95 protein-coding genes and 1 pseudogene are annotated in these 95,454 nt (G+C 62.9%); 47 read left to right on the forward strand and 49 right to left on the reverse strand.

The window, feature by feature from the left end:
* Positions 1-85: 85 nt before the first annotated feature.
* The 6 genes from CN311_RS07865 to CN311_RS07890 all read right to left on the reverse strand — a co-directional run bounded on the left by CN311_RS07865 (position 86) and on the right by CN311_RS07890 (position 6,700).
* The gene (locus CN311_RS07865) at positions 86-466 is read right to left on the reverse strand and encodes a thiol-disulfide oxidoreductase DCC family protein (protein ID WP_208866455.1); all 381 of its coding nucleotides are present in this window, start codon (positions 464-466) and stop codon (positions 86-88) included.
* A 94-nt stretch (positions 467-560) separates the two neighbouring features.
* Positions 561-1,196 carry a sulfotransferase family 2 domain-containing protein gene (locus CN311_RS07870; RefSeq protein WP_097572763.1) on the reverse strand — a complete coding sequence of 212 codons (636 nt, stop codon included), beginning with the start codon at positions 1,194-1,196 and terminating at the stop codon, positions 561-563.
* Positions 1,197-1,291: 95 nt separating this feature from the next.
* Positions 1,292-1,585: a GYD domain-containing protein gene (locus CN311_RS07875; RefSeq protein ID WP_097572841.1), complete on the reverse strand. Its 294-nt coding sequence runs from the start codon at positions 1,583-1,585 to the stop codon at positions 1,292-1,294.
* A 215-nt stretch (positions 1,586-1,800) separates the two neighbouring features.
* Positions 1,801-3,828 (reverse strand): RNA polymerase sigma factor RpoD, encoded by a 2,028-nt coding sequence (rpoD, locus tag CN311_RS07880; RefSeq protein ID WP_097572764.1) that lies wholly within the window; start codon positions 3,826-3,828, stop codon positions 1,801-1,803.
* Between the two features lie 418 nt (positions 3,829-4,246).
* Complete coding sequence (gene dnaG / locus CN311_RS07885) at positions 4,247-6,181, reverse strand: DNA primase (RefSeq protein ID WP_097572842.1); 1,935 nt, start codon at positions 6,179-6,181, stop codon at positions 4,247-4,249.
* Between the two features lie 144 nt (positions 6,182-6,325).
* Positions 6,326-6,700 (reverse strand): RcnB family protein, encoded by a 375-nt coding sequence (locus CN311_RS07890; protein ID WP_097572765.1) that lies wholly within the window; start codon positions 6,698-6,700, stop codon positions 6,326-6,328.
* Positions 6,701-7,087: 387 nt separating this feature from the next.
* Between CN311_RS07890 and CN311_RS07895 the strand changes: the two genes are divergently transcribed.
* The 3 genes from CN311_RS07895 to CN311_RS07905 all read left to right on the forward strand — a co-directional run bounded on the left by CN311_RS07895 (position 7,088) and on the right by CN311_RS07905 (position 10,665).
* Positions 7,088-8,752 (forward strand): Na/Pi cotransporter family protein, encoded by a 1,665-nt coding sequence (locus CN311_RS07895; RefSeq protein ID WP_097572766.1) that lies wholly within the window; start codon positions 7,088-7,090, stop codon positions 8,750-8,752.
* 248 nt (positions 8,753-9,000) lie between these two features.
* Complete coding sequence (locus CN311_RS07900; RefSeq protein WP_097572767.1) at positions 9,001-9,210, forward strand: DUF2061 domain-containing protein; 210 nt, start codon at positions 9,001-9,003, stop codon at positions 9,208-9,210.
* Between the two features lie 273 nt (positions 9,211-9,483).
* Complete coding sequence (locus tag CN311_RS07905) at positions 9,484-10,665, forward strand: MFS transporter (protein ID WP_097572768.1); 1,182 nt, start codon at positions 9,484-9,486, stop codon at positions 10,663-10,665.
* A gap of 27 nt (positions 10,666-10,692) precedes the next feature.
* Here CN311_RS07905 and CN311_RS07910 read toward each other — a convergent pair whose 3' ends face one another.
* Positions 10,693-11,586 carry a LysR family transcriptional regulator gene (locus CN311_RS07910; protein ID WP_097572769.1) on the reverse strand — a complete coding sequence of 298 codons (894 nt, stop codon included), beginning with the start codon at positions 11,584-11,586 and terminating at the stop codon, positions 10,693-10,695.
* 113 nt (positions 11,587-11,699) lie between these two features.
* Here CN311_RS07910 and CN311_RS07915 point away from each other — a divergent pair, with 113 nt between their 5' ends.
* On the forward strand, positions 11,700-12,548 hold the full coding sequence (locus CN311_RS07915) for an SDR family oxidoreductase (protein ID WP_097572770.1): 849 nt from the start codon (positions 11,700-11,702) through the stop codon (positions 12,546-12,548).
* A 73-nt stretch (positions 12,549-12,621) separates the two neighbouring features.
* Here CN311_RS07915 and CN311_RS07920 read toward each other — a convergent pair whose 3' ends face one another.
* A complete protein-coding gene (locus tag CN311_RS07920; RefSeq protein WP_097572771.1) occupies positions 12,622-14,799 on the reverse strand; it encodes a heavy metal translocating P-type ATPase in 2,178 nt (725 codons plus the stop codon).
* A gap of 103 nt (positions 14,800-14,902) precedes the next feature.
* On the opposite strand from CN311_RS07920, the gene CN311_RS07925 reads away from it, so the two are divergent.
* Positions 14,903-15,319, forward strand: coding sequence for a MerR family transcriptional regulator (locus tag CN311_RS07925; RefSeq protein ID WP_097572772.1), 417 nt, complete (start codon positions 14,903-14,905; stop codon positions 15,317-15,319).
* Between the two features lie 106 nt (positions 15,320-15,425).
* Here the strand turns inward: CN311_RS07925 and CN311_RS07930 are convergent, their stop codons facing one another.
* Both CN311_RS07930 and CN311_RS07935 read right to left on the reverse strand, forming a co-directional pair.
* Positions 15,426-15,983, reverse strand: a complete 558-nt coding sequence (locus CN311_RS07930) for a GNAT family N-acetyltransferase (RefSeq protein ID WP_097572773.1) — start codon at positions 15,981-15,983, stop codon at positions 15,426-15,428.
* A 46-nt stretch (positions 15,984-16,029) separates the two neighbouring features.
* Positions 16,030-16,479: a GatB/YqeY domain-containing protein gene (locus CN311_RS07935; RefSeq protein WP_097572843.1), complete on the reverse strand. Its 450-nt coding sequence runs from the start codon at positions 16,477-16,479 to the stop codon at positions 16,030-16,032.
* Positions 16,480-16,767: 288 nt separating this feature from the next.
* Between CN311_RS07935 and carA the strand changes: the two genes are divergently transcribed.
* Complete coding sequence (carA, locus tag CN311_RS07940; RefSeq protein WP_165779630.1) at positions 16,768-17,973, forward strand: glutamine-hydrolyzing carbamoyl-phosphate synthase small subunit; 1,206 nt, start codon at positions 16,768-16,770, stop codon at positions 17,971-17,973.
* Positions 17,974-18,041: 68 nt separating this feature from the next.
* On the opposite strand, the gene CN311_RS07945 is transcribed toward carA, so the two are convergent.
* From CN311_RS07945 to mntR, 4 genes are all read right to left on the reverse strand, one after another.
* Complete coding sequence (locus CN311_RS07945; RefSeq protein ID WP_097572775.1) at positions 18,042-19,310, reverse strand: TCR/Tet family MFS transporter; 1,269 nt, start codon at positions 19,308-19,310, stop codon at positions 18,042-18,044.
* A gap of 151 nt (positions 19,311-19,461) precedes the next feature.
* Positions 19,462-20,394 carry a KPN_02809 family neutral zinc metallopeptidase gene (ypfJ, locus tag CN311_RS07950; RefSeq protein WP_097572776.1) on the reverse strand — a complete coding sequence of 311 codons (933 nt, stop codon included), beginning with the start codon at positions 20,392-20,394 and terminating at the stop codon, positions 19,462-19,464.
* Positions 20,395-20,575: 181 nt separating this feature from the next.
* Entirely contained in the window at positions 20,576-20,764 is a 189-nt protein-coding gene (locus CN311_RS07955; RefSeq protein WP_097572777.1) for a hypothetical protein, read from the reverse strand.
* A 102-nt stretch (positions 20,765-20,866) separates the two neighbouring features.
* Positions 20,867-21,319: a manganese-binding transcriptional regulator MntR gene (mntR, locus tag CN311_RS07960; RefSeq protein ID WP_165779631.1), complete on the reverse strand. Its 453-nt coding sequence runs from the start codon at positions 21,317-21,319 to the stop codon at positions 20,867-20,869.
* 236 nt (positions 21,320-21,555) lie between these two features.
* On the opposite strand from mntR, the gene CN311_RS07965 reads away from it, so the two are divergent.
* The 3 genes and pseudogenes from CN311_RS07965 (at position 21,556) to CN311_RS07975 (ending at position 24,599) form a co-directional block, all read left to right on the forward strand.
* Complete coding sequence (locus CN311_RS07965; RefSeq protein ID WP_097572779.1) at positions 21,556-22,923, forward strand: Nramp family divalent metal transporter; 1,368 nt, start codon at positions 21,556-21,558, stop codon at positions 22,921-22,923.
* 60 nt (positions 22,924-22,983) lie between these two features.
* Positions 22,984-23,823 carry a protein-L-isoaspartate O-methyltransferase family protein gene (locus CN311_RS07970; RefSeq protein ID WP_097572780.1) on the forward strand — a complete coding sequence of 280 codons (840 nt, stop codon included), beginning with the start codon at positions 22,984-22,986 and terminating at the stop codon, positions 23,821-23,823.
* Positions 23,824-23,944: 121 nt separating this feature from the next.
* Positions 23,945-24,599 (forward strand): annotated as a pseudogene (locus tag CN311_RS07975) (dihydrofolate reductase family protein).
* 76 nt (positions 24,600-24,675) lie between these two features.
* Here CN311_RS07975 and CN311_RS07980 read toward each other — a convergent pair.
* Positions 24,676-25,470, reverse strand: a complete 795-nt coding sequence (locus CN311_RS07980) for an SDR family NAD(P)-dependent oxidoreductase (RefSeq protein ID WP_097572781.1) — start codon at positions 25,468-25,470, stop codon at positions 24,676-24,678.
* Between the two features lie 199 nt (positions 25,471-25,669).
* Here CN311_RS07980 and CN311_RS07985 point away from each other — a divergent pair, with 199 nt between their 5' ends.
* Positions 25,670-26,122, forward strand: coding sequence for a MarR family winged helix-turn-helix transcriptional regulator (locus CN311_RS07985; protein WP_097572844.1), 453 nt, complete (start codon positions 25,670-25,672; stop codon positions 26,120-26,122).
* 25 nt (positions 26,123-26,147) lie between these two features.
* On the opposite strand, the gene CN311_RS07990 is transcribed toward CN311_RS07985, so the two are convergent.
* Positions 26,148-27,326, reverse strand: coding sequence for an MFS transporter (locus CN311_RS07990; RefSeq protein ID WP_097572782.1), 1,179 nt, complete (start codon positions 27,324-27,326; stop codon positions 26,148-26,150).
* Between the two features lie 193 nt (positions 27,327-27,519).
* On the opposite strand from CN311_RS07990, the gene CN311_RS07995 reads away from it, so the two are divergent.
* From CN311_RS07995 to CN311_RS08020, 6 genes are all read left to right on the forward strand, one after another.
* Positions 27,520-27,876 carry an ArsR/SmtB family transcription factor gene (locus tag CN311_RS07995; RefSeq protein WP_097572783.1) on the forward strand — a complete coding sequence of 119 codons (357 nt, stop codon included), beginning with the start codon at positions 27,520-27,522 and terminating at the stop codon, positions 27,874-27,876.
* A gap of 249 nt (positions 27,877-28,125) precedes the next feature.
* Positions 28,126-28,878, forward strand: coding sequence for a metallophosphoesterase family protein (locus CN311_RS08000; protein ID WP_097572784.1), 753 nt, complete (start codon positions 28,126-28,128; stop codon positions 28,876-28,878).
* Between the two features lie 161 nt (positions 28,879-29,039).
* Positions 29,040-29,960 (forward strand): SH3 domain-containing protein, encoded by a 921-nt coding sequence (locus CN311_RS08005; protein ID WP_097572785.1) that lies wholly within the window; start codon positions 29,040-29,042, stop codon positions 29,958-29,960.
* A gap of 370 nt (positions 29,961-30,330) precedes the next feature.
* On the forward strand, positions 30,331-33,834 hold the full coding sequence (gene carB, locus CN311_RS08015; RefSeq protein WP_097572786.1) for a carbamoyl-phosphate synthase large subunit: 3,504 nt from the start codon (positions 30,331-30,333) through the stop codon (positions 33,832-33,834).
* Positions 33,835-34,070: 236 nt separating this feature from the next.
* Positions 34,071-34,751, forward strand: a complete 681-nt coding sequence (locus tag CN311_RS32185; protein ID WP_133117151.1) for a hypothetical protein — start codon at positions 34,071-34,073, stop codon at positions 34,749-34,751.
* A 3-nt stretch (positions 34,752-34,754) separates the two neighbouring features.
* The gene (locus CN311_RS08020; protein WP_133117152.1) at positions 34,755-35,444 is read left to right on the forward strand and encodes a pentapeptide repeat-containing protein; all 690 of its coding nucleotides are present in this window, start codon (positions 34,755-34,757) and stop codon (positions 35,442-35,444) included.
* A gap of 208 nt (positions 35,445-35,652) precedes the next feature.
* Here the strand turns inward: CN311_RS08020 and CN311_RS08025 are convergent, their stop codons facing one another.
* Both CN311_RS08025 and CN311_RS08030 read right to left on the reverse strand, forming a co-directional pair.
* Positions 35,653-36,114, reverse strand: a complete 462-nt coding sequence (locus CN311_RS08025) for a DUF6644 family protein (RefSeq protein ID WP_097572788.1) — start codon at positions 36,112-36,114, stop codon at positions 35,653-35,655.
* Entirely contained in the window at positions 36,115-36,504 is a 390-nt protein-coding gene (locus tag CN311_RS08030) for a DUF6152 family protein (protein WP_097572789.1), read from the reverse strand. It lies immediately after the preceding gene.
* A gap of 577 nt (positions 36,505-37,081) precedes the next feature.
* On the opposite strand from CN311_RS08030, the gene CN311_RS08035 reads away from it, so the two are divergent.
* The gene (locus tag CN311_RS08035) at positions 37,082-37,402 is read left to right on the forward strand and encodes a DUF1476 domain-containing protein (RefSeq protein WP_097572845.1); all 321 of its coding nucleotides are present in this window, start codon (positions 37,082-37,084) and stop codon (positions 37,400-37,402) included.
* A 230-nt stretch (positions 37,403-37,632) separates the two neighbouring features.
* Here CN311_RS08035 and CN311_RS08040 read toward each other — a convergent pair whose 3' ends face one another.
* The 3 genes from CN311_RS08040 to CN311_RS08050 all read right to left on the reverse strand — a co-directional run bounded on the left by CN311_RS08040 (position 37,633) and on the right by CN311_RS08050 (position 39,605).
* The gene (locus tag CN311_RS08040) at positions 37,633-38,049 is read right to left on the reverse strand and encodes a pyridoxamine 5'-phosphate oxidase family protein (protein ID WP_097572790.1); all 417 of its coding nucleotides are present in this window, start codon (positions 38,047-38,049) and stop codon (positions 37,633-37,635) included.
* Positions 38,050-38,162: 113 nt separating this feature from the next.
* Entirely contained in the window at positions 38,163-38,906 is a 744-nt protein-coding gene (locus tag CN311_RS08045; RefSeq protein ID WP_097572846.1) for a DUF899 family protein, read from the reverse strand.
* A gap of 276 nt (positions 38,907-39,182) precedes the next feature.
* Complete coding sequence (locus CN311_RS08050; RefSeq protein WP_097572791.1) at positions 39,183-39,605, reverse strand: lysozyme inhibitor LprI family protein; 423 nt, start codon at positions 39,603-39,605, stop codon at positions 39,183-39,185.
* 182 nt (positions 39,606-39,787) lie between these two features.
* Here CN311_RS08050 and CN311_RS08055 point away from each other — a divergent pair, with 182 nt between their 5' ends.
* Positions 39,788-40,132: a hypothetical protein gene (locus tag CN311_RS08055; protein ID WP_097572792.1), complete on the forward strand. Its 345-nt coding sequence runs from the start codon at positions 39,788-39,790 to the stop codon at positions 40,130-40,132.
* Positions 40,133-40,653: 521 nt separating this feature from the next.
* On the opposite strand, the gene CN311_RS08060 is transcribed toward CN311_RS08055, so the two are convergent.
* Positions 40,654-41,142, reverse strand: coding sequence for a GNAT family N-acetyltransferase (locus CN311_RS08060; RefSeq protein ID WP_097572793.1), 489 nt, complete (start codon positions 41,140-41,142; stop codon positions 40,654-40,656).
* A gap of 110 nt (positions 41,143-41,252) precedes the next feature.
* Positions 41,253-42,116 carry a lytic transglycosylase domain-containing protein gene (locus tag CN311_RS08065; protein WP_097572794.1) on the reverse strand — a complete coding sequence of 288 codons (864 nt, stop codon included), beginning with the start codon at positions 42,114-42,116 and terminating at the stop codon, positions 41,253-41,255.
* Positions 42,117-42,281: 165 nt separating this feature from the next.
* On the opposite strand from CN311_RS08065, the gene CN311_RS08070 reads away from it, so the two are divergent.
* Positions 42,282-42,851, forward strand: coding sequence for a methylated-DNA--[protein]-cysteine S-methyltransferase (locus CN311_RS08070; protein WP_097572847.1), 570 nt, complete (start codon positions 42,282-42,284; stop codon positions 42,849-42,851).
* 14 nt (positions 42,852-42,865) lie between these two features.
* On the opposite strand, the gene CN311_RS08075 is transcribed toward CN311_RS08070, so the two are convergent.
* Positions 42,866-43,195: a hypothetical protein gene (locus tag CN311_RS08075; protein ID WP_097572848.1), complete on the reverse strand. Its 330-nt coding sequence runs from the start codon at positions 43,193-43,195 to the stop codon at positions 42,866-42,868.
* A gap of 403 nt (positions 43,196-43,598) precedes the next feature.
* Between CN311_RS08075 and CN311_RS08080 the strand changes: the two genes are divergently transcribed.
* Positions 43,599-43,811, forward strand: coding sequence for a cold-shock protein (locus CN311_RS08080; protein WP_006338270.1), 213 nt, complete (start codon positions 43,599-43,601; stop codon positions 43,809-43,811).
* A gap of 344 nt (positions 43,812-44,155) precedes the next feature.
* Here CN311_RS08080 and CN311_RS08085 read toward each other — a convergent pair whose 3' ends face one another.
* From CN311_RS08085 to CN311_RS08095, 3 genes are all read right to left on the reverse strand, one after another.
* Entirely contained in the window at positions 44,156-44,767 is a 612-nt protein-coding gene (locus tag CN311_RS08085; RefSeq protein WP_097572795.1) for a glutathione S-transferase family protein, read from the reverse strand.
* Between the two features lie 95 nt (positions 44,768-44,862).
* Entirely contained in the window at positions 44,863-45,717 is an 855-nt protein-coding gene (locus tag CN311_RS08090; protein ID WP_097572796.1) for an EAL domain-containing protein, read from the reverse strand.
* Entirely contained in the window at positions 45,714-46,607 is an 894-nt protein-coding gene (locus CN311_RS08095; RefSeq protein ID WP_097572797.1) for an EAL domain-containing protein, read from the reverse strand. The genes CN311_RS08090 and CN311_RS08095 overlap by 4 nt, the downstream gene beginning before the upstream one ends.
* A 215-nt stretch (positions 46,608-46,822) precedes the next feature.
* Here CN311_RS08095 and CN311_RS08100 point away from each other — a divergent pair, with 215 nt between their 5' ends.
* A complete protein-coding gene (locus CN311_RS08100; RefSeq protein ID WP_097572849.1) occupies positions 46,823-48,025 on the forward strand; it encodes a pyridoxal phosphate-dependent aminotransferase in 1,203 nt (400 codons plus the stop codon).
* A 66-nt stretch (positions 48,026-48,091) separates the two neighbouring features.
* On the opposite strand, the gene CN311_RS08105 is transcribed toward CN311_RS08100, so the two are convergent.
* Both CN311_RS08105 and CN311_RS08110 read right to left on the reverse strand, forming a co-directional pair.
* Positions 48,092-48,487: a (R)-mandelonitrile lyase gene (locus CN311_RS08105; protein ID WP_097572798.1), complete on the reverse strand. Its 396-nt coding sequence runs from the start codon at positions 48,485-48,487 to the stop codon at positions 48,092-48,094.
* 62 nt (positions 48,488-48,549) lie between these two features.
* On the reverse strand, positions 48,550-49,131 hold the full coding sequence (locus CN311_RS08110) for a methyltransferase family protein (protein WP_245440781.1): 582 nt from the start codon (positions 49,129-49,131) through the stop codon (positions 48,550-48,552).
* A gap of 241 nt (positions 49,132-49,372) precedes the next feature.
* Here CN311_RS08110 and CN311_RS08115 point away from each other — a divergent pair, with 241 nt between their 5' ends.
* On the forward strand, positions 49,373-50,239 hold the full coding sequence (locus tag CN311_RS08115; RefSeq protein ID WP_097572799.1) for an alpha/beta fold hydrolase: 867 nt from the start codon (positions 49,373-49,375) through the stop codon (positions 50,237-50,239).
* Positions 50,240-50,438: 199 nt separating this feature from the next.
* Positions 50,439-52,490, forward strand: coding sequence for an elongation factor G (locus CN311_RS08120; RefSeq protein ID WP_097572800.1), 2,052 nt, complete (start codon positions 50,439-50,441; stop codon positions 52,488-52,490).
* 892 nt (positions 52,491-53,382) lie between these two features.
* On the opposite strand, the gene CN311_RS08130 is transcribed toward CN311_RS08120, so the two are convergent.
* Both CN311_RS08130 and trxB read right to left on the reverse strand, forming a co-directional pair.
* The gene (locus tag CN311_RS08130) at positions 53,383-54,279 is read right to left on the reverse strand and encodes a LysR family transcriptional regulator (protein WP_097572801.1); all 897 of its coding nucleotides are present in this window, start codon (positions 54,277-54,279) and stop codon (positions 53,383-53,385) included.
* A 148-nt stretch (positions 54,280-54,427) separates the two neighbouring features.
* Entirely contained in the window at positions 54,428-55,402 is a 975-nt protein-coding gene (trxB, locus tag CN311_RS08135) for a thioredoxin-disulfide reductase (RefSeq protein ID WP_097572802.1), read from the reverse strand.
* Between the two features lie 245 nt (positions 55,403-55,647).
* Here trxB and CN311_RS08140 point away from each other — a divergent pair, with 245 nt between their 5' ends.
* Positions 55,648-56,124 (forward strand): Lrp/AsnC family transcriptional regulator, encoded by a 477-nt coding sequence (locus tag CN311_RS08140; RefSeq protein ID WP_097572803.1) that lies wholly within the window; start codon positions 55,648-55,650, stop codon positions 56,122-56,124.
* A gap of 97 nt (positions 56,125-56,221) precedes the next feature.
* Here the strand turns inward: CN311_RS08140 and CN311_RS08145 are convergent, their stop codons facing one another.
* From CN311_RS08145 to CN311_RS08165, 5 genes are all read right to left on the reverse strand, one after another.
* Positions 56,222-56,854 carry a D-glycero-alpha-D-manno-heptose-1,7-bisphosphate 7-phosphatase gene (locus CN311_RS08145; RefSeq protein WP_425351059.1) on the reverse strand — a complete coding sequence of 211 codons (633 nt, stop codon included), beginning with the start codon at positions 56,852-56,854 and terminating at the stop codon, positions 56,222-56,224.
* A 1-nt stretch (position 56,855) separates the two neighbouring features.
* The gene (locus CN311_RS08150) at positions 56,856-57,428 is read right to left on the reverse strand and encodes a D-sedoheptulose-7-phosphate isomerase (protein WP_097572805.1); all 573 of its coding nucleotides are present in this window, start codon (positions 57,426-57,428) and stop codon (positions 56,856-56,858) included.
* Between the two features lie 7 nt (positions 57,429-57,435).
* Positions 57,436-58,929 carry a D-glycero-beta-D-manno-heptose-7-phosphate kinase gene (rfaE1, locus tag CN311_RS08155; RefSeq protein ID WP_097572806.1) on the reverse strand — a complete coding sequence of 498 codons (1,494 nt, stop codon included), beginning with the start codon at positions 58,927-58,929 and terminating at the stop codon, positions 57,436-57,438.
* 162 nt (positions 58,930-59,091) lie between these two features.
* On the reverse strand, positions 59,092-59,724 hold the full coding sequence (locus CN311_RS08160) for a LysE family translocator (protein WP_097572807.1): 633 nt from the start codon (positions 59,722-59,724) through the stop codon (positions 59,092-59,094).
* Positions 59,725-59,812: 88 nt separating this feature from the next.
* Positions 59,813-60,190, reverse strand: coding sequence for a hypothetical protein (locus CN311_RS08165; protein WP_133117153.1), 378 nt, complete (start codon positions 60,188-60,190; stop codon positions 59,813-59,815).
* 151 nt (positions 60,191-60,341) lie between these two features.
* Here CN311_RS08165 and rfaD point away from each other — a divergent pair, with 151 nt between their 5' ends.
* From rfaD to waaC, 3 genes are read left to right on the forward strand one after another with little or no spacing between them, the layout of a single operon-like run.
* Entirely contained in the window at positions 60,342-61,292 is a 951-nt protein-coding gene (rfaD, locus tag CN311_RS08170; RefSeq protein WP_097572809.1) for an ADP-glyceromanno-heptose 6-epimerase, read from the forward strand.
* Entirely contained in the window at positions 61,265-62,272 is a 1,008-nt protein-coding gene (waaF, locus tag CN311_RS08175; protein ID WP_097572810.1) for a lipopolysaccharide heptosyltransferase II, read from the forward strand. The genes rfaD and waaF overlap by 28 nt, the downstream gene beginning before the upstream one ends.
* Positions 62,269-63,243 carry a lipopolysaccharide heptosyltransferase I gene (gene waaC / locus CN311_RS08180; RefSeq protein WP_097572811.1) on the forward strand — a complete coding sequence of 325 codons (975 nt, stop codon included), beginning with the start codon at positions 62,269-62,271 and terminating at the stop codon, positions 63,241-63,243. The genes waaF and waaC overlap by 4 nt, the downstream gene beginning before the upstream one ends.
* A 137-nt stretch (positions 63,244-63,380) precedes the next feature.
* Here the strand turns inward: waaC and greA are convergent, their stop codons facing one another.
* Complete coding sequence (gene greA / locus CN311_RS08185) at positions 63,381-63,854, reverse strand: transcription elongation factor GreA (protein WP_008877613.1); 474 nt, start codon at positions 63,852-63,854, stop codon at positions 63,381-63,383.
* A gap of 282 nt (positions 63,855-64,136) precedes the next feature.
* Entirely contained in the window at positions 64,137-64,676 is a 540-nt protein-coding gene (locus tag CN311_RS08190) for a tetratricopeptide repeat protein (protein WP_097572812.1), read from the reverse strand.
* A gap of 216 nt (positions 64,677-64,892) precedes the next feature.
* On the opposite strand from CN311_RS08190, the gene CN311_RS08195 reads away from it, so the two are divergent.
* The 5 genes from CN311_RS08195 to CN311_RS08215 all read left to right on the forward strand — a co-directional run bounded on the left by CN311_RS08195 (position 64,893) and on the right by CN311_RS08215 (position 69,647).
* Positions 64,893-65,318, forward strand: coding sequence for a DUF3775 domain-containing protein (locus CN311_RS08195; protein ID WP_097572813.1), 426 nt, complete (start codon positions 64,893-64,895; stop codon positions 65,316-65,318).
* A gap of 196 nt (positions 65,319-65,514) precedes the next feature.
* A complete protein-coding gene (locus tag CN311_RS08200; RefSeq protein ID WP_097572851.1) occupies positions 65,515-66,531 on the forward strand; it encodes an extensin-like domain-containing protein in 1,017 nt (338 codons plus the stop codon).
* 99 nt (positions 66,532-66,630) lie between these two features.
* Positions 66,631-67,437, forward strand: coding sequence for an extensin-like domain-containing protein (locus CN311_RS08205; protein ID WP_097572814.1), 807 nt, complete (start codon positions 66,631-66,633; stop codon positions 67,435-67,437).
* Positions 67,438-67,561: 124 nt separating this feature from the next.
* The gene (locus CN311_RS08210; RefSeq protein WP_097572815.1) at positions 67,562-68,269 is read left to right on the forward strand and encodes an LssY C-terminal domain-containing protein; all 708 of its coding nucleotides are present in this window, start codon (positions 67,562-67,564) and stop codon (positions 68,267-68,269) included.
* Positions 68,270-68,336: 67 nt separating this feature from the next.
* Positions 68,337-69,647 carry a hemolysin family protein gene (locus tag CN311_RS08215; protein WP_097572816.1) on the forward strand — a complete coding sequence of 437 codons (1,311 nt, stop codon included), beginning with the start codon at positions 68,337-68,339 and terminating at the stop codon, positions 69,645-69,647.
* 19 nt (positions 69,648-69,666) lie between these two features.
* Here CN311_RS08215 and CN311_RS08220 read toward each other — a convergent pair whose 3' ends face one another.
* On the reverse strand, positions 69,667-71,196 hold the full coding sequence (locus CN311_RS08220) for a bifunctional AfsR/SARP family transcriptional regulator/alpha/beta hydrolase (protein ID WP_097572817.1): 1,530 nt from the start codon (positions 71,194-71,196) through the stop codon (positions 69,667-69,669).
* A 296-nt stretch (positions 71,197-71,492) separates the two neighbouring features.
* Between CN311_RS08220 and CN311_RS08230 the strand changes: the two genes are divergently transcribed.
* Positions 71,493-72,041, forward strand: a complete 549-nt coding sequence (locus CN311_RS08230) for a class I SAM-dependent methyltransferase (RefSeq protein WP_245440782.1) — start codon at positions 71,493-71,495, stop codon at positions 72,039-72,041.
* A 63-nt stretch (positions 72,042-72,104) separates the two neighbouring features.
* On the opposite strand, the gene CN311_RS08235 is transcribed toward CN311_RS08230, so the two are convergent.
* Complete coding sequence (locus CN311_RS08235) at positions 72,105-72,710, reverse strand: NADPH-dependent FMN reductase (protein WP_097572820.1); 606 nt, start codon at positions 72,708-72,710, stop codon at positions 72,105-72,107.
* Between the two features lie 91 nt (positions 72,711-72,801).
* Here CN311_RS08235 and CN311_RS08240 point away from each other — a divergent pair, with 91 nt between their 5' ends.
* Positions 72,802-73,170: a winged helix-turn-helix transcriptional regulator gene (locus CN311_RS08240; RefSeq protein WP_165779628.1), complete on the forward strand. Its 369-nt coding sequence runs from the start codon at positions 72,802-72,804 to the stop codon at positions 73,168-73,170.
* A 49-nt stretch (positions 73,171-73,219) separates the two neighbouring features.
* On the opposite strand, the gene CN311_RS08245 is transcribed toward CN311_RS08240, so the two are convergent.
* Positions 73,220-73,534, reverse strand: coding sequence for a hypothetical protein (locus CN311_RS08245; RefSeq protein ID WP_097572822.1), 315 nt, complete (start codon positions 73,532-73,534; stop codon positions 73,220-73,222).
* A gap of 139 nt (positions 73,535-73,673) precedes the next feature.
* Entirely contained in the window at positions 73,674-74,069 is a 396-nt protein-coding gene (locus CN311_RS08250) for an acyl-CoA thioesterase (protein WP_097572823.1), read from the reverse strand.
* 113 nt (positions 74,070-74,182) lie between these two features.
* Between CN311_RS08250 and CN311_RS08255 the strand changes: the two genes are divergently transcribed.
* Positions 74,183-74,764 (forward strand): GNAT family N-acetyltransferase, encoded by a 582-nt coding sequence (locus CN311_RS08255; RefSeq protein ID WP_208866456.1) that lies wholly within the window; start codon positions 74,183-74,185, stop codon positions 74,762-74,764.
* A gap of 101 nt (positions 74,765-74,865) precedes the next feature.
* Here CN311_RS08255 and CN311_RS08260 read toward each other — a convergent pair whose 3' ends face one another.
* Both CN311_RS08260 and CN311_RS08265 read right to left on the reverse strand, forming a co-directional pair.
* Positions 74,866-75,246: a type II toxin-antitoxin system VapC family toxin gene (locus tag CN311_RS08260; RefSeq protein WP_097572825.1), complete on the reverse strand. Its 381-nt coding sequence runs from the start codon at positions 75,244-75,246 to the stop codon at positions 74,866-74,868.
* Positions 75,246-75,464, reverse strand: coding sequence for an AbrB/MazE/SpoVT family DNA-binding domain-containing protein (locus CN311_RS08265; protein WP_280954028.1), 219 nt, complete (start codon positions 75,462-75,464; stop codon positions 75,246-75,248). Before CN311_RS08265 ends, CN311_RS08260 begins: the two co-directional genes overlap by 1 nt.
* A gap of 247 nt (positions 75,465-75,711) precedes the next feature.
* Here CN311_RS08265 and CN311_RS08270 point away from each other — a divergent pair, with 247 nt between their 5' ends.
* From CN311_RS08270 to CN311_RS08280, 3 genes are read left to right on the forward strand one after another with little or no spacing between them, the layout of a single operon-like run.
* Entirely contained in the window at positions 75,712-77,328 is a 1,617-nt protein-coding gene (locus CN311_RS08270; protein WP_097572827.1) for a GMC family oxidoreductase, read from the forward strand.
* Positions 77,325-78,539, forward strand: coding sequence for a mandelate racemase/muconate lactonizing enzyme family protein (locus CN311_RS08275; protein ID WP_097572828.1), 1,215 nt, complete (start codon positions 77,325-77,327; stop codon positions 78,537-78,539). Before CN311_RS08270 ends, CN311_RS08275 begins: the two co-directional genes overlap by 4 nt.
* Positions 78,536-79,453, forward strand: coding sequence for an NAD(P)-dependent oxidoreductase (locus CN311_RS08280; protein ID WP_097572829.1), 918 nt, complete (start codon positions 78,536-78,538; stop codon positions 79,451-79,453). Before CN311_RS08275 ends, CN311_RS08280 begins: the two co-directional genes overlap by 4 nt.
* A gap of 91 nt (positions 79,454-79,544) precedes the next feature.
* On the opposite strand, the gene CN311_RS08285 is transcribed toward CN311_RS08280, so the two are convergent.
* Complete coding sequence (locus tag CN311_RS08285) at positions 79,545-80,483, reverse strand: diacylglycerol/lipid kinase family protein (protein ID WP_097572830.1); 939 nt, start codon at positions 80,481-80,483, stop codon at positions 79,545-79,547.
* Positions 80,484-81,251: 768 nt separating this feature from the next.
* On the opposite strand from CN311_RS08285, the gene CN311_RS08290 reads away from it, so the two are divergent.
* The 3 genes from CN311_RS08290 (at position 81,252) to CN311_RS08300 (ending at position 83,467) form a co-directional block, all read left to right on the forward strand.
* Positions 81,252-81,686 (forward strand): hypothetical protein, encoded by a 435-nt coding sequence (locus CN311_RS08290; protein WP_097572831.1) that lies wholly within the window; start codon positions 81,252-81,254, stop codon positions 81,684-81,686.
* A 6-nt stretch (positions 81,687-81,692) separates the two neighbouring features.
* Positions 81,693-82,823 (forward strand): hypothetical protein, encoded by a 1,131-nt coding sequence (locus CN311_RS08295; protein WP_097572832.1) that lies wholly within the window; start codon positions 81,693-81,695, stop codon positions 82,821-82,823.
* A 128-nt stretch (positions 82,824-82,951) separates the two neighbouring features.
* Positions 82,952-83,467 carry a hypothetical protein gene (locus tag CN311_RS08300; RefSeq protein ID WP_097572833.1) on the forward strand — a complete coding sequence of 172 codons (516 nt, stop codon included), beginning with the start codon at positions 82,952-82,954 and terminating at the stop codon, positions 83,465-83,467.
* Between the two features lie 268 nt (positions 83,468-83,735).
* Here CN311_RS08300 and CN311_RS08305 read toward each other — a convergent pair whose 3' ends face one another.
* Positions 83,736-85,358 (reverse strand): FAD-binding oxidoreductase, encoded by a 1,623-nt coding sequence (locus CN311_RS08305; protein ID WP_097572852.1) that lies wholly within the window; start codon positions 85,356-85,358, stop codon positions 83,736-83,738.
* A gap of 177 nt (positions 85,359-85,535) precedes the next feature.
* On the opposite strand from CN311_RS08305, the gene CN311_RS08310 reads away from it, so the two are divergent.
* Positions 85,536-86,030, forward strand: coding sequence for a YegJ family protein (locus CN311_RS08310; protein WP_097572834.1), 495 nt, complete (start codon positions 85,536-85,538; stop codon positions 86,028-86,030).
* A gap of 13 nt (positions 86,031-86,043) precedes the next feature.
* Here the strand turns inward: CN311_RS08310 and CN311_RS08315 are convergent, their stop codons facing one another.
* Both CN311_RS08315 and CN311_RS08320 read right to left on the reverse strand, forming a co-directional pair.
* Entirely contained in the window at positions 86,044-87,012 is a 969-nt protein-coding gene (locus tag CN311_RS08315) for a DUF3137 domain-containing protein (RefSeq protein ID WP_097572835.1), read from the reverse strand.
* A gap of 219 nt (positions 87,013-87,231) precedes the next feature.
* Positions 87,232-88,113 carry a hypothetical protein gene (locus CN311_RS08320; protein WP_097572836.1) on the reverse strand — a complete coding sequence of 294 codons (882 nt, stop codon included), beginning with the start codon at positions 88,111-88,113 and terminating at the stop codon, positions 87,232-87,234.
* Between CN311_RS08320 and CN311_RS33830 the strand changes: the two genes are divergently transcribed.
* Positions 88,112-88,324: a CFI-box-CTERM domain-containing protein gene (locus CN311_RS33830; protein WP_425351060.1), complete on the forward strand. Its 213-nt coding sequence runs from the start codon at positions 88,112-88,114 to the stop codon at positions 88,322-88,324. The two genes, CN311_RS08320 and CN311_RS33830, sit on opposite strands and share 2 nt — an antisense overlap.
* 44 nt (positions 88,325-88,368) lie before the next feature.
* On the opposite strand, the gene CN311_RS08325 is transcribed toward CN311_RS33830, so the two are convergent.
* Positions 88,369-89,424: a CapA family protein gene (locus tag CN311_RS08325; protein ID WP_097572837.1), complete on the reverse strand. Its 1,056-nt coding sequence runs from the start codon at positions 89,422-89,424 to the stop codon at positions 88,369-88,371.
* Positions 89,425-89,584: 160 nt separating this feature from the next.
* Between CN311_RS08325 and CN311_RS08330 the strand changes: the two genes are divergently transcribed.
* From CN311_RS08330 to uvrB, 4 genes are all read left to right on the forward strand, one after another.
* Positions 89,585-90,841 carry a hypothetical protein gene (locus CN311_RS08330; RefSeq protein ID WP_097572853.1) on the forward strand — a complete coding sequence of 419 codons (1,257 nt, stop codon included), beginning with the start codon at positions 89,585-89,587 and terminating at the stop codon, positions 90,839-90,841.
* A gap of 109 nt (positions 90,842-90,950) precedes the next feature.
* Positions 90,951-91,316 (forward strand): hypothetical protein, encoded by a 366-nt coding sequence (locus CN311_RS32190; RefSeq protein WP_133117154.1) that lies wholly within the window; start codon positions 90,951-90,953, stop codon positions 91,314-91,316.
* Between the two features lie 26 nt (positions 91,317-91,342).
* Positions 91,343-92,050, forward strand: coding sequence for an HNH endonuclease (locus CN311_RS08335; RefSeq protein WP_208866457.1), 708 nt, complete (start codon positions 91,343-91,345; stop codon positions 92,048-92,050).
* Between the two features lie 120 nt (positions 92,051-92,170).
* On the forward strand, positions 92,171-95,335 hold the full coding sequence (gene uvrB / locus CN311_RS08340; protein WP_097572839.1) for an excinuclease ABC subunit UvrB: 3,165 nt from the start codon (positions 92,171-92,173) through the stop codon (positions 95,333-95,335).
* Positions 95,336-95,454 lie beyond the last annotated feature (119 nt).

Below are 95,454 nucleotides of genomic sequence, written 5' to 3' on the forward strand. Positions count from 1 at the left end.
CTTAATTAGAGAGCGACTTCGGCCAAGTCAAGATATATCTTACGATGTATCTAAAACGGTGCCAGCGGGATTGACTTGTCAAGCGCTACCAGCGGCCCTTGCGCCGGTTCCAGCCGTAGAGGAGATCGGCGAAGCGATCGTAAATAAAGCGCGTCAGCGGCAGCACTACAGGATTGCCGAACAGCGTTGCCAGCCAGCCCTCGCCCGGCGTGGCCCTCCAGACGGCAATCGCGACGTCGGCGCCGACCACCAGCCTGCCGTCGGCGTCGGTTGCGTGCAGCCGGCGGCGGATGTCCTCCAGCGACGCGCCGTAGCCGGCCAGTGCCCCGGGTTCGGCATTGATGTCGCGAAACGCGATGCGGCCGGCCTTGACCGCTTCGATCAGCCGCCGCTTCTGCCTGCCAATGCCGGCATCGCAGACCGGACAGCGGGTGTTGTACCAGATAGTCAGCAGTGGCTTCGGCATGTGTTTCAAAGCGACCTGGGAACCACCAGGACTATCCGCGAAACGCCGATGCCCAGCAACAGGTCCGCGACTGCGCCGGGATCGGGCGAAAAAATCAGAATGCGTAGCCGAAACGCTCGAAATCCCTGGAATAGAGCCTTTGGACGATGCTCCTGGCCTCGTCATCATAATGCGCGCGGTAGTCGAAAGGCGGATTGGCGTTCACCCGGGGAAGCTTTATCTCGCCAGGCAAGCCGAGCCTTTCCACCACCATATTGAACTCGTCAGTCAGCGTTTCGAAATGCAGGATCTCGTCGACGATGAGGTTGCCACGCCGGTCCGAAATCCAGCTCGTCTGATCCACGCGTGAAAACCGGTTCTTGCGTTCGAGATAGCGCAGGAACGTCTTGAAGTCCCAATTCTGTGCCTGGCGACGCCGATGGCGCGTGGTGCTTCTGCGCAAATGATAATAGTTGGAGACGGCCAGATCGAAAGGATTGCGCACCACGGCGAATTTGTAGGCGCCGTCATAGAGCGGATCGGGCAGCTTACGCCGCACCCAGTCCGCCTTGTCATGCTGTCTGAGCGCCGCCTTTTCCGGCGTCTCGCGAACCGGCAGATGCGACAAGAGGCGTCGCCACTGCGTCCGCTTCGGCTTCAGGCACCACGGCCTGAGCGCGCGCGTGATCGACGACCCGGCCGTCTTCGGGATGTGGATGAAAATGAAGTTCTTCTCGAGCGAGAGCAGCATTCCTCCTCAATATCTGCTGATCAGGCGCCGTCAAGCGGCGCCTGATCATCTGTGTAATGTGAACTCGCTGGATGGAATTTGAGCCGTGCAACGTCTCATCCGAGCGAAGCGATGATCTCGCGATAGGCAAATTCCGGGAAGGCCTTGAGCGTTCGCGTCTTCACGTTGCCGCCCGACGCCAGCATCAGCGCAAAGCGGGCGAGTACCGCGTCGTCCGGCGCCTCGACCACCGCCACCATGTCGCATTCGCCCATGGTGAGATAAAACGCCTTGAACGTGCCACCCATGTCTCCCAGGAGCTTTTTGGCGGCATCGAGCCGCTTCGGCGAGTCGCGCACATTTCTGGCGCCTTGTTCCGTCCAGTTGATCAGCACGATGTAAGTCGTCATGGCACACCTCCCTCCGGCGCCACGGAGCACGGCGGTCGGCCGTTCACGGCCTGCGCCGGGGCGGGCATCCGGGTTGTCGCCCAGAAATGCATCCGACACGGGAATTATCCTCCCGGCTGGCACGAGCCGCAAGCGGTTCGCGTAAGGGCATCCCTGCCGCGAACGAAAAAGGGCGCCATCGGCGCCCTCAATTCATGCATGGCCGGTTGCCTGCATCAGCTATCGAGGAAACTCCTGAGCTTGCGCGAACGGCTCGGATGCTTGAGCTTGCGCAGCGCCTTGGCTTCGATCTGGCGGATACGCTCGCGGGTGACCGAGAACTGCTGGCCGACTTCCTCCAGCGTGTGATCGGTGTTCATGCCGATGCCGAAGCGCATTCTGAGCACACGCTCCTCGCGCGGCGTCAGCGAGGCCAGCACGCGTGTGGTGGTCTCGCGCAGATTGGCCTGGATCGCCGCGTCGATCGGCAGGATCGCCATCTTGTCCTCGATGAAATCGCCGAGATGCGAATCCTCCTCGTCGCCGACCGGCGTTTCGAGCGAGATCGGCTCCTTGGCGATCTTCAGCACCTTGCGCACTTTTTCCAGCGGCATGGCGAGCTTTTCCGCCAGTTCCTCCGGTGTCGGCTCGCGGCCGATCTCGTGCAGCATCTGGCGCGAGGTGCGCACGATCTTGTTGATCGTCTCGATCATGTGCACCGGGATGCGGATGGTGCGCGCCTGATCGGCGATCGAGCGGGTGATTGCCTGCCGGATCCACCAGGTCGCGTAGGTCGAGAACTTGTAGCCGCGGCGGTATTCGAATTTGTCGACCGCCTTCATCAGGCCGATATTGCCTTCCTGAATCAGATCGAGGAATTGCAGACCGCGATTGGTGTATTTCTTGGCAATGGAAATGACGAGGCGCAGGTTTGCCTCCACCATTTCCTTCTTGGCGATTGCGGCTTCGCGCTCGCCCTTCTGCACCTGGTTGACGATCTTGCGGAATTCCAGGATCGAGATCGCCGTTTCGGTGGCGAGGTTCTGGATCTCGGCGCGCAGGTCGCGGATCGCGTCCTTCTCGTTCTTGGTGAATTCCTTCCAGCCGCGCGAGGTCAGATTGCCGATCGAGCGCGTCCAGTTGGGGTCGAGTTCCGAACCCTGATATTCCTTCAGGAACTCCTCGCGGCGCACGCCATAGCTTTCGGCGAGCCTCAGCAGCTTGCCCTCGTTCTGCACCAGACGCTTGTTGATGTCATAGAGCTGCTCGACCAGCGCCTCGATGCGCGCCGTGTTCAGGGACAGCGACTTGACCGCCTTGATGAGCTGGTCTTTCAGTTCCTTCAGCCGGCGGTCCTGGCTGGGCGACAAGGTGCCTGCGGCGGCCAGCCGGTTCTCGACCTGCTGGTCCTGCAACTTGCGTAACTTCTTGTAGGTGTCGGCAATGACGTCGAGCGTCTCCATCACCTGAGGACGCAGTTCGGCTTCCATCGCCGCCAGCGACAGGCTGGCCTCGTCCTCGTCGTCGTCGTCGTCATCAGTCAGGCCGCGTGTGTCGCCGCCGACATTGGTGATGTCGTCCTCGTCCTCGCGTGAGGCGCGGCGCGGCTTCTCCTCGACCTTGGGGGTTTCCTCGATGCGCTCGACCACGGGCGCCTGCTTGGCTTCAGGGCCGGCATAGGTCGCCTCGAGATCGATGATCTCGCGCAACAGGATCTTGGATTCGTTGAGCTCGTCGCGCCAGATGATAATCGCCTGGAAGGTCAGCGGGCTTTCGCACAGGCCCGCGATCATCGTCTCGCGGCCGGCCTCGATGCGCTTGGCAATCGCGATTTCGCCCTCGCGCGACAAAAGCTCGACCGAGCCCATCTCGCGCAGATACATGCGGACCGGATCGTCGGTGCGATCGGTCGGTTCCTTCTTGGTGGTGGTGGCGGCAACGGCCGTGCCGGTCTGCTCGGCCAGCTCGTTGGCGTCTTCCTCGGCGTCGGCAGTCGCGTCGGCGGCTTCGGGCTCCTCGCCCTGCTCGTCGTCCTCGACCACGTTGATGCCCATGTCGGAGAGCATCGCCATCGTGTCCTCGATCTGCTCGGAAGTCACTTCCTCCGAGGGCAGCACCGAATTCAGTTCGTCCATGGTGACGTAGCCGCGCTTCTTGGCGGCCTTGATCATCTTCTTGACAGCATCATCGGAAAGGTCGAGCAGAGGCCCATCGGTGGCGCCTTCACGTTCGGTCTCGACCTCTTCCTTTTCCTTTGTCGCCATTCTTTATCGTCTCCAAGCGGCTGCGTATCTAAGCCGCGTAAGCTGCCGGGCCGGTCAAATCGGATGCGCTCGCTTCAAACGCACTTCGCCGGGCCAGTAACCGCATCAAGTCTTTGTTTTTAAGCATGCCGTACCCCAAAACCGGTTTCCACTTTTGGGCTTCATGCATTAAGTCCAGATTAACCCTGATATCTGTGGCAGGCTGGCGGCCTGTCCAGTGACCAGTACCTAACATCGCTCAATTCCCGTCGACGCCGGGCACGGGTTAACGTTTCGAATCGTCCTGATTCCGCCATTCTGCAAGAAGGTCAAGCGCCTCTCGCATGATTCGCATGAAAAAAGCGAATCAATTACCCGACTTAGAGGCGTCGATTCGACGCGCCGCCCATTTCCACTTCATTCCTTGCGCAGGTTTTGCCTATGCGCGTCCAGCCCTGCCCGAGGACACGCCAAACCCTTCGATTAGCGCTTCCGTTGCTTGTACATCGTTGAATTGCGCCTGAATCTCGAGCAGATGCCGGAAGTTTTCGTCCGAGGGATCCTGATCGAGCGCTGCCTGCGCCTGTTTCAGCTCTCTATGTAAGGTGCGCGCGCTGCGCTGCAAGTGCAGTGCCTGGTTGAAGGCGTCGCGAGCATCGTCAAGTCCCGCGCTTTCCAGCGCCGGCCATTGCCGCGCGCGCTTGATCAGAGCCACCGCTCGATCCCAGATATCGCCGCAGCCGGCCCGCTCGATTGTCGCGATGACCGCATTGCGGTCGTCGGCCATGTCATGCGCCATCGCATCGAGGATTGCCGCGTGCAGCCGCCTCAGCTCGGTGTTGGCCAGATCGAGAAATTCAACATGCGCGAAATTCTCGTCGATCAGCGCCGGGTGGTTGATCAGCGCCACGATGATCGTCGCCTCGCGCACCGACATGCCTCCACTGCCGCGCTTGACAAGTGCCGATTGACCGAGGCTTTCGGTGATCGCAATGCGGCCGCCGCCGCCCTTGGCAAACTGTCCGCCCGGCGCCGCCGCCTTGCCCTGGCCAGGTCGGCCGTCCTGGCGACCTGGCCGGGGACCACGCTGAGCCCCGAAAAAGCTCAGCACCCGCTCGCGCATTTCCTGTTGGTAGTGATAGCGCAGGCTTTCGTCGCGGATACGGCCGGTCAGCTCGCGCAGCGTCTTTTCGAGCTCCGCCCGACGCTCCGGCGTGTCGAAGACGCCGCCTGCCGTCTCGCGCATCCACAACAGGTCTACCAGCGGCCGAGCCTCGGCCAGTACGGCACGGAACGCGTCCGGGCCTTCGGCCTTGACCAGATCGTCGGGATCCTTGCCTTCGGGCAACAGCGCAAAGCGCGCCGAACGGCCGGCCTGAACTGCCGGCAGCACCATGTCGGCGGCCCGCCATGCCGCCTTCAGCCCGGCCTTGTCGCCGTCGAAGCACAGCATCGGCTCGGGCGCCATGCGCCACAGAAGTTCCAGCTGGTTTTCGGTGAGCGCGGTGCCGAGCGGCGCCACGGCATTTTCGAAGCCGGCCTGCGCCAACGCGATGACATCCATATAGCCTTCGACGGCGATGACCGTGCCGCCTTTGGCCAGCGCTTTGCGGGCGCGGGCGAAATTGTAGAGCACATTGCCCTTGTGGAAGAGCTCGGTGTCAGGCGAGTTCATGTATTTGGCCAGCGCATCCGGCGCCAGCGCGCGTCCGCCGAAGGCGATGATCTTGCCTCTGGAATCGGGGATCGGAAACATGATGCGGTCGCGGAACCAGTCGTAGGAGACCGGAATGTCGTCGCCATGGCGCACCAACCCGCAGGCCTCGATATCGGCCTTTGGCACGCCCTTGGCGGCAAGGTGCTCCTTGAGCGCATTGCGGCTGTCCGGCGCATAACCGAGGCGGAACGATTGCTGCGTCGCCGGCGTCAGCCCGCGCTCGCGCAGATACGCACGGGCCTTGGCGCCCTCCGGCCCCTGCAGCCGCTCCTGGAAGAAGACCGTCGCCATCTCCATGACATCGGTCAGGCTGGCGCGCTCCTTCTCGCGCCGCTCTTCCTGGGCATCGCGCACCGGCATCGGCACACCGGCCATGTCGGCGATCTTCTCGACCGCTTCGGGAAAGCTCATCCCATCAAGTTCGGTGAGGAACTTGAAATGATCGCCCGAGACCGAACAGCCGAAGCAGTGATAGCGGCCCTTCTTGTCCTCGCAATGGAAGGACGGGCTCTTCTCGCCATGGAAGGGACAGCACGCCCAATAATCACCGCGCGGCGCGTTGGTCTTCTTCCTGTCCCACGCGACGCGCTGGCCGATGACCGATGAAATCGGCACGCGGTCGCGTATCTCGTCGAGAAAGGCGGGCGGAAAGCGCATGGGCTCCATATAATCATGCCGGCGAAGCCCGACGACTCCTATTGCCGGCCATACCCGTTTTTCACAGGGCAAAAAGAAAGGCGGCCATCGAGGGCCGCCTTTCCTTCATCGTCCCGGCGAACCGCCGGTCAAACGCTGCAATGGTTATTGTGCGGCGATGGCGCCGAAAATGATGCCGGAGACAATGCTGACCAGCACGTAGTCGTTGCCGACGCGGATCCACTCCTGCCCGCGGCCGGGACGATGCAGGCCATAGCGGCCATAGTCGCGGATCGGCTGATGACGCTTCCAGCTGGAATATTTCTGTCCGTTGCGCCAATGGCTCCTCTTCACGACGACCACCTTCTTCTTCACCACGACGCGCTTCCTGACGTCGACGTGCTTGCCGGGCTTCTTCCAGTCGACCTGGCTGTAATTCGACTGCGGTGTAAGAGGCGCATTGAGCGGAGCTGCCTGGCCGGTCAGGGATGTGGCGGCCAGCATCGAGAGGGCGACTGCGGAAAGAATGATGCGTTTCATGGTGGGTACTCCTGGGTTGTCGATGCCCAAGGAGTAGCGCCCGAAGGATGAACCGAAACTGAATAGGCAGATTACGTTTTTGTAATGATTTCCTATATTTACATCTTCTAATTCAACACTCTCATCAAAGCGGATCTGAATCTCTGGCCAGTACCTGATTAAGTAGCCCGCGCAGGGCGGCAGGCGATGCAACCATTTTGTCATCCATCCATTTCCGACACGCCCTGTCGCGCGCCGGCCGCCGCCCGAATCGGGCAAAATTTATTACCCGGCTAAGCGCAATCAGAGTAATGTCGACCCTTGCAATGTCCATGATTCAACCCCTCTTGCGCCCGTTGCCATCACGATGCCCGTGCTATTGACGCCTGCCGGATTGCCGAGATCGCCATGAGCGGCTCCGTCGTCCTCTTGCATCTTGCCGGCGCGGTGGCGCTGATGCTGTTTGCCACCCGCATGGTGAAGACCGGCGTCGAGCGCGCCTATGGCGATGTGCTGCGCCACAGGCTGCGCGCCACCATGCGCAATCCCTTCATGGCGGTCCTCGCCGGCTGCGGCCTGTCGATCGCTTTGCAAAGCTCCACCGCCGTCACCTTGCTGGTCGGCTCCTTCGCAGGCGCCGGCATCGTCAGCGGCATGTCGGGCCAGTTGGCCGTGCGCGGCGCCGAGATCGGCTCGGCGCTGGTGGTCAAGCTGCTCACCTTTGACCTCACGCTGCTGGTGCCGGTCTGCCTTGTCGCCGGCACGATCATGTTCATGGCCACCGAGCGGCGCGACTGGCGCCAGTTCGGTCGCATCCTGGTCGGTATCGGCCTGCTCGTCCTGTCGCTGGAAATGATCGGCCAGGCGTCGGAGCCGCTGCGCCAGAGCACGCTGATGCCGGTCATCGTCAACTACTTCTCCGGCGACCCGGTCACCGCCTATCTGCTGGCCGCACTGGTCACCTGGCTGTTCCATTCCTCGATCGCCGCAGTTCTGCTGATGGTCACCCTTGCCGGCCGTGGCTTCATCCCGCCAGAACTCGGCATCGTGCTGGTGCTCGGCGTCAATCTCGGCTCATCGATCATCGCGCCGCTGCTCACCCGCAATGCGGAGCCAGGCGTGCGCGTCGTGCCGATCGGCAACCTCCTGATGCGCGGCATGGGCTCGCTGGTCATGCTCATCCTGTTCCTGTCGTTCAAGCCGCCGGTCGCCTTTCTCGGCACCACCGTGCCCGACCAGATCGTCAACGCCCACATCATGTTCAATGTGCTGATCCTGCTTGCCGGCCTGCCGCTGGCCGGGCTGGTCTACCGCGCCTCCGAGAAGATCGTCGCGCTTGGCACCAGGCCAGCGCCGCCCGAGTCGCTCGAAATCATCGAGCTGTCGGCGCTCAATGAAAGTGCCCTCGACACGCCGAGCCAGGCGCTGGCCAACGCCACCCGCGAGGTGGTGCGGGTCTGCGAGACGGTCGAGATCATGCTGAAACGCATCATCGAGCTCTACGAGAGCGCCGACGCCGGCAAGATCAAGGCGCTGGCCGCGCTCGATGACCGCGTCGACAAGAAACACGCGGCGATCAAGCTCTATCTCGCCAAGGTCACCAAGAACCCGCTCTCCGAGGACGAGGCGCTGCGTTGCCAGGAGCTGATCGGCGCCTGCGTCAAGCTCGAGCAGGTCGGCGACATCATCGTGCGCAACATGCTGGTGCATGTCAGGAAAAAGCTCGAGCGCGGGCTGGAATTCACGCCCGAAGGCTGGCGCGAGCTCTCCGCCTTCCATGCCTCGGTGCTTGCCAATGCGCGGCTCGCCTTCAACGTGCTGGTGTCGCGCGACGCCGAGACCGCGCGCCAGCTCGTGCTCGAAAAGGACCGGCTGCGCGACCGCGAGAAGGAGACGAGCGCCAGCCATTTCGTGCGGCTGCGCGACGGCAGCGCCAAGAGCGTCGAGACCAGTTCCATCCATCTCGACACGATCCGCGACTTGAAACAGATCAACTCGCTGCTCGCCTCGATGGCCTATCCCGTGCTGGAAGAACGCGGCCTGCTCGGCGGCTCGCGGCTGAAGGCCGGTTAATGCATGTCGCCCAAAAGTGCGCAGCGGTTTTGGCAAAACGACATGCATAAACAAAGACTTGAGCGCGTCGCCTGAATCCGTTTCGGCGCGCCGCGCTTAAGGCCCGCCTGCAAGCCGAAAATTGCTGCTGGGAGCATCGGCTTGGAACCAGCTTCTACCCTTCGCACCAAAACAGGAAAATTAGTCTTTGCTCATCCTTAGGTGTCTCGGCTAAGGATCGCCCGGTCTACTGGGAGGATAATCAGCCGATGGATACCCATTCGCGCAGCTTCGCCAAGGCGCTTTCCTGGCGCGTTACCGGCACCATCGACACGATAATCATTTCGCTCGTCGTGACCGGAAGCATCAAGCTCGCCGCGGCCATCGGCCTGACCGAAGTCGTCACCAAGTCACTGCTCTATTACCTTCACGAGCGGGCGTGGCTGAAAATCCCTTACGGGAGAAAGACCCCGGTCTAATGCATGTCGCGCAAAAGCATGCCCTCGGGCTTGAACCGAGGGTGTGCAGCGGTTTTGCGGTAACGACATGCATAAAAACAAGAAACAAGCGCGTCGCATGAGGCCGGTCGAACGCGGCGCGCTTGCCTTTTTTGCTTGGCCATTTTTTGGCACCGCAACCGGCCGGATCGAACCCAGTCAAGAAAGCCTAAAGTAGCCTCGACAATTTCTGCATTGCCCGCGGCGCCTATCCGTGATTTGAGGCCAACTCATTTCAGGATCGCTTTTCGCGTCATGCTGCCCCTCTTCGCTCTGTTCTTTGCCGCCTTCGCCTTCGGCACCACCGAATTCGTCATCGCCGGCGTGCTGCCACAGGTGGCGCAAGGACTTGACGTTTCGGTTCCGACCGCCGGCTATCTCGTCTCCGGCTATGCCGGCGGTATCGCCATCGGCGGCCCGCTATTGGCCCTTGCCACCAACGGCATTTCCCGCAAGGCCTTGCTGCTCGGCCTCGCCATCGCCTTCACCATCGGCCAGGCCGCCTGCGCGCTGGCGCCCGACTTTTCATCCATGCTGCTTTTGCGCATTGCCGTGGCAGTGGCGCATGGCGCCTATTTCGGCGTCGCCATGGTGGTCGCGGTTGGCCTTGTGCCGAAGGACAAGCGCGGCATGGCCGTGGCGGTCATCCTGTCCGGTCTCACCGTCTCCAACGTCATCGGTGTGCCGGCCGGCACGGCGATCGGCAGTCTCTGGGGCTGGCGCGCCACCTTCTGGGTGATGTGCGCACTGGGCGTGGTGGCGACCTTGGCCATGGTGGCGCTTCTGCCGCGCACGACAGGTGCATCGAACCGACCGGCCGGGTTTGCCCGCGAGGTGCGCGTGCTGGCCCGCCAGCAGGTTTGGACCTCGCTGATCCTCATGCTGATGCTGATGATCGGCCAGTTCACCCTGTTCACCTACATCACGCCGACATTGCTTGAGGTCACCGGCCTCGACGAGAGCCTTGTGCCCTGGGTGCTGCTGCTCAACGGCGTTGGCGCCACAATTGGCGTCTTCCTCGGCGGCAAGCTTGCCGACTGGAAGCTGATGCCATCGCTGATCACCATGCTTTTCCTGCAGGCGGCCACGCTTGCCATCATCTACGCCGTCAGCCCCTATCCCGTGCCGATGATCGTCTCGATCGTCATCTGGGGTGGCCTCAGCTTCGCCATCGGCACGCCGATCCAGACCCGTATCCTGACCTGGACAGCGGACGCCTCTAACCTTGCCTCCTCGCTGATCCCGTCCGGCTTCAACGTCGGGATCGCGCTGGCCGCATCCCTAGGAGCCGCCATGCTCAATGCCGGCTACGGCTACCGCAGCCTGCCGGTGGCCGGCGCGATCGCCATGCTGGTCGCCGTGGCGGTCGCGGTCGCTTCGCATGTTTCGGAATGGCGCAGCAAGGCCGCGCCGCCGCTGCCGGCCGCAGCCGAATAGACGACAGCGCCCGCGCGGATAGCTCGTTCAGCCTGTCTCTTTCAGCACATCGATAAAGGCGCGCAGGGCCGGCGGCACGAGCCGATGACCGGGATAGTAGAGGAACAGGCCGGGAATGGGCGGGCACCAATCGTCCAGCACGGTGACGAGCGTTCCCCGCTCAATGCAGGATTGGGCAGACCTGTCGGAGATGTAAGCGATTCCCAAGCCATCGACCGCTGCCTCGGCCATCAGTTCCATATGATCGAGAGTGAGCATGCCGGGGACATCGATCGAGATTTCCTGGCCATGTTTCTCGAACTCCCAACGATAGGGCTTGCCGCTCGGCAGGCGGAATCGGATGCAGCTGTGATCCTTCAGGTCGTCCGGCACTCTCGGAACCTGGCGGGTGGCGAGATAGGCCGGCGACGCGACGGCAATGAAGCGCGTCTCGCCGCCGAAGCGTACCGCGACCATGTCTTGCGGCATGGCCTCGCCAAGGCGGATGCCAGCGTCAAAGCCTTCGGCAACGATATCGACCAACCTCCCCTCGGTGACGAGATCGAGCGAAACCTGTGGGAAGCGTCTGAGAAAAACCGGCAGCGTGGATTTGAGCAGCAGCCTTGCTGCGATCTCGCTGGTATTGATCCGTAGCGTGCCTGCCGGCAGGTTGCGGAAATTGTCCACCTCCGCAAGGGCCGCGTCTATGTCCCGCAGCAGCGGTTCCAGGCGCGAGACGAGCCGTTCGCCGGCCTCTGTCGGCGCCACGCTGCGCGTGGTGCGATTGAGCAGGCGCACGCCCATGTCCCGCTCCAACGCCCGCATCATGTGGCTTAGCGTTGAAGGCGAGAGGCCAAGACCGTCCGCCGCCTTGCGGAAGCTGCGATGAGAGACAATTGCGACAAGTGCGGTCAGTTCGCGAAGGTCGGCTCCGTCATTCATGGGGAATTTTCACCAACTCATGCAAGATTGATCGGATAGTATCATGAATTGGAAGGGATATCTTGTGCGGAGATAGCCGCGATCACGCGGCTCGGCGAGCAAGGACTTCTCCCATGACCAATATTTCCCCCACGACCAAGACATGGTTCATCACTGGTACCTCCTCCGGCTTCGGCCGGCTGCTGACGGAAAAACTTTTGGCCCGCGGCGACCGCGTAGCCGCAACTGTGCGCAAATCTGAAGCACTTGCCGACCTGAAGGCCGATCATGGCGATCGCCTTTGGATTGCTTCCCTTGACGTTACCGACACCGAAGCCATGCGGCGGACGATCGACAAGGCTTTTCATGATCTCGGCCGCATCGACGTCATTGTCAGCAATGCCGGCTATGGCCTGTTCGGCGCGGCGGAAGAACTGGCTGACGACCAGATCCGCCACTTGATCGATACCAACCTCATCGGCTCGATCCAGCTCATTCGCGCCGCACTCCCGCATCTGAGGAAACAGGGCGGCGGCCGGATCCTGCAAATCTCCTCGGAAGGCGGACAGATGGCTTATCCCGGTTTCAGCCTCTATCACGCCACCAAATGGGGCATCGAAGGCTTTGTCGAATCCGTTCGGCAGGAGGTCGCGCCGTTTGGCATCGCCTTCACCATCGTCGAGCCCGGACCGACGCGGACAAACTTTGCCGCCGGCCTGGTTGGCGCCGAGCCTACGGACGCCTATGCGAACACGCCGGTCGGTGATCTGCGCCGGGCTTTTGCCGCAGGCTCCTTCGAGGTGAACGGCGATGCGCAGAAGATGGTCGGGGCGATGATCGCCTCCGTAGGGCAAGATTCCGCCCCCAGGCGGTTGACGTTCGGCGCCGGCGCCTACGCTTCGATCAGCAACGCGCTCCAGAGCAGGCTCGCCGAACTCGAAGGCCAAAGGGATGTTGCATTGTCGATGGATTTCGATGGCTGACGGATCAGATCGGGCCGGTTTTCCAACCTTGCGACGGCTCGAATGGCCGGATTGAAGCGGCCGAAAGGCCGCATCACCCGCGCCAGCGCAGCAGGCGCATGGCGTTGGCGGTGACCAGCACGGTGGCGCCGGTATCGGCGAGGATCGCCGGCCACAGGCCGGTGATGCCGGCAATCGTGGTGACCAGGAAAACCGCTTTCAGCCCGAGCGCCACGCCGATGTTCTGGTGAATATTGGCCATCACCGCCCGCGACAGGCGCACCATGCGCGCGACGTCCATGACCCGGCCATGCAGGATCGCCGCGTCGGCCGTCTCCAGCGCCACATCCGTGCCGCCGCCCATGGCGATGCCGATATCGGCGGCGGCGAGCGCCGGCGCGTCGTTGATGCCGTCGCCGACCTTGGCCACCTTCAGCCCCTGGCGCTGCAGCTCGCCGACGATGCGCTGCTTGTCCTGCGGCAGGAGTTCCGCCCGCGCATCGATGCCCAGCGAAGTGGCGATCGCCTCGGCGGTGCGGCGGTTGTCGCCGGTCAGCATGACCGCGCGGATGCGCAGCGCCTTCAGCGCGGCGATGCCTTCTGCCGCATCCGGCCTTGGCTCGTCACGCATGGCGATCAGTCCGGCCACAGCGCCATTGGCCAAGAGCACCGAGACGGTCTTGCCCTCGCCGTTAAGGCTGTCGATCGCGAGGCGCTGTGCTTCACTCAGCGTCGCCCGTTCGGTCGCCGCCTGGCCCGAGCCGAGGAAGGCGGCAACGCCACCAACGCTGCCTTCGACGCCCTTGCCCGAAATCGCCCTCGCCGCTAATGCCGGCGGCATCGGCGCCTTGTCGGCCTTTGCCCGGTCAAGGATCGCCATGGCGAGCGGGTGGCTGGAGCCCTGCTCGAGCGCCGCCGCCAGCGCCAGCACGGCGCGTTCGTCGCGGCCAAATGCCAGCACGTCGGTAACCACAGGCTTGCCCTCGGTCAGCGTTCCCGTCTTGTCGAAGGCGACGGCTGTTATGTCGCGAAACCCCTCCAACACCGCGCCGCCTTTCATCAACAGGCCGCGCCGCGCGCCCGTCGCCAGGCCGGCGGCGATCGCTGCCGGCGTTGAGACGACCAGCGCGCAAGGGCAGCCGATCAGCAGGATCGCCAGGCCCTTGTAGATCCATTGGTTCCAGTCGCCGCCGGCAAGCAGCGGCGGCAGCACCGCGACCAGCACCCCGGCCGCCAGCACCGCCGGAGTATAATAGCGCGAGAAACGGTCGATGAAGCGCTCGGTCGGCGCCTTGGCTTCCTGCGCCTCCTCCACCAGCCGCACCACCCGGGCGATGGTGTTGTCCGACGCGGCAGCGGTGACCCGCACCTTGAGCACGCCGTCGGTGCTGATTGTGCCGGCGAAGACCGGTTCGAAAATCCCCTTGCGCTTCGGCATGCTTTCGCCGGTCACCGGCGCCTCGTCGATATCGCTCGCACCCTCGACGATCTCGCCGTCGGCCGGGATACGGTCGCCCGGCCGCACCACGATCACGTCGCCGACCGCAAGCCTTTCCGCGGCAACCTCGACCGTGCCGCCCGCCCGCTCGACCAGCGCCACCTTCGGCACCAGGTCGGCAAGCCCCTGGATGCTCGCCCGCGCGCGGCCGGCCGCCAGGCCTTCCAGCATTTCGCCGATCAGGAACAGCACCACCACGGCAGCGGCTTCCTCAGTGGCGCCGATCATCACGGCACCGGCAGCCGCGATCGTCATCAGCATCTCGATCGAGAACGGCGTGCCGGCCAGCGCCGCCATCAGCGCGCGGCGGGCGATCGGCACCAGGCCGACCAGCAGCGCGGCCAGGAAGAGCCCGCGCTCGGCCGCCGGCAACAGATGGCCGATGCCGTAGGCCGCCAAGAGTGCCGCCGCGCAGGCCAGCGTCAGCACGGCGCGACGCGAGCGCCACCACGCCTGCCCCGGGCCGGCATCGCCGTGGAGATGCGAAGCCTCGGCTGATTGCACCTTGCCTGCCGGTGCGTGCCTATCGCTCCCGGCGTCGGCCCTGACGATGCCATAGCCCAGCCGCGCCACCTGCTGCAGCACCTTGTCTTCCAGCAGCGCGTCACCGTGGCTGACCGTCATGCTGGCGCCGGTCACCGAGACCGAAACATCGGCGACACCGTCGAGACGGCGCACCGCCGTATCGATCTTGGCCGCACAGGAGGCGCAGTCCATGCCGCCGATCCTGAACCGCGTCTGCCTGAACCCTGCCTGCTTGAGAGGAGCCGTCATTCCATCACCTGCCTGTCTCGCCTGCGATCTGCCCGCGGCTCTTGAACCTCGATATCAGACACTGTAATTCCTCTAGTCACTAGAGCTTCAAGAGGAACAGCTGATGTTTTCGATCGGGGATCTTTCTCGCCGCACCGGGGTCAAGGTGCCCACCATCCGCTACTACGAGCAGATGGGCCTGGTTGCCGCGCCCGAGCGTTCGGAAGGCAACCAGCGCCGCTATTCCAGGCAGGAGCTGGAACGGCTGGCCTTCATCCGCCATGCCCGCGATCTCGGCTTTGCCGTCGAGGACATCCGCGCGCTGATCGAACTCAGCGGCCATCCCGAACAGCCCTGCGGTCACGCCGACAGGATAGCCGAGGAGCAATTGCTTTCGGTGCGGGAAAAGATCGCCCAGTTGAGGCGGCTGGAGACCGAGCTCGAACGCATCGCTTCCTGCTGTGGCGGCAAGACGGTCGGCGACTGCTACGTTATCCGCGCGCTGTCCGACCACGCGCTGTGCGCGGACGAACACGGCTGACCTTCGATCCGAAAAGATAAAGACTTAACAACAGACTGGGGAACTGTCCGGAATCAATCCATCAAGCTGTCGGCCGACCCGCATTGCGCGAAGGCGGCCGCCAGCCCTACAGATCAATCCGGAACCGCAGGCTTTCCGCGCCGCCATAGGCGGCATCCCTAGAGAAGCGGCCGACCAGCTTTCCGCCATTGGCTGTTATCACCTTGTGCGACGCCGGATTGCCCGGCTTGGCGGTGATCTCCACGAAGGGCAGACCGACCGCCCTCGCCTCGGCGAGCATCAGCCACAGCGCTTCGGTGGCATAGCCGCGCCGCCGCTTCCACGGCATCACGGCATAGCAGATATGGCCGAGTACATGCGGCGGCAGCGCGGCGGTGCCGTGCTGCCAGCGAAAGCCGATGGAGCCGGCAGCCTCGCCGTCCCAGATCCAGCGCCGGAAGCCCGGCAGCCGCGGCACGTTCGTACCGTCTGGCAAGGTAATCGGCGGACCCTTCGCCAGGGGATCGTCGAGGCTGGCCAGGAAGGCCGCCGGATCCTCTTCGATGGCCGCGAGTTGTTCGCGCGTTGCTTCCTCAAGCCGCACATTGTCGGGCGACCAGCCACGCTCCAGCGCTGCCTTGTAGGACGAAAGATGCTCGAGCGCCGGTTTGACGATTTCGACCATGAGCCATGCTCCGCTGCCCGACCCACAAGGGGCGGCGCAAAGAACCCTACTGCAGTAGGCCCTTGACGATGCCGCTGGCCTTGCCGAAGTCCATCTGGCCGGCATATTTCTGCTTCAGCGCCGAAATCACCTTGCCCATGTCCTTCTGGCTGGCCGCACCCGTGGCGGTGATCGCCTCGCGGGCCGCGGCCGTTATGGCGGCATCATCCAGTTGCGTCGGCAGGAAGCCGCGGATGATTTCCATCTCGCCGCGCTCCTGCGCGGCCAGTTCCGGCCGCTTGCCGTCTTCGAAAGCCTTGGCCGATTCCTCGCGCTGCTTCACCATCTTGGCCAGTATCTGCAGGATCTCCTCGTCGCTGGCCGGCTCCTTGCCGGCGCCGCGATTGGCGATGTCTCGGTCGTGGATGGCGGCCTGGATCAGCCGCAGCGTCGGCAGCCGGTGCTTGTCCTGCGCCTTCATCGCGCTCTTCAGGGATTCGGCGATTTTTGCGCGCATCATGCTTTCTCCTTCGAACGCGGCGGAACATAGCCCCGCCGAAAGCACAAGGCAAATTTCAGCCTGATCCGGCAAATCACTGATATTGTTGGCCGAAATAAATTGCAGCCGTTCGGCGGCGGCAACATTGACCGCTTTGGCCGCTTCCCATATGTACTGGGCCTTGCATGAGACAATGAGTTGACGCGCGGAGGCTCGAGAAATCGCCGATGCGTGTCGTTTGCTGCGCGAATTGGTCGACGGGCCAGTTGAAGCACGCAGCCTGACAGGAGTGCCGCCATGGCAACGATGACCGCTGCTACCCCCGCTTGGGCCACCGAAAAGCCGACCGCCTTGCTGGTCCTGGCCGACGGCACCGTCATCGAGGGCCGCGGCCTTGGCGCCACCGGGTCGGCCGTCGCCGAGGTCTGCTTCAACACCGCGCTGACAGGCTACCAGGAGATCCTCACCGACCCCTCCTATGCCGGCCAGATCGTCACCTTCACCTTCCCGCATATCGGCAATATCGGCACCAATGACGAGGACATCGAAGACCTCAATCCGGCCGCCCGCGCCGGCGCCGTCGGCGCCGTCTTCAAGGCCGACGTCACCAATCCCTCCAGCTATCGCGCCGCGGCCGGTCTCGACCAGTGGCTGAAGAAGCGCGGCATCGTGGCGCTGTCGGGCATCGATACCCGCGCGCTAACCGCGCTGATCCGCGAAAAGGGCATGCCCAACGCCGTCATCGCACATGCGCCCGACGGCGCCTTTGACCTCGACGATTTGAAACGCCGCGCCGCCGCGTGGTCCGGCCTGATCGGGCTCGATCTGGCCAAGGAAGTAACGTCGGGCCAGTCATCGGTCTGGCGCGAGACGCCCTGGGTCTGGAACGAGGGCTTTGGCGAACAGGCCGAACCTTCGATGCATGTCGTCGCCATAGACTACGGCGTCAAGCGCAACATATTGCGCCTGCTTGCCGGTCTCGGCGCCAAGGTCACCGTGGTGCCGGCCAAGACCGGCGCCGAGGAGATCATGGCCATGCAACCGGACGGCATCTTTCTGTCGAATGGCCCCGGCGATCCGGAAGCCACCGGCGATTATGCCGTGCCGGTTATCCAGGATCTGTTGAAGACCGACATCCCGCTGTTCGGCATCTGCCTTGGCCACCAGATGCTGGCGCTGGCGCTGGGCGGCAGCACCCAGAAGATGCATCAGGGCCATCATGGCGCCAACCATCCGGTCAAGGACCACACCACGGGCAAGGTCGAGATCGTCTCGATGAACCACGGCTTTGCCGTCGATGCCGACTCGCTGCCCGAAGGCGTCGAGGAAACCCATGTCTCGCTGTTCGACGGCTCGAACTGCGGCATCGCGCTGACCGGCCGGCCCGTGTTTTCGGTCCAGCATCACCCGGAAGCCTCGCCCGGCCCGCAGGATTCGCACTATCTGTTCCGCCGCTTCGTCAACCTGATCCGTGAGAGGCGCGGCGAGCAATTGTTGGCAGAGCGCGCCTAAAAGCCTCACGCAAAGTGCATACCGGTATACCGTCTGCAATTGCGTAAAACGGATTCAACAGGCGAGGATCAAATCCTGTCGGTCGCCGCTTCCTGCGCATGCATGCGCTCGGCTTCCTTGGACGTCGGCTTGGCTACTTTCGTCACAAAAACGATGAACGCCAGCGTCATGAAGATCGCGCCGAGCAGATAGGGCGCGCCGCCGAAGGTCACCGGCGCATTCGGCCCCGTGAACCAGGAAAAGATTGCCGTATAAAGCAGCGGCGTGATGATCGAGGTGATCGAGAAGATCGACGTCATCGCGCCCTGGAGTTCGCCTTGCGCCGAAGGCGGCACCTTGGCGGCGGCGAGGCTCCTGAGCGGCGGATCGGCCAACGCTTCGAGGCATCCGGCGACGATCACCGCATAGATCATCCAGCCTTGCCAGGCGAAGGCGTAGCCAAACGCGCTGAGCGCGGTAAATGCAAGACCGATGGCCGCCGTCTTCCATTCGCCAAGCCTGGGGATCACGCGCGGCAGGACGGTCGCCATGACGATCGCTCCGCACAGTCCGAAGACGCCGAGCGAGAAGCCGATCTGCTGCTCGCTCCAGCCATAGCGGTAATTGGAGACGAACGACCAGACCGCCGGATACATCATGTGCCCAAGCGTCATCAGGAAGAAGGCAAGACCGATCCAGCCTATGCCTTGGTAGTTGCGCATCTGGAGGAGCGTGCCGACCGGGTTCGCGCGTTTCCACTCGAAGCGGCGACGATGCTTGTCATCAAGCGTTTCCGGCAGGAAAAACAGGGCGATCAGGAAGTTCACGAAGGCAAGCCCGGCGGCGAAATAGAACGGCACGCGCGGCCCGAACGTGCCGAGCAGCCCGCCCAGCACCGGCCCGATGACGAAGCCGACACCGAAGGCGATGCCGAGCAAGCCGAAATTCTTCGCCCGGTTCTCGTCGTTCGAGATATCGGCGATGAATGCGGATGTCGTGGAATAGCTGGCGCCGGAAATGCCGGCCAGCACGCGCCCGATGAACAGCATCGGATAGGACCAGGCGATGGCGCAGATCAGATTATCGATGGAGAAGGTGATCACGGAGGCGAGCAGGATCGGCCGCCGTCCGAACCGGTCGCTCAACCCACCCATGATGGGTGCGAAAACGAACTGCATCGCCGCATAGGCGAACAACAGCCAGCCACCTTCGATCGCCGCTTCGCTAACGCCGACGCCGGTCAGTTCCCTGAGATAGGCCGGCAGCACCGGCATGATCATGCCGAAGCCGATGATGTCGAGCAGCAGCGTGGTGAAAACGAGCGCGAGGCCTCGCCTGGCGGTTTTGGGGTCGATCATGATGATTTCTCTCGGGCCGCCCAAGGCGAAGGCGGAGGCACCTTATAGTTGAGTGCGTCGCCTGGAACAATAAGGGAACAAGCAGGATGTTTCCATCCTGACATCCCCTGACTGCAATGTTGCCGTCAAATCAGCGAGAGAAGCCGGCGCTTCAGATCGGATTGTTGAACGTATCGCAATCGGAAAGCTTGCCGCTCTTGTAACCGCGCGCCAGCCAGGTCTGGCGCTGCTGCGAGGTGCCATGGTTGAAGCTCTCCGGCACGACGTAGCCTTGCATCTTCTTTTGCATCGTGTCGTCGCCGATCTGCTGGGCGGCGTTCAGCGCCTCCTGAATGTCGCCCTGTTCAAGAAGACCTTTCTGGGCGGTGAAATGCGCCCACACGCCGGCGAAGCAGTCGGCCTGTAGCTCGACTCGCACCGACATCTGGTTGGATTCGGCCTCGCCCATCTGCTGGCGCATCTGGTTGAACTTGGGCAGGATGCCGGTGAGATTCTGGACATGATGGCCGACCTCATGCGCGATCACATAGGCCTGCGCGAAATCGCCCGAAGCGCCGAATTGCCGGTCGAGCTGCTGGAAGAAGGTGGTGTCGAGATAGACCTTGTGGTCGCCGGGGCAGTAGAACGGACCGGCCGCCGAAGAGGCGAAGCCGCAGGCCGAGCGGATCTGCCCGCTGAACAGGACCAGCTTTGGATCCTCATACGTCAGGCCCTCGGCCTGGAAAATGCCGGTCCAGGTGTCCTCGGTCTCGGCCAGCACCGTCGATACGAACTGCTTCATCTCGTCGGAGGCCGGCGCGCCGGTGCCACCGCCCTGGGTGCCGCTATTGTCGGTGATCTGGCCACCGCCGCCCGGTACCAGGCCGCCGCCGCCGTTCAGAATCTGCAGGGGATTGATCCCGAAGACGCCCCACGCGATCAGTGCAATCACCCCCAGGATGATAATGCTGGACAGCGACATGCGGCCGCCGCCGGCACTGCCGCCGATCGGGATACGGAACTGGCCGGGACGGCCGAAGCCACCGCCGCCCTGGCCGCGCTGATCCTCGACATTGTCACTCTGACGACGACCCTTCCAGAGCATGGCAAATCCTTATGACGCACGTTTCCGGTTCATCGGGCGGTGATCAAGCCCAATCCGATCAGACAATAATTATCCCAACGATGGTCCCAAGTCACAGCATTTCTCACGTTGGAAACATGCGACGGGCCACGCCCTCCGAAAGCCAACTCGGGACTAGCTGATCGTTCTGGGAGCGGCCCGTTCAGCTCTTTTGCTTGGCCCCGGCGCTCTTGCCGTCAGAGCTTTTCGACCGCTCCTCGAAACGCGCGGCACCTTTCTTCAGCGGGCGGCCGGTTTCCGCTTCCGTCTTGCGCTCGTCCTTCGCAGCGGCCTGCCTCAATCCCTTGGCGGCCTGCTTGCCCTTCGCGGTCGGTGCCTGTTCAACGCCCATGATATCCTCCTCGCCTCGCGACAATCGCGCGGCACGATATCAAACGCACCGGCGATGCAGCGGTTCCGGTGGATCAACGGTCTGGAATGGCGAAATCCCGTATCAGCGCGCCGCGATCATCGCCTTGCGGAACGCTTCAAGCGTCTCGGCGCTGACATGGTGCTCGATGCCCTCGGCGTCGATGCGCGCCGTCTCGGCGCTGACGCCGAGCGAGCGCAGGAAGGCTTCCACCGTCTGATGGCGAATACGGCTCTCTTCCGCAACCTTGCGGCCGGCCTCTGTCAGGAACACGCCACGGTAAGGTTTCCTCGAAACCAGCCCGTCGGCGCACAGCCGCGTCAGCATTTTGGCGACCGTCGGCTGGGCAACGCCGAGCCGCGCCGCGATGTCGACCTGCCGCGCCTCGTTGCCGTCCTCGATCAGGTCGGCGATAAGCTCGACATAGTCCTCGACCAGCGCGCTGCGCCGCGCTTCGCGCGTCTGCCGGAATCCTTCCGAATGGATTTCGGCGTCGGGCAACGGTTCGCGCGGGACTGGTTTCTTCTTCAGCGCCAATATGCGCTCCTCCTCGACTGTCGGCGGATAAGCCGGCATTGCACATTCATAGCATGGGCTTCCCTTGTCCTGGCCGTTTATTTGCATTCCAAGGCAGGCGCAACCGGCGTCTGCGGTTATCTGGGCGTTGATCGAGCACATCACAAAAGCATGATCAATGAAATATAGCATATTGCATAATGTTGAGCCGCGACATAGATAGAACCGCAAGCCATCCATTCAAGCGGAAAGCCTCCATGTCAGACGCCGAAGCCACATCAGCACCCCGATCCATGTGGCGGTTTGCCCGGCCGGAAGAAGACGAGCAACCCAGCTTGCGCGAGGTCAACGCCTCGATCGCGGTGCCGCAGACTGGCACCTGGTTCCGTCGCCTGTTCGCCTTCATGGGGCCGGGCTACATGGTTTCGGTCGGCTATATGGATCCCGGCAACTGGGCGACCGACCTCGCCGGCGGCGCCCAGTTCGGCTACACGCTGCTCTTCATCATCATGCTGTCGAACCTGATGGCGATCCTGCTGCAGGCGCTCGCCGCCAGGCTCGGCATCGCCACCGGCCGCGATCTCGCCCAGGCTTGCCGCGCCTATTACCCCCGCCCGGTCAATTTGATGCTGTGGATCGCCTGCGAGCTGGCCATCATTGCCTGCGACCTGGCCGAAGTCATCGGCACGGCGATCGCCTTGCAGCTGCTGTTCGGAATTCCGCTGATCGGCGGCGCAGTCCTGACCGCCCTCGACGCCTTTCTCGTGCTGCTGCTGATGAACAGGGGCTTCCGCTACCTCGAGGCCTTTATCGTTGCGCTTTTGATCATCATTTTCGGCTGTTTCGCCATCCAGATCTTCGCCGCCGCTCCGCCGGTCGGCTCGATACTGCATTCGATGTTCGTGCCGTCGTCCGAAATCGTCACCAACCCGGCAATGCTCTACATCGCCATCGGCATCATCGGCGCCACGGTGATGCCGCATAATCTCTATCTGCACTCCTCGATCGTGCAGACCCGCGCCTATGAGCGCACCGACAAGGGCAAGCGCGACGCCATCAAATGGGCAACGACGGACTCGACCATTGCCCTGATCCTGGCGCTGTTCGTCAACGCCTCGATCCTCATCGTATCGGCCGTGGCCTTCCATGGCACCGGCCATCAGGACGTCGCCGAGATCGGCCAGGCCTTCGAACTCCTGTCGCCGCTGCTTGGCCTCGGCATCGCCTCGATCCTGTTTGCCGTGGCGCTGCTTGCCTCCGGCCTGAACTCGACGGTGACGGCGACACTTGCCGGGCAGATCGTGATGGAAGGCTTTCTTCGCCTGCGCATCCCGCAATGGGCGCGCCGCCTGCTGACGCGTGGCATCGCCATCATACCGGTCGTGGTCGTCACAGCGCTCTACGGCGAGAAGGGGACCGGTCAGCTCCTGGTCTTCAGCCAGGTGATCCTGTCGATGCAGCTCCCCTTCGCAGTGATCCCGCTGGTGCAGTTTGTGTCGGACAAGAAGAAGATGGGCACGTTCGCCATTCCACGCTCCGTCGCCGCACTTGCCTGGGTGGTCGCCGGCGTCATCCTGGTGCTCAACTTCAAGCTGCTCTACGACACCGTCGCCGGCATCGGCTGAAAGTTCTCTCTGCCAAGGCGGCCGCGACAAATCGGCAATCCGCGCTATGTTGCCAAAGCCATGACGCAGATTGCCGAAGTTCGAAAATTCTACGCGCGGCTGCTGGCCGCCCGTGCCGGTTCGGCCGATCCACGCCTTGAAGCGGTTTTCACCGAGGTGCCGCGCGAAGCCTTTCTTGGCCCCGGACCGTGGACGGTCGTCGCCGGCAACAGCACGCTTGAAACGCCGAGCGCCGATCCGGTCCATATCTACCAGAATGTGCTGGTCGCGCTCGACACCGCCAAGGGCATCAACAATGGCGAACCGGTCCTGCACGCCATGTGGATCGGCAAGGTGGCGCCAAAACCCGGCGAAACCGTCACCCATATCGGTGCCGGCACCGGCTACTACACAGCGCTGCTGGCGCGGCTGGTGTCGCCGGGCGCCGTCACCGCCTTCGAACTGGAGGCCGATCTTGCCGACCGCGCCAGACAGAATCTCGAACCCTATGGCAATGTGACCGTCATCCAAGGCGACGCGGTGACCGGCAGCCTGCCGCCGTCCGACATCATCTATGTCAATGCCGGCGTCGTGGCGCCGCCGGCCGCCTGGCTGAAGGCGCTGAAGCCGGGTGGCCGCATGGTCTTTCCCTGGCGCCCGGCCGAGCGCGTCGGCCTGGCGGTCATGGTGACCCGCGCGGAAGGAGGCTTTGCCTGCGACCCCTTCATGCGGTCATGGTTCATCCCTTGCGTCGGCGCCTCGCTCGCAGGCCCGGAGGCGAAAATCCCTGACCGCGACAAGGCCGCGCGCATTCGCTCGATCTGGTTGACCGCCGACAAGGCGCCGGACCGCACCGCCATCGCCGTCATCGGCGACGTCTGGTTCTCGACGAAAGACATTCGCGGCCGACTGGCAAGCTGAAGTCATCGGGGCCGGACGGGCTAAGGCGCAAGAAATTTCGCCGGCCTTGTCGGATGAACGCTTGCTCACCCGTCCTTTGACCGAAATCTGACGGCATGGACAATCAGAAAGGAGAACACCCATGAGGAAGATCATCGCCTCGACATTCGTCAGCCTCGACGGCGTCATGCAGGCGCCCGGCGGACCGGAGGAAGACCCAGTCGGCGGTTTCGAGTTCGGCGGCTGGACGTTCCACTACTGGGACGATGTGATGGGCGCCGCGATGGATGAGACGTTCTCGAAACCCTTCGCGCTGCTGCTCGGCCGCAGGACCTATGACATCTTCGCCGCCTACTGGCCCCTATCAGAAGAACGGCCTGATCGCCGACAGTTTCAACGCCGCCACCAAATATGTGGCGACGCACAGGCCGGGGACGCTCACCTGGCAAAACAGCCAGTCGCTTAGCGACGATGTCGTGGCCACGCTGCGCCAGCTCAAGCAGGAAGCTGGCCCGGACCTGCTCATCCAGGGGTCAAGCGAGCTGATCCAGACTTTGCTCGCCAACGGCCTGATCGACGAGATCACCTTGCTGATCTTCCCGCTTGTGCTGGGCAAGGGTAAGCGGCTGTTCGATGACAACGCGCTGCCGGCCGCCTTCCAGCTCACCAAGTCGCTGGCTTCAAGCACTGGCGTCATCATGGCGCGCTATGAACGCGACGGTAAGATCAAGACCGGATCTTTCGCGACGGAGGAGCCTTCCGAGGCTGAGATCGAACGGCGCAAGAACTGGAAGTAGCACAACTTGGGTTCCTCGCTCCCGCCTCTGGCGGGGCGAGGAACCCAAGTCCTGCAGGGCAGGCGCTATCCTACCCTCAAGCCGCGTAGCGCGCCGCAGGCTTGTCGGCGTGCAGGCTGCCGTAAAAACCCTGTCGGGCGCTAAGGAACGCGTCCAGCTTGGCCGCATCGGCGAGTCCCGGCGCGGTAACGGTTTCGCCTCTGGCAAGCCCGACAAGCGCGGCATCCACCAGATCGTCGGCCGTCATGACAATCTCCTTTGGCAGCTTGTCGATATCGCTTCCGGCAAGTTCCCAGAAATCGGTGCGCGTCGCGCCCGGCAGCACGACCTGCGCCTTCACCCCGGTGTCGGCAACTTCGCGCTGCAAGGCCTCGGTGAAGTTGACGACATAGGCCTTGGTGCCGCTGTAGATGCCGCCGAACGACGTGTCGAAGGCGAGCACCGAAGCGATGTTGACGATGGCGCCACGCTTGCGAGCGATCAGCCCCGGCAGAACGGCGCGCGTCAGCCGCGTCAAGGCGACGATATTGACCTTGATCATGCGCTCGGCGAGGTCGGCGTCGGCTGTCGCCACCACTTGCGCTCCGCCGATGCCGGCATTGTTGACCAGCAGCGTGACGCTCTCGTCGGCCGATATCGCCTTCTCGACACGGCGGATATCGTTGTCGTCGGCGAGGTCGGCGCTGATGACGCTGACCTTGCTTTTGTAGGCATAGCGCAGCTTCTCCGCCAGCTCCTCGAGCCGGTCGGCACGGCGCGCCACCAGCACGAGATCATAGCCCTGCCCTGCCAGCCTGTCCGCATAGACTGCACCGATGCCCGAGGAAGCGCCGGTGACCACCGCCGTGCCCTTGTTGTTTTGATTGCTCATTGTCCTGATCCTTCTGTTTTTGACCTTGGCTATAAGTGCGGCGGGCAATGCCCTGCCTGTCTCAAGCCGCCAGATTCCATTTAGTGGTATATGCCACTTTCTTTGAAATAGGTATATGCCACTATCTTGTCAATCGGACTGTCGAAGATTATTTCAGGGCGGAATGAGCGAACGCCGTTCGCTTCCAAGGAAGCACGCCATGACCCAAGCCGCCCTGCCCGGCCTGACCCTTTGCAACAACGCCTCGCTGCGTCGAGCGACACGAAAGCTCGGCCAGTTCTATGACGATATGATTGCCCCTTCCGGCCTGAAGGCGACGCAGCAGGGCCTGCTCTACCAGATCCATATCGGCGGCGAGCCGGCGATGGGTGCGATTGCCGAGGCGCTGATCATGGACCTGTCCGCGCTTGGCCATACGCTGAAACCGCTGATCCGCGACGGCTATGTCGAGACTTTCGCCGACAAGGACGACCGCCGCGTCAAGCGCGTGCGGCTGACGCCGCAAGGCCTGGTCAAGCTCGATGAGGCCATGAAATTATGGAGCCTCGCCCAGCAGCGTTTCGAGGCGATGGTCGGCAAGGACGAGGCGGCAAGGCTGCGCGCGGCGCTGGATGACATCGCCGCGCTGGATTTCAATGCGCCGCCGGCCTGAACCGCCGGCCGGCGGCGCGAAGACCTTACTCCGCCGGCATGGCGACAGGCCGGGCCAGCATGCGTTCGGCCAGCACGACGCCTAACCCCACGATAGGGAACGCTGCCGCCACCAGGCCGAGATCGGCCGGCGCGCCATAGCGCAGCACCGCACCGCCCACCACGGCGCCCAGCGCGACGCCGAGATAGAGCGCCGAAGCGTTGAGCGACAGCACGATCGGTGCGGCGTCGGGCGCGAGCTTGATGATGCGGCTGGCCTGCGCCGGCGGGAAGGCCCAGCCGACGATGCCCCACGGCACCATCATCGCCATCAGTGCCGGCCCGGCAATATGGTGCGGCAGGAATGTCGGGATGACCGAAAGCATGACCAGCATCGCGGCGCTGAGCGCCAGCGACCAACTGACGGTGCGCGTCGCGCCAAAACGGTCGGCGGCCTGCCCGCCGGCAATGTTGCCGATGACGGCGCCGACACCAAAGGCCAGCAGCATGCCCGGCAGCGCCAGCGGGCTCAGGCCGCCCCCCTCGATAGCCAGAGGCGCGACATAGGAAAAGACGGTGAAGGCGCCGACCAGTGCCAGGGTCGTCGTCACCAGAATCGAGGGCACGCCGGGACGGAGTGCCGCCGCCAGCCTGAGCCTCAGCGGCAGCCTGGTGCCGACGATGCCGCGCGGCAGCCTGTACCACAGGATCGCGCCGGCGAGCGCGCCGAGCCCGGCGATGGCAAAGAAAGTGCCGCGCCAGCCGGCGATGGTCGCGACAAGCGCGCCGAGCGGCGCGCCGACCGCCACCGCCACCGTGGTGCCGCCGACGACGACCGCAATGGCGCGGGCCCGGTGATGATCGTCGACGAGCGCCACGGCGGTTCCCTGCGCGGTTGCCGCGAACAGGCCTGACGACAGCGCCATGACGATGCGCGCGATCAGCAGCACTTCGAAGGAGGAGCTCAACGCCGCCACCAGATTGCCGAGGACGAAGAACACCAGCGTCCACAAGATGACGCGGCGCCGGTCCCATTCGCCGGTCAGCGTCGCCAGGATCGGCGTGCCGACCGCATAGGCGAGCGCGAAGGCGGTGATCAGCGAACCGGCGAGCGGAATGGAGATGCCGGCGTCACTGGCGATGTCGGGCAGCAGGCTGGAGATGACGAAGCCTTCGGTCGAGATCGTAAACGATCCGAGCGCAAGCCAGAAGAGGCGCTTGTCCATGGGGAAATCCTTAGTTCAAAAGTTATTGAACAATTGGACATAACAGGGCATGATGTCAATGAAGCCCGGGGAAAATAACTGAACCCTGCTGACAGCCCTGTGTCAGGACAGGCCGGAGCAGCGTCGAAGCCGGGAGCACCGGAGAAGGAGGAGATACGTTGAAATCGGCGCCGATTGTGCTTAATTCCTGGGCATGACCTTGCCCCATCCCAACGCCGACCAGATCAGCCTGCCGATCGTGCTTGCCGTGCTCGGCGACCCGACCAGGCTTGCCATCGTGCGCTATCTCGCCAGCAAGGAAGGCGTACCGCTGAATTGCAGCCGGTTCCTCGATCTCGGCTCGAAGACCAATCTCAGCTACCACCTCGCCAAATTGCGCGAGGCCGGCGTCACCCGCGCCGAAGTGGTCGGCACCAGCCGCCTGATCACGCTGCGCCGCGACGATCTAGACGCCCGCTTCCCGGGCCTGCTCGACAGCGTGATTGCCGCCGCCGGCGAGGACAAGGCGCTGCCGGCGATCGGCGGCCATGACGTCGAAATGCCGGCCTGAGTGCAGGACTTGGGTTCCTCGCCCCCGCATAGCGGGGGAGAGGTGGCCGCGAAGCGGTCGGAGAGGGGGCCTCCGAAGTGGCACACCAGGGGAAAGTTGTCTAAAGCATTCGGAATCAGGTCAGCGCAGTCCCCCTCTCCGTCTCGGCTTCGCCGAGCCACCTCTCCCCCACTTCGTGGGGGCGAGGAATCCAAGCCTGCAAGGTACGCCCTTCCCTTGCCAGTCAATCGTCAACCACCGGAGCCTCCCATGCGCATCGCCGTCCTCGCCGATATCCACGGCAACGTCCTGGCGCTGGACGCGGTGCTCGACGATCTCAAGCAGCGTGGCGGCGCCGACCTTGTCGTCAATCTCGGCGATTGCGTTTCCGGTCCGCTGTGGCCGCACGAAACCATGCAGCGGCTGGAAGCGCTCAACCTGCCGACGGTGCGCGGCAACCACGACCGCCGTGTCGCCGTCGACCCGGCCGACGATGAGATGTGGCCTTCCGACCGCTACGCGCAGGAGCGGCTGACGGCGGCGCATCGCGAGGCGCTGTTTGCGCTGCCTCTCACCCTGGAGATCGCGCCCGGCGTCATCGCCTTCCATGCCCGTCCCGACCATGATGAAAAATACCTGGCCGACGCGATCTCGGATGGCCAGCTGGTGCGCGCGCCGCTGGCCGCCATCAAGCGACGGCTGAAAGGGCTCGACGCCTCTTGCCGCATCGTGCTGTGCGGCCACAGCCACCGCGCCGAGCTGATCCGCATTCCCGGCGGTCCCGTCATCTTCAACCCCGGCAGCATCGGCTGCCCCGCCTACTACGACGATACGCCACCGGCGCATGTCTCCGAGCAAGGCTCCCCGCATGCGCGCTACGGCATCGTCGAACTCGGCGAGCACCGCGACCGTTTCGAGGCCATCGCCGTCGACTACGATCACGAGGCGGCCGCGCGACAGGCAGAGCAGGCGGGACGGCCAGAATGGGCCCACGCGCTGCGCACCGGGTTTATGTCAGGTTAAACGAAGCTGATACCCCCACCGACCTAGGTCGAGTTGCCCATGCCACGGCCATATTTTCCGGCTTACATGACGCCATGTCGTCCCCTATAAATCGCTCGGCATGCGGTGGTGCTTCCGTGCCTGGCCGCGCTTTCGGTAATGCAATCGCCCATGGCCAGGTAATGAGGCGCAAACTTACGCTCCCAACGACGCTGCTGATTGCCGCGCTTCTGATGGCGATGCTGCCGACGGCGCTGCCGGCCAGAGCGCAGGAGGCTGAAGTCGTCTCCATCGTCACGGGTCTGGCTCCGGACGATCTCTTGAACATCCGCGCCAAGCCCTCGCCAGGCGGCAAGATCCAGACACGCCTGCCCAATGGGTCGAGCCTGAACAATCTCGGCTGCAACGACGTCAACGGCCATCAATGGTGCAAGGTCGCGGAGACCGACAACCCGCAGATGATTGGATGGGCTCCGGCGCGCTACCTCGATCCCATCAATCCCCAGCCGGCGGCCGACATGGAAACGACCGGCGAAGGCGCGACCGCTTCTGCCGGAGCCGCGAGCCCCACGCTGGCTGCGCCGCTGCCCGACCTGACGGAACGGCTCGGCGGCACCGAACCCTCGCCGACTCCCGCCGAGGCAATAGGCAAGGCGGCAATAGAGGATGCTTACCGCCTCGCGCTTTCGGCCAGCGAAAACTCGTCAACCGGCGAGATGGTTGGGCAGGCGCCCGCGGCGGATGCCGTCCAGAATTTCGCTGTCAATGCAGCACCTCCGGCCGACGCACAAACGGTTGCGCGGCTGCAGCCACCAGGACCGCCAGCCGCTGGCGCCAAGAACAGGATTCCCTGCGCGCGCTATGTCGGCCAGCCGATGACCAGTTGTGACGCCAATGTCGAGCGTCCGGCCGACGGCAAGACCGTCGTCACCGTTACCTGGCCCGACGGCGGCACGCGCGTCATCAACTTCGCCGCCGGCGTGCCGGCCGGCTCCGATGCACCGGGCGAGTTCCGCTTCACCCGCGAGGGCACCCTCAACATGATCCGCGTCGGGGTTTCGGAGCGCTTCGAGATTCCTGATGCTTTGGCGACGGGTGGTTAGGTAGATTCGAAACGCTGGAGGGACAGCGCCCCCCTCTGTCCTGCCGGACATCTCCCCCACGAGGGGGGAGATTGGCTGTTTCGCCGACAGCGCCATTTTTTTCGAGGTTGGCGATTGGCGAAATCAAACGTGAAGGCCGATCTCCCCCCGTGTGGGGGAGATGTCCGGCAGGACAGAGGGGGGCGCGACGGAATGAGACGCTTGTTTGCCTAAATGTGCACCCCCACACAACCCTCATTTTAGGGGGTTACATCCAGCAAAACTCTTCCCTATAAGGCCCTCCTAGCCTGATACCAGAATCGCGAGCACAACCGGCCGGGTCTTCCCGTCCGGTTTTTCGTGCAAGCCGCCTGCCGAACGGACCCTCGATATGCCAAGACGCACCGACATCAAGTCGATCCTGATCATCGGGGCCGGCCCCATCGTCATCGGCCAGGCCTGCGAGTTCGACTATTCCGGCACCCAGGCCTGCAAGGCGCTGAAGGAAGAGGGCTTCCGCGTCATCCTGGTCAATTCCAACCCGGCCACCATCATGACCGACCCGGAACTGGCCGACGCCACCTACATCGAGCCGATCACGCCCGAAGTCGTCGCCAAGATCATCGCCAAGGAGCGGCCGGACGCGCTGCTGCCGACCATGGGCGGCCAGACGGCGCTGAACACGGCGCTTTCGCTGCGCCGCATGGGCGTGCTCGAGCGTTACAATGTCGAGATGATCGGCGCCGACGCCACGGCAATAGACAAGGCCGAAGACCGGGCGCTGTTTCGCGAGGCGATGAAGAAGATCGGCCTCGAAACGCCGAAGTCGATGCTGGCCAACGCCACCGACGTCAAGAACGCCGACCGCAAGACGCATGAGGCAGAGCGCGCGGCGCTCAAGGCCGAGAAGCCGGCCGATCTCGACGCCGCGCTCGACGCGCTGGAGACGCGCTGGAACCTCGGCGAAGGCGACCGCAAGCAGCGCTATATCAGCCATGGCATGGCGATCGCCGCCCAGGCGCTCGACCATGTCGGCCTGCCCGCCATCATCCGCCCGTCCTTCACCATGGGCGGCACCGGCGGCGGCATCGCCTACAACCGCGCCGAATTCTATGAGATCGTCCAGTCCGGCCTCGACGCCTCGCCGACCACCGAGGTGCTGATCGAGGAGAGCGTGCTCGGCTGGAAGGAGTATGAGATGGAGGTTGTCCGCGACAGGGCGGACAATTGCATCATCGTCTGCTCGATCGAGAACATCGACCCGATGGGCGTGCACACGGGCGATTCGATCACCGTCGCCCCTGCCCTGACCTTGACCGACAAGGAATACCAGATGATGCGCAACGCCTCGATCGCGGTGCTGCGCGAGATCGGCGTCGAGACCGGCGGCTCCAATGTGCAGTTCGCCGTCAATCCGGCCGACGGAAGACTCGTGGTCATCGAGATGAACCCGCGCGTCTCGCGCTCGTCCGCGCTCGCCTCCAAGGCGACCGGTTTCCCCATCGCCAAGATCGCGGCGAAACTCGCCGTCGGCTACACGCTGGACGAACTGGAGAACGACATCACCGGCGGCGCCACGCCGGCCTCGTTCGAGCCGAGCATCGATTATGTCGTCACCAAAATTCCGCGCTTTGCCTTCGAGAAATTCCCCGGCGCCGAGCCGGTGCTGACCACGGCAATGAAGTCGGTCGGCGAGGTCATGGCCATCGGCCGCACTTTTCAGGAATCGCTGCAGAAGGCGCTGCGTGGGCTGGAAACCGGCCTGACCGGCCTGGACGAAATCGAGATCCCCGGCCTCGGCCACGGCAGCGCGCCGGCCAGCCATGTCGATGACCGCAACGCCATCCGCGCCGCGCTCGGCACGCCGACGCCCGACCGGCTGCGCATGGTGGCGCAGGCGATCCGCATGGGCACCTCGCTGGAAGACGTGCACGCCATGTGCAAGATCGACCCGTGGTTCCTCGAACAGATCGCCGGCATCCTCGCCATGGAAGATCGCATCCGCGAGCACGGCATCCCCGAGGACGCCGCCAATCTGCGCATGCTGAAGGCGATGGGTTTCTCGGATGCCCGCCTCGCGTCGTTGACGAAGACCGACGCGGAAGAGATTCAGAAGATTCGTGAAAAGCTCGACGTTCATCCGGTTTATAAACGTATCGACACTTGCGCCGCCGAGTTCGCCTCGCCCACCGCCTACATGTACTCGACCTACGAAGTGCCGTTCGCCGGCGCGCTGGCCAACGAGGCGCAGGTGTCGTCGCGCAAGAAGGTGGTCATCCTCGGCGGCGGCCCGAACCGCATCGGCCAGGGCATCGAGTTCGACTATTGCTGCTGCCACGCCGCCTTCGCGCTGCGCGATGCCGGCTTCGAGGCGATCATGGTCAACTGCAACCCCGAAACCGTCTCGACCGACTACGACACCTCCGACCGGCTCTATTTCGAGCCGCTGACGGCGGAGGACGTGCTGGAGATCCTGCGCGCCGAACAGGCGTCCGGCGAACTGGTCGGCGTCATCGTCCAGTTCGGCGGCCAGACGCCGCTGAAACTGGCCGACGCGCTGGAGAAGGCCGGCATCCCGATCCTCGGCACCTCGCCCGACATGATCGATCTCGCCGAGGACCGCGACCGCTTCCAGAAGCTCTTGCACAAGCTCAACCTCAGCCAGCCGAAGAACGGCATCGCCTATTCGGTCGAGCAGGCCCGCCTCGTCGCCGGCGAGCTAGGCTTCCCGCTGGTGGTGCGCCCGTCCTATGTGCTCGGCGGCCGCGCCATGCAGATCATCCATGACGAGGGCATGCTGCAGACCTACCTCCTCGACACCGTGCCCGGCCTGGTGCCGGAGGACATCAAGCAGAAATACCCCAACGACAAGACCGGCCAGATCAACACGCTGCTGGGCAAGAACCCGCTGCTGTTCGACACCTATCTCTCGGGCGCCATCGAGGTCGACGTTGATTGCCTGTGCGACGGCAAGGCGACCTTCGTCTCCGGCATATTGGAACACATCGAGGAGGCCGGCATCCATTCGGGCGACAGCGCCTGCTCGCTGCCGGTGCACTCGCTGCCTTCCGACCTCGTCGATGAGCTGGAGCGCCAGACGGCAGCCCTTGCCCGCGCGCTCAATGTCGGCGGGTTGATGAACGTGCAGTACGCGATCAAGGACGGCACGGTCTATGTGCTGGAGGTCAATCCGCGGGCGTCGCGCACCGTGCCCTTCGTCGCCAAGACCATCGGCCGGCCCATTGCCAAGATCGCCGCCCGCATCATGGCCGGCGAGAGCCTGGAAGACGCCTTCGCCCATTACGGCGCCATGCCCGACCCTCGCAATCCCGGCCATATCGCGGTCAAGGAAGCCGTCTTCCCCTTCGCCCGCTTCCCCGGCGTCGACATATTGCTCGGCCCGGAAATGCGCTCGACCGGCGAGGTCATGGGCCTCGACCGCGACTTCGCGCTCGCCTTCGCCAAGAGCCAGCTGGGGGCGGGTGTCGATCTCCCCCGCGCGGGCACGCTGTTCGTCTCGGTGCGCGACGAGGACAAGAAAGGCATCTTGCCGGCGGTCAAGCGCCTCGCCGGCCAGGGTTTCAAGGTGCTGGCCACCTCTGGCACCCAGCGCTTCCTCGCCGAAAACGGCGTCGTCGCCGAGAAGATAAACAAGGTGCTGGAAGGCCGCCCCCACATCGAGGACGCCATCCGCAACCGCCAGGTCCAGATCGTCTTCAACACCACGGACGGTCAGAAGGCGGTGTCGGATTCGAAGTCGCTGCGCCGCGCGACGCTGATGCAGAAGGTGCCGTATTACACGACGCTCTCGGGCGCCGCTGCCGTGGCGGAGGCTATTGCGGCGCTGAAGGCGGGGAGTTTGGAAGTCAGGCCGCTGCAGGAGTATTTTGCTTGAGGTCGAAAGCTGCGCCTTTCATCCCCGTTCTACGGAGCGGGGATGCCGACAGGCCGATTACGGGCAGCGCCAGCTTCTAAGACTTGACCACCATAATGCGTAACCGCCTAGTTTCGCTTGCGACGCTGATATTATTTCCACCTATAACCAACAGCCAGGCTGCAGCACGAGCATTTGCGAAGCAAGCCAGCGCTTGATAGCCTTAGCTTCATTTCGATAGACTCAGGGCCATTTTTGTGGACAGCTGGAAAACCCTAATCGAGGCATCAGTTTCGCTTTCACCAACAAACAAGGTTGGGAAGACTTTAGGGCTCACCGTTCGCGGAGAGGAAGCCAAAGCAGGCTGGCGTTTTCCGACAATTCGATACTCGATCAATCGTGTAGTTCTCCACTTTGAAGCAAACGAATGTTTGTTTCCCGAAGAAGACTGGGCGTTCGATACGACAACCTTGGCAGAACTGGAAATTTCCCAGGAGATTTCCGAATCTGGCGAGATGAGCAATGCCATGGACAGCGGTTGGTCAGGTGCAATTTCGGTATCTGCTTCAAAAGGAAGCGTAAAGGCATCGCGCTCGCGCTCTACCAAGAAAGCAGTTGCCAGCAGTTCGCGTTTTTCAACAAAACACAGGCCCATCCTCGCTCATGGAACAGCTGCCAACCCGAAGTGGAGCCTAACTTCCGAGCAGATCCAAAAGCCATTGCTTGGCACGCTAATCAAACACGACCGCTTCTGCCGTGCTGAGCCTAGCGGACCAAAGCCAAAAGTTAGCGTTTCATTCGAGATTCCGTATGATGCTCTTTTGTTCAAGCGAACAGACGGCTCGTTCGTGCCGGGAAATAAATTTGGGATCGTGAGATTGTTATTCCGAGCATCTATTTGCGAGCGAAAACATTCGCTTTGCGAGATGGAGCTATAGAAGGTGAAATTAGACGAATCTTTGGCACGAATTCATTCCGCTGAGACGGAAAACTTCGTTGAACTCGTAATGATATCCGGGCTTGATCCTACGTCCGATTTTAGATTTGCAAATTTTGAAGGCATGGATTTTTCGAACTGCCAGCTGACCGGATTCGACTTCACAGGATGCGATTTTACCAACGCCATCATCGGGAACGCCGATTTCAATGGTGCGAACATCAAGGGCGCCAGGTTTCCCGGCCATATTAGGCCGATAGTCGTCAGCACTGAATTGCTTGCGAAAAAGAGGAAAGCAATCGTGTCGGCTATGTCCTCGAAACTCAAGGAGGAGTTGGTTCAAACGAGTCGAGCACTTTATCAAAGCACCGATGGCAGCAAAAGGATAGTATGCACGCTGTCTAAGAAATACGATTCCAGAACGCCATATTGGTATGCGTATCATCCAAAGTGGGACGAATTCTTAAGAGGTGGAAACGAAGGATACTTTGTACTCGGCTGCATGGACTTGGACATCGCCTTTTCCATACCGAGATTGGTCATAAATAGGCTCCTAATCGACCTTCATGTTTCTAAGACCGAAAAAAGCCAATACTGGCACATTCACATTAGTCAGCCAAATGAAAGCGAGCACGTTCTCGTGGTACCTCACAAGAATAATATTAGCCTGAAGCCCTACGAGTTTGCGATTTAGCAGGTGATCGCATCAAGAAAGGCAACGCCACGAAGTCACCGGCACGAGCTGCGCTAAATACCTCGCGTAGACGTGGTTGATGGCGTTAAGGAAGCCGGAATTGACGGCGTGCACATTACTCCAGTGACGTGCCCGCACCTTTAGGACGCCCTGCATTCGGCGCGCACCATCTCGCGCCTTGGGAAGGCCAGTGCCGACGCCCGATTTGCTAGAGAAACCCAATAAACCGTCCGGCGAAAAGCACGGATGTCCACAGCATCAGCGAAAGCACCGCCAGGATGGTGACGGTCCCGCCGGCCGGTTCGTCACCGCCTTTTGCGAGGCGCATGAAGACGAGGAAGTTGACCCCCGCGAGAAGGATCAGCGCCATCTTGGCAAGGAAAACCGGCATCGCCGCATATTCCCTCGCCCGGACCGAAAACAGCAGCGCCCCGGTGACCAGCGCGCCGGCAAACGCACCCAACGCCGTGCGGCGCAGCAGCGCGACGAACGCCGCCTGCGGCAGCGCGCGGAAGGCGCCGATGACCCTGAGGTCCATCAGCATGACGCTGGTCAGCAGCGCGCCGATCGACAGGATGTGCAGCGCGTTGACGATTGGGTAGGCAACGAAGGAGGCCTTCAGCCCCTTGACGAGAGCGAGTTGCTCGATGCCGGCCAGCAACCCGTCCATTCAGGCCGGCGGCACGCGGTCGGGATATACATCGTAGGTCTTGCCGCCGACGATGATGCGCACCGCCTTCATGCGCTTTTCCTGCTCGTCGAGCGAGCGGTTGCCGATCGCGGTCACCTCGTCGCCCACCTTGGCGACCTCCTCGGTGAAGCCGGCGGCGATGGTGCGCGACGGCGGCGCCATCTCCACCCGCCAAGCCTCGCCCTCGGCGTCGACATCGAGCGTGGCGTGCGGATTGCCAATGTAGATCGCCGTGATCCTGCCCCGGAGCTCGAAAAACCCATCCTCGGTCCACGACCAGCCGTGATGGGCGTAAGCCGCGCTGCCGGCGGCAAGCATCACAGCCGCTGCCAGCGTGACGCTACGAATCCCGTTGAAAGGCGACTGCATCGCTCGTCTCCTCGGTTCATGACCTGTAGAGTAGGCCACGGCGCGGCAACGTCAAATCATATCGGGACGGAGGGCCGACGGCGAAGCTGCCGATCTCCCCCCTTACGGGGGAGATACCCGGCAGGGCAGAGGGGGGTGCTGTCCCGCCGACCTGTCAAGACTTGGGTTCCTCGCCCCCGTGAAGCGGGGGAGAGGTGGCCGCGAAGCGGACGGAGAGGGGGCCTTGGTAGGGCGCAGCCCCCTCTCCGTCTCGACTTCGCCGAGCCACCTCTCCCCCACTTTCGTGGGGGCGAGGAACCCAAGCTGGAATGAAGCCGCGATCCTTCCCTCTGTTCTGCCCTCTTTGCCACCACGTGGCACCTCCCCCGGGGGAAGATTGGATGTCGCCACGGCTTTCGCTAATCGCCAGCGTAGGAAGGCAGCGCGTTGAGGCGCAGCGCAAACCGAAGCCATTGCCCTGCGGAATGAACGGTCCGGCCTTGCTTATGACATCCATGCACGCCATGTTCCCCTACCCACCGCTCTTCTTGTCCACCGGATGAAGGTCGGAGACCGAAACCCCCGAACGAGGCACACCATGACCAGCATGAGAGACCGTCAGGAAGGCTTCGAGAAGAAGTTCGCCATGGACGAGGAAACCAAGTTCAAGGCCATGGCGCGCCGCAACAAGCTGCTCGGCCTGTGGGCCGCCGAAAAACTCGGCAAATCAGGCGCGGACGCCGACGCCTATGCGAAAGAGGTGGTGCGTTCCGACTTCGAGGAGGCCGGCGACGACGATGTGTTCCGCAAGGTGCGCGGCGATTTCGACGCGGCCGGCGTCGCCCTCACCGATATTCAGATTCGCGGCGCCATGGCCGAACTCCTGATAACCGCTGCCGAGCAGATCAAGACGAGCTGAGCGTCGCTCGCTCCGGCAGAGACCCTGGTTTCCAACGCGCTGCTGGCGGCGAGGTAGCCCCTCACTCAACCGAATTGCGAAGGGCAATTCGGGGCAATCCGACCTCTCCCCGAGCGGAGAAGAGATCACCAGGGCAGGCGCCACTCTCTTCTCCCCTCGGGGAGAAGGTGGCCGCGAAGCGGCCGGATGAGGGGGACTCCATTTGCGCTGCTGCCTGGCCAGATCCCAGCCTACAGCTTCACCTCGCCCTCGTCCTTACCATCCCAATAGTGGGCGCGGGTTGCTTCCACCTTGATCATGGCGAGGCCGGGCGTATCGGTGCCTTGTTCGAACCAGTCCTCGATGTCCTCGTTCCAGTGCTCCTCGAATGCAGCCTTGTCGCGGATGATCTCGGCCTTGCCTTCGACCGCGACCCAGAAGCCGTCATCGCCCTGGAAGGCCAGCGAGACGTTGGCGTTGCGCTCGATGTCGCCGACCACATGCGAGTCGTCCCAGGTGAAATAGTAGGAATCGCCGTCATACTCGACCTGCCGATTGTTGCTCATCGGCCGGCCGGCGATGTTGCCGTCCTTGCTGTGGGTCGAAAGCATGGCGTAGTCGATCTCGCGCATCTTCTCGGCGATTTCGGAAAGATTTCTCTCAGTCATGGCTGGGCTGCTCCTCCAAGGTTGGCGAAGCCCAACGCGCCAGCGGGCGTTTTGTTCTCGGGAACTTGGTTATCGCACGCTGCGCATGAGGCCAGCAGGCCGAATCGATATCCTCAGTGGCAGCACGCCTCGCCATACTGCAACTGCTCGTTCCAGTTCGGCCGGCCCTTCGGCGTGAAATCCATCAGGTTCCACAGCGTCTCGCAGGTGCCGATGCCGCGTGGATCCTGGCCGGGCTCGGTTGGAGCGAAGTCCAGTTCCGACGACCAGAAATGGCGGATGCCGTCGGCATCGCGGCTGAACACCGACAGCAGCGGCAGTTGCGCGCCGTCCTCGGCCTCGGCGTGGTAGTCGCGCTTGAAGTCGTTGCCAGCCGAGGAGATCAGCCGCATGTTGGTCCAGCCGCGGTCGCGGCCGAGCGTCAGCATGTTTTCCAGTGCGGTCTTGCCGACCACGGCGAAATTGAAACCGGCCGCCTCGAGATGACCGACTGCGCCGTCGAACTGGTCGAGCAGCGCCGTGCAGGACGGGCACGGCTGGTCCTGCCGCGCAAGCTTCGCCGTGCCGCCGCTGCTCGCCACCTCGCGCGTTTCCTGTGGATGGCGCGGAAACATCATGTTGTAGAGGATCAGCGTGTCCTTATCAGGCGCAAACAGCTCCGACAGCTTTATGCGCGCCGGCTTGCCGTCGGGACCAAGCCCGTCGAACACATAATCCCGCGGCACCAGCCCACCCTTGGGCAGCGCGCGGCGGGCGACGGCCACATCCTCCATGGCGCGGCGCAGCTCGATCTCCTTCTGCAGAAGTTTTTCGCGAGCGGTGCGGTATTCGCTGGTCTCGTTGGGAAAGCTGATCATCGTCATCTCCATCTCCTGGGATTTTGACGACGCGCGCCAAGGTTCCGGCAACGCGCCTTGCCTCTCAAGGACGGATGACGAAGGACGGTTCCGACATTTTTGCGCACACGGGCCGCAGAAGCCCCCTCACCCGGTTTGCCAACCGAATTGCGAAGGGCAATTCGGGGCAATCCGACCTCTCCCCGAGGGGAGAGGATCGCCGGCGCCAGCTCTTCTCCCCTCGGGGAGAAGGTGGCCGCGAAGCGGCCGGATGAGGGCATTGCCGATCGGCCGAAGCTACTGCGCCGCCGGTACCGGGCAACTGGTATCGCCCTCCTGGCAATTGAGGTAGCCCTCGAAATCCTTCAGCCTGCTGTTGGTGAGTTCCTCCTGACAGCCGGCGACCACCATCGGATACATGCTGCCGGCCATGTCGCGCGGGCCGCCCTGGAAATTGCATTCGGCGTCGCGAAAAGCGATCCAGGCGCGCTGCGCGTCGACCAGCAGCTTCTTGCCCGCCGCATCGTCTTTCAAGCGGCCTTCGATCTGCTTGTAGGCATCGTTGAGCTTCTTGTCGGCCGCGGCGAGCGACTTGCCGGCGCATTCGTTCATGGTCGCCTGATCCATCGCATTGGCGCAGTCGTCGGCCGCCCGCGCCGCATTCGTGAACAGCGGAACGGCGAGGATCAAGGTGGCAAGGCCGGTTTTGCAAAGCCGCATCGTGTTTCTCCGGTTTTCGAGAGCCCCCGCTGTAACGAAGCTTAACGATGGAGCGAACACAGGCAAGATGCGGCTTGTCGCCTTGGTGGACAGTTCGTTTCAGCTCCGACGAGCGCGAAGCAAGGGAAACATCCCGCCGCATTCTTCGTTCAGGTCTATAGGTCCATATTCGGGGGAAAATCATGCGCGAAGCCGACAACGACGAAATCGACCTGTGCTGCCCGCAGATCGTCGCCGACAATGCCGCCAGGGGCCTCAGGCTGCGCGGCATATTCGGCCGTGGCGGCACCGAGGTCGGGGTTGCGCGAGCCACCGAGCTCAAGAACCGCGACAAGCTTTCGCCCTCCACCATCCGGCGCATGGTCAGCTATTTCGCCCGCCACGAGGTCGACAAGAAGGGCCGCAACTACGGCAATGAGGCGAACCCGTCGGCCGGCTATATCGCCTGGCTTTTGTGGGGCGGCGACGAAGGCCGCGCCTGGGCGCTCGACCTCAAGCAGAAGATCGGCAACGCGCCTGATATTTGAACGGCGCGAATGACATTTGAACGATAAACGAGCCGGTTGGCCCGGGAAACAGGAAGAGACGAAACCGTAAGATACAAGGTGGCGGATCCCGAACCCCGCCCGGGAGAACCCCCCGCAAACTCTCGGGACCCGCCGTGGAGTGTGGCTGACACATGCCGGTGCAGCCCCTCCGACACCTTCCGCTCGTACCCCGACCGACCGGCGTGGCAGGTGGTTAGCATTTGCCCTTGGCGATCTATGTGAAGCGGTTCACAAACGATGCACTTTCCGCAACGTCAGGGCAGGGGCTGGAGCGGTTACAGGAAGAGTGTGAAAGGGTGTGTTGAAATTCAGGTCAGGCCGAGCCGAAAATGGTGGCTTCCGAGAACCGGCCTACGCCGGCCATAGCCTTCATAGGACCGAGTCACCTATGAAGGCTTCGGCCGGCGAAGGCCGGAGCGGAGCGTACTTAAAGTACGTGAGCACCGGAAGCGCAGGAAGCTGCCGTTTGCAGGCCGGCCTCACCTGAATATCAACATACCCTAGCCTTCCCAGGCGACCTCGAACATCCCCAGCCGTTCGTAGAGCCTGACGGCTGCGGGGTTCTCGACCGTATTGGTCTTGAGATCGACATGCGCGGCGCCCCGCTGGCGAAATTCGGCGAAGGCGTGCCACATCAGCGCCTCGGCGATGCCCCGGCCGCGCGCTTCGGGATGAACGGCAAGATCCTTGACGAAAGCCCTCGTCCAGCACAACGCCGCGCCCACCAGCCGGCCTTTGCCGCTGATGACCAGGAAGCACAGAGCGGGATCGAATTCCGCGTCGCCCGAGACGCGCGGCCACCATTCGTCGAACGGCCCATCGGCGCCGTCGTCGAACACCTCGGTCAAAAGCGCGTGCAAGGCCGGCGCATCGGCGGGTTCGAAGCAGCGCATGATGAAGCCTTCGGGCCAGCGCGGCGCAACCAGCGTCTCGTCGAGGATCTTGCGCAGCCTGATGTCGTTTGGCGCCGGCGGGCGCGGCTCAGGCATGGCGTCTATGCCTGTCGCGCAAAAGTGCGCAGCGGTTTTGCGATAACGACATGCATCAAAACAAGAACCTGAAAGCGCGTTGCATCAACCCGTCCAAACGCGACGCGCTTTCAGGCATCAGGCTGCAGGCGACGTCGGTTGCGGTCGCGGCCGAGGCCGGTTTCTTCCAGCATGCCCTTGCGCTTGGCATCGTAATAATAGCCGGTCTGGTAGAGCCGGTCGGCCCGCTTGGCGTTGCCGTCGGACACCAGCCAGGCGCCGCGCAGATATTTCACCGCGTATTTCAGATTGGTCTCGGCATCGAACAGGCCCTTGGCCGGGCCGTCATAGCCCATGCCGCGCGCCGTCGCGTGCTTGATCTGCATCAGCCCCCAATGGCCGCGATTATAGGCTTTCGGGTTGAAGGTGCTCTCGCGGTTGACGACATGGCGCACCAGGTCGACCGGCACCTGATAGAACGCGGCATATTTCTCGATCAGCCGCTCGATCTCGGCGCGCGGGCCTCTCGCGGGCACTTCCGGTGAACCGACCGGAGCCAAGACGGCGGGATTCTGCGGCACGACATAGGCCACCTGCTGAACCCCGGGCATGCCGGCTTTCCCGGCGGTCGCCGGCACGACAAGCCCGGCGGTGGTATAGACCGGCGCATTGACCGGCATGGCGGCGGCCTTGCTGGTCATGACGGCAGGCATGGCTGCGGCCCCTGGCGTCGACCCGGCGAAAGCCGCAGCGGGCTCGGCGGGCGACGCGGCGGGTTCCGCCGACAGCGCGGCCGTCTGCACCGGCTTGTTGCCGGAGGGCTCGGGCAGCACCGAAACCGTGTCCGGCAGCGCCAGCGCAAAGCCTGCGTCGGTGGCAGCGGCCGGTTCGGTGAAGGAAGGCGCGGGCTTGACCTGCGAGGTCGACGTGCAGCCGGCCAGGGCGGCCGCCGCAACGACCACGCCGATCGCGATGAGATTGAGTTTTGCTGGCAAGCCGCGCTCGGGTCCGGTTCGGTTGTTAAGAAATCCCTTACACCAGCGATTCTTGGGCCGCAATCGGGGCGAGCCGACGGTTTTCGGGTGGCGGGACTCAGGTCCCGATGCCATATTGTTCTGGATATGTACCTGTTTTTCGTCGTTTTGCCTGGAGAACATGCCATGGAAACCCCCTCTTCGATCACCGCCGGCCACGCAGTGTTAGAAACAGTGATCGGCTTCATGGGCATTGCCTGGAGCGAAACCGGGCTGATCCGGCTCTGCCTGCCCGAACGCAGTCGCGAAGCGGTGGAGCGCCGGCTGCTGCGCCATCCCGGCGTTTCGCCCTCCACCGTCCAGCCGCCTTGGGTTGTCGAACTGATCGCCTCGATCAAGGCCTATGCATCAGGCGAAGACGTCGATTTCTCCGGCGTGCCGGTCGATCTCGCCGACATCGACGATTTCCGCCTCGCCATCTACGACGCCGCCCGCAGGCTCGCCTTTGGCGAGACCACCACCTATGGCGAACTGGCCAAAAGCGCCGGCCATGCCGGGCTGGCGCGGGAAACGGGCGCCGCGCTTGGCGCCAACCCGGTGCCGCTGGTCATCCCGTGCCACCGCATTCTTGCCGCCGGCGGCAAGATCGGCGGTTTTTCCGCCCCCGGCGGCTCGGCCACCAAGGAAAAGATGCTGGCGATGGAAGGCGTGCGCGTCGGCCCGCCGCCGTCGGCGCAAGTGTCTTTCGGCTTCTGATCCGGCGCCTTAAATTAGTTGTGCCTGAGGATGCGGCGGCGGAAATGCCGGTCGAAATCCGGCCGCTTGCACGTGTAGACGGGACAGGATTTCGCATCGGCGCTCGGCACATAGGCCCGCGCCCTCACCTCGCCCATGTTGCAGAAGCGCTCGTCCCGCACATACCGGTCGTAGAGCGCAAGGCCCGGCACGCGCGGCGACTGGTAGCGCAGGATCACCGCACCCTGCCGGGCGATCGTCGCCCGCACCCTGTCGCAGCTCATGCGGGTCGGGTCATAGCGCGAGATCGCCTGCGCCTCGGCGGCTATAAGCGTCAGGCAGGCGGCAAGCAGAACAGTTTTCATGGTTCCTTCCTCTCCCAAAACCGAACCGGCGCCTACCGCATCGGCCCGAAAATCGGGATCGATTTTCGGAAAGCACGATGCGTAGGTTAGAAGCATTAGAGCGTACCTTGTGCGTCCAATTGGACGCACGTCGCTCTAAAGGTATGTTGCCCCCTTCCCGACGCGCAATTCCTCAACGCTTTCATGCGATTGGGGCGGCCGTTGGGCAACGCCGCGTCAGCGCCATTCTCACGAAGACTTGTTTTTCGCGCAAAACCAGCCTATATGCGTTCCATTGATATTTCGGCCGATCGATCCGGGCCTCGCGATATTCGCGTTTGCTGACGTCTATCTCCAAAATCTCGATGCACACCGGCTGGACTTCGGTCTGGTCAAACTAAAGCAAATGTGAAGGACTATCGAAATGGCAACTGGTACGGTCAAGTGGTTCAATTCCACCAAGGGCTTCGGCTTCATTCAGCCTGACGCGGGCGGCGCGGACGTTTTCGTCCACATCTCCGCAGTCGAGCGCGCTGGACTGTCGACCCTGGTCGAAGGCCAGAAGATCAACTTCGAGATCGAGCAGGACCGCCGCACTGGCAAGTCGTCCGCTGGATCTCTGAGCAAGGCAGCCTGATTTTGAAAATGGCGCGCGCCGGGCGAGAGCCCGGGGCGCGCGGCAAGTCACGGATGTACTGGCGGTCGCGCGAAAAGCGCGCCGGAGCGGAAAGAACCCGACCAGCCGAAGCAGCAGATTGCTGACGGCCCGGCCAAAACGCTCCAGTCAGGCTACCAAGCATGGGAAGGCGGGATTTTGTCCCGCCTTTTTGTTTGCCTGGATTTCAGACGCTCACAATTGGCGAAACCGGCAATGCAGCGTCCTTCTCCCCGTATAGTGACGGGGAGAAGGACACTGCCACCAAAGCTTTCGCCAATCGCCAAACTGCTCAGAAAAATTGCGAGCAGCATATTGATGGGTGACTACCCCACCCACTCCATCGGCACATGCCCCGGATCGGCCTCGACCCTTTTCAGCCATGCCGCCACCGCCGGATAGGCGTCGAGCTGGAAGCCGCCCATCTCGGCCGTATGCGTATAGGCGTAGAGCGCGATATCGGCGACGCTCAATGCAGCACCGGCGAAGAACCTGTTGCCCTCCAGATATTTGTTCATCACGCCGAGCGCCTTGTTGCCGCGCTCCAGCGTCACCGCCAGGCGTTCCGGCGTCGCATCCTTGGCCCGTTCCGGAAAAGTCAGCAGCGCCCTGCGCACCGCGATATAGGGCTCGTGGCTGTATTGCTCGAAGAACAGCCATTGATAGGCCAGCCCCCGCTCGTATTTGTCGGTCGGCAGGAAGCGCGTGCCTTCGGCGAGATAGAGCAGGATGGCGTTGGATTCGGCAAGCCGCCTGCCGTCGTCAAGCTCGAGCAGCGGCACCATGGCGTTGGGGTTCTTGGCGACATAGTCTGCTTTTCGCGTATCGCCGGTATGCGAGCTCACCTCGACATCGGTGAAGGCGATGCCCAGCTTCGCCATCAAAAGGCGCGGCTTGTAGCAATTGCCGCTGTCGATCATTCCATAGAGTATGGTCATTTTGTTCCCCTGCGGCCGCTCCCACGCAATTATCGTCGCAGCCGCGGCCTGATCCAGTGATTTGTTTTGGCGCGACCATCAGCGCCGCTGATGCATCACCCAAATAATGGGATGACCTTGTTGTCCATGCCGAGCAGCCTGTCGATGGACAGCGGCTCCTCGTCGAAGACCGTGCCGGCCAATGCCGGCCGTCCCAGATGAAAACCCTGCAGGAGATCGACGCCGCCATCGAGTGCCACGCGCAGATGGGTGGCCCGCTCGATCCCTTCGACCAGCACCTTGGCGCCGCGGTCGTGCAGCGCCGAAACCAACGGCCGGAAAAATCGTTCGGCGGCGGCATGGCGGCAGAATTCCGCGAACCATGCGCCATCGATCTTGACGATATCGGGCTGGACCAGCGCGACCCGCTCCTCCGTCGAATGCCCGGTGCCAAAATCGTCGATGGCGATGCGGATGCCGTCGCGCCGCATCTCGCGCACCAGGCTGACGAGCAGCGCGTCGTCGGCCGCCTGTTCGGTGATCTCGCAGACCAGCATGCCCGGATGCAGGTCGAAATCGGCGAGATGCCTGGTCATCAGCCTGATTTCGGCAAGTGCCCGCCCGGGGTGATCGTTGATCAGCGGATTGTAGTTGAAGAACAGGTCGAGCCCGTCGACGCCGATGTTGCGGAAATTCCTGAGATGCAGGACCCGGCACATCGTCTCGACGAACAGCCGATCGGCCGCCGGCAGGCCCTCGAAAAACACCTGTGGCGCAACCGGCCTGCCGGCACGGTGCGGCTCGATCAGGCCTTCGACCGCGACGGCCTGCAAGAACCTGCCGCGCGGCGCGAAGATCGGCTGATAGGCGCTCCTCAGCCGGAATACGCCATAGACGCCATATTCGATCCCGACCTCGTCGGCAAAGATCGCCTCGCCGACATTGCGCCGCCTGTCGGGCCGCCCGGTCACTGCGCCACCCGGCGCCCGAAAGCCCGCGCCGGCCGCGGCGAAGATGCCACGGGCGCCGGCGCCCCTCCGACATTGGCGACGGCGGCAGGCATCTGTCCATCCTTGCCGAAGACATGAAAGCTCGTCGGCGCAAGCTCGGGACGCGCCAACGCGAACCCCTGCACCATCGAGGCGCCCGACTTCTCGGCCAGTTCAAGCTGCCAGCCCTCCTCGATGCCCTCGAACACAGTGCGGATACCCTGTTCCTCGAAGCTCGCCACCATGGCCGTCAGCAGCGCGAAACCCGCGCCGGACTCCATCAACTGCGTGATCCACCGAGCGTCGAATTTGACGATATCCGGCTTGAGCTCCTTGACGCGGCTGATGTCGGATTCGTCGGCGCCGTAATCGTCGACAGCGATGCGGAAACCGTTGCCCCTGAGCGCCTCGACGAAATTGTAGAGGGTTTCCTGCGATGCCGATTTTTGCTCGGTCACCTCGCATACGACGCGGTGCGGATCGATGCCCGCTTCGTGCAGCACCAGCCGCATCTCGCGCAGCGCCTTGTCGGCGATGCCGCGGTCGGTGAACACCGACGGGTCGAAATTGACGAAGATGGACGCCTCCCGCGGCAGGCAGGCGCCGGCGTTCAAAAGGTGCAGCGTCCTTGTCAGCGCCTCGATATGCAAGCGGTCGGCCGACGGACAGGTGTTGAAGAAACTCATCGGCGGTTGCGGCTCGCCATCGCGAAACGGCCGGATCAGCCCCTCGAAGGCGGTGACCGAAAGCTTGCCGTCCTTGAAAGCGAAGATCGGCTGGAACGCGCTTTGCAGCGTATAGATGCCCCAGACACCGCTGGCGGTGCCGTCATTATGGCGGATGATATGGGCAAGCCCGATGCTGCGCGACAAGGGTTCCTTACTCCGGGGTTCCTCGCTCCGCGAGGCTGGCGGAATTGGATTGCGATCCTGCCACTCAAGGGTTTACCCATCGTTGATGAATTTATTGTTGCCGAGGATGTGAGCCCTGGCTCATCCGACTGCGCTTGCACTTCGGGGAATGATGCGACATGAGAAGCGCCGCAGCCATTCTCGGCCGCGCCGACGCTCTCTGGAGACACGCTACCATGGCCTTTCTTGCCGACGCCCTTTCCCGCGTAAAGCCTTCCGCGACTATCGCGGTGACACAGAAAGCGCGCGAGCTGAAAAACGCCGGCCGTGACGTGATCGGGCTGGGCGCCGGCGAGCCGGACTTCGATACTCCCGACAACATCAAGGAGGCCGCCATCGAGGCGATCCGGCGCGGCGAGACAAAATATCCGCCGGTTTCAGGCATCGCGCCGCTACGCGAGGCGGTCGCGAAGAAATTCAAGCGCGAAAACAATCTCGACTACAGGCCGGAGCAGACCATCGTCGGCACCGGCGGCAAGCAGATTCTGTTCAACGCCTTCATGGCGACGCTCAATCCAGGCGACGAGGTGATCATCCCGCGGCCCTACTGGGTCAGCTATCCCGAGATGGTGGCAATCTGCGGCGGCACCTCTGTCTTCGCCGACACCTCCATCGACAGCGGCTTCAAGCTGACGGCGGCGGCGCTGGAAAAGGCGATCACACCGCGCACCAAATGGCTGTTGATGAACTCGCCGTCCAATCCATCGGGTGCTGCCTACACCGGGGCGGAGCTCAAGAGCCTGGCCGACGTGCTTTTGAAACATCCGCATGTCTGGGTGCTGACCGACGACATGTACGAGCACCTGATCTATGGCGACTTCGTTTTCAAGACCCTCGCCGAGGTCGGGCCCAGGCTCTACGAGCGCACGCTGACCATGAACGGCGTGTCGAAGGCCTATGCGATGACCGGCTGGCGCATCGGCTATGCGGCTGGCCCAGTGCCGCTGATCAAGGCGATGGACATGATCCAGGGCCAGCAGACCTCCGGCGCCTGCACCATCGCCCAATGGGCGTCGGTCGAGGCACTGAATGGTCCACAGGATTTCGTCGCCAAGAACAAGGCTATCTTCCAGGCCAGACGCGATCTTGTCGTGTCGATGCTCAACCAGGCGCGCGGCATTTCCTGCCCCTCGCCGGAAGGCGCTTTCTATGTCTATCCGTCCTGCGCCCAGTTGATCGGCAAGAAGACCAAAGCCGGCAAGGTGATCGACAACGACGAGACCTTCTGCTCGGAACTGCTCGAGGCCGAGGGCGTCGCGGTCGTGTTCGGCTCGGCCTTCGGCCTCGGCCCCAACTTCCGCATCTCCTACGCCACGTCGGAGGCGTTGCTCGAAGAGGCCTGCACGCGCATCCAGCGCTTTACGGCGTCGCTGACCTGATCAATACATTGTTGTAAATGAAAATCCGGCCGCCTGGCCGGATTTTTTATATCAGTTCAAGAAGGCTCAACCGCCATACTGCGCGTCGGTCACCTGCTCCAGCCAGTCGGCGTGGACGCCGTCGAGCGCCTCTTGCATCGCGATATGCGCCATTGCCGATTTCGGGCCGGCGCCATGCCAATGCTTTTCATCCGCTGCGAACGAGATCACGTCGCCAGCCCTGATCTCCCGTATCGGTTCGCCCCAGCTTTGCGCAAGGCCGGCGCCTGATATGACATAGAGCGTCTGACCGAGCGGATGCGTGTGCCAGTGGGTCCGCGCGCCGGGCTCGAAACTGACCATCACGGCCCTGAGCCGCGCCGGCGCTTCCTTCTCGATGATCGGCGTCTGCAACACACGGCCGGTGAAATATTTTTCCGGCGCAAGGATGGTCGGCACGCTGCCGCAGGTAATGATCTTCATCGTCGATAATCCTCAGGCTGACGGCAGTTTCGTCCGATACCCGCCATGGCGCAACCGGCTGTTCAAGCCCGCATCCAGAGCCTTCGCCAATCACGGTTGAGGCGCGGCCAGAACAGGCCTGTGCGTGCGCGGTAGGCCCCATAGGCGCCCGCCAGCGCCGTGCGCGAAAACTTCCTCTCTTCGTCCAGCGCGGCGATCGTGTAGATCGCAACGATCCCGGCGACGGGCACCACCGCCCAGATCGACCAGGTCGCGATGCCCCATCCGATCCAGAAGATGATGTAGGAGGCATAGAACGGGTGGCGGACATAGAAGTAGGGCCCGTCGGTCACCAGACTGTCGGGATTGTCGGCATCAAATGCAAAACGCAGCCGCGCCTTGCGGGAAATGACAATCGCCCACCAGAACAGGGCCGAGCCTGCCAGTTCGATGGCGAGCCCGCCGAGCTTCGCGGCCACCGGCTGCCGTTCGATCCACAGGATTGCCAGAAAGAACACCGCCACGCCGATCACCACGGCGGAAATGATCATGGCGCCTGGAGGCATGGTCGGCGACTGGAAATGGGCGCGCATGGACCAGGCATATTGGCCGAGCGTCGCGATGCTGCTGATCGAGACAAGAAGATCGAGCACGCCTTCCATCATCGCAATCTCCGGTTATCGCATTGGCCTCGAAAATCGGATCGATTTCGCAAAGCGCGATGCGCAAATTCTAAAGTGCCGGAGCGTATTTCTTACGACCAAATGGACGCATGTGCTCTAGCCGTGGATTCGCTCATCATACCTTGTTGCCGCAGAGAAATCCTTTCTTAACCACAAACCTAAACAAGATAGTGACTATGGAATGCGATGTTGGCCTTCGGGCAATCTGAGGGTCTAATCCAGCATGGTCGTTTCCCAGCGGACGGTCCGCACCGAGCAAGCGGATTTGCGCCTCAGCCAGTCGTCGGGCTCCGGCCTTCCCATTGTGTTGATCCATGGCTCGGGCAGTTCGCGGGCCGTGTTCGCCCGCCAGTTCGACAGTCCCCTGGCTATGGCCCACCGGTTGATCGCCTTCGATCTGCCCGGCCATGGCGAATCGTCCGATGCCCACGATCCGGCAAACGCCTATACGATTTCTGGCCTTGCCCAATCGGCGGCTCAGCTCCTCGACATCATGGGGATAGACCGCGCCGTCGTCTTCGGCTGGTCGCTCGGCGGGCATGTCGCCATCGAGCTCGCGAGTTTTCACCAGGCGGTCGCCGGGCTGATGCTGACCGGCGCGCCACCGGTATCGAAAGGGCCGTTCGGCATGCTGCGTGGCTTCCACGCCCATTGGGACATGCTGCTGGCATCCAAGAAGACCTACTCCGAACGCGATGCCGAGCGCTTCGAAACACTGTGTTTCGGCGATACCGCCGATCCATCGTTCCGCCAGACCATCCTGCGCACCGACGGCCGGTTGCGCGCCGCTGTGACGCGCGGCATGTTCACCGGCAAAGGCGCCGACCAGAAGCAGGTGGTCGAGCAGGCCGCATTTCCAGTCGCGATCGTCAACGGCGAGAACGACCCGTTTGTCCGCCTCGGCTATTTCGAAACCTTGGCCTACGCTTCGCTGTGGGAGCATTGCCACGTCATATCAGGTGCCGGGCATGCTCCTTTCTGGGAGCGTCCGGACCTGTTCAATCCGCTGCTGGCGCGCTTTGCCGAAGTTGTGGCGACGCGTGGCGTGGACGAAACCACGCTGGCGCCGCGCCGAACCCAGGCAGGCTGATCTTCTCTCGGCGACGCCTTTGTCCATCGTGCGTCCGCGGCCGCTACATCCGCGACGCATCGACCCTCAAATCTCTTGCCCTCCCGGCTAACCCGTGGGACGATGCTTTCGGGCAGGTGGCGAACTAAAAAAAGCCCCGCCCGCGACGGTCGACAGGCCGGCCGCCGCTCACAGGGAAACGCCTGAGTGGAGGTCAGTCATGGGAACTCGCGCCGGAGGACGACGCACGGGACCGAAATGCATTGCCATAGTCGGTCCCTTCGCAAGCGGTAAGACGACACTTCTCGAAGCTATACTCGCCCGCACGGGCGCCATCCCCCGCCAGAATCCCGTTTCGTCGGGAAGCACCGTTTCCGATCATTCGCCCGAGGCGCGCGCCCACGCCATGAGCGTCGAGGCGACCGTCGCCACCACCGAATTCATGGGCGAGCAGTTCACCTTCGTCGATTGTCCCGGCTCCATCGAATTTTCCTTCGAGGCCGAGCCGGTGCTGGCCGCCTGCGACATCGCAGTGGTCGTCGCGGAAGCCGACGAAAAGAAGATCCCTGCCCTGCAGCTCATCATGCGCAAGCTCGACGATCTCGGCGTGCCGCGTATCCTGTTCCTGAACAAGGTCGACAAGGCGATAGCAGGCGTGCGCGACACGCTGAAGATGCTGCAGCCGGCAAGCTCGATGCCTCTGCTGCTGCGCCAGATTCCGCTGCGCAAGGACGGCGTCGTCGTCGGCTCGATCGATCTCGCGCTGGAGCGCGCCTACATCTATCGCGAATATGCCGAAAGCGAGGTCGCCGAGATTCCGGGCGACGACAAGGCACGCGAGCTGGAGGCACGCTTCTCCATGCTGGAGACGCTCGCCGACCATGACGACCAGTTGATGGAACAGCTTCTCGAAGAGATCGAGCCGCCGAAGGACGCGATCTTCGACGACCTTGCCGCCGACCTGCGCACCGGCGCGGTGACACCGGTGCTGATCGGCACCGCCGAGAAGGGCAATGGCGTGCTGCGCCTGTTGAAGACGCTCCGCCACGACGCACCCGACATCGAGGCGACCCGCAAACGTCTCGGCGCGCCCGATGGCAATGCCGCCGTGGTCCAGGTAATGAAGACCATCCACACCCCGCATGGCGGCAAGCTGTCGGTCTCGCGCATCCTCTCCGGACAGCTCGCCGACGCCTCCGAGCTTTACCTCTCGAATGGCGACACGACAAAAGTGTCCGGCATCTACAGAATGCTCGGCAAGGACCAGACCAAGCTGACCGTGGCCAAGGCCGGCGACACGGTGGCGCTCGGCAAGCTGGACGACGTCAAGACCGGCCAGACACTGAGCTCGGCCAAGGGCGGCATCAGGCCACTGGTGGCGCTGACGCCGCCGCAACCGGTCTTCGCTTTCGCGCTGCGGCCGAAGGAGCGCAAGGACGAGGTCAAGATGTCGGCAGCCATCCAGCGTCTTGCCGAGGAAGACCCCTCGCTCAGCCTGCGCCACAATCAGGATTCGGCCGAGACCGTGCTGTCGGGCCATGGTGAAATGCATCTGCGCGTCGTGCGCGAGCGGCTGGAAGGCAAGAACCAGATCCCGGTCGAGGGCCATACGCCGGCCGTGCCCTATCGCGAGACGATCCGCAAGCCGGCGCAGCAGCGCGGCCGCCACAAGAAGCAGTCGGGCGGCCACGGCCAGTTCGGCGATGTGGTGATCGAGATCAAGCCGCTACCGCGCGGCTCCGGCTTCCAGTTCACCGACACCATCACCGGCGGCGTCGTGCCGAAGACCTATATCCAGTCGGTCGAGACCGGCGTGCGCGACTATCTGAAGTCAGGCCCGCTCGGCTTCCCTGTGGTCGATGTCGCCGTCAACCTGTCCGACGGCTCCTACCATGCGGTGGATTCGTCGGACATGGCGTTTCAGATGGCGGCGAAGCTGGCGATGAAGGAAGGCATGGCCGCCTGCTCGCCAGTGCTTCTGGAGCCGATCATGAAGGTCGAAATCGTCACCCCCTCCGATGCAACGTCGAAGATCATTGCGCTCATCCCGCAACGGCGCGGCCAAATCCTCGGCTACGACGCAAGGCCCGATTGGCCGGGATGGGACATCGTCGAGGCCACCATGCCGCAGGCCGAGATCGGCGACCTGATCATCGAACTGCGTTCGGCTACCGCGGGCGTCGCCAGCTATCGCGCCGCCTTCGACCATATGGCCGAACTCACCGGCCGCTTGGCCGACGAGGCGATGAATGCCAACGGCAAGGCCGCCTGAGACTTAAGCGTGTCGGGCATCAAATGGTACCCGAGCATAAGAAAGCGGCGTCCGGGTGATCCGGACGCCGCTTTCTTGCGGACCGTCTTCGTGGGAGGCGAAACGGCAGGTCCGCCGCACATGCCGCCAACCCCTGATGGCTGGCGGTGGAATTGGTTCGGACGCGGTAGCCGCCTGAGCCCGGACCGTCCGAGTGATGCCCCCATCTCCCGCACGAACCACACCGCGTCCTATGATCTGCTTACTCGATACCGCGTGTCTTCAACATGTTACCTGGGGTTACATGACACCGTTACGCGACAATTTCGGTCGGTTTTTCGGAGCACTGCGGATTTTGGGCAACAAAAAAGCCGGATCAACGAAGATCCGGCTGAGTTTGATTGGAAGTGCCTGTTAAGGCTAACCTCCAGAGGGGAACACTCGAGGGCGCTAATGGGAGGAGAACGCGCCCAAGAGATGAACTATATATCTGCTCATCATGCCCAAGAAACAAGCATCTATTTTGCAACACTCGCATGCAAAAAGAGGCAGGCTGTGGTCTAACCCATTCCTGGGGCCTATAGGACCAGCAGAATCGTCGAAATACAGTGCGCCGCGGGTGGGAATCGCAGCGGGAAAAGCCAATCGGAATTGATTCTTGGCGAAAAACGCAGAAAACGCCCAATGATGTGGAATCGGGCAGTCCGCGTTCATTTTTACGGCAATCGGGCAAAGAGAAGTCGATGCGGACACGTCAGGCTGTCGCCGGCAGCGCGCTCTTCTTCATTGCAGCACCCGGCGTGGTCGCGCGACTGGTGCCTCGGCTGCTGACCGCTCTTATCGTCCGCCATGGTCGACCGTGCCCGGCTTCGTGCCGGTCGCAATCCGGCATCACCCGAATATGGACATCTTCTTAGAATGACCAGCTTCGCGCCTTGGCAATAATGAAATCGCGGAAGACATGCAGCTTCGCCTGGTTCTTCATCGCATCGGGATAGGCGAAGTAGGTGTCGAAGGACGGCACTTCGGTCTCCGGCAGCAATTGCACAAGGCCTGAATCCTTGGAGATGACATAGTCGGGAAGCATGGCGATGCCGGCGCCGCCTTGCACCGCGCGCTTGATCGACAATATGTCGTTGATCTGCAGCGTCGGTACCCTTTGCCCGCCCTCGAAATCGCCGACCGTTTCCAGCCAGTTCAATTCCGACAGATGCGCGGGCACCGGCACGCCGAAGGTGACGATGCGATGGCTCTTCAGCTCGGAAATCGAAGCCGGCTTGCCAAATTTGTTGATATAGGATGGTGCCGCGTAGAGATGGAAATGCACCGTGAACAGGCGGCGCTGGATAAGGTCCGGCTGTTGCGGCTGGCGCAGCCGGATGGCGCAATCGGCCTGACGCATGGTCAGGTCGAGCTCCTCGTTCGCCAGGATGAGCTGCAGGCTGACCTCGGGATAGAGCTCGATGAATTCCTGCACGCGTTCGGTCAGCCAGCCGGCGCCCAGCCCCACCGTGGTCGTCACCCTGAGCACGCCCGAAGGCCTGTCCTTGGTCTCGGTCAGCCGCGACTTGATCGTCTCCAGCTTCATCAGCACGTCATGCGCCGTGCGAAACAGCATCTCGCCCTGCTCGGTCAGCACCAGGCCGCGGGCGTGACGGTTGAACAGCGGCACGCCGACGTCATGTTCAAGCGCGCTGACCTGCCGCGAGATCGCCGATTGCGACAAATGCAGGGTCTCGGCCGCATGGGTGAACGACCCAGCTTCCGCCGCAGCGTGAAACACCCGCAGCTTGTCCCAGTCCAGCGCCATGATTCCCCTCGTGCTTTCTTTGGCGTCTGCCCGTTCTTAGCGTCTGCCCCGCTCTTGCGTTCGCCCTGCTCTTAGCGTCTGCCCGCTCTTAGAGTCTGGAAGTAAAATCAGGCTTTTGCACGGCTCTTCTCAGCCGCCTCTTGAACTTTTACTCCGCCGCTTCGCGGTGAACCTCTATACCGGCGAGATATTTTTCCGCCTCGAGCGCGGCCATGCAGCCAAGCCCTGCGGCGGTCACCGCCTGGCGGTAGATGTCGTCGGTCACGTCGCCGGCGGCGAACACCCCCGGCACGTCGGTGCGGGTCGAATCCGGCGCCGTCCACAGATAGCCATTCGGCTTCTGCTTCAGCTTGCCGGCGAACAGCTCGACCGCCGGCGCATGGCCGATCGCCACGAACACGCCGTCAACCTTGAGATGCGTCACCTCGCCGGTCGCCGCATTGCGCAGCCTCAGCCCTTCGACCGACGGCGGCAGCGGCATCTTGCCGGGCTGGCCGGTGATCTCGTCGACGACCGTGTCCCAGATGACGCGGACATTGTCCTTCTTGAACAGCCGCTCGCGCAGGATGCGCTCGGCGCGGAAATCGCTGCGCCGGTGAATGACCGTCACGCTCTTGGCCAGGTTGGAAAGGTAGAGCGCCTCCTCCACCGCCGAATTGCCGCCGCCGATCACCGCGACATCCTTGCCGCGATAGAAGAAGCCGTCGCAGGTGGCGCAAGCCGACACACCGAAGCCCATGAAGGTCTGTTCGCTCGGAATGCCCAGCCATTTCGCCTGCGCGCCGGTGGCGATGATCAAGGCGTCGGCGGAATAGAGCGTGCCGGAATCGCCCTTGGCGCGGAACGGCCGCACATTGAGGTCGACCTCGGTGATGATGTCGTTGACGATATCGGTGCCGACATGCTCGGCCTGTTTCAGCATTTGTTCCATCAGCCACGGACCCTGGATCGGATCGGCGAAGCCGGGATAGTTCTCGACATCGGTGGTGATCATCAACTGGCCACCCTGCTGCAGGCCGGCGACCAGCATCGGCTTCAGCATGGCCCGGGCGGCGTAGATCGCCGCCGTATAGCCAGCGGGACCGGAGCCGATGATGAGAACGGGTGCGTGCTTGGTGGTCATGGCAGGGCTTTCACAACAACCGGACGCGATCCGGCACAGGGAGCGATATCGCGCCTAATCTAGGTGTTGCGGACGACGCCAGCAAGACGAGCTGCGCTTCGTCCCCGGAAAGCTTCGACGCCAACAGACGATCCATGAACATCTTGCGCGGTGACTGTCACAAAATCGCCGATTGAAGCGAGACGCGTAAGTCGTTTAATTGCAAAATCACGAAAGATTCTTGCGCGAAGCGCGGAAGGGTGTCCATGCCGCTCAAAGCCGATCTCGACGCCATCGACTGGAAGATCCTGCGCGAGCTTCAGCAGGACGGGCGCATGACCAATGTCGAACTGTCCAGCCGCGTCGGCATTTCGGCGCCACCATGCCTGCGCCGCGTCAGGCGGCTTGAAGAGGCCGGCATCATCCGCGGCTATCGCGCGCTGCTCAATGCGCCGGCGCTTGGCATGGACGTCGTCGCCTTCTGCCTTATCGGCCTGCATCACCAGGCCGATGCCGAGCTCAAGACCTTCGCCGAACGCACGCGCGGCTGGCCGATCGTGCGTGACGCGTGGATGGTTTCGGGCGAATCCGACTTTTTGCTGCATTGCGTGGCAAGCGACCTCGGCGCCTTCCAGACTTTCGTCATCGAGCAACTGGCTTCGGCGCCGAATGTCGATACGGTGCGCACCGCGCTGACCATCCGCCGGGTTAAGGATGAAGGTCTGGTGGCGTTTCCGGCGTGAGTGCAATGCCGACCGGGAGATCGGCATTGCAAGAACAGTAAAAGCCAACAAAACAATGACGTAGAGCAGAAACCTGACTCTATTTGACCGGACCGGCCTACAGCGCCTCGATCGCCGCCAGCAAGCCGGCCAGATCGCCGCGATTGCGCAGGCGCATGGTGCTGAACCCGCCTTGGCTGGACGCCTCGCCATCGACCAGCCAGCCTTGCGAAAGGCCAGCGCGCCGCCCCGCCTCCATATCCGCCAGCTTGTCGCCAACGATGAGCGAGCGCTTGAGATCGAGCTGTAGGCGCTTGGCTGCCTCAAGCAGCATGCCCGGATTGGGCTTGCGCATCGGGTGGTCGGCGATCGCCAGCGGCCCTGTGCCGGCCTCGTGATAGGCGCAGGCGACAACCATGTCGACAAACCCGTTGCTGCCGCGCAGCAAGTCGAGCACGCGGCCGTTGACAGCGGCGAAAACTTTCCAGTCGAAATAGCCGCGCGCGATGCCTGACTGGTTGGTCACCACGACGACCGGGACATCGCCCCGGTTTGCGGCCTCGATCACCGGGACGATGTCGCCGCGCAGGACGATATCGGCCGGATCGCTGGGATAGTCAGTGTCGATGTTGATGGTGCCGTCGCGGTCGAGGAACAATGCCGGCGTGCCGGCCGGGAATGGCTTGTTGCCAATCCGCTCCACCCATAGGCCCGGCTCTTCGAGCGGGTAACGGCTCACGGCGGTGCCCATCTCAGCCATCGCTGAGGCGCACTTCGACCATTTCGCACAGATGATGATAGAGGCACAGATGCCCCTGCTGGATGATCGGCGTCGACGTCGAAGGCACGTTGAGCAGGATGTCGGAGAGCGGCTTGAGCTTGCCGCCGGTATCGCCGGTCAGGCTGATCACCGTCATGTCCATTATGCGCGCCTGTTCGGCGGCGGCCAGGATGCTCGGTGAATTGCCGCTGGTCGAGATGGCGAGCAGCACGGCGCCCGCCGCGCCATGCGCCTCGACCTGGCGCGAAAACACCGTATCGAAGCCGTAGTCGTTGCCCCAGGCGGTCAGCACCGCCGCGTTGGCCGGCAGCGCGATGACGTTATAGGCCTTGCGCTCCTTCAGGAAACGGCCGACGAGTTCGCCGGCAATGTGGATGGCGTCGCTGGCGGAGCCGCCATTGCCGGCTATCAGCAGTGCCTTCCCCGACGAAAGCGCGGCGACGACGGCGCTCACCGCGCGCTCCATCTCGCCGGTGAGGTCGCGTTCGACCATCGCGTTGATCGCGGCCGCCGAGCGGACCAGATAATCGTTCAGTTCGGACATGAATTCCTCAATTCGCAGTGCCGCCGGCGCGCAATTTGCCGATGGTGCCGGTCGTGCTCTTGCCGGCAACGAGGTCGACCAGCACCACTCGCCCGCCGGCCCTCTGCACCACATCGGCGCCAACCACGGTGTCGACGGTATAGTCCGCACCCTTGACCAGTATGTCGGGCAGCAAAGCCCCGATCAGGGCGAGTGGTGTGTCCTCCTCGAAGACGACGACCGCATCGACCGAGGCAAGCGCGGCCAGCACGCAGGCGCGGTCATGCTCATCGTTGACCGGACGCCCCGGCCCCTTCAGCCGGCGCACCGAGGCGTCGCTGTTGAGGCCGAGCACCAGCCGGTCGCACTGGCTGCGCGCGGCGTGCAACAGACTGACATGGCCGGCATGAAGGATGTCGAAGCAGCCATTGGTGAAGCCGACGGAAAGCCCTTCGTTCTTCCAGGTCGCCACCAGCCTTGCGGCGGCGGCGGCATCGAGGATCGCGCTGCGGGGAGCAACCGGTCCGTGCGAGCGAAACAGCGCGCCGGTCAATTCCTCGACCGTCAACCGCGCGGTACCGCGCTTTCCCACCACCACGCCGCCCGCGGCATTGGCGAGGGAAGCGGCCATCACGCGGTCTGCGCCTGCCGCAAGCGCCAACGCAAACGTCGCGATGACGGTGTCGCCGGCGCCGGACACGTCGAACACTTCGCGCGCCTGCGTGGCGATGTGCCGGGCATCCTGCGCTCCGACGACGCTCATGCCTTTCTCGCTGCGCGTCGCGACGACGAAGTCGAAGCCATGCGCCGAGATCAGCTCGCGCGCCGCAGCGACGATCTCGTCGTCGGCGAAAACCACACGTCCGACCGCTTCGCCGAGTTCCTTGCGGTTGGGCGTGATCGCGGTTGCCCCGGCATAGCGCGCATAGTCACGGCCCTTCGGATCGACCAGAACCGGCTTGCCAGCTTCGCGGCAGATCGAGATCAGCTCGCCGGCGACGCCTTCGAGCAATATGCCCTTGCCGTAATCGGACAGGATGACGATGTCGGCTTGCGAGAGTGCTGCGCGGAAATGGCCGATCAGCGTCGCTCGCTCCGTGTCGCTCAACGGCTTGATTTCCTCTTCGTCGAAGCGCAGCACCTGCTGATTGAGCGCGCTGAAACGGCTTTTCGAGGAGGTCATACGCTCGCGGTCCCGCGCAAGGCGATCGGTCCCGACGCCCAACTCTCCCAGCATGCCTATCAGATTGTTGCCCGCATGGTCGTCGCCGATCACCGAAACCGGTATGGCGGCAGCGCCGAGCGAAACGATGTTGGAGACGACATTGCCGGCGCCGCCCATCGCCAGCGTCTCGCCGCGCCCATGCAGCACGGGGATCGGCGCTTCCGGCGAAATCCGCTCGATCACGCCGTTGACGAAACGGTCGAGGATGAAGTCGCCGACCACCAGCACGGTGACGTCGCCGAACCGCGAAATGGCGCGGTGCAAGGGTTCGGGAGAAGGCGGATTGTGCTTGATCATGTCATTTGCAACGCGCGGGAAAAGCCGATCTCAATGCTCTTGGAACCATTCGCCGAGAAAATGAACCGGCTGACCGGTGTTTCGTGGCGAAGCCGATATACCGCAATTCGCGCCAGCGCAACGGCGGGCGGCGGGCGGTTCCGGCCAACGCCGGTCGACGGATCAGCTTTTCTGCAAGGCGACATGAACGCCCAATCCGACGAGCACTGCGCCGCCAGCCCGCCGCATCAGGCGCTGCGCCTGGCTGGAGCGCCGCAGCCTGCCGATCACGGCGCCGGCCAGGAACACGCACACGACATCCACCGAGGAAAACATCAGATTGACGATCGTTCCGAGCACGACGAACTGCAGCCAGACGGGAAATGCCGCCGACGCATCGACGAATTGCGGCAGGAACGCCATGAAGAAGATCGCTGTCTTGGGATTGAGCACCTCGACCGCGATGCTCTCGAAGAAGGCGCGGCGGGCGGATTTCGGCTCAATGCCCGGGATGATGGCATCGCCTTCTGCCCTGGCGCGGAACAGCGAGATGCCGAGCCAGATCAGATAGAGCGCTCCGGCCAGCTTGACCGCCACGTAGAGCGTCGGCACGGCGTGGAAAAGCACCGACAGTCCCGCCGCGGCGGCGATGACATGCACATAGCCGCCGAGATGGATGCCGAACGCTGCCGTCAGCCCGGACCAGCGCCCACGCGCCATGGTCTGCGCGGCGGCGTAAAGCATGGCCGGCCCAGGAATATAGGCGAAAATCGCGGTGGTGGCGAAGAAGGCGATAAGCAGTTCGGTCGACGGCATTTGCCTTGCTCCTGTGGAGAGAACTGCGGAGATCAAGTCGATCGGGGATCAGGTTCCATGGCTCCGCGCCGAATTGAATCCAGGATTCTCAAATTTCTGAGAACCCGAACGCTGCCACCAATCGCTCGAAAGTCGGGGTGTCCTGCCTTTCACCGAAAGGCCGGACAAGTTGCCAGATGTCCTCACTATACAGGAGCAGCATTTCCTCTGTAGCTGCGACGACCTCTATGTCTCTCGGAGCCGCGTAAAACGAAATTCCTTGGATACCATCCGGAGAAAGGGGCGCATAGTGCAGCCGAAATTCGCCGCTGCCGATTTGAATGCCATTCGTCGATGTTCCTTCGTATGGCTCAACAATTCGGCAAATGCGTCCGATCGATGACCTGCGCGCCTCTTCGATCGGTTTTCCATAATTTTCGTCCGGGAGAGACAGTATCCGGACGTAGGAACCGACGAACACTGCCACGCCGTGCCTATCGGTTGGCATAGTTCCTGAAGAATCTCGTGTCATTCATCAGTCCTTGCTACTCTCAGCCCAGCCCCCTGCCTGCTTTATCGACAGCCCTGCCAACCTCCCTTATAAGGGCCGGAATCGGCAAACAAAACTAGAGGCCTTCATGATCATCGTCACGGGCGGCGCCGGCATGATCGGCTCTAACATCATTGCCGCGCTCAATGCCGAAGGCCTCACCGACATTCTTGTCGTCGACGATCTCACCGACGGCCACAAGATCGCCAATCTCGCCGATCTCCAGATCGCCGACTATCTCGACAAGGATGATTTCTTGGCCCGCCTGGAGGCGGGAGACCTGGGTCGCATCGAAGCCGTCTTCCACCAGGGTGCCTGTTCGACCACCACGGAGTGGAACGGCAAGTTCATGATGGAGGTGAACTACACCTTCTCGAAGCGGCTGCTGCATGCCTGCCTGGCGCTGCGTGTGCCCTTCCTCTACGCCTCCTCCGCCTCCGTCTATGGCAGCAGCGCCGAGTTTCGCGAGGAACCGGAGCTTGAGCGGCCGCTCAACGTTTATGCCTATTCCAAGAAATTGTTCGACGACTATGTCAGGCGCACTGTCTTCGATACCGATCATTCGCAGGTGGCAGGCCTGCGCTATTTCAACGTCTACGGACCGCGCGAGGCGCATAAGGGCGCGATGGCCTCGGTCGCCTACCATCTGTTCAACCAGGTCGAGCAAGGACAGAACCCGAAGCTGTTCGGCGCCTATGACGGTTTCGGCCCCGGCGAGCAGAGCCGCGACTTCATCCATGTCGGCGATGTCGCCGACGTCAATCTGTGGCTGTGGAAGCGGGGCTCAAGCGGCATCTTCAACTGCGGCACCGGCCGGGCGCAGCCGTTCCGCGCCATCGCCGAAACGGTGATCGACACGCTGGGCCAGGGGCAGATCGAATTCATCGACTTCCCCGACCACCTCAAGGGCAGCTACCAGAGTTTTACGCAAGCTGATATGTCCCGGTTGCGCGCAGCCGGCTACAATGGCCAATTTCGCACAGTGGAAACCGGCGTCAGAGACTATGTCGAATGGCTGAAAGCCCAACGATCCTCGTGATCGGCCCACGCTGGGTGGGCGACATGGTTATGGCGCAGTGCCTGTTCTCGGCGCTGAGAGAGCTTCACCCGAACGCCGCGATCGACGTGCTGGCGCCGGCTTGGGCGGCGCCGCTGGTTGCACGCATGCCCGAGATACGCCAGCAGATCGACTTGCCGCTGAAATCCGGCGCACTGGAGTTCAGCATCCGCCGCCGTTTCGGCCGGCTGCTGCATGGCCGCTACGACATGGCCTATGTCATGCCGGGAAGCTGGAAATCGGCGCTGATTCCGTATTTTGCCCGCATTCCGCGCCGTGTCGGCAATCTCAGGGAAATGCGTTATGGGCTGCTGACCGACATCGTGCCATTGCCCGATGCCGTGAGGCGACGCACCGCGCAGGCCTATTTCAATCTCGCCCAGGGCGGCACATTCCGCGCTCCAAGGCTAACCGTCGACGCAGCCAACCAGGCGGCATTGCTCCGCCAGTTTGGGCTGGGAGTGAAGAAATTCGTCGCTCTGATGCCCGGCGCCGAATTCGGCCCGGCCAAACGCTGGCCGAGCGAACACTATGCCGGCCTTGCCCGCGATATGATGGCGAAGGGCTTTGACGTCGCACTGTTCGGCTCGAAGAACGACGCCGGCGTGACGGCGGAAATCGCCACGCTTGCGCCAGGCGTTGTCGACATCGCCGGCAAGACCCGGCTGGAAGACGCCATCGACTTGATCGCCGCCGCCAGGCTCGCCGTCTCGAACGACAGCGGGCTGATGCATGTCGCCGCCGCGGTCGGCACGCCGATCGTTGCGGTCTACGGCTCGACCTCGCCCGACAACACGCCGCCGCTCACTGAGCGTCGCGAACTGGTCTGGCTCGGCCTGTCCTGTTCGCCGTGCCACAAGAAAGTCTGCCCGCTCGGCCATCTCAACTGCCTGAAGACGCTCGAGGTCGCACGGGTCGCGGCGGCGGCGGATCGGTTGCTGGAAATGCCGGCCGCCGCATGAAGGTGCTCATCGTCAAGACGTCCTCGATGGGCGACGTCATCCACACCTTTCCGGCCGTCGAGGATGCGCGCCGCAATCGGCCCGAAATCTCATTCGACTGGTGCGTTGAAGAGGCTTTTGCCGGCATTGTCGCCCTGCACCCGGCGATCGGCACCATTCACACAGTGGCGATCCGGCGCTGGCGCAAGAACTTGCTCGGCCGCGAAACCTGGCGCGAGGCGGCGGGCTTGCGACGCGCCTTGCGAGCCGGCCGCTATGACCTCGTCATCGATGCGCAAGGCCTGCTGAAATCGGCTCTGGTGGCGAAACAGGCAGCAGCACCCGTTGCCGGCTTCGACCGGACGAGCGCGCGCGAACCGAAGGCAGCCCTGTTTTATGATCGCCGCTACGCCGTGCCGCGCGACCTGCACGCCATAGAGCGCACCAGGCGGCTGTTCGGGCTTGCACTAGGCTACCAGCCCGATCTTTCCAACCTAGATTCCGGCATAGTGCCGCCAGCCGGACGTCTGCCTCGCGTCGAAGGCAAAAACGCCTTCCTGCTGCATGGCACCAGCCGCGAGGACAAGAAATGGCCGGTCGGCGACTGGATCGAGACCGCCCGGCTCTTGGTCGAAAAAGGCATCACACCGGTCACCACCTGGTCGAACCAGGATGAAAAGGCGGTCGCCGAAGCAATCGCCAAGGCCGTTCCGCAAACCGAACTGGTGCCGAAATCACCGCTTGCCGAGATCGCCGCGCTGATCGGCCGATCAACGCTGGTAATCGGCGCCGACACCGGCCTCACCCATCTCGCCAGCGCCTTCGGTCTGCCGACCGTCGCGGTGTTCCTGGCGACCAAACCCGGCCTGACCGGCCCGCGCGGACCGTTCTCATCGACACTTTCGGCCCAGCCGGGCGGACACGTTGCCCCGGATGCGGTGATGGCGGAAGCCGAGAGATTGCTGGCGCTCAAACCCCAGTCCCCGAGGTAGGGACTTTTCAGAATTCGCTCTGGCGAGTCGAATAGCGTGGGCTTCGAGAACCGGAGCGGAGCGTACTAAAGTACGTGAGCACCGGAAGCGCAGAAGGCTACGCTAGTCGGCCGCCAGAGTAGAATTATCAAAAGTCCCTAGATGAACTGCACCTGGACGATCTCGTATCCCCTTGCACCGCCTGGCGCATTGACTTCGATCGCGTCGCCGACTTCCTTGCCGATCAGCGCGCGCGCGATCGGCGAGGAGATCGAGATGCGGCCGGACTTCACGTCCGCCTCCTGGTCGCCGACGATCTGGTAGGTCTTCTTCTCTTCCGTGTCCTCGTCGACCAGCACAACCGTGGCGCCGAATTTGACCTTGTCGCCGCTGAGCTTGGTGACGTCGATGACCTCGGCCCGCGCTATCAGGTCCTCGAGTTCGTTGACGCGGCCCTCATTGAGGCTCTGCGCCTCTTTCGCCGCGTGGTATTCGGCATTTTCGGACAGGTCGCCATGCGAGCGCGCTTCGGAGATCGCCTCGATGATGCGCGGGCGCTCTTCCTGCTGGCGCCAACGCAGTTCTTCCTTCAATGACGCGAACCCCTCGCCTGTCATCGGGACCTTGTTCATGATGCCTGACCTTTCCTGCCGCCACCCCCGCTTTGTCGGGGATGACCTTGTCGATGGGTACAAAAAGAAAACGGTCCGGCAGCCTCGGGCTAACGGAACCATTTCACCACAATTTCCCAAGATATAGCAATCTTTGCGCGGTTTTCACGTCCAAAAAGTCGGTTTTCAAAAATTCTCCGCCATTTCTGGAAATGCCGTGGCGGCAACGAGGGCTGGAGGAGCGAGAGGCGACAAAAAACGGCCGCGATTGCTCGCGGCCGGTTGAGGAGTATTGGGGATAGATCAGCTTCTCATGAAATGGTCGATCTGCTCGGACAGCATGCCGTATTCGCGCGATCCCTTGCCGGTGCGCTTTTCGATCTCGCGGAGCTGTTCCTGGGCGCCGGCGAGGTCGCCGATCTGCAGATGCGCTTCGCCGAGATATTCGCGGACCAGCGTGTAATCGGGATCGATGCGCAGCGCTTCCTCGTAATAGCCGAGGCCGACGATGACGCGGCCGGAATGGCGATGCGAATAGCCGAGATAGTTGAGGATGCGCGGATCCTGCTTGTTGGCGGCCAGGCTGAGCACGGCGATCGCCTCGTCATAACGCCCGGCCATCGCCAGGTCGTGGCCGGCCTCATAGATGTTGTCGTCGTCCAGCATGCCGTACTTCGGCGGCACGCATTTCTGCTTCTTCTTGTCCCAGACCTCACCCTTCTTGCATTGCGTGGAACCTCCGCCGCTACCACCGCCTCCACCCTCGCCAGCCGTGAAGCCGGGCGCCGCAAAGAGCGGCAGAACCGCAACAGCCATGACCTGAATCAACAATCGTCTGCGCATCGAAGCCTCCTTGACAAGAACAATGCCACATTAACGCCGGGCGGAAGCCGTTTCATCCCGCAAATGCCAGAAACCGACAACCAGCCTCCGATCGAAGCCGACATGCGCGCAGGTCCGCCGAAATTTGCCAATGGTAAAGACTGCGAGCCGAACGTGACGTGACGTGCGCTGCAAATTCGCTATCATCCGGCAAACGGAGCATGCGGAGAAAGGCCAGTGCAGCAGCGCCTTGAAAAGGAATGGGAGCTTTCGATCGGTCCCGATACCGTGCGCCTGTTCATTCTCAAGGCAAAGGCGCTGAGCGCCGCTGTCAACGAAGACTATGCCGACGGCGCCGAGCACGAGATAGAGCTCGACGGGCAGGCGCACGACAACCACCATCATGACGGCCTGGCCGAGGAAAGCTCGGAAAACCTCACCGAAGAAGAACTGCGCGAACTGATCAACGACCTCAATGTGGACGAGGCGGCCGAACTCGTGGCACTCGCCTGGGTCGGCCGCGGCGACTATGACGCTTCCGAATGGGCAGACGCGCTGGTGGCCGCGCGCGAGCGCGCCAACAAGCGCACCGCCAAATATCTGCTCGGCATGCCGCTGCTCGCCGACTGGCTGGAGGAAGGGCTGGAAGCCATCGGTGCGTAACGCTGCCGTCACCGATCGTGATCGGGCGTACGCGCTTTGTACAGCAACTTACCAAGGCCCGCGCCGTTTAGGGCAAATGGCGGCGCTTGTCCTTTCCAGAATCTGCGGCTTGGCGCTGGCCATCGTGGCGGCCGGTTTGCTTGTCACCTCAGCCGACGCCAAACATCACCGGCGGCACAAGCCGCTGACACCGCGCCTGGAGCAGCCGCTGACGCCACGGGCCGACCAGCCGTTGAAATCGCGCAACAAGCATCGCCTTAAATCGCGCGGTCACCGGCATATAAAGCAGAACAAGACGCAACAGACCACGCCGGATCCACAGCCCCCGCGCGATGCTATTCCGGTGCCTGAGGCCCGCCCCGCACAGGGGCAGAAGACCGACGCCGAGCCGATCGAAGAGCAAAAGACCGAAGGTCCGAAGGCCATCGGTGCGTCCGATCGGCTTAATGAAGCACATCCCGCGTCGCCCACACCGGAGTCGTCAACCGATACGGAAAGCGAGCCTGAGCCGCCGGCCGTGGCGCCAATTCCAACGCAAAAGCCCGACACCGCGAAACCTGAGGCTCAGCCGCCAGCCGTAGCTCCGCAACCGCCGGAAAAACCGGCCGAGGCGCAAGAGGAAAAGATGCTGCCCGATCCGCGTTCGGCCGACGTGCCGGAACAAAAAATGCCGGACGAGGAGCTTGCCTGTCGGCGGCGGCTGAAATCGATGGGCGTCGACTTCGAGGAACACAAGCCCGAGCACAATCTCGAAATCGGCTGTTCGATCCCTTATCCGATCACGCTGAAGACGCTCGGGAAATCGATCGCCATCGGCCCGGAGACCGAGCTCAACTGCGAGATGGCCGAGGCGGCCGCGCGTTTTGCCGCCAATGTCGTCCAGCCGGCGGCCAAGGAAGAATTCGGCGCTGACCTCAAATCGATCAGCCAGGCCTCGGCCTTTGTCTGCCGGCCGCGCCACGCCGGAGGAAAATTGTCCGAACACGCCTTCGGCAACGCGCTCGACATATCGGGGTTCACGCTTTCGGACGGCAGACGGATCGGCATCGGTCCGGCGCCGCCGGAGAAGGACGCGAAATTCCTTAATGCCGTGCGCAAGGCGGCCTGCGGGCCGTTCAAAACCGTGCTTGGGCCGGGCAGTGATGCCGACCATGCGCTGCATTTCCATCTCGACCTCGAACCGCGCCGCAACGGCGGCACGTTCTGTCAGTGAGCGATGCCGCAATTCGGCCGCAGGCGTGAACGCCGCCGCTGAGTTTTCCTTTACCCTTGATCGTTAAAATGCCGGCTATCCGTCAACGGGATTCCGCCAATGGCCGGGACATTTCGCGCCGTGTTTTTCGCCGCCGCGCGCCAATCGAAACGTGCCGCGATGACGGCCGCCGGGCTTGCCCTTGTCGCGGTTTCGGCCTGCAATACCGGCAGCGTGCTGTCGCTGCAGCCGGCCGTCGACGTCGGCTCCCAGACCTCGGCCGTGCCGCAATATTCCGGTATGCAGAGGCTTGTCCCGTCCAATCCCGACATGATGACGGCCGCCTATCCGCGCATGGACGATCCTATGGCGCCGACCGAACAGATGCCAGCCAGCGAGACCGACTGCCGTAAGGAATTGCAGCGTCTCGGCGTCGTCTACACCGATCTGGCGCCCATCCACGAAGGCCAATGCGGCATCGACTACCCCGTCAAGGTCTCGGCCATCGGCAGCATCCAGATGAAGCCGGCCGCCACCCTGACCTGCGACATGGCCGCCACTTTCGCCGGCTGGACCAGGAACGAACTCGTCCCGTCTGCGCGCTGGCGCTATTTCTCGGGCGTCAAGACCATCCACCAGGGTTCGAGCTATTCCTGCCGCAGGATCGCCGGCGAAGGCGTGCTGTCGGAGCACGGCAAGGGCAACGCGCTCGACGTCATGAGCATCGAACTCAACAATGGCGACGACATCGACGTGCGCAAGCCCGGCCTGTTCGCCTTCCGCACGCGCGGCTTCCTCAACAATGTGCGCGCCGACGGCTGCCAGTATTTCACGACAGTGCTCGGCCCCGGCTACAATTACGACCACCGCAACCATTTCCATTTCGACATCAAGAACCGCAGGAACGGCTACCGCGCCTGCCGCTGAAGCGTGCCGGACCCAAAAGTGGATGCCGGTCTTCGGAAAATCGGATGCCCGGCACGGAACGGATGCCCCTGCCCAAGGTCTGCTGCGCCGCGTAAAGTGACGCCATATCGCTGGGGCGGCAATCATGGGCCAACGAAGCCTTAAACGACGTGCGACGACCTGGCTGGTGGCGTTCCTGGCCTTCTATCTCGCCTTCGCCTATTTCGCCGCGCCTGAGTTCTGGACTTTCCGCGACCGCAACTTCCGCTCGCACAGCTTCGAGATGGTGACGCACACGCCGCAAGGCATTCCGGGCGATCCGATCAATGTCGGCCTTGTCGGCACCGAAAAGGAACTCGTCCACGCCTTCGCCGTTGCCGGGTGGGATACCGCCGACGCCATTACGCTGAAGACCGCGATAGAGATCGGCGAAAGCGTGCTGTTTGGCCGCCCCTATCCCGACGCGCCGGTCAGCCGACTGCTGTTCGAAGGCCGTGCCCAGGATCTGGCCTTCGAAAAACCGGTCGGCGACAGCGCCGACCGGCGTCATCACGTCCGCTTCTGGCATACCGATACGACCGGCGACGATGGCCGGCCGCTCTGGCTGGGTTCGGCAAGCTTCGACCGCGGCGTCGGCCTCAGCCACGATACCGGCGCGATCACCCACCATATCGGTCCCGACATCGACGCCGAACGCGACTTCCTGATCCACGACCTTACCGCCGCCGGCATGCTGATCTCGACCAGTGAAATCCCCGGCATCGGTGCGACCAGGACCGGGCGCAACGGCGGCGGCGACCCTTATTTCACCGACGGCAAGGCGGTGATCGGCGTGCTCAGGCAATTGCCCTAGGCGCGATCGTCGGCGAAGATTGGACACAGGCTTTTCGAAGACCACGCCACGATGCTATTGACCCCTCATGCTTTACGCTGAAATCGCTATCGTGGTCGTCCTCATCTGCGTGAACGGCCTTCTGGCAATGTCCGAACTTGCCATCGTCTCGTCGCGGCCTGCCCGTCTCAAGGCGATGATCGACCGAAACGTCATCGGTGCCGGCCGCGCCCTGGCGCTTGGCTCCAACCCCGGCAAATTCCTGTCGTCGGTGCAGATCGGCATCACCCTGGTCGGCGTTCTCTCAGGCGCATTTTCCGGCGCCACGCTCGGCGAACGGCTGTCCGCCTTCCTGGCTTCGACCGGCATTCGCGAAAATCTTGCCGACCCGCTCGGCGTCGGCATCGTCGTCGCCGTCATCACCTACTTCTCGCTGATCGTCGGCGAACTGGTGCCCAAGCAGATCGCGCTGCGCGATCCCGAACGCGTTGCGGCCAGGGTCGCTCCGGCGATGACCATCCTCGCCACTGTCGCCGCCCCGCTGGTTTTCCTGCTCGACATTTCCGGCCGCGCCATCCTGTGGCTGCTTGGCCAGCGCGGTGAGAGCGAGGAGAAGGTCACCGACGAAGAGATCAAGATGCTGGTCGCAGAGGCCGAGCATCACGGCACCATCGAATCCGACGAGCGGCGCATGATCGCCGGCGTCATGCGGCTCGGCGACCGCGCCGTGCGCGCAGTGATGACGCCGCGCACCGAGGTCGACTGGATCAATTTGCAGTCCGACGACGCGGCGATCCGCAAGCTGCTGATGGAGACCCAGCATTCGCGCCTGCCCGCCGGCGATGGCGGCGTCGACGCCATGATCGGCGTCGTCCAGACCCGCGACGTGCTGGCCGCCATGCTTGGCGGCCGCGCGCTCGACCCGCGCCGGCATGTGCGCGCCGCGCCCATCGTCCATGACCAGGCCGACGCGCTGGATGTGCTTTCGAAACTCAAGGAATCCGATGTGCCGATGGCGCTGGTCCACGACGAATACGGCCATTTCGAAGGCATCGTCACGCCCGCCGACATACTGGAAGCCATCACCGGCGTCTTCCGGGCGGACCTCGATGCCGGCGACGAGGAAAACGCCGTCAAGCGCGACGACGGCTCATGGCTGCTCGCCGGCTACATGCAGGCCGACGAGATGGCGGATGTCCTTGGCATCGACCTGCCGGAGAACCGCGACTACGAGACCGTCGCCGGCTACGTGCTGTCGCACATGCACCATCTGCCGGCGACCGGCGAATGTGTGGACGCGCAGGGCTGGCGCTTCGAGGTCGTCGACCTCGACGGCCGCCGCATCGACAAGCTCATCGCCACGCGCCTGCCAAGCGGCCACCGCGAAGCCGTGCGGTGACATCGCACGAGCCGCGCGATCAACCGCGTCGTGCAAACGCGCTGATGCTATCGAGCAGCTTCTGTTGGTCGCCGACCCAAAACCAGTGGTCGTCACCGTCGACCTCGATGAATCGCGCGCCTGGGATCTGGGCCGCGAGAAAGCGCCCGGCCTCGACGCGCACGGCGCGGTCGCCGGAGCGGTGAAGAACCATCGTCCGGGCCGAGACCTTTGCAAGCAGATGACGCACATCGGTATCACGCAGCGCTTCGAGCAGGCCCGCGACCGCGCCGGGACTGGAGGCTGCCCTGAGCAATCCGGCCCACCAGTTCTGCGCCTGGCGGTCGCCGGCGAGGCTCGGGGCAAAGGTTCCGATTTCCGCCGGGCCACCCCAGCCGGCGATCAGCCGTTGCGTCCACAGCTCGTATTGCGCGACGGTCAGGGCCAAAGGATAGTCGGGCGCGTGGCTGCCTTTGGCCAGGGAACCCCAGAGAACAAGGCCGCTCAGGCGATCGGGGTGATCCACAGCAAAACGGATGCAACCCGGCCCACCCTCTGACGCGCCGATGAGCAAGGCACGGCGGCTGCCGGCCGCATTCATGACTGCCAGAATATCCTGCGCCGTCGCCTCGACGGTCGGACGAGCGCCGACGCGGTCGGAAAGCCCCATGCCGCGCCGGTCGAAGAGGATCAGGCGGCCCAGGCGCGAAACCGCTGATATCCAGGCGCGGCAGCTTCTGTCTTCCCAGACCCGCTCTACATGCGAAATGAACCCCGGGACAAGCACGATGTCCAGCGGGCCGCTGCCAGCGATCTGGAACGCGATATGGATGCCGTCCACTTCGACGTAGCGCGTTCTGGGAACGTCCAAAGTGGCTAGCTTGGTTGGCTCACCCAAGGCAAGCGTGGTGGGATCAGGCGCTACACCGAGTTCCTCTCGCAGCAGCCGGACGCAAGCTTCGATCTGGCGCTCGGCTGCCGCCCTGTCCCCAGCCGCCAGATGGGCACGGATCAGGTGACGGTGTGCGCTTTCGCTCAAAGGGTCCAGCTCCGCCAGGCGTGTCGCATGCACGACCCCGGCGCGAGGCTCCCCGCCGGCGATCTTTGCTTCGACGAGCCGCTCCAGTGCCTGCACCAATCGGCTGCGCAGAGCCTCGCGCCTGAAAAAGACCCATTCCTCGAATTCCGGACAATCCGGGAGTGAGAAGCCGGCGAGATAGTCGCCCTTATAGATGTCGACTGCCGCGTCGAGAGGACCGACATTGCAGGCATGCTCGAAAGCCTGGGAGTCGACCTCGACGGAGAGACCGAGGGATGCTCCGGTGGCAGTGATGACCTCGTTGCCGAACGCGATGCGGATTTTATACAGTGTGCGCCGAAGGCGTGCCCGTGCGGCTTCCTCGTCGGTTTCGGGCCATAGAAGCGTGGCAGCGACCTCGCGCGCCACGGGCCGGCCGGCTTCGGCGAGGTAGATGAGGAGCGCTGCCGCCTTGCGCAAGCCGAGCTCCACCCGCTTCCCGTTCTGACGGAACTCCGGAAAACCCAGAAATTGGAACTCCAATCGTTCCATCGGTCCGCATGCGGCCGAGCGGGGACGTTGAGGGGACGCCGGCCTTCTATCTACCCCACGACGTCGGGCCGATCGGGCCCGATAGGAACACTCCCTTGGAGCGAGAAATGCCACTGGTCAATACTCTCCCCCACCATCGCACGTTCGAAGCCCTTGCCGGGGATGGCGTCCCGAATGGCCCCGCGAACACAGGGCAAGGAGGCTGAGACATGTGCCAATCCTGTCTCTCCTGGTACGCACGCTGTATTGCTCCCTATCTCGTTCACGCCGGCTGTTCGGCCAACGCATTCGCGCACATGCGAAAGCGCATGATTCCGCGGGCAGAAGGCATTGTCGTCGAAGTCGGCTTCGGGTCCGGCCTGAACCTTCCCTACTACGACCCCGCCCGAGTAGAACGACTGGTCGGCATCGATCCCGACGGCACGATGCTCGGCCTGGCCGGACCGCAGAGCCGTTCCTTGCCATTCGATGTCGAATGCCTCCGGGCCAGCGGCGAAAGCCTGCCGTTGACCGATGACTTCGCCGACACGGTCGTCGTCACCTATGCCTTCTGCACCATTCCGGACCCTGAGGCGGCGCTCACCGAAATCCGGCGCGTCCTGAAGCCCACGGGCCGGCTGATTTTCATCGAGCACGGTCAGGCCGAGGAGCCGCGTTGCCGCAGGTGGCAGGAGCGCCTGAACCGGCGATGGGGACAGTTCGCCGGCGGCTGCCACCTCAACCGCGATCCGTTGCGCCTGATCCGCGGGGCGGGCTTCCACCTTGTCGAAGAGGAGCGCGGGCGGTTCCCGCTGCCCTTCTGGCAATTGGGAAGCCACTACGCTGGAGTCGCGGCACCCCGATAAGAAATTGAAAAGGGCGGCGCAAGCGCCGCCCCATATCCTTGGGAGGATAATTCAGACAGGCGATCAGGCCGCCCTGGCTTCATCGGCGATCGCGTCAGCCTTGCGCGCCGCCTTCAGCACCTTGGCCCACCAGGCGACGTCGTTGACCAGCGCGGTGGCAGCCTGGTTCAGATGCTCGATCTCTTCGAGCTTCTTCTCACCCTGGCGGACGGCAAGGAAATCGCCCCAGGCGATATGGACGGCCGACTTGACCGGCGCCATCTGCAGCTCGACGGCGTAAAGGCGCAGCTGTTCGACGGCGCGCGAGCCACCGACGCTGCCATAGCCGACGAAGCCGGCCGGCTTCTTGTTCCATTCGTTGGCAGCGTAGTCGATGGCGTTCTTCAGCACGGCGGTCGGGCCGTGATTGTATTCGGCGGCGGTGAAGATGAAGCCGTCGAACTCGGCGACCTTCTTCTGCCAGCGCTGTGCCACTTCGTTCTGCGACGGCGCCCAGGCGGAGGATGCGACCTCGTCGAAGAACGGCAGCGGGAAATCGCGCAGGTCGACGACTTCGACATCGATGTCGGCATGCGACCTGGCGATCTTGGCGATCCATTCGGTCGGGACGTCGGCGAAACGCGCGGCGCGCGTCGAACCGACGACAATGGCGATTTTGGGCTTGGACATAGAGGGGCTCTCCTTCCGGGAAATTGTGGTATCGTTTGGATACCGGCGCTATATGAGATACCGCAGACTCGAAGTGCAAGGAGGCACGTTTTTGTTACTGAGGCACCCGCATAACACCGAGGACTGCCGCGCCGTCTCCGAGATCCTGCAGCGCGTCGGCGATAAATGGACCGTTCTCGTCGTCGGCAAGCTCGGCGACGGCCCGCTGCGCTTCAACGAATTGAGAACGGCCGTCGGCGGCATCTCGCAGAAGATGCTGACCACCACCTTGCGCGGGCTGGAGCGCGACGGCTTCGTCACCCGCACCGTGTTTCCGACCATCCCACCGCGTGTCGACTACGAGCTGACCGATCTCGGCCGCGAGCTGCTGGTGCCGGTCGCGGCACTCGGCGCATGGGCGCGCAAGAACACCGAACGCGTCAAGGCGGCGCGGGCGAAGTTCGACGGCATTCACGCCTGAAACCCTTGCGCTGCAAGGGTTTGCGCGCGGCGCGCAGCGTCGGCGTATCCTACGGCTGCATCGGCATCCCGGCCCGCGGACGGCTTCCGGTACGCGTCGATTTCGGGGCCAGGTCGGCCGCCTTGCCGTCGGTGGCGCAGCTCGCCCCTTCACCGCAATTGCGCGTGGTCGCCGCACCGGTGCCGCACGCCGCCGAAGCGCAGTTTTCGCACCTGGCCGCCTGTCTCTCGAGGATGTGGTTTTCGAAGGCGCAGCCGGCTTCTGCCCTGCCCTGTTTGACCTCCGTATAGGCGGTTGCGGCCAACAGGCAGAACAGGGCTGCAAGCGCGCCCGCCAATGCGCCGTTCAGCAATCGTTGACGCATTGTCTTCCCCCATGCCCTGCCGGACATGGTCCCGGAAATGTGCGAACGGGACTGTGAGACGCTTCACACAGAATCGGCCTGCAGGACCGCGCGCCGTGTCGGTCCTGCTGGCGATATCGAAACTTGGAGATCTGGCCGGTCAGCCTTCCGCCGGAACCGCCTTCGGCTTGCCTTCGCCGTCCAGTGCCACCATGACGAAATCGGCATGGGTGACCTTCTCCATCAGGTCGGAAAGGTAGCGCTGCGCCCAGGCCTCGACCTTGAGCGTCATCGACGTGCGGCCGACGCGTTCGACATGGGTGTAGATGCACAGCGTGTCGCCGATCTTCATCGCCTTGGCGAACGACATCTCCTTCACCGCCGCCGTCACCACCCGGCCCTTGGCGCGCTCGGCGGCGCGGATGCCGCAGGCAAGATCCATCTGCGCCATCACCCAGCCGCCGAAAATGTCGCCTGCCGCATTGGCATCGGAGGGCATCGCCAGGGTTCTCAGCGTTAGGTCGCCGATCGGCTGGCCTTCAGCGTAGTGCACCATGCGGAAATTCCCCCAGACCGACAGTTCCAATCACGTATCGGCATGGCGCCGATGCGTCAACGCGTACCAGCAAGTGCTAGACTGTGCAAAGTGAGTTGAGGAAGGCAGCCGACATGAAACTTACCTTTTGCCCTCTGACATCAGATCTTTGGCCCGCGCTCGAGGAGCTGTTCGATGAGAGCGCAGTCTGCAGTCGCTGTTGGTGCATGTACGGGCGCATCGGTAGCTCTTATCGAAAGCGACCGGGCGAGGAAAACAAGGCCGCGTTCCGGCAAGCCGTCGAGAATGGTCCTTCCCCAGGCGTACTTGTTTTCAACGGCGATAAGGCTGTCGGATGGTGCCAGGTGACACCGCGAGATGCCGTGCCCTGGCTCGATCGGCTGTGGGGGCTCAGGCGGGTGGATGATGTGCCGGTCTGGTCCTTGTCCTGCCTCTACGTGCGAAAAAGATACCGCCGGCAGGGCGTCACATCCCACCTGATCGCAGCGGCGCTGGAAACTGCGCGGCGCGCACATGCCCCTGCGCTCGAAGCCTATCCCTTTGACGCCGACGTGTCGCCGAGCGCTTCCGGCAGTGGATATGCCTCCACTTTCGCCCGCGCCGGATTCAGCGTTGTCGCTCGCAATGTGCCAGCCCGCCCGATCATGCGTTATTATTTCAAGCAAAATGCTGATGGTGACGTGAATTACGAATAACGGTGCACTTGACCATATTTGCAACCCAGAAAAACGAGTCAGCGACGAAGGAATGGTGCACTGTCACCGTAATTCCGCATCACCCCGCGGCCCGAACAAGGTCAGCTCTGGATCTTTTCGATGAAGGTGACATCTGGCAGGCTCTCGAAATGCTTGTCACAAGTCAGGAGCGTCGCGTCATGCGCTCGAGCGGTCGCGAAAATGATCGCATCTGCGGTCGCCAATTTGTGCCTCCGGCAGGCTTCGGCGGCCGCCAGGGCGATTTCCGTGTCAAGCGGGACCACCGTGCAGACCTGCGTAAAGGCGATGGTCTGATCAGCTTTGTCTTCGCCTACTTCGCGAGTGAGCCATTTTGCGAGTTCCAACTGCACCATGGTCGGAACGAGCCAGTCGGCTCGCTCGGGCAGATGATCGGCCACCTGCTCTCCGGTCGGAGAGCCTATCAGCCATTCGATCCAAGCCGAGGTATCGACGAGCACCATCAGAAACGGTCCGACCGGTCGCGATATTCCGTCGCCGAAGCGCCCGTCGCCAGCCCCTTCAACGCTTCGCGCTTCGGCACAGGGACGAGTAGCACGCCCGTTCCCTTCGGGATGAAGGCAAAGGTCAGGCCCGCCTCCCAATGCTGGGCGGTCCGGATCGCCTTGGGGATCGATATCTGGAACTTCGAGGACAGGGTTGCAGTGTTCGACATTGTCATACCCTCATTTGATCGATATGCCAAACGTAAGACGTAGTGAAGGTCGATGCAAGGGCGCAGCCGTCTGGGGAGCCATCGCATAAGATGTCGACCCCCATAGATATCAAGCGCGAATGTCGGAATCGCCCGCAACCCGACCTGGCACCGCCGGTCGCTTTTTTCACAACCGATGCCGGAAGGCACGGCGACTTGGGAAGCGTGCGCCGTCTAGGCTGCGGCCAGATTTCCGGAGCAGCCCGCATCCATCATGCAGAGTTTTGATTTCATCATCGTCGGCTCCGGCTCGGCCGGATCGGTCCTGGCGGACAAACTGTCGGCCTCCGGCCGCTTCTCCGTTCTGGTGCTGGAAGCCGGCGGCACCGACCGCCGCTTTTACGTGCAGATGCCGCTCGGCTACGGCAAGACCTTCTTCGATCCGGCGGTCAACTGGAACTACAAGGCCGAGCCGGATTCCGGCCTTGCCGGCAACGCCGACCACTGGCCGCGCGGCAAATTGCTTGGCGGCTCGAGCTCGATCAACGCCATGGTCTGGATCAGAGGCGCGCGCGAGGATTTCGACGCTTGGGCGGCCGCCGGCAATCCCGGCTGGGGCTATGACGATATCCTGCCCGCCTTCAAGGCGCTGGAAGACAATGAAGCTGGCGCCGACCGCTGGCGCGGCGCCGGCGGGCCGCTGCACATCACCGACTGTTCGAATTCGGTCCATCCGTTGACGAATCGCTACCTTGCCGCCGGCCAGCAGGCCGGCCTGCCGCTCAATCCGGATTTCAACGGCGCCTCGCAGGAAGGCGTCGGCATCTACCAGATCTCCACCAGGAATGGCCGCCGCATGTCGGCCGCCCGCGCCTTCCTGCGCCCGGCGATGAAGCGCAAAAACGTCCGCGTCGAGATGAATGCGCTGGCGACCCGGATCCTGTTCGAGGGCAAGCGCGCCGTCGGCGTCGAATATCTGCAGAACGGCGAGACGAGAACCGCCCGCGCCGGACGCGAAGTGATCCTGTCCTGTGGTTCGGTCAACTCGCCGCAACTGCTGCAACTGTCCGGCATCGGACCCTCGGCGCTGCTCAAGGGGCTGGGCATTCCGATGGTTGATGCCAACGAGAATGTCGGGGCAAACCTGCAGGACCATGTCGGCATCAACTATACATTCAAGGGCAGACTGCCGACGCTCAACCAGATCCTGCGCCCATGGTGGGGCAAGTTGCTGGTCGGCATGCAATATATCCTCATGCGCTCCGGCCCATTGTCGCTGTCGATGAACAATGCCGGCGGCTTCTTCCGCACCGACCCGGCCGCCAGCCGGCCCAACATGCAGCTCTATTTCCAGGCCTTCTCGACCGTCATCCCGAAAAGCGGCGAACGCCCGATCCTGACGCCGGATCCCTGGCCGGGCTTTTCCATCGGCCTGTCCAATTGCCGCCCGTCGAGCCGTGGCGAGATCATGATCCGCTCCAGCAACCCGCGCGACTATCCCAGGATCACCGCCAACGCCTATTCCACCAACGCCGATGTCGATGAAATGCTGGCGGCGGTGAAATTCGTGCGCAAGATCGCCTCGATGCCGGCGATGGCCGAAATCATCGAGGAAGAGGTTCTGCCGGGTCCGTCAATCCAGTCCGACGCCGACCTGATCGCCGATTTCAGGAAGCGCTCGGGCACCGTCTATCACCCGGTCTCGACCTGCCGCATGGGGCCGGACCCCGCGCGCGCCGTCGTCGATCCGCGGCTGAAAGTGCACGGCCTTGACGGTGTGCGCGTCATCGACGCCTCGATCTTTCCCGACAACATCACCGGCAACACCAACGCCGCCTCGATCATGACCGGATGGAAGGGCGCCGAACTGGTTCTGGAGGACCAAAAATGAAAATCACCGACGTCAAGACCTGGGTTGTCGGCAACCCGCCGCCGGGCATCGGCGGCAAGTATTTCATCTTCGTCAAGCTCACCACCGATGGCGGCGTCGTCGGCTATGGCGAAGCCTATAACGCCACCTTCTCGGGCCACGTCACGGCCAGGATGATCGAGGACATGGCCGAGCGCTACCTCATCGGCCGCGACCCGCACGATATCGAGAACTTCTTCCGCCGCGCCTATTCCTCGGGCTTCACCCAGCGCCCGGATGTTTCCGGCATGGGCTGTTTCTCCGCGCTTGAAATGGCCTGCTGGGACATCATCGGCAAGGAGGCCGACAAGCCGGTCTTCAAGCTGCTCGGCGGCCAGGTGCACGAGACGCTGCGCTCCTACACCTACCTTTATCCGCACACCGGCAGCGTCCATTCCGAGGACGCGCCGGACGGCAGGAACGTCTACAACGACCCTGAGATGGCCGCGGCCTGCGCGCTCGAATATGTCGAGCAGGGTTTTAATGCCGTGAAGCTCGATCCGGCCGGCCCTTACACCGCCTTCGACGGTCACCAGCCGCGCCTCATCGACATCGATGTCTCCACCCGCATGGTCAAGGCGATCCGCGAGGCTGTCGGCACCCGCGCCGACATCCTGTTCGGCACCCACGGCCAGTTCACCGCATCAGGCGCGCTGCGCCTCGCCCGCGCCATCGAACCTTACGATCCGCTGTGGTTCGAAGAGCCGGTGCCACCCGACATGCCTGAGGTGATGGCGCAGGTCGCCCGCGGCACGTCGATCCCGATCGCCACCGGTGAGCGGCTGACAACCAAGTTCGAGTTCGCCCGTGTCATAGAGAACCGCGCCGCGACCATCCTGCAGCCGGACCTCGGACGCTCCGGCGGCATTCTCGAAACCAAGAAGATCGCCGCCATGGCCGAGGCCTACCACATCCAGGTCGCGCCGCACTGTTATTGCGGACCGATCGTCGGCGCCGCCAACATCCAGCTCGCGGTGACCCTGCCCAACTTCCTCATCCTGGAATCGCTGAAGCAATGGGACGGCTTCCACGCCACGCTGCTCAAGAAGAAGATCGAATGGCAGGACGGCAACGTCATCCCGTCCAGGGAACCCGGCCTTGGCGTCGAACTCGATGAAGCCGTCTGCGAGGCGCATCCCTGGAACGGCAAGGACTTGCATCTGCAGATGATGCAGACGCCGTTGATGCCGTGAGCGAAAGCTACGCCTTCATCGGCCTTGGCCATCTCGGCGGCAACCTTGCCGCCAGCCTGGTCCGCAACGGCTTTGCCATCACCGTCTTCGATCGCGACCCCGCCGCCGTCGAACGGCTGGTGGCACTCGGGGCCACCGCCGCGAACAGCCCGGCTGAAGCCGCAGCGCGGGCTGGCAACGCCATCACCTGCCTGCCCTCGCCGAAGGTCAGCGAGGCGGTGCTGGCCGGCCCCGGCGGATTGCTTGACGGTCTGCCCAGGGGCGGCAGCTGGATCGAAATGTCGACCAACGGCCGTGACGAGATCGTCCGGCTCGCTGCACTTGCCTCCGCGAAAGGTATCGAGACCTTGGAATGCCCGGTCACCGGCGGCGTGCATCTGGCGGCGGTCGGAAAAATCACCGCGCTGGTCGGTGGCGATGCAGCGCTCTATGCGCGTCATCGCCCAGCCATCGAAGCGATGTGCGCGAAGTCTTTCCTGATGGGTCCGGTCGGCGCCGCGGCGGTGATCAAGGTGATCACCAACATGCTGGCCTTCATCCACCTCGTCGCCGCGGGCGAGGCGTTGATGCTGGCAAAGCAAGGCGGGCTCGACCTTGCCCAGTCCTATCACGCGATCGTCGCCTCCTCCGGCAACAGCTTCGTCCACGAGACCGAAAGCCAGCTCGTGCTGAACGGTTCCTACGACATCGGCTTCACCATGGACCTGGCGCTGAAGGACCTCGGCTTCGCGCTTCGTATGGGCGAGGATTTCGGCGTGCCGCTCGATCTGGCCTCACGCGTCAACGCGATTTTCGAGCAAGGCAAGGCCGCCTATGGCGGCGGTGCCTGGTCGACCCAGATCGTCAAACTGCTGGAAGATGCAGTCGGAACGGAGCTGCGCGCGCCCGGTTTCCCGGCAAAACTGGAAATCTGACCTCGCGTAATTATCAAGCGATTTCAGTGGATTGAGTGGATCGCCGGAATCGCGAGCGGAACAACCTGAAGCAATCTCTCAACGCGTTGATTCAACATCTGAGCGTCAGAGCACCGGGGAGAAGCTCGAATGTCGCCGGTATGCGCCCGGGCGACTCACCGTCTATGTCGACCAGCGCGCCGTTCTTATCCACATCGCCGAGCGGTTCGACAACCACTTTTTTGCCGCGCAGGATGGTGATCGCCGGATGGTTGCGATGCCGGCCGCCATAGAGCAGGCGGATGTCCCAGATCAGTTTCAGCTTGCCGGCCGCGCGCAGGATGACGATGTCGAACTGACCATCGTCAAGCTCGGCGTCCGGCGCGATCATCATGCCGCCGCCGAAGAATTTTCCGTTGGCCACCGCCACCAGCGCCATGCGCGCCTCGACCGGCGCGCCATCATCGACGGTGATCCTGACGTCCTGGAACCGGTAGCGCATGAATTCCCATACTGTGCGCCAATAGAACAACGCCCTGGCCGAGACCTTGCCCTTGCGCTTGTCGGCATTGACCGCGCGGTCGGTGGCGCCGGAGAGGCCGAGGCTGGCGATGTTGATGAAATGGCGGCTGGCCAGCGCGCCGTGATCGTCGATATAGCAGATGCGCCCGGCATCGACCTTGCGGGGCTTGGCGCCGGCGATGCGCTTCAGCGTCAGGTCGACTTCGCCGGAGAGGTCGAGCCCGCGGGCGAAATCGATGCCGGTGCCGCAAGGCAAAAGGCCGAGCGCGGCCGTCCGGCCGTGTTCCTGAAAGGCCTGCAGCAGCCCGTCGGCCGTTTCGCTGGCCGTGCCGTCGCCGCCCGCCGCAATCACCAGCTCGAAACCGCTGGCCGCGAGGTCGAGCGCCAGCCTTTCGGCATCGCCTTCGGCCTGCGTTTCGCGCAACTCGAAATCGCCGAAGTGCTTTTTCAGCGACGCACTGATCTCGGGCCAATGCCGTTTCAGCCGGCCGCCACCTGCAATCGGATTGAGCACCACCCCGACCTTCAAGCAACCTCCCCCAAAGGACGTCGAGGGCGCCGCGGCCCTAAAATCCTTTGCCGGCCCAGAATCTTTACCGGCCCAAGAATCCTTTGCCGGCATTGAAGCCCGTGACGGCCGGCGGAGCAAGCGCCGAATATTTGACGATGTTCGCCGTGGATGTCCTCACCCCGCCCCAGGCCGGGCCTGTCTCGAAAAACGCACTGGTCCCCGATAATCCCGCTATTCACAGGCTCGGGCCGGTTCCCCAAGACACTTATCCGGCATACATTGAACCCATCTCAGGCGGCTACCGATCGCCACGCCGAAAGGCAAAGCGGAACGGCGGATTTCCTGAGGCCCGTACGGCCCGGAACGATAGCAGGCTTGCCTGCAGGAGGGACGGATGCCGAGACCTACGGGGCCGCGGAAAGCGTGCGAACGCCAACGGCGGACCGATGCTGCCATGAAGGACGGCAAAAACCTTCGATGGCGCGCTGGATGAAGCTCGCAAGGGTGAAGGCCGGCGTGGTCCCGAACGGACGCTGCTCTCGGGTAGCGGACTGGCAGGACCGTCAAAATCAAGGCCGGCATGGCGCGACGTCTTTACGGAAGTTGCTGCCGCGACCGTGTCCTGATCTGACAGGGAGGCGCTGGGAGAAATCCCGGCGCCGACTGTCTTTTCGACCGGGCATCCACGACCCGGCATCCCCCACAATTTTTACGGTCTTTTTGGTTGGGGCTGCAACTGGCACCAAAATCAGCTAACGTTTAGCGTCACTTGGAGGGGGATACTTCATGACGTTAATCCAGAAGCTTGCCATAGCCTACGCCTTCCTGTTCTTCGGCGTCGTCGCCATCGGCTACATACCGGCCTTCAACGACGCCAATGGCAATCTGTTCGGATTGTTCTCGCTGCAATGGTATGACGACCTTCTGCATGCCTTTTCCGGCGTCTGGGCGCTGGCCGCCGCCTTCATCTCGCACCGTCAGGCGGTGTTCTATTTCAAGCTGTTTGGCTCAGTCTATCTGTTCGACGGCGTGCTCGGCCTGGTAACCGGTTCCGGCTGCCTCGATGCCGGCATCTTCATCAACGGCTTCCGCTCCCTGAACGACGTTGAATTCCCGGCCCGTTTCTTCGCCAACCTGCCGCACCTCGTCATCGGCGGCTTCGCCGTCTATGTCGGCTTCTGGCTGTCGAAGCGCGTGTACGATCATTTCGCCACGGCCTGAGCGGCCATGTTCCTGCTCCGCCTGATAAAGCGCATCATCAAGGCGATCCTCTGGCTGGTCGTCATCGTCGTGCTCATCCCGATCGTCGGGCTGGCCTATGGCTTTCTCACCACGTCGTCTCTCGACACCGCACCTTTGCCGGGCATCGCCGACGGCGCTCCGCCCAAGGCCTTGGCCGACAAGGTGCGCACCGAAATCCCCGGTTACCAACGGCCGGAGGAATCGACCTTCCTCACCTATCCGGAATGGGCGATCGTCTACGCCGCCCGCGACTATGCCGGCTTCGTCGACAAGAACCAGCCGAGCGGCTTTCCCTATTGGTCCTGTATCGGCCGCTACTGGCAGGACTATGCGATGGTCATCCGCGCCAGCTCCGGCTACAAGTTCAACCTCGCCAACCACCAGATGCTGGTGATCATCGGCACCAGCCATACGATCGAGCATGCAATCCAATGGGCCTATGAGAACACGGTCGGCCGCATCACAGAAGCGACCGCCGGCAGGCGGACCGCCGCCGACATCTACCAGGCCAAGGTGGCGGCCGAATATGCAGGCTTTCTCGATCAGACGCCGTGGTATCAGTTCCCCTATGCCGAAAAGCGCGCCGGCCTGTTTGCCGTCGAGCCGGCGCCGGATGATGGCTCCGTCCGCACCAGCGAACGCAAGCTCGCCTTCGGCCTCGCCGATACGATCAAGCAGTTCTATGCCGACCTGATCAGCCAGGCGGTCGCGGCCACCTCCGAACCGGCCATGCTCGACATCCACGTCTGGGCCAAGGGGCCTGTCGGCGAAGCGACGCGCAACGAGCCGGACACCTTGCTCGAGCGCGACTACGGCGCCGACGGCACGATCTTCGTCACCCGGCGCTACCAGGTGTTCACCGACATGATCCCGCGCCTGATCGGCAAGGGCATCTCCTTCGTCGAGATCGGCGGCAATGACGAGATCTTGGTCACCACGCTCTCCAATGACGAGATCGCCGTTCCCGATGGCGCCCGCATCCTGTTCAGCTATGAAATCCCGGCGGAACCGGCCACGCGCCGAACCGGGCTGACCGTCGCCGTGCGCAAGCTTCACACCGTGCTGCCGGCGCTGATGAAGGCTGGCGCCAAGCTGGAGCATGTCTACGACTACTGAGGCTTTTCGGTCACAGTCGCCGCCCCGTGAAACGTTGCGCAACACTTCGCCTTGCACATTCCCTGATCGCGGCCAAATCCTGCCTTTTTCTACCCTGACTGGTAGAGGGAACGCGAAGGGACCATGCCGTGATCAAGACCGCCCTTGTCGCCATGACCATCGTCGGCTGCGACTGCGACGCCAAGCTTTGCGAATATATCGGCGAGACGCCGGCCAAATGGTCGACCGTCGCCGAATGCGAAGCGGCGATGAAAAGCCAGATGCTGCATGAGCGCAATTTCAATTACCCGCTGGTCTCCGGCATTTGCCGCGCGAAGGGCTCGTCGTCCGCCTCGCAATTGGCCGAGACGGCGTCGCGCCCGGAACTAAAGCCGGCCAGCCGGGCCGTTCAACCCGAAAGCCCGCTGCCGCCGGAATTGAGCCGCCGGCCGAGCGTCCCGGTCGGCTCGCCGACGACGGCCATGGAGGCCGCCTCCGCCCGGCCCGTCGCCTATGAACAGATGGTCGACGACGGCGTGCTTTATCGCACGAAGAATGGCTATGCCCTGGTCAAGACCGACCTTGGCCGTGCCGCCTCGGCGACTGCCGACGCGGCAAAGCGATCCGTGAACTGGCTGGCCGGCCTGGTGCCGACGGGACTGTAGACCCTCGGTTGGTCTCGAAGGTTGAATGCCTGACGACAGGGTGAACGGCTGAAACATAGCGCTCTACGGCCCCCCCTCTGTCCTGCCGGACATCTCCCCCACGGGTGGGGAGATCGAATGTCGCGACCGTTTTCGCCAATTTTCAACGTTGCAAGACGAGAGGCGGCGAGCAAGCTGCCAATCTCCCTCCTTGTGGGGGAGATGTCCGGCAGCACAGAGGGGGCGCCGTAGAGCGCTACTTTCTTGGCATGAAGTCCTTTCCTGACGTCTATGCCGTCCCGCTCAGCCCCTTCAGCGCCCGGTAAAAGGTCGAGGAGAACAGCTCGGCCGGATCGTACTGCCGTTTCTTCGCCAGGAAGGATGGCAGCTCCGGATAGGACGCAAGCAGTTGCTTGCCGGTGTAGTGCAACTGGTACGGCAGGAAGAACCGCCCGCCATGCCTGATCGTCAGGTCGATCAGAGCCCGTGTCAGCTCACGCATCCTGGCATTGCCGTCGGCATCGGTTGGCTGGTTGATGTAGAGCACCAGCGAGTAGGCCGGCTCCGGCGCATAATTCAGCGCGATGTCCTCCTTGTGGACGATACGCACCGAGGCGTTGAGCACCGGCAGGCTCTGCTTGCGCAGGATTTCGCGCGCCTCGGCGATGAATGGATTATAGGCGGCGCGCGGAATAAAATATTCGTGCAGTATGTCGGTCTCGTCCCTCAAGTCGTTGAACAGATAGGGCACCGAATCGTGCATCGGATTGTTGCGCGTAACGAGGCAGGCCTCGCCTTCTCCCATCGCCGCCGTTCGCGCCACCGTGCAGCTCTCGAATTTCGGCTCCAGCGTCTTTTCGGTGAACCATTTCAGCTCCTGGAACAGGCTGCCCCATTTCGCCAGGTTCATGATCACCCGCTTCAGGCCAACGCCGCCCGGCTCGCCGATATCAGGCTGGTCCGGCGGCGGCTGCTCGGCAACCTTGTCGTAACGGTAGACGATCATGTCCTCGAGGAAATTGCCCGGCGCCGTCGACAGATGCCCGTAAAACAGACCGATCGTCCTGTTTGGTTCCAGCACCTCGGCGAAGAACGTCGGAAAGTCGTCCGATTTGATGATATCGCGCGAGGTCCGGTAGACGGCGTTGTCGACGATGTCGAGCGTCGCTTCCAGCACGACGCCGAACAGGCCGTAGCCGCCGACGACATGACGGAACAATTCGGCGTTTTCGCTCAGGGAGCAGGTCGTCACAGAACCGTCGGCCAGCATCACCCGCATCGAGCGGATCGAACCGGCCACCGAGCCGGCCTGATGGTCCATGCCATGCGCATTGACCGACAGCGAACCGCCGACCGAAAAGATGTCGGTCGACTGCATCGCCTTCACCGCGAAGCGCGGATGCAGCAGGTTCTGGATGTCGTGCCAGCAAGCGCCGGGCTGCAAGGTCATCGTCCTGGCCGCTGCATCGACGCTGATCTTGTTGAACTTTCTGAGGTCGAGCACCAGCGCATTGTCGTCGAAGGCGTGGCCGCCCATCGAATGGCGCACCGCGGCGACCGAGACTTTCAGCCCGTTAGCACGGGCGAAGGCCAACGCCCTGGCGATGTCGTCTTCCTCGCGCACCTCTACCACGCCGTAGACCGGCGTCATCGACAGGCCGCTGGCATCGTTGATGGCGCCGCCCTTGGCTGACCATGGCAGCGAAGGATCGAAGGCCGGAGAGGTCGCCAGCGGCTCCAGCGGCAGCGGGATGCCGTCTATGTCGACGACGCGTCCGGTATTCTTCTGTCCCGACGGACCGCGCGCCAGCCGCGCCACCGTCGTCCCGCCCCACAGCGCCGCCCCACCGACGACCGCCGCGCCAAGCAGCAGCCGCCGCGACAGGCGAAACCCTTTGCGTTCTTCGACCATCATGCACCCCCGCTCGCATCGATAGCGTGGGGCTCTGGCAAAAACCATAGCGCCGCGCGGTTGCGCCATCAAAAGCGTGGCTTCCTATAGTTGCAATCGAGATAATCTTCGCGCCAGGACTGAAAAAGTTCGAAGCAAATGCATGATGATGTCGACCGTTGTAAGGGCACCCATTCCATGACCTACGCATTCCACGTGATACTGTCCCTGATGCTGGCGCTTGCTCCTGTATCCGCCGAGGCGCAGGACCCCAGTCAGGGCGACGACGGCGTCGTCGCGGTGGCGCCGGACGATCCGGACATGGCGGCGGCGACTGCACAGGCACGCGCCAGCCTGGATGAATTCCTGGCGTTGTCCCAAACACCGCCGCCTGGGACGGACACGTTCAAACTGAAGGTGATGATAAAGGACGCAAACGTGACCGAACATTTCTGGGTCATCCCGTTCCAGCGGACCGAAACCGGATTCGGGGGGATACTGGCCAATGAGCCGCAGGCTGTCCGCAACGTCGCGGCCGGCCAGTATATCGAATTCAACCGGGACGATATTTCCGACTGGGGGTACACCAGAAACGGCCACCAGGTCGGCAGTTTCACCGTTTGTGTGATGTTCAAGTCGATGTCTAAGCAAGAAGTCGACTACATGCGAACCCACTACGGCTTCGATTGCTGATCGCCCAGCCGGACTAACCCGCCTCGTCCCTCGCCCCGATCTTGCGCACCAGCGCCGCCGTCGCCAGCATCGCGCCGATATCCGATATCATCGGCGCGACATGCGTCTGGTAATCGAGCGGCACCGAGATATCGGGCAGCTCGAAGAAATTCTTCGGCTGCGGCAAGAGCAGAAAACCGTCGCTGCCGTTGAGCGCGACGCGCGCCGGCTCGTCGGGCCATGTTTCGCCGAGCCATTGCAGCGCCTGCGCCAGCCGGCCGCTCACCAGCGGCTGGGCCGCCTGCGCATTGTCGGTGCGGAATTCGTAAGCCGCATCGAGTGCCGGCACGCCGCTGGACAGTTCTTCCATCTTGCTGGCGAACATGCCGCGGAAAAAGCCGACGACCACATTGGCCCGGCGCGTCGCCACCAATATGCCGGGAAACGGCGCGATGGTTTCGAAGGCGACGATGACACCCTTGAATGCGGTCGACGAACCCTTGCCCGTCCCTTCCCGCAGTTCCGCCTCATAAAGCTCGAACGGAAACCCCTCATAGCGGCCGGAGACGATGTCGTCGAAAGCCTGCCGGTTGAAGGAACCGACCACCTCGCGCGGCAGCCGGTCGAAGGAGTTCGGCGTCACGCCGTGCTGGTAGCGCATCTCCGCGATGAAGCCGAAGATGATCGGCAGCAGCCGTTCGCGAGTCGTTTGCTGCAATCTGCTCGCCGGCTTGATTGCCTGGAAATAGAGCACGATCGCCGCGACGAAGCCCGCGACATAGAGGAACACATGAGGCGTCGAGACCCATTGCTCGTTGGGATCGGCGATCTTGTTGAAGAGCCACGCAACCAGCGCCACGAACACCAGCACCAGGCCGATGAACAGCGGCACCCGCCACCGGACCTGCCGGTAGGCCGAAGCTCTCTCGGCTTCATAGGCATCGAGATTGCTTTTGATAGCGGCGATGTCAGCTTCACCAGCCATGAAATCCGCAGTTTCCATCGCCACCCCCGTCGAAAATCCGCCTGTGCCTCGGCATGATAGCCGCTTCTGCGGGAAAGTCGCCAGCCAGTGGGCCGCTCGGAAAGAGTTGGTTGCGATGCTCGTTGGGTCGCTTCGGCGCTTTGCTGGGCGAACGGGTCTTCGCCCGCCCCTCGCAAGCTCTGAGCACTTAACGGCCTTATTCCGAATGTGCAAAGATGCGGAGATAGCGGGCCGACCCTAAGTTGCGTAGTTGAGGTTTTTCTGATGGTCTACATCATTCCGGTTGTAGGTGAAGCTGCGACCAGTAAATTCCCGGCAGAATCTGGTGTAGTGTTCCTTACCGAAAGAGTCAATGTAGACTATCTTGCCAAAAACAAAGAGCCTTTCACCAGTTTTTTTATGAATTTTGATTAGGTCGTTAACTGTTCTGCCCTGAAACTGAGGAACAAACCCTTTGTATGGCCACGTTTCACCATGTCCAATAACAGAGTCGTCAGGATAAATTCTTTCGAACGCGCTCTCCTTTTCAGGATCTGGAGGACCATCAGCGAGAACGTAGGAAATGCGGAGCTTCCGTATCAGAGCAGGAGTGCGCCCGAAATTCTTGAAGGTCACGCCTTGCGTCGACAATATCCTGCCAAGTTTGTCTTTGGTTTTAATGGTCGTGAACAATCGTACGTGCGGTCGCTCGGATTGGACCAGTCCGAGCGCAGCATCGCGCGCCGCGAAAGCGGCATAGGCGGTAGCGAACAGGGTAAGGACAAGAAGAAACAGGCCAACTGCACTGACGTACAAAGTCCACGAGGCGGCATTGGCGCTTTCTTGAGCGGCGCGGACGGCGGCCCATTGGGCGCAAATCTCTGATCCGTTCTCGGCTTGCAGATCCTCGCAGCGCTCTGCATTTTTGGCGGTGCCGCTTACAGGACCAGGACTTTGTCGCTGATTGCCCTCGAAATTATTCAAGTGGGGTGGGCTGTTGGACTGAGCATAGCTTTGTGATGGCCAGACAAGGCACGAGAAAGTCATTGCCAAGACCACCAATCCATAGAATATACGTGTGGTTTTGCGCAAGGTTGCATTGAATCGGATGGCGTACACAGTAAACACTTTTTGCTTCATGGCCACGGCGCTCGACGGGAAATACAGGGAGACGCCTTTACAAAAATTTTTGCAGTTCAGAGATCGCTATTTGAGCCAAAGTCGATTTGGTCGCTCCGTGATCAAGGCATACTATGTCTTGAGTCCCGGAGCCGCAAAAATGCTTATCCGTTTTCCGGCATTTCGTAGAACAACAAAGTCATCCCTTTTGCTATTATCCAAGGTTTTGTAGCGTTAACAGACTTGCAAGCGCCGGTTATCGCATACTTCTCAAGATCAGCCATCGCCGCTAAAACATCCAAAGATCGCGCCCAACCGGCCTTCGGCCTTGTCGCGCATTCGACCTTCCAGTGCCTCGACCGCAACCAGTCGCTCGTGGTCGCCGGCCCGCAGCCGCAGGAACGGGTGCAGCCGGTAGGCGGCGATCGCCGCGCGCGTGCCGGCCTCAGTGCTGACATCGACGACGAGAATGCCGCCGATGCGGCCGGGCCATGGCTGGCGCGAAAAGGCGGTGCCGAGAAAATCGCCGAGCCCATAGGCGACGAGCGCCTTGCCGATCCGCTCGACCGGCTGCACGACATGGGCATGGTGGCCGGCGATCAGCCCGACGCCATGGCCGGCCAACCGTCTGGCCAGCGCCCGCGTATCCGGTCTGGGGAAATGCCGGAACTCCCAATCCCAATGCGGCACCGCGCAGAGGAGATCAAGGCCGTCAAATGCATCGCGCGGCCAGCGCGCCGGATCGGATTGCATCGAAACGCAGCTCGCGGACGAAGTCGCATCGGCATTGCGCCACAACGTGAAGGCGGCAAAGCCGATGCTGAGCGGCCCGATCGCAATGCGCTCGACCGGCCCCTTCGCCGCGGCGCCGATGGTGCGGATGCCGAGCCGCTCCAGCGCCGCAAGCGTCTCGTCGAAGCCCTCGACACCCTGATCGAGCACATGGTTGTTGGCGAGCGACAGCACCAGCCTTTCACGCGCTATGCCGACGGCCGCCAGCGCCTCGGCGAGAAACCGCTCGGTCATCGCATGATGGGTGCCAAGCCGCGTGCCCATCGCCGCGCTTGGCCGCTCCACCACCGGGCTTTCGCAATTGCCGACCACCAGATCGGCGGAGGCGAGCAGCGCCGCAATCGCCGGATCGCAGTCCGGCGCACTGCCATTGGCCACCGCCGAGATATCGCCGACGAACGCCAGCCGAATTGTTTGCGCCGGCAGCGGTTCGATCAAGGTCGCAGCCGCCGCCGCAAAGCCTTCTTGATCGCCGCCAAGCGAAGGCCGAAGGAAGCGCGGCAGCCACGACAATTTGTAGGAAAGCGGATAGTTCGACACGCGACGCCCAATTGTTTGCCTTGTGTAGACTGTCTGCCGGACGGGTTGAAGCGTGTCCGCGTACATCAGGCAGTGAAACCGTGGACGCATTCCCTAGCATCGGGCGCAGCGCACCAAATGCGTGTATGGTCCATCAGAGATGGTGCAGCGGAGGAACAAGATGACACGAATTGCAAACCTGCTGGCGTCAGCCCTCATCCTGTTCCTGCCACTGTCTTACGCGTCGGCCGCGACGCCGGAAGCGGCAATCACCCTGTTCGCCGCGAAAACCGTGGCCGAACGCAACACCGCACTGGCAACGCTGGAAGCGGCAGCACCCGGCGATCCGGCAGCCGCCTACGCCGCCGGCGCCGGCGAGTTCTTCACCGCGCTGGAGATCCTGGCGAGCGGCCTGCATCGCCATGGTTTCGAGAGCCCGCAATCCTTCATGCTGCCGCTGATGCGGCTTCCCGTGCCCGACAATCCCAATCCCCGGCCGCTGACCTATGAGGAATTCCGCGCCATCCTGGTCGGCTTCCGCGACCGGCTGGAAAAATCCGCCGCCACGCTCGGCTCCGTGCCCGCCGGCGCCGATATCGGCATGGAGGTCGATCTCACCCGCCTCGGCATCGATCTCAACGAGGACGGCGCCATTGCACCTGATGAAAGCGGCGCCGCGATCATGGCGGCCCTGGCGCGAGGCAGCATCACGACGGGCGATGCCGCACCTGCGCTCGCCTTCCGCTTTGACCGTGCCGACGGCTACTGGCTGCAGGGCTATGCCGAATTCCTGATGGCGCAGGCCGATTTCTGGCTGGCGCATGATTTCAGGACCATGTTCGACGGCTCCTTCCACATGCTCTTCCCGCGCGCCAAGCTTCCGCTGCAGGACACGCTCGTCCCGTCCGATGGCGGCATGAGCGGCAGCATTCTCTCCTCTGAATGGCGGATCGCCGACTTCATCTCGCTGGTGCATCTGGTCAACTGGCACGTGGTCGAACCGGAACGCCGGCAGGCGGCGCGCCGCCATCTCATGGAAATGATCCGGCTGTCGCGCGAGGACTGGAAGGCGATCCGCGCCGAGACCGACAATGACCGCGAATGGCTGCCCGGGCCGCAGCAGAAGGGCGCCAGCCCGCTCACCGGCCTCGACGTCGGCGAGGAGCAGGTGCAGGCCTGGCTCGCTACGCTCGATATGGCCGAGGACCTGCTTGAAGGCCGCGCCTTGCTGCCGCATTTCCGTATCGCCGACAAGGGCATCAACATGAAGCGCTTCTTCGACGAGCCGAAACCCTTCGACCTCGTGCTGTCGATCACCGGCCCGGCCATCGCGCCCTATCTCGAAAGCGGCAGGATCCTGACCAGCGGGGAGTTCGACCAGATCCAGCGCCAGTTCGGTGGCGCCGGATTCCTGACCTTCGCGCTGTGGTTCAATTGAGCTGTGATCAACTCGAAAAGAACTGGTTTCAATCGGTCATGCTTCAGCGCTTTGGTGTATATAGTGTGGATTTAGAAAAACCATCCACATATTTTCCAGAGCTAAAATCATGATGTCTCTCGTTCCAAAAGAAGATTACCCATCGGAAACACGCCGCCTTCCTCAAGGAAAGCGGCTCATGACAAAAGTCTCATACGTTTATAGAGACGCCTCTAATTACAAATTTTGGGGGGAGTTTAGGCTACTAGGCAAGATTAATATCGAGACGATAGGGTCGTTTCTCTTTGATGGCGAATATTTCATTCCAGAGAAGATCGGCCTCCCCCCACTTCGCCCGGACAAGACAAATGAGGATGACCATTTATTGCACTCGCTTGAAGCTTGCGAAGCTGTAGAAGACTGTACTTTTTCGATGACAGTCGCTGAATTTGCACGCCGAATTCGTCGCGCTCATCAGCGAGGCTGGTTCTATTGAAGCGACGACTGTGGACAGAGGAGGAGGTGAGAAAGGCGGTCGCCTTGTACGTCCAGACTCCGTTCGGAAAAATCCATAGCGGCAACCCGGAAATAATCCAACTTGCGCTGCAAATAGGTCGAACGCCGGCCTCGGTGGCGTACAAACTTGCAAATCTCGCAAGCCTTGATGAGACAATATCGCAATCTGGGATGAGTCATGCCAGTTCCCTCGATCGCGAGATTTGGTCCGAGTTCTTTGAATCTCTTCGAGAAGAATCAAGACAGATCGTGATCGAGAAGCGGGATAGCGCCGGGTTTTCGGACGAAGGCACATCTGTCTATCTGTACGAAAATCCAGGATCACTTGATCGATTTGGGATAACGAAATTACGATCGCGGCAAGGTCTATTTCGCACCATGGTGCTTTCCGCCTACGACTTTAAATGCGCTGTTACCGGAATTGAGCAACCAGAGTTGCTAGTTGCCGGCCATATCAAACCTTGGTCTGTTGAAATTGAACGTAGACTTGACCCACGAAACGGAATTTGCCTGAACCGCCTTCATGATCGCGCCTTCGACTTGGGGTTGATTACGTTCGAGGCTGATGGGAGAATGCTTGTCTCACCTCATATGAAGCACGAAAGCCGAAGCAAGATCACACAGATGGGTGACGCGCGATTGCGGATGCCGCGTCGCTTTCTACCGGATCAGGAGTTGCTTCGCTATCATCGAGAAAACCGATTTCTCGCGTGACGGTGGTCTATTTTGACTATCACGCCCTCCTGACAGCCTTCTGTCAGCAGCTTCGCCTGGCACTGTGCCCCTCTTCACTCCGCTCTTTCCATTTTGGCCGATACCTCCCATATTTGGGTCATGGCCAAACCCTCCGATAAGAAGACGCCCTCGCCGGCGCGTGATATCAGTGCTTCGCCGCCCAAGCGGCGCAGCCCGCTGACCGATTTCCTCGATGCGTCGGAGCCGCTGCACAAGGGCGGCTTTGCCGAAGCGCCGCAGGCCGAATTGTCCGGCACGCCGCTCACCGGCTCGATCGCCGACTGGGCCGAGCAGATCGAACAGGAAGCGGAGAAGGAAGGGCGCGGTTCCGGCGGCGCCAAGCCGCCGAAAGTGGCAAAGAAGATTCCCGAACGCTCTGCCTCCCCTGGCCGCACCGCACGCGGCACTTCGATGGGTGGCGCGGCCTCGGCCAGGGAGAGAACCGCGGCCGGCCTCAATCCTGTTGCCGGCCTCGACATTTCTCTCGAAGACGCCGAGACCATGACCTCCAGCGGCGTCACCGCCACTGTGGCCGCGTTGTCGGCGCTGATCGAATCCGGCAATCCGCTGCACAAGGACGGCGTGCTGTGGACGCCGCACCGCCCTGCCCGACCGGAAAAATCCGAAGGCGGCATCGCCATCAAGATGGTCTCGGATTTCGAGCCGGCCGGCGACCAGCCGACGGCAATCAAGGATCTGGTCGAAGGCGTCAACGACAACGACCGCACCCAGGTGCTGCTCGGCGTCACCGGCTCCGGCAAGACCTTCACCATGGCCAAGGTGATCGAGGAGACGCAGCGCCCTGCCCTGATCCTGGCGCCCAACAAGACGCTGGCCGCGCAGCTCTATTCCGAGTTCAAGAAATTCTTCCCGGAAAACGCCGTCGAGTATTTCGTCTCATATTACGACTACTACCAGCCGGAAGCCTACGTCCCGCGCACAGACACTTTCATCGAGAAGGAATCCTCGATCAACGAGCAGATCGACCGCATGCGCCACTCGGCGACGCGCTCGCTGCTGGAGCGCGACGACGTCATCATCGTCGCTTCGGTGTCCTGCATCTACGGTATCGGCTCGGTCGAGACCTATACGGCGATGACGTTCCAGATGCAGATCGGCGACCGGCTCGACCAGCGCGCGCTGCTCGCCGACCTCGTCGCCCAGCAATACAAGCGCCAGGACGTCAACTTCGTCCGCGGCTCGTTTCGCGTGCGTGGCGACACGATCGAGATTTTCCCGGCCCACCTGGAAGACCGCGCCTGGCGCATCTCGCTGTTCGGCGACGAGATCGAAGCGATCACCGAGTTCGACCCTCTGACCGGGCAGAAGACCGGCGAGTTGAAAAGCGTCAAGATCTACGCCAATTCGCACTATGTGACGCCGCGACCGACCTTGAATCAAGCCATCAAGTCGATCAAGGAAGAACTGAGGCACCGGCTGCAAGAGCTTGAAAAGGCTGGCCGTCTTCTGGAGGCGCAGCGGCTGGAACAGCGCTGCCGCTTCGATCTGGAGATGCTGGAGGCGACTGGCTCCTGCGCCGGCATCGAGAACTATTCGCGTTATCTCACCGGCCGCCAGCCCGGCGATCCGCCGCCGACACTGTTCGAATATATCCCCGACAACGCGCTGGTCTTCATCGACGAAAGCCACGTCACCGTGCCGCAGATCGGCGGCATGTACCGAGGCGACTTCCGCCGCAAGGCGACGCTTGCCGAATACGGATTCCGCCTGCCCTCCTGCATGGACAACCGGCCGCTGCGCTTCGAGGAGTGGGACGCCATGCGCCCGCTTTCCGTCGCGGTTTCGGCGACACCCGGCGGCTGGGAGATGGAGCAGTCCGGCGGTGTCTTCGCCGAGCAGGTCATCCGCCCGACCGGCCTGATCGATCCTCCGGTCGAGGTGCGCCCGGCCAAGACGCAGGTCGACGATGTCGTCGGCGAGATCCGCGAGACCACCAAGGCCGGCTACCGCACGCTGGTGACCGTGCTGACCAAGCGCATGGCCGAGGATCTGACAGAATATTTGCACGAGCAAGGCATCCGCGTCCGCTACATGCACTCCGACATCGACACGCTGGAGCGCATCGAGATCCTGCGCGACCTGCGTCTGGGCGCCTTCGACGTGCTGGTCGGCATCAATCTCTTGCGAGAAGGCCTCGACATTCCCGAATGCGGCTTCGTCGCCATACTCGACGCCGACAAGGAAGGTTTCCTGCGTTCGGAAACCTCGCTGATCCAGACCATCGGCCGCGCCGCCCGCAATGTCGACGGCAAGGTCATCCTCTATGCCGACCAGGTCACCGGCTCGATGGAGCGGGCGATGGCCGAGACCAACCGCCGCCGCGAAAAGCAGATGGAATGGAACGCGGCCAACGGCATCACCCCGGAATCGGTCAAGTCGCGCATCTCCGACATTCTGGACTCGGTCTACGAGAAGGACCATGTCCGCGCCGACATCTCGCAGTTCACCGACAGCGCCGGCGCGATGATGGGCAACAACCTCAAGGCCCATCTCGACGCCATGGAAAAGCAGATGCGCGACGCCGCCGCCAATCTCGACTTCGAGAAGGCGGCCCGCATCCGCGACGAGATCAAGCGGCTGCGCGAGATGGAACTGTCGATCTCGGAAGATCCATTGGCCAAATACGCCGACATGGAAAGCCCGGTTTCGGGCCGCGAGAAGGGCAAGCACAACAAGGGCGTGGCCAAACATCGTACATCGGAGGAACAGGAGCGTTTCCGCAAGCTCGACGAAGCACGTGCCGCTGAAGAAGCAGCCAAGGCTGCCCGGCCCAACCTCTTCCGCAAGCCGGAGTTCGAGGAAATGGGCGCCGACGGCGCGGTACCGGTCAAGAAGCCGCTGTTCGCCAAACCCTCGATCGACGACATGGGCCCGGGCACCGATATGCCGACGCCGGCAGGCGCCGTCTCGCGTTCGCTGTTCAAGAAGCAGTCGGCGCAGGAAGCGCACGGCTCGGATTTCGGTATACCGGGCGAACCAACCAAGCCGTTGTTCAAGAAGAACTCGCTCGACGAGATGACCGTGCGGCGCACGGAAAAACCGGTCGAGGGAAAAGTGCCAACCAAGCCCCAGCCGATCTCCCCCCGTGTGGGGGAGATGCCCGGCGGCGCAGGCGCGAAGGATCGCGACGATTCCGCCAAGCCAATCGTTCGCCAGCGCGCCGGCATCGGCTCTTACGAGGATCCGGGCGACGCCCGCCGCGAAAAGCGCCGGCCGGGAAAGACTGGTCGACCCAGGCGCTAGCGATCCTTCACGCCCCCTCTGTCCTGCCGGACATCTCCCCACCGAGGAAGGACAATCGCATATGGCGCTCCCCCTCTCCGTCTCGGCTTCGCCGAGCCACCTCTCCCCCATTCCATGGG

Origin of the sequence: Mesorhizobium sanjuanii, assembly GCF_002529485.1 — a bacterium.
Taxonomy (GTDB): Bacteria; Pseudomonadota; Alphaproteobacteria; order Rhizobiales; family Rhizobiaceae; genus Mesorhizobium; species Mesorhizobium sanjuanii.

Bases quoted from the DNA above. Each gene is read 5' to 3' on its own strand.
- CN311_RS07865 (WP_208866455.1), bottom strand. From the start codon at position 466: ATGCCGAAGCCACTGCTGACTATCTGGTACAACACCCGCTGTCCGGTC.
- CN311_RS07870 (WP_097572763.1), bottom strand. From the start codon at position 1,196: ATGCTGCTCTCGCTCGAGAAGAACTTCATTTTCATCCACATCCCGAAG.
- CN311_RS07875 (WP_097572841.1), bottom strand. From the start codon at position 1,585: ATGACGACTTACATCGTGCTGATCAACTGGACGGAACAAGGCGCCAGA.
- rpoD (WP_097572764.1), bottom strand. From the start codon at position 3,828: ATGGCGACAAAGGAAAAGGAAGAGGTCGAGACCGAACGTGAAGGCGCC.
- dnaG (WP_097572842.1), bottom strand. From the start codon at position 6,181: ATGCGCTTTCCGCCCGCCTTTCTCGACGAGATACGCGACCGCGTGCCG.
- CN311_RS07890 (WP_097572765.1), bottom strand. From the start codon at position 6,700: ATGAAACGCATCATTCTTTCCGCAGTCGCCCTCTCGATGCTGGCCGCC.
- CN311_RS07895 (WP_097572766.1), top strand. From the start codon at position 7,088: ATGAGCGGCTCCGTCGTCCTCTTGCATCTTGCCGGCGCGGTGGCGCTG.
- CN311_RS07900 (WP_097572767.1), top strand. From the start codon at position 9,001: ATGGATACCCATTCGCGCAGCTTCGCCAAGGCGCTTTCCTGGCGCGTT.
- CN311_RS07905 (WP_097572768.1), top strand. From the start codon at position 9,484: ATGCTGCCCCTCTTCGCTCTGTTCTTTGCCGCCTTCGCCTTCGGCACC.
- CN311_RS07910 (WP_097572769.1), bottom strand. From the start codon at position 11,586: ATGAATGACGGAGCCGACCTTCGCGAACTGACCGCACTTGTCGCAATT.
- CN311_RS07915 (WP_097572770.1), top strand. From the start codon at position 11,700: ATGACCAATATTTCCCCCACGACCAAGACATGGTTCATCACTGGTACC.
- CN311_RS07920 (WP_097572771.1), bottom strand. From the start codon at position 14,799: ATGACGGCTCCTCTCAAGCAGGCAGGGTTCAGGCAGACGCGGTTCAGG.
- CN311_RS07925 (WP_097572772.1), top strand. From the start codon at position 14,903: ATGTTTTCGATCGGGGATCTTTCTCGCCGCACCGGGGTCAAGGTGCCC.
- CN311_RS07930 (WP_097572773.1), bottom strand. From the start codon at position 15,983: ATGGTCGAAATCGTCAAACCGGCGCTCGAGCATCTTTCGTCCTACAAG.
- CN311_RS07935 (WP_097572843.1), bottom strand. From the start codon at position 16,479: ATGCGCGCAAAAATCGCCGAATCCCTGAAGAGCGCGATGAAGGCGCAG.
- carA (WP_165779630.1), top strand. From the start codon at position 16,768: ATGACCGCTGCTACCCCCGCTTGGGCCACCGAAAAGCCGACCGCCTTG.
- CN311_RS07945 (WP_097572775.1), bottom strand. From the start codon at position 19,310: ATGATCGACCCCAAAACCGCCAGGCGAGGCCTCGCGCTCGTTTTCACC.
- ypfJ (WP_097572776.1), bottom strand. From the start codon at position 20,394: ATGCTCTGGAAGGGTCGTCGTCAGAGTGACAATGTCGAGGATCAGCGC.
- CN311_RS07955 (WP_097572777.1), bottom strand. From the start codon at position 20,764: ATGGGCGTTGAACAGGCACCGACCGCGAAGGGCAAGCAGGCCGCCAAG.
- CN311_RS07965 (WP_097572779.1), top strand. From the start codon at position 21,556: ATGTCAGACGCCGAAGCCACATCAGCACCCCGATCCATGTGGCGGTTT.
- CN311_RS07970 (WP_097572780.1), top strand. From the start codon at position 22,984: ATGACGCAGATTGCCGAAGTTCGAAAATTCTACGCGCGGCTGCTGGCC.
- CN311_RS07980 (WP_097572781.1), bottom strand. From the start codon at position 25,470: ATGAGCAATCAAAACAACAAGGGCACGGCGGTGGTCACCGGCGCTTCC.
- CN311_RS07985 (WP_097572844.1), top strand. From the start codon at position 25,670: ATGACCCAAGCCGCCCTGCCCGGCCTGACCCTTTGCAACAACGCCTCG.
- CN311_RS07990 (WP_097572782.1), bottom strand. From the start codon at position 27,326: ATGGACAAGCGCCTCTTCTGGCTTGCGCTCGGATCGTTTACGATCTCG.
- CN311_RS07995 (WP_097572783.1), top strand. From the start codon at position 27,520: ATGACCTTGCCCCATCCCAACGCCGACCAGATCAGCCTGCCGATCGTG.
- CN311_RS08000 (WP_097572784.1), top strand. From the start codon at position 28,126: ATGCGCATCGCCGTCCTCGCCGATATCCACGGCAACGTCCTGGCGCTG.
- CN311_RS08005 (WP_097572785.1), top strand. From the start codon at position 29,040: ATGAGGCGCAAACTTACGCTCCCAACGACGCTGCTGATTGCCGCGCTT.
- carB (WP_097572786.1), top strand. From the start codon at position 30,331: ATGCCAAGACGCACCGACATCAAGTCGATCCTGATCATCGGGGCCGGC.
- CN311_RS08025 (WP_097572788.1), bottom strand. From the start codon at position 36,114: ATGGACGGGTTGCTGGCCGGCATCGAGCAACTCGCTCTCGTCAAGGGG.
- CN311_RS08030 (WP_097572789.1), bottom strand. From the start codon at position 36,504: ATGCAGTCGCCTTTCAACGGGATTCGTAGCGTCACGCTGGCAGCGGCT.
- CN311_RS08035 (WP_097572845.1), top strand. From the start codon at position 37,082: ATGACCAGCATGAGAGACCGTCAGGAAGGCTTCGAGAAGAAGTTCGCC.
- CN311_RS08040 (WP_097572790.1), bottom strand. From the start codon at position 38,049: ATGACTGAGAGAAATCTTTCCGAAATCGCCGAGAAGATGCGCGAGATC.
- CN311_RS08045 (WP_097572846.1), bottom strand. From the start codon at position 38,906: ATGATCAGCTTTCCCAACGAGACCAGCGAATACCGCACCGCTCGCGAA.
- CN311_RS08050 (WP_097572791.1), bottom strand. From the start codon at position 39,605: ATGCGGCTTTGCAAAACCGGCCTTGCCACCTTGATCCTCGCCGTTCCG.
- CN311_RS08055 (WP_097572792.1), top strand. From the start codon at position 39,788: ATGCGCGAAGCCGACAACGACGAAATCGACCTGTGCTGCCCGCAGATC.
- CN311_RS08060 (WP_097572793.1), bottom strand. From the start codon at position 41,142: ATGCCTGAGCCGCGCCCGCCGGCGCCAAACGACATCAGGCTGCGCAAG.
- CN311_RS08070 (WP_097572847.1), top strand. From the start codon at position 42,282: ATGGAAACCCCCTCTTCGATCACCGCCGGCCACGCAGTGTTAGAAACA.
- CN311_RS08075 (WP_097572848.1), bottom strand. From the start codon at position 43,195: ATGAAAACTGTTCTGCTTGCCGCCTGCCTGACGCTTATAGCCGCCGAG.
- CN311_RS08080 (WP_006338270.1), top strand. From the start codon at position 43,599: ATGGCAACTGGTACGGTCAAGTGGTTCAATTCCACCAAGGGCTTCGGC.
- CN311_RS08085 (WP_097572795.1), bottom strand. From the start codon at position 44,767: ATGACCATACTCTATGGAATGATCGACAGCGGCAATTGCTACAAGCCG.
- CN311_RS08100 (WP_097572849.1), top strand. From the start codon at position 46,823: ATGGCCTTTCTTGCCGACGCCCTTTCCCGCGTAAAGCCTTCCGCGACT.
- CN311_RS08105 (WP_097572798.1), bottom strand. From the start codon at position 48,487: ATGAAGATCATTACCTGCGGCAGCGTGCCGACCATCCTTGCGCCGGAA.
- CN311_RS08110 (WP_245440781.1), bottom strand. From the start codon at position 49,131: ATGATGGAAGGCGTGCTCGATCTTCTTGTCTCGATCAGCAGCATCGCG.
- CN311_RS08115 (WP_097572799.1), top strand. From the start codon at position 49,373: ATGGTCGTTTCCCAGCGGACGGTCCGCACCGAGCAAGCGGATTTGCGC.
- CN311_RS08120 (WP_097572800.1), top strand. From the start codon at position 50,439: ATGGGAACTCGCGCCGGAGGACGACGCACGGGACCGAAATGCATTGCC.
- CN311_RS08130 (WP_097572801.1), bottom strand. From the start codon at position 54,279: ATGGCGCTGGACTGGGACAAGCTGCGGGTGTTTCACGCTGCGGCGGAA.
- trxB (WP_097572802.1), bottom strand. From the start codon at position 55,402: ATGACCACCAAGCACGCACCCGTTCTCATCATCGGCTCCGGTCCCGCT.
- CN311_RS08140 (WP_097572803.1), top strand. From the start codon at position 55,648: ATGCCGCTCAAAGCCGATCTCGACGCCATCGACTGGAAGATCCTGCGC.
- CN311_RS08145 (WP_425351059.1), bottom strand. From the start codon at position 56,854: ATGGGCACCGCCGTGAGCCGTTACCCGCTCGAAGAGCCGGGCCTATGG.
- CN311_RS08150 (WP_097572805.1), bottom strand. From the start codon at position 57,428: ATGTCCGAACTGAACGATTATCTGGTCCGCTCGGCGGCCGCGATCAAC.
- rfaE1 (WP_097572806.1), bottom strand. From the start codon at position 58,929: ATGATCAAGCACAATCCGCCTTCTCCCGAACCCTTGCACCGCGCCATT.
- CN311_RS08160 (WP_097572807.1), bottom strand. From the start codon at position 59,724: ATGCCGTCGACCGAACTGCTTATCGCCTTCTTCGCCACCACCGCGATT.
- rfaD (WP_097572809.1), top strand. From the start codon at position 60,342: ATGATCATCGTCACGGGCGGCGCCGGCATGATCGGCTCTAACATCATT.
- waaF (WP_097572810.1), top strand. From the start codon at position 61,265: ATGGCTGAAAGCCCAACGATCCTCGTGATCGGCCCACGCTGGGTGGGC.
- waaC (WP_097572811.1), top strand. From the start codon at position 62,269: ATGAAGGTGCTCATCGTCAAGACGTCCTCGATGGGCGACGTCATCCAC.
- greA (WP_008877613.1), bottom strand. From the start codon at position 63,854: ATGAACAAGGTCCCGATGACAGGCGAGGGGTTCGCGTCATTGAAGGAA.
- CN311_RS08190 (WP_097572812.1), bottom strand. From the start codon at position 64,676: ATGCGCAGACGATTGTTGATTCAGGTCATGGCTGTTGCGGTTCTGCCG.
- CN311_RS08205 (WP_097572814.1), top strand. From the start codon at position 66,631: ATGGCCGGGACATTTCGCGCCGTGTTTTTCGCCGCCGCGCGCCAATCG.
- CN311_RS08210 (WP_097572815.1), top strand. From the start codon at position 67,562: ATGGGCCAACGAAGCCTTAAACGACGTGCGACGACCTGGCTGGTGGCG.
- CN311_RS08215 (WP_097572816.1), top strand. From the start codon at position 68,337: ATGCTTTACGCTGAAATCGCTATCGTGGTCGTCCTCATCTGCGTGAAC.
- CN311_RS08220 (WP_097572817.1), bottom strand. From the start codon at position 71,196: ATGGAACGATTGGAGTTCCAATTTCTGGGTTTTCCGGAGTTCCGTCAG.
- CN311_RS08230 (WP_245440782.1), top strand. From the start codon at position 71,493: ATGCGAAAGCGCATGATTCCGCGGGCAGAAGGCATTGTCGTCGAAGTC.
- CN311_RS08235 (WP_097572820.1), bottom strand. From the start codon at position 72,710: ATGTCCAAGCCCAAAATCGCCATTGTCGTCGGTTCGACGCGCGCCGCG.
- CN311_RS08245 (WP_097572822.1), bottom strand. From the start codon at position 73,534: ATGCGTCAACGATTGCTGAACGGCGCATTGGCGGGCGCGCTTGCAGCC.
- CN311_RS08250 (WP_097572823.1), bottom strand. From the start codon at position 74,069: ATGGTGCACTACGCTGAAGGCCAGCCGATCGGCGACCTAACGCTGAGA.
- CN311_RS08255 (WP_208866456.1), top strand. From the start codon at position 74,183: ATGAAACTTACCTTTTGCCCTCTGACATCAGATCTTTGGCCCGCGCTC.
- CN311_RS08260 (WP_097572825.1), bottom strand. From the start codon at position 75,246: ATGGTGCTCGTCGATACCTCGGCTTGGATCGAATGGCTGATAGGCTCT.
- CN311_RS08265 (WP_280954028.1), bottom strand. From the start codon at position 75,464: ATGACAATGTCGAACACTGCAACCCTGTCCTCGAAGTTCCAGATATCG.
- CN311_RS08270 (WP_097572827.1), top strand. From the start codon at position 75,712: ATGCAGAGTTTTGATTTCATCATCGTCGGCTCCGGCTCGGCCGGATCG.
- CN311_RS08275 (WP_097572828.1), top strand. From the start codon at position 77,325: ATGAAAATCACCGACGTCAAGACCTGGGTTGTCGGCAACCCGCCGCCG.
- CN311_RS08290 (WP_097572831.1), top strand. From the start codon at position 81,252: ATGACGTTAATCCAGAAGCTTGCCATAGCCTACGCCTTCCTGTTCTTC.
- CN311_RS08295 (WP_097572832.1), top strand. From the start codon at position 81,693: ATGTTCCTGCTCCGCCTGATAAAGCGCATCATCAAGGCGATCCTCTGG.
- CN311_RS08305 (WP_097572852.1), bottom strand. From the start codon at position 85,358: ATGGTCGAAGAACGCAAAGGGTTTCGCCTGTCGCGGCGGCTGCTGCTT.
- CN311_RS08310 (WP_097572834.1), top strand. From the start codon at position 85,536: ATGACCTACGCATTCCACGTGATACTGTCCCTGATGCTGGCGCTTGCT.
- CN311_RS08315 (WP_097572835.1), bottom strand. From the start codon at position 87,012: ATGGAAACTGCGGATTTCATGGCTGGTGAAGCTGACATCGCCGCTATC.
- CN311_RS33830 (WP_425351060.1), top strand. From the start codon at position 88,112: ATGGCCACGGCGCTCGACGGGAAATACAGGGAGACGCCTTTACAAAAA.
- CN311_RS08320 (WP_097572836.1), bottom strand. From the start codon at position 88,113: ATGAAGCAAAAAGTGTTTACTGTGTACGCCATCCGATTCAATGCAACC.
- CN311_RS08330 (WP_097572853.1), top strand. From the start codon at position 89,585: ATGACACGAATTGCAAACCTGCTGGCGTCAGCCCTCATCCTGTTCCTG.
- CN311_RS32190 (WP_133117154.1), top strand. From the start codon at position 90,951: ATGATGTCTCTCGTTCCAAAAGAAGATTACCCATCGGAAACACGCCGC.
- uvrB (WP_097572839.1), top strand. From the start codon at position 92,171: ATGGCCAAACCCTCCGATAAGAAGACGCCCTCGCCGGCGCGTGATATC.